General features: G+C 71.8%; 90 protein-coding genes and 2 riboswitches (1 of these 92 running past the window's edge). Of the genes, 38 read left to right on the forward strand and 52 right to left on the reverse strand.

Annotated elements, in window-relative coordinates; genetic code table 11:
• The 4 genes from ABZX75_RS20835 to ABZX75_RS20850 form a co-directional block, all read left to right on the forward strand.
• On the forward strand, positions 1 to 660 hold the 3' portion of the coding sequence (locus tag ABZX75_RS20835; RefSeq protein WP_355412564.1) for a methyltransferase. The gene continues 99 nt to the left of window position 1, outside the view; the window shows 660 of its 759 coding nt (coding positions 100-759); its start codon lies beyond the left edge, outside the window; its stop codon occupies positions 658 to 660.
• 291 nt (positions 661 to 951) lie between these two features.
• Positions 952 to 1,353, forward strand: coding sequence for a DUF3040 domain-containing protein (locus ABZX75_RS20840; protein WP_355412566.1), 402 nt, complete (start codon positions 952 to 954; stop codon positions 1,351 to 1,353).
• Positions 1,354 to 1,485: 132 nt separating this feature from the next.
• Entirely contained in the window at positions 1,486 to 2,115 is a 630-nt protein-coding gene (locus ABZX75_RS20845; RefSeq protein WP_355412569.1) for a DUF4126 domain-containing protein, read from the forward strand.
• Positions 2,116 to 2,186: 71 nt separating this feature from the next.
• Positions 2,187 to 3,614 carry an NAD(P)/FAD-dependent oxidoreductase gene (locus ABZX75_RS20850; protein WP_355412571.1) on the forward strand — a complete coding sequence of 476 codons (1,428 nt, stop codon included), beginning with the start codon at positions 2,187 to 2,189 and terminating at the stop codon, positions 3,612 to 3,614.
• A 40-nt stretch (positions 3,615 to 3,654) separates the two neighbouring features.
• Here the strand turns inward: ABZX75_RS20850 and ABZX75_RS20855 are convergent, their stop codons facing one another.
• The 5 genes from ABZX75_RS20855 to ABZX75_RS20875 form a co-directional block, all read right to left on the reverse strand.
• On the reverse strand, positions 3,655 to 4,584 hold the full coding sequence (locus ABZX75_RS20855; RefSeq protein WP_355412573.1) for a hypothetical protein: 930 nt from the start codon (positions 4,582 to 4,584) through the stop codon (positions 3,655 to 3,657).
• A gap of 51 nt (positions 4,585 to 4,635) precedes the next feature.
• Positions 4,636 to 5,550, reverse strand: coding sequence for a methylenetetrahydrofolate reductase [NAD(P)H] (metF, locus tag ABZX75_RS20860; RefSeq protein ID WP_355412575.1), 915 nt, complete (start codon positions 5,548 to 5,550; stop codon positions 4,636 to 4,638).
• Between the two features lie 110 nt (positions 5,551 to 5,660).
• On the reverse strand, positions 5,661 to 6,305 hold the full coding sequence (gene thiE / locus ABZX75_RS20865; protein ID WP_355412577.1) for a thiamine phosphate synthase: 645 nt from the start codon (positions 6,303 to 6,305) through the stop codon (positions 5,661 to 5,663).
• 71 nt (positions 6,306 to 6,376) lie between these two features.
• Positions 6,377 to 6,742, reverse strand: a complete 366-nt coding sequence (locus tag ABZX75_RS20870; protein WP_355412579.1) for an Rv2175c family DNA-binding protein — start codon at positions 6,740 to 6,742, stop codon at positions 6,377 to 6,379.
• 119 nt (positions 6,743 to 6,861) lie between these two features.
• Positions 6,862 to 8,082, reverse strand: coding sequence for an FAD-dependent oxidoreductase (locus ABZX75_RS20875; protein ID WP_355412581.1), 1,221 nt, complete (start codon positions 8,080 to 8,082; stop codon positions 6,862 to 6,864).
• Between the two features lie 81 nt (positions 8,083 to 8,163).
• Positions 8,164 to 8,276: riboswitch (TPP riboswitch) on the forward strand.
• Here ABZX75_RS20875 and thiO point away from each other — a divergent pair.
• The 5 genes from thiO (at position 8,274) to ABZX75_RS20900 (ending at position 13,489) form a co-directional block, all read left to right on the forward strand.
• Positions 8,274 to 9,473 carry a glycine oxidase ThiO gene (gene thiO / locus ABZX75_RS20880; RefSeq protein ID WP_355412583.1) on the forward strand — a complete coding sequence of 400 codons (1,200 nt, stop codon included), beginning with the start codon at positions 8,274 to 8,276 and terminating at the stop codon, positions 9,471 to 9,473. Its footprint overlaps the riboswitch before it by 3 nt.
• Positions 9,470 to 9,670: a sulfur carrier protein ThiS gene (gene thiS / locus ABZX75_RS20885; RefSeq protein WP_355412585.1), complete on the forward strand. Its 201-nt coding sequence runs from the start codon at positions 9,470 to 9,472 to the stop codon at positions 9,668 to 9,670. The genes thiO and thiS overlap by 4 nt, the downstream gene beginning before the upstream one ends.
• 2 nt (positions 9,671 to 9,672) lie before the next feature.
• Positions 9,673 to 10,467: a thiazole synthase gene (locus ABZX75_RS20890; protein WP_355412587.1), complete on the forward strand. Its 795-nt coding sequence runs from the start codon at positions 9,673 to 9,675 to the stop codon at positions 10,465 to 10,467.
• 208 nt (positions 10,468 to 10,675) lie between these two features.
• Positions 10,676 to 12,589: a Stk1 family PASTA domain-containing Ser/Thr kinase gene (gene pknB / locus ABZX75_RS20895; RefSeq protein ID WP_355412589.1), complete on the forward strand. Its 1,914-nt coding sequence runs from the start codon at positions 10,676 to 10,678 to the stop codon at positions 12,587 to 12,589.
• Positions 12,590 to 12,628: 39 nt separating this feature from the next.
• Positions 12,629 to 13,489 (forward strand): deoxyribonuclease IV, encoded by an 861-nt coding sequence (locus ABZX75_RS20900; RefSeq protein WP_355412591.1) that lies wholly within the window; start codon positions 12,629 to 12,631, stop codon positions 13,487 to 13,489.
• Between the two features lie 126 nt (positions 13,490 to 13,615).
• Here the strand turns inward: ABZX75_RS20900 and ABZX75_RS20905 are convergent, their stop codons facing one another.
• Positions 13,616 to 14,248: a sulfite oxidase-like oxidoreductase gene (locus tag ABZX75_RS20905; protein WP_355412593.1), complete on the reverse strand. Its 633-nt coding sequence runs from the start codon at positions 14,246 to 14,248 to the stop codon at positions 13,616 to 13,618.
• Positions 14,249 to 14,421: 173 nt separating this feature from the next.
• Here ABZX75_RS20905 and bfr point away from each other — a divergent pair, with 173 nt between their 5' ends.
• A complete protein-coding gene (gene bfr, locus ABZX75_RS20910) occupies positions 14,422 to 14,901 on the forward strand; it encodes a bacterioferritin (RefSeq protein WP_355412595.1) in 480 nt (159 codons plus the stop codon).
• A gap of 57 nt (positions 14,902 to 14,958) precedes the next feature.
• On the opposite strand, the gene ABZX75_RS20915 is transcribed toward bfr, so the two are convergent.
• Positions 14,959 to 15,225 carry a (2Fe-2S)-binding protein gene (locus tag ABZX75_RS20915; protein WP_355412597.1) on the reverse strand — a complete coding sequence of 89 codons (267 nt, stop codon included), beginning with the start codon at positions 15,223 to 15,225 and terminating at the stop codon, positions 14,959 to 14,961.
• A gap of 157 nt (positions 15,226 to 15,382) precedes the next feature.
• Positions 15,383 to 16,735, reverse strand: a complete 1,353-nt coding sequence (locus ABZX75_RS20920; protein WP_355412599.1) for a class II 3-deoxy-7-phosphoheptulonate synthase — start codon at positions 16,733 to 16,735, stop codon at positions 15,383 to 15,385.
• 258 nt (positions 16,736 to 16,993) lie between these two features.
• On the opposite strand from ABZX75_RS20920, the gene ABZX75_RS20925 reads away from it, so the two are divergent.
• Positions 16,994 to 18,997, forward strand: coding sequence for a chorismate-binding protein (locus ABZX75_RS20925; RefSeq protein ID WP_355412601.1), 2,004 nt, complete (start codon positions 16,994 to 16,996; stop codon positions 18,995 to 18,997).
• Here the strand turns inward: ABZX75_RS20925 and ABZX75_RS20930 are convergent.
• The 6 genes from ABZX75_RS20930 to ABZX75_RS20955 form a co-directional block, all read right to left on the reverse strand.
• Entirely contained in the window at positions 18,994 to 19,302 is a 309-nt protein-coding gene (locus tag ABZX75_RS20930; protein ID WP_355412603.1) for a hypothetical protein, read from the reverse strand. The genes ABZX75_RS20925 and ABZX75_RS20930 overlap by 4 nt on opposite strands.
• A gap of 68 nt (positions 19,303 to 19,370) precedes the next feature.
• Positions 19,371 to 20,372 (reverse strand): 2-hydroxyacid dehydrogenase, encoded by a 1,002-nt coding sequence (locus tag ABZX75_RS20935; RefSeq protein ID WP_355412605.1) that lies wholly within the window; start codon positions 20,370 to 20,372, stop codon positions 19,371 to 19,373.
• A 136-nt stretch (positions 20,373 to 20,508) separates the two neighbouring features.
• The gene (locus tag ABZX75_RS20940; RefSeq protein WP_355412606.1) at positions 20,509 to 21,537 is read right to left on the reverse strand and encodes a 6-phosphofructokinase; all 1,029 of its coding nucleotides are present in this window, start codon (positions 21,535 to 21,537) and stop codon (positions 20,509 to 20,511) included.
• Between the two features lie 165 nt (positions 21,538 to 21,702).
• Positions 21,703 to 22,401, reverse strand: coding sequence for a response regulator transcription factor (locus ABZX75_RS20945; protein WP_355412608.1), 699 nt, complete (start codon positions 22,399 to 22,401; stop codon positions 21,703 to 21,705).
• Complete coding sequence (locus ABZX75_RS20950; protein WP_355412610.1) at positions 22,398 to 23,612, reverse strand: DUF5931 domain-containing protein; 1,215 nt, start codon at positions 23,610 to 23,612, stop codon at positions 22,398 to 22,400. Before ABZX75_RS20950 ends, ABZX75_RS20945 begins: the two co-directional genes overlap by 4 nt.
• 33 nt (positions 23,613 to 23,645) lie before the next feature.
• A complete protein-coding gene (locus ABZX75_RS20955; RefSeq protein ID WP_355412734.1) occupies positions 23,646 to 24,386 on the reverse strand; it encodes a lysophospholipid acyltransferase family protein in 741 nt (246 codons plus the stop codon).
• A gap of 269 nt (positions 24,387 to 24,655) precedes the next feature.
• Between ABZX75_RS20955 and ABZX75_RS20960 the strand changes: the two genes are divergently transcribed.
• Both ABZX75_RS20960 and ABZX75_RS20965 read left to right on the forward strand, forming a co-directional pair.
• Complete coding sequence (locus ABZX75_RS20960) at positions 24,656 to 25,435, forward strand: alpha/beta fold hydrolase (RefSeq protein ID WP_355412612.1); 780 nt, start codon at positions 24,656 to 24,658, stop codon at positions 25,433 to 25,435.
• The gene (locus tag ABZX75_RS20965; protein WP_355412614.1) at positions 25,428 to 26,060 is read left to right on the forward strand and encodes a hypothetical protein; all 633 of its coding nucleotides are present in this window, start codon (positions 25,428 to 25,430) and stop codon (positions 26,058 to 26,060) included. Before ABZX75_RS20960 ends, ABZX75_RS20965 begins: the two co-directional genes overlap by 8 nt.
• A 139-nt stretch (positions 26,061 to 26,199) precedes the next feature.
• Here ABZX75_RS20965 and ABZX75_RS20970 read toward each other — a convergent pair whose 3' ends face one another.
• The 6 genes from ABZX75_RS20970 to ABZX75_RS20995 all read right to left on the reverse strand — a co-directional run bounded on the left by ABZX75_RS20970 (position 26,200) and on the right by ABZX75_RS20995 (position 31,403).
• Positions 26,200 to 26,949, reverse strand: coding sequence for an endonuclease/exonuclease/phosphatase family protein (locus ABZX75_RS20970; RefSeq protein ID WP_355412736.1), 750 nt, complete (start codon positions 26,947 to 26,949; stop codon positions 26,200 to 26,202).
• A 77-nt stretch (positions 26,950 to 27,026) separates the two neighbouring features.
• Positions 27,027 to 27,968, reverse strand: a complete 942-nt coding sequence (locus ABZX75_RS20975) for an ROK family glucokinase (protein WP_355412616.1) — start codon at positions 27,966 to 27,968, stop codon at positions 27,027 to 27,029.
• Between the two features lie 61 nt (positions 27,969 to 28,029).
• On the reverse strand, positions 28,030 to 28,545 hold the full coding sequence (locus ABZX75_RS20980; protein WP_355412618.1) for a DUF5304 domain-containing protein: 516 nt from the start codon (positions 28,543 to 28,545) through the stop codon (positions 28,030 to 28,032).
• A 78-nt stretch (positions 28,546 to 28,623) separates the two neighbouring features.
• A complete protein-coding gene (locus tag ABZX75_RS20985; RefSeq protein ID WP_355412620.1) occupies positions 28,624 to 29,826 on the reverse strand; it encodes an ArsA-related P-loop ATPase in 1,203 nt (400 codons plus the stop codon).
• A gap of 259 nt (positions 29,827 to 30,085) precedes the next feature.
• The gene (locus ABZX75_RS20990; protein WP_355412622.1) at positions 30,086 to 30,526 is read right to left on the reverse strand and encodes an SRPBCC family protein; all 441 of its coding nucleotides are present in this window, start codon (positions 30,524 to 30,526) and stop codon (positions 30,086 to 30,088) included.
• 79 nt (positions 30,527 to 30,605) lie between these two features.
• The gene (locus ABZX75_RS20995; RefSeq protein ID WP_355412624.1) at positions 30,606 to 31,403 is read right to left on the reverse strand and encodes a metallophosphoesterase; all 798 of its coding nucleotides are present in this window, start codon (positions 31,401 to 31,403) and stop codon (positions 30,606 to 30,608) included.
• A 229-nt stretch (positions 31,404 to 31,632) separates the two neighbouring features.
• On the opposite strand from ABZX75_RS20995, the gene ABZX75_RS21000 reads away from it, so the two are divergent.
• Positions 31,633 to 33,429: an AMP-dependent synthetase/ligase gene (locus ABZX75_RS21000; protein WP_355412626.1), complete on the forward strand. Its 1,797-nt coding sequence runs from the start codon at positions 31,633 to 31,635 to the stop codon at positions 33,427 to 33,429.
• A gap of 353 nt (positions 33,430 to 33,782) precedes the next feature.
• Here ABZX75_RS21000 and ABZX75_RS21005 read toward each other — a convergent pair whose 3' ends face one another.
• From ABZX75_RS21005 to ABZX75_RS21030, 6 genes are all read right to left on the reverse strand, one after another.
• Positions 33,783 to 34,925 carry a glycosyltransferase family 4 protein gene (locus tag ABZX75_RS21005; RefSeq protein WP_355412628.1) on the reverse strand — a complete coding sequence of 381 codons (1,143 nt, stop codon included), beginning with the start codon at positions 34,923 to 34,925 and terminating at the stop codon, positions 33,783 to 33,785.
• Between the two features lie 41 nt (positions 34,926 to 34,966).
• Positions 34,967 to 36,094, reverse strand: a complete 1,128-nt coding sequence (locus ABZX75_RS21010; protein WP_355412630.1) for a hypothetical protein — start codon at positions 36,092 to 36,094, stop codon at positions 34,967 to 34,969.
• A 102-nt stretch (positions 36,095 to 36,196) separates the two neighbouring features.
• Positions 36,197 to 37,240, reverse strand: a complete 1,044-nt coding sequence (locus tag ABZX75_RS21015; RefSeq protein ID WP_355412632.1) for an NlpC/P60 family protein — start codon at positions 37,238 to 37,240, stop codon at positions 36,197 to 36,199.
• A gap of 250 nt (positions 37,241 to 37,490) precedes the next feature.
• Entirely contained in the window at positions 37,491 to 38,516 is a 1,026-nt protein-coding gene (locus ABZX75_RS21020) for an NlpC/P60 family protein (protein WP_355412634.1), read from the reverse strand.
• Between the two features lie 252 nt (positions 38,517 to 38,768).
• Complete coding sequence (locus ABZX75_RS21025; protein WP_355412738.1) at positions 38,769 to 40,133, reverse strand: NYN domain-containing protein; 1,365 nt, start codon at positions 40,131 to 40,133, stop codon at positions 38,769 to 38,771.
• A 40-nt stretch (positions 40,134 to 40,173) separates the two neighbouring features.
• Positions 40,174 to 40,413, reverse strand: coding sequence for a hypothetical protein (locus ABZX75_RS21030; RefSeq protein ID WP_008738811.1), 240 nt, complete (start codon positions 40,411 to 40,413; stop codon positions 40,174 to 40,176).
• Positions 40,414 to 40,643: 230 nt separating this feature from the next.
• Between ABZX75_RS21030 and ABZX75_RS21035 the strand changes: the two genes are divergently transcribed.
• A complete protein-coding gene (locus tag ABZX75_RS21035) occupies positions 40,644 to 41,366 on the forward strand; it encodes a rhomboid family intramembrane serine protease (protein ID WP_355412638.1) in 723 nt (240 codons plus the stop codon).
• Positions 41,363 to 41,644, forward strand: coding sequence for an Lrp/AsnC ligand binding domain-containing protein (locus ABZX75_RS21040; RefSeq protein ID WP_008738815.1), 282 nt, complete (start codon positions 41,363 to 41,365; stop codon positions 41,642 to 41,644). The genes ABZX75_RS21035 and ABZX75_RS21040 overlap by 4 nt, the downstream gene beginning before the upstream one ends.
• Positions 41,645 to 41,881: 237 nt before the next feature.
• On the opposite strand, the gene ABZX75_RS21045 is transcribed toward ABZX75_RS21040, so the two are convergent.
• The 6 genes from ABZX75_RS21045 to ABZX75_RS21070 form a co-directional block, all read right to left on the reverse strand.
• Positions 41,882 to 43,267 (reverse strand): aminotransferase class V-fold PLP-dependent enzyme, encoded by a 1,386-nt coding sequence (locus ABZX75_RS21045; RefSeq protein WP_355412640.1) that lies wholly within the window; start codon positions 43,265 to 43,267, stop codon positions 41,882 to 41,884.
• Between the two features lie 220 nt (positions 43,268 to 43,487).
• Positions 43,488 to 43,604, reverse strand: a riboswitch (SAM riboswitch).
• Positions 43,605 to 43,750: 146 nt separating this feature from the next.
• Complete coding sequence (trpD, locus tag ABZX75_RS21050; protein ID WP_355412642.1) at positions 43,751 to 44,815, reverse strand: anthranilate phosphoribosyltransferase; 1,065 nt, start codon at positions 44,813 to 44,815, stop codon at positions 43,751 to 43,753.
• Between the two features lie 193 nt (positions 44,816 to 45,008).
• Positions 45,009 to 46,637, reverse strand: coding sequence for a cytochrome bc complex cytochrome b subunit (locus ABZX75_RS21055; RefSeq protein ID WP_355412644.1), 1,629 nt, complete (start codon positions 46,635 to 46,637; stop codon positions 45,009 to 45,011).
• The gene (locus ABZX75_RS21060; RefSeq protein WP_355412646.1) at positions 46,634 to 47,695 is read right to left on the reverse strand and encodes a Rieske 2Fe-2S domain-containing protein; all 1,062 of its coding nucleotides are present in this window, start codon (positions 47,693 to 47,695) and stop codon (positions 46,634 to 46,636) included. Before ABZX75_RS21060 ends, ABZX75_RS21055 begins: the two co-directional genes overlap by 4 nt.
• Entirely contained in the window at positions 47,692 to 48,501 is an 810-nt protein-coding gene (locus ABZX75_RS21065) for a c-type cytochrome (protein WP_355412648.1), read from the reverse strand. Before ABZX75_RS21065 ends, ABZX75_RS21060 begins: the two co-directional genes overlap by 4 nt.
• Before the next feature lie 76 nt (positions 48,502 to 48,577).
• Positions 48,578 to 49,198 carry a heme-copper oxidase subunit III gene (locus ABZX75_RS21070; RefSeq protein ID WP_008738823.1) on the reverse strand — a complete coding sequence of 207 codons (621 nt, stop codon included), beginning with the start codon at positions 49,196 to 49,198 and terminating at the stop codon, positions 48,578 to 48,580.
• A gap of 223 nt (positions 49,199 to 49,421) precedes the next feature.
• Here ABZX75_RS21070 and ABZX75_RS21075 point away from each other — a divergent pair, with 223 nt between their 5' ends.
• Positions 49,422 to 49,823: a hypothetical protein gene (locus ABZX75_RS21075; RefSeq protein WP_355412650.1), complete on the forward strand. Its 402-nt coding sequence runs from the start codon at positions 49,422 to 49,424 to the stop codon at positions 49,821 to 49,823.
• A 100-nt stretch (positions 49,824 to 49,923) separates the two neighbouring features.
• Here the strand turns inward: ABZX75_RS21075 and ABZX75_RS21080 are convergent, their stop codons facing one another.
• The 4 genes from ABZX75_RS21080 to coxB all read right to left on the reverse strand — a co-directional run bounded on the left by ABZX75_RS21080 (position 49,924) and on the right by coxB (position 54,390).
• The gene (locus tag ABZX75_RS21080) at positions 49,924 to 51,174 is read right to left on the reverse strand and encodes an Ig-like domain-containing protein (RefSeq protein WP_355412652.1); all 1,251 of its coding nucleotides are present in this window, start codon (positions 51,172 to 51,174) and stop codon (positions 49,924 to 49,926) included.
• 116 nt (positions 51,175 to 51,290) lie between these two features.
• Positions 51,291 to 51,689, reverse strand: a complete 399-nt coding sequence (locus ABZX75_RS21085) for a cytochrome c oxidase subunit 4 (RefSeq protein ID WP_355412654.1) — start codon at positions 51,687 to 51,689, stop codon at positions 51,291 to 51,293.
• Positions 51,686 to 53,419, reverse strand: a complete 1,734-nt coding sequence (gene ctaD / locus ABZX75_RS21090; protein ID WP_355412656.1) for a cytochrome c oxidase subunit I — start codon at positions 53,417 to 53,419, stop codon at positions 51,686 to 51,688. Before ctaD ends, ABZX75_RS21085 begins: the two co-directional genes overlap by 4 nt.
• Complete coding sequence (gene coxB, locus ABZX75_RS21095) at positions 53,416 to 54,390, reverse strand: cytochrome c oxidase subunit II (protein ID WP_355412658.1); 975 nt, start codon at positions 54,388 to 54,390, stop codon at positions 53,416 to 53,418. The genes ctaD and coxB overlap by 4 nt, the downstream gene beginning before the upstream one ends.
• 283 nt (positions 54,391 to 54,673) lie before the next feature.
• Between coxB and ABZX75_RS21100 the strand changes: the two genes are divergently transcribed.
• The gene (locus tag ABZX75_RS21100) at positions 54,674 to 56,053 is read left to right on the forward strand and encodes an aminotransferase class V-fold PLP-dependent enzyme (protein WP_355412660.1); all 1,380 of its coding nucleotides are present in this window, start codon (positions 54,674 to 54,676) and stop codon (positions 56,051 to 56,053) included.
• Between the two features lie 668 nt (positions 56,054 to 56,721).
• On the opposite strand, the gene ABZX75_RS21105 is transcribed toward ABZX75_RS21100, so the two are convergent.
• Positions 56,722 to 57,696 (reverse strand): carbohydrate kinase family protein, encoded by a 975-nt coding sequence (locus tag ABZX75_RS21105; protein WP_355412662.1) that lies wholly within the window; start codon positions 57,694 to 57,696, stop codon positions 56,722 to 56,724.
• A gap of 133 nt (positions 57,697 to 57,829) precedes the next feature.
• On the opposite strand from ABZX75_RS21105, the gene ABZX75_RS21110 reads away from it, so the two are divergent.
• Both ABZX75_RS21110 and ABZX75_RS21115 read left to right on the forward strand, forming a co-directional pair.
• Positions 57,830 to 58,066, forward strand: coding sequence for a hypothetical protein (locus tag ABZX75_RS21110; protein WP_355412664.1), 237 nt, complete (start codon positions 57,830 to 57,832; stop codon positions 58,064 to 58,066).
• Positions 58,067 to 58,156: 90 nt separating this feature from the next.
• The gene (locus tag ABZX75_RS21115; protein WP_355412666.1) at positions 58,157 to 59,581 is read left to right on the forward strand and encodes a hypothetical protein; all 1,425 of its coding nucleotides are present in this window, start codon (positions 58,157 to 58,159) and stop codon (positions 59,579 to 59,581) included.
• 115 nt (positions 59,582 to 59,696) lie between these two features.
• Here the strand turns inward: ABZX75_RS21115 and erpA are convergent, their stop codons facing one another.
• Entirely contained in the window at positions 59,697 to 60,053 is a 357-nt protein-coding gene (gene erpA / locus ABZX75_RS21120; protein ID WP_008738845.1) for an iron-sulfur cluster insertion protein ErpA, read from the reverse strand.
• Between the two features lie 292 nt (positions 60,054 to 60,345).
• Between erpA and nadA the strand changes: the two genes are divergently transcribed.
• A complete protein-coding gene (gene nadA / locus ABZX75_RS21125; RefSeq protein ID WP_355412669.1) occupies positions 60,346 to 61,533 on the forward strand; it encodes a quinolinate synthase NadA in 1,188 nt (395 codons plus the stop codon).
• A 123-nt stretch (positions 61,534 to 61,656) separates the two neighbouring features.
• Here the strand turns inward: nadA and ABZX75_RS21130 are convergent, their stop codons facing one another.
• The 3 genes from ABZX75_RS21130 to ABZX75_RS21140 all read right to left on the reverse strand — a co-directional run bounded on the left by ABZX75_RS21130 (position 61,657) and on the right by ABZX75_RS21140 (position 66,633).
• Positions 61,657 to 64,794: an efflux RND transporter permease subunit gene (locus ABZX75_RS21130; RefSeq protein WP_355412671.1), complete on the reverse strand. Its 3,138-nt coding sequence runs from the start codon at positions 64,792 to 64,794 to the stop codon at positions 61,657 to 61,659.
• Between the two features lie 165 nt (positions 64,795 to 64,959).
• Positions 64,960 to 65,688 carry a response regulator transcription factor gene (locus ABZX75_RS21135; protein ID WP_355412673.1) on the reverse strand — a complete coding sequence of 243 codons (729 nt, stop codon included), beginning with the start codon at positions 65,686 to 65,688 and terminating at the stop codon, positions 64,960 to 64,962.
• Between the two features lie 123 nt (positions 65,689 to 65,811).
• Positions 65,812 to 66,633, reverse strand: coding sequence for an adenosylcobinamide-GDP ribazoletransferase (locus tag ABZX75_RS21140; protein ID WP_355412675.1), 822 nt, complete (start codon positions 66,631 to 66,633; stop codon positions 65,812 to 65,814).
• 86 nt (positions 66,634 to 66,719) lie between these two features.
• On the opposite strand from ABZX75_RS21140, the gene ABZX75_RS21145 reads away from it, so the two are divergent.
• Positions 66,720 to 67,493, forward strand: a complete 774-nt coding sequence (locus ABZX75_RS21145) for a hypothetical protein (RefSeq protein WP_355412677.1) — start codon at positions 66,720 to 66,722, stop codon at positions 67,491 to 67,493.
• 115 nt (positions 67,494 to 67,608) lie between these two features.
• Here ABZX75_RS21145 and ABZX75_RS21150 read toward each other — a convergent pair whose 3' ends face one another.
• Positions 67,609 to 67,896, reverse strand: coding sequence for a hypothetical protein (locus ABZX75_RS21150; RefSeq protein ID WP_355412679.1), 288 nt, complete (start codon positions 67,894 to 67,896; stop codon positions 67,609 to 67,611).
• Between the two features lie 13 nt (positions 67,897 to 67,909).
• Positions 67,910 to 68,707: a PspA/IM30 family protein gene (locus tag ABZX75_RS21155; protein ID WP_355412681.1), complete on the reverse strand. Its 798-nt coding sequence runs from the start codon at positions 68,705 to 68,707 to the stop codon at positions 67,910 to 67,912.
• Between the two features lie 283 nt (positions 68,708 to 68,990).
• On the opposite strand from ABZX75_RS21155, the gene ABZX75_RS21160 reads away from it, so the two are divergent.
• Together ABZX75_RS21160 and ABZX75_RS21165 are read left to right on the forward strand one after the other, a co-directional pair.
• Entirely contained in the window at positions 68,991 to 69,590 is a 600-nt protein-coding gene (locus tag ABZX75_RS21160; protein ID WP_355412683.1) for a DUF3043 domain-containing protein, read from the forward strand.
• Positions 69,591 to 69,697: 107 nt separating this feature from the next.
• Entirely contained in the window at positions 69,698 to 70,405 is a 708-nt protein-coding gene (locus ABZX75_RS21165; RefSeq protein WP_355412685.1) for a methyltransferase domain-containing protein, read from the forward strand.
• A 183-nt stretch (positions 70,406 to 70,588) separates the two neighbouring features.
• Here the strand turns inward: ABZX75_RS21165 and ABZX75_RS21170 are convergent, their stop codons facing one another.
• Positions 70,589 to 70,801, reverse strand: coding sequence for a hypothetical protein (locus ABZX75_RS21170; protein ID WP_355412687.1), 213 nt, complete (start codon positions 70,799 to 70,801; stop codon positions 70,589 to 70,591).
• A gap of 104 nt (positions 70,802 to 70,905) precedes the next feature.
• Here ABZX75_RS21170 and ABZX75_RS21175 point away from each other — a divergent pair, with 104 nt between their 5' ends.
• The 6 genes from ABZX75_RS21175 (at position 70,906) to ABZX75_RS21200 (ending at position 78,145) form a co-directional block, all read left to right on the forward strand.
• On the forward strand, positions 70,906 to 72,111 hold the full coding sequence (locus ABZX75_RS21175) for a bifunctional adenosylcobinamide kinase/adenosylcobinamide-phosphate guanylyltransferase (protein WP_355412689.1): 1,206 nt from the start codon (positions 70,906 to 70,908) through the stop codon (positions 72,109 to 72,111).
• 24 nt (positions 72,112 to 72,135) lie between these two features.
• Positions 72,136 to 73,029 (forward strand): DMT family transporter, encoded by an 894-nt coding sequence (locus ABZX75_RS21180; RefSeq protein WP_355412691.1) that lies wholly within the window; start codon positions 72,136 to 72,138, stop codon positions 73,027 to 73,029.
• Positions 73,030 to 73,070: 41 nt separating this feature from the next.
• Complete coding sequence (gene cobT / locus ABZX75_RS21185) at positions 73,071 to 74,126, forward strand: nicotinate-nucleotide--dimethylbenzimidazole phosphoribosyltransferase (RefSeq protein ID WP_355412740.1); 1,056 nt, start codon at positions 73,071 to 73,073, stop codon at positions 74,124 to 74,126.
• A gap of 86 nt (positions 74,127 to 74,212) precedes the next feature.
• The gene (locus ABZX75_RS21190; protein ID WP_355412693.1) at positions 74,213 to 76,108 is read left to right on the forward strand and encodes a phosphatidylglycerol lysyltransferase domain-containing protein; all 1,896 of its coding nucleotides are present in this window, start codon (positions 74,213 to 74,215) and stop codon (positions 76,106 to 76,108) included.
• Positions 76,105 to 76,878: a hypothetical protein gene (locus ABZX75_RS21195; protein ID WP_355412695.1), complete on the forward strand. Its 774-nt coding sequence runs from the start codon at positions 76,105 to 76,107 to the stop codon at positions 76,876 to 76,878. The genes ABZX75_RS21190 and ABZX75_RS21195 overlap by 4 nt, the downstream gene beginning before the upstream one ends.
• 37 nt (positions 76,879 to 76,915) lie before the next feature.
• Positions 76,916 to 78,145 carry a histidine kinase gene (locus ABZX75_RS21200; protein WP_355412697.1) on the forward strand — a complete coding sequence of 410 codons (1,230 nt, stop codon included), beginning with the start codon at positions 76,916 to 76,918 and terminating at the stop codon, positions 78,143 to 78,145.
• Positions 78,146 to 78,159: 14 nt separating this feature from the next.
• On the opposite strand, the gene ABZX75_RS21205 is transcribed toward ABZX75_RS21200, so the two are convergent.
• The 5 genes from ABZX75_RS21205 to ABZX75_RS21225 form a co-directional block, all read right to left on the reverse strand.
• Entirely contained in the window at positions 78,160 to 78,981 is an 822-nt protein-coding gene (locus tag ABZX75_RS21205) for an endo alpha-1,4 polygalactosaminidase (protein WP_355412699.1), read from the reverse strand.
• The gene (locus tag ABZX75_RS21210) at positions 78,978 to 79,643 is read right to left on the reverse strand and encodes a spherulation-specific family 4 protein (RefSeq protein ID WP_355412701.1); all 666 of its coding nucleotides are present in this window, start codon (positions 79,641 to 79,643) and stop codon (positions 78,978 to 78,980) included. Before ABZX75_RS21210 ends, ABZX75_RS21205 begins: the two co-directional genes overlap by 4 nt.
• A 68-nt stretch (positions 79,644 to 79,711) precedes the next feature.
• Positions 79,712 to 81,316, reverse strand: a complete 1,605-nt coding sequence (locus tag ABZX75_RS21215; RefSeq protein ID WP_355412703.1) for a hypothetical protein — start codon at positions 81,314 to 81,316, stop codon at positions 79,712 to 79,714.
• Positions 81,313 to 82,854: a GT4 family glycosyltransferase PelF gene (pelF, locus tag ABZX75_RS21220; protein WP_355412705.1), complete on the reverse strand. Its 1,542-nt coding sequence runs from the start codon at positions 82,852 to 82,854 to the stop codon at positions 81,313 to 81,315. The genes ABZX75_RS21215 and pelF overlap by 4 nt, the downstream gene beginning before the upstream one ends.
• A 174-nt stretch (positions 82,855 to 83,028) precedes the next feature.
• Entirely contained in the window at positions 83,029 to 85,074 is a 2,046-nt protein-coding gene (locus ABZX75_RS21225) for a hypothetical protein (RefSeq protein WP_355412707.1), read from the reverse strand.
• 347 nt (positions 85,075 to 85,421) lie between these two features.
• Here ABZX75_RS21225 and ABZX75_RS21230 point away from each other — a divergent pair, with 347 nt between their 5' ends.
• The 6 genes from ABZX75_RS21230 to ABZX75_RS21255 all read left to right on the forward strand — a co-directional run bounded on the left by ABZX75_RS21230 (position 85,422) and on the right by ABZX75_RS21255 (position 95,107).
• Positions 85,422 to 86,960 (forward strand): leucyl aminopeptidase, encoded by a 1,539-nt coding sequence (locus ABZX75_RS21230; protein WP_355412709.1) that lies wholly within the window; start codon positions 85,422 to 85,424, stop codon positions 86,958 to 86,960.
• A 333-nt stretch (positions 86,961 to 87,293) separates the two neighbouring features.
• Positions 87,294 to 88,682 carry a dihydrolipoyl dehydrogenase gene (gene lpdA, locus ABZX75_RS21235; RefSeq protein ID WP_355412711.1) on the forward strand — a complete coding sequence of 463 codons (1,389 nt, stop codon included), beginning with the start codon at positions 87,294 to 87,296 and terminating at the stop codon, positions 88,680 to 88,682.
• 92 nt (positions 88,683 to 88,774) lie between these two features.
• Positions 88,775 to 90,631, forward strand: coding sequence for a 2-oxoglutarate dehydrogenase, E2 component, dihydrolipoamide succinyltransferase (gene sucB, locus ABZX75_RS21240; protein WP_355412713.1), 1,857 nt, complete (start codon positions 88,775 to 88,777; stop codon positions 90,629 to 90,631).
• A gap of 243 nt (positions 90,632 to 90,874) precedes the next feature.
• Positions 90,875 to 91,498, forward strand: a complete 624-nt coding sequence (locus ABZX75_RS21245) for a GntR family transcriptional regulator (RefSeq protein ID WP_355412742.1) — start codon at positions 90,875 to 90,877, stop codon at positions 91,496 to 91,498.
• 240 nt (positions 91,499 to 91,738) lie between these two features.
• Complete coding sequence (gene aceE, locus ABZX75_RS21250) at positions 91,739 to 94,423, forward strand: pyruvate dehydrogenase (acetyl-transferring), homodimeric type (RefSeq protein ID WP_355412715.1); 2,685 nt, start codon at positions 91,739 to 91,741, stop codon at positions 94,421 to 94,423.
• A gap of 165 nt (positions 94,424 to 94,588) precedes the next feature.
• Positions 94,589 to 95,107, forward strand: coding sequence for a DUF4240 domain-containing protein (locus tag ABZX75_RS21255; protein ID WP_355412744.1), 519 nt, complete (start codon positions 94,589 to 94,591; stop codon positions 95,105 to 95,107).
• 41 nt (positions 95,108 to 95,148) lie between these two features.
• Here ABZX75_RS21255 and ABZX75_RS21260 read toward each other — a convergent pair whose 3' ends face one another.
• Positions 95,149 to 95,919, reverse strand: a complete 771-nt coding sequence (locus ABZX75_RS21260; RefSeq protein WP_355412717.1) for an SDR family oxidoreductase — start codon at positions 95,917 to 95,919, stop codon at positions 95,149 to 95,151.
• Between the two features lie 86 nt (positions 95,920 to 96,005).
• Between ABZX75_RS21260 and ABZX75_RS21265 the strand changes: the two genes are divergently transcribed.
• Positions 96,006 to 96,662 (forward strand): TetR family transcriptional regulator, encoded by a 657-nt coding sequence (locus ABZX75_RS21265; RefSeq protein WP_355412719.1) that lies wholly within the window; start codon positions 96,006 to 96,008, stop codon positions 96,660 to 96,662.
• Here ABZX75_RS21265 and ABZX75_RS21270 read toward each other — a convergent pair.
• Complete coding sequence (locus tag ABZX75_RS21270; RefSeq protein WP_355412721.1) at positions 96,656 to 97,207, reverse strand: hypothetical protein; 552 nt, start codon at positions 97,205 to 97,207, stop codon at positions 96,656 to 96,658. The two genes, ABZX75_RS21265 and ABZX75_RS21270, sit on opposite strands and share 7 nt — an antisense overlap.
• Before the next feature lie 180 nt (positions 97,208 to 97,387).
• Entirely contained in the window at positions 97,388 to 98,797 is a 1,410-nt protein-coding gene (gene glnA / locus ABZX75_RS21275; protein WP_355412723.1) for a type I glutamate--ammonia ligase, read from the reverse strand.
• Positions 98,798 to 98,982: 185 nt separating this feature from the next.
• Here glnA and ABZX75_RS21280 point away from each other — a divergent pair, with 185 nt between their 5' ends.
• The gene (locus tag ABZX75_RS21280) at positions 98,983 to 99,450 is read left to right on the forward strand and encodes an RDD family protein (RefSeq protein ID WP_355412726.1); all 468 of its coding nucleotides are present in this window, start codon (positions 98,983 to 98,985) and stop codon (positions 99,448 to 99,450) included.
• Positions 99,451 to 99,553 lie beyond the last annotated feature (103 nt).

Raw genomic sequence — 99,553 nt, forward strand, 5'->3', positions numbered from 1 at the left:
GACGTGCTGGACGTGCTGGACACCGGTGGCGGCACCGGCAAGTTCGCCGTGCCGGTGGCCCGGCTGGGCCACCGGGTCACCGTGGTCGACCCCAGTCCGAACGCGCTGTTCGGGCTGGAGCGCCGGGTCGCCGAGGCCGGCGTCGCCGACCTGGTCCGCGGTGTCCAGGGCGACGCCCAGGGCCTGCTGGACGTCGTCGACCGCGAGGCGTACGACGTGGTGCTCTGCCACGGCGTGCTGGAGTACGTGGACGATCCGGCCGAGGGCGTGGGCAACGCCGTCGCGGCTCTGCGCCCCGGCGGCACGCTCAGCCTGCTGGGCGCGGGCCTCGGCGGCGCCGTGCTGGCCCGCGCGCTGGCCGGGCACTTCACGGAGGCCCGTACCGCCCTCACCGACCCGGCCGGCCGCTGGGGCTCCGGCGACCCGATGCCCCGCCGCTTCACCGCCGAGCAGCTCAGCGAGCTGGTCGCGGACGCCGGCCTGGCCGTCGGCGCGGTGCACGGGGTCCGGATCTTCGCCGACCTCGTCCCCGGCGTCCTGGTCGACACCGAGCCGGGCGCGGTGGAGGCGCTGCTGCGACTGGAGGAGGCCGCGGCCGAGCTGCCCGCCTTCCATGCGGTGGCCACGCAATTGCACGTCCTGGGCGAGAAGCAGGCCTGATCTGCAATCTTCCACGGACGGAGTCGGCCACACACCCTCCGATCCGGCCGTGTGCCCCGTATGATCGGGGCAGTGACCGGCATGGTGGACGGGCCAGTGGGGAATAAGCGCCTCAGTGGCCACTGCCGCGGCGGTCCGGTTTCGCGCAGGGCTTTGCAGACTGTGTCTTTTTGGGCCTTGTCTTTTTAGAACGTGGCGTAGAGGGCGGGTATCACGGGGGCGATTCCCCGCCTATCCTGAAGGGGACCCCTGGTCGCTACCCCCCGCGACCGACGGATGAGGAGGACTCCCGTGCCGCTCTCGGAGCACGAGCAGCGAATGCTCGAGCAGATGGAGCGAGCGCTGTACGCCGAAGACCCCAAGTTCGCGACAGCGCTTGAGGGAAGCGGACTGCGCACGTACACCCGGCGACGGGTCTACCAGGCAGTCGCGGGCATTGTGGTGGGTATCGCGCTCCTCATGACCGGTGTGATCGTTCCGAACGTACTCTGGGTCAGCGTGGTGGGATTCCTCGTCATGCTCGGTTGTACGGTGCTCGTGGTCACCGGTTGGCGCAAGGCACCCAAGCCCGGCGAGCAGCCCGTCTCCGGCAGTGAAGGCGGTTCGGCCCATGGCCGCAGCCGGCAGCGTCGGTCGATGATGACCCGCATCGAGGAGCGGTGGCAGCGCCGCCGTGACGAACACGGGCAGTGAGCCCGACAGCACGTGAGTGAGGGGACGGCCGCCATGGGCGGCCGTCCCCTCGCCGTTCTGCGGCGTGTCCGCCGCATCACCTCGCCCCCCCTGCCCTCGGCCGCGAGCCGCTCGGTGCGGCATGATGATCCCGTGAGTGTGCTCCCCCTGGTCTTCACCAGCGGCTGGGCCAGCGGGATCAACGCCTACGCCGTGATCCTGCTGCTCGGCGTCTTCGGCGCGACCGGCCTGACCGACGAGGTCCCCGCGTCGCTGCAACGCACCGACGTGCTGATCGTCGCCGGCGTGCTGTTCCTCTGCGAGGTGGTGGCCGACAAGGTGCCGTACGTGGACTCGGTCTGGGACTCCGTGCACACGGTGGTCCGCCCGGTGTCCGGTGCGGTGGTGGGTGCGCTGCTGGCCGGGCAGAGCGGTTCGCTGTCCGACATCACCGCCGGTGCGGTCGGCGGCTCCACCGCGCTGGCCAGCCATTTCGTCAAGGCCGGCACACGGATGGCGATCAACACCTCGCCCGAACCCTTCAGCAATGTCCTGATGAGCGTCGCCGAGGACCTCGGCGTGGCCGGCATCGTCACGTTCGCGATGTTCAACCCCGAGGCCGCCGCGATCATCGCGGCCGTCCTGCTGGCCGCCGGAATCGCCCTGCTCGTCTTCCTCTGGACCCGGATCCGGCGCTTCCTGCGCCGCCGCGCCCAGCGCCGCGAGGAGAAGCGGCTGGCCGCCGAGGCCCGCGCGAGGACCGGGGCCCCGCCCCCCGGCTGACCTGCGGACCCCCGCGAGTGACCCGCCGACCCCTGGGAGCCCCGTCGGCCTCCCTCGATAGGCTCAGCCGCATGGCACGAATTGCGGTGATCGGCGCCGGGATGGGCGCGATGGCGACGGCGGCCCGGCTGGCCGTGGCAGGGCACCAGGTGACGGTGTACGAGCGCGGGTCGACGTACGGCGGCGCGGTCGGCCGGTACGAGCGCGACGGCTTCGCCTTCGACACCGGGCCCGGCCTGCTGCACTTGCCCGCCGTCTACCGCGACCTGTTCGTGAAGACCGGCAAGCGGTCGCTGGAGGACTGCGTCGAGCTGGTCCAGGTGGACCCGGCCGTCCGGCACGTCCTGCCCGCCCACGCCATCGACGTCACCCTCCCGGGCGCCTCGCGCGGCGGTGTCGCCGCCGCCCTGGACACCGCCTTCGGCCCCGGAGCCGGAGATCGCTGGAACGCCGTGCTGGGCCGGGCCCGGGACGCCTGGGACGCCACCCGCCGCCCCCTGCTGGAGGAGCCGCTGCGCCCCGACTGGCAGGTGCTGGGCCGCGACCCGTACCCCGCCGTGCGCGGCAGCGGCCTGCTGCGGCGCCGCCCGCCCACCCTCCAGGAGATCGCCGAGCGCGAACTGGGCGGCGCCCTCGGGGAGCTGCTGACGGGCCTGGTCGCGGAGTACGGCGCGGACCCCGCCTCGGCGCCCGGGGCCGCCACGGTGCTCCCGTACATGGAGCAGACCTTCGGCAGTTGGTACGCGCACGGCGGGATGCGGGCGCTGGCCACCGCCGTCTACGAGCGCTGCCTGGAGCGGAAGGTCGCCTTCGTCTTCGACGCCGCGGTACGGGAGGTCCTGGCGCGCGGCGGCCGGGCGGCCGGGCTGCTGCTGGCGGACGGCACCGAGGTGGCCGCCGATCACGTCGTCTGCGGGATCGACCCGCGGCAGCTGCCCGCCGGCCGCGTGCCCCTGCCCGGCGGGTCCGCGCCCGTACGGGGGCCGGGCGTGCCCAGCCGGATCACGTTGCTGCTCGCGCTGCGCGGCGCCCGCCCCGAGAACGCCGTTCACCGCACGCTGGTCCACTCCCGCGGCACGCGGCTGAGCGTGCTGCGGCCCGACGATCCCTCCACCCGGCCCGACCCGGAACACGAGGCGGTCACCGTGAGCGCCGTGTGCGGCCCGCTGGGCGGCGCCGCGGCTCCGCGCCCGGAGGAGCTGCTGGACCTCGCGGAGGCGGCCGTACCGGGCCTGCGGGAGCGGCTGCTGTGGCAGGAGGTGCGTACCCCGGCGGACATCGAGGCGGTCACCGGGGCGGTGGGCGGCTCGGTACCCCCGCCCGCTCTCGCGGGGGCGGGGGGCCGGGGGCTCTACCCGGCCAACACCACGGCCCTGCCCGGCCTGTACCTGGCGGGCGGCTGGGCACACCCCGGCGGCGGGCTGGCGCACGCGGGGATGACCGGCGCCCTGGTGGCCGGGCTGATCGTGGAGGGCGCGGAGTTCCGCGGCTCCCAGTGAGCGCCCGGCAGCCGCCCGGCCCGGAGGAGCCCGGAGGGGGTCAGTAGCGGTACTGCTCGTACTCGCCGGTGCCCTGGTACGGGTACCCCTGCTGCGGCGGCTGCTGCTGCGCCTGCTCGTCCGCCGGGTAGGGCTGGGCGACATCGCGCTGCTGCGGGACCCACACTCCGCCGGGCGGGGTGTCCATGGAGTACTGCTGCTGCCCGTAGTCGGCGTACGGGGTGTAGGCCCCGTAGTCGGCGCCGGGCGGGGTGACGCCGCCGCCGGTGCCGATGTACGGGTCCGAGTAGGCGGCGTAGACCGGCTGTTCGCCCGTCGGGTAGCCGGTGGTGTAGTCGTAGCCGCCGGAGCCGCCCTGTGCCTGCGGGTCGTAGTACGCGGCGTACTGGTGGGCGTCCTGCTCGGGCGTGGTGTACGACGGGGCGAAGGCGCCCGTCTGGTCGGCGCCGGGCGCGGGCGCGAAGCTCTGGATGCCGTAGGAGCCGGTGTCGTCGGGCATCGGCTGCGGACTGTAGATGTCCTCGGCCGTCTCCCCGAACCGCTGCTCGCCGGACCGCTCTTCGGCCTCGTACGCGGACGCGGTTGCGGCCTCGGTCCCGGACGCGGTTTCGGCCGCGCCTTCGGCGCCGTACTCCAGTGCGGTCACCTGCAGGGCGGGTTCGGGACGCGAACCACCGCCGGAGCGGCGCCGTCTGGACTGCCGTACGGGTTCCCCGCCGCGGCGCAGCGCCCAGCCGGCCACGAAGCCCTTGCGGAAGGAGAGCGTCACCAGGGTCTGGCCCACGGCGAACGCGGCCGCGCCGGCTCCGATGACGAGGACCGACGGCAACAGCACGCCGGCGACGACGCCGAGGAAGCCGGCGAAGGCGAGCAGCCGCCAGCGCAGCCGGGCCTTGTACTGCATCAGGACCTCGGCAAGCAGCCACAGCGCGACGATGCCGAACGCGATGTAGAGGACCGTCATGGCCATGCTTGGCCCCTCTCGGTACGACCGACCGCCCAGGGAAGGGGTGCCGGCCGATCAGGCCCGCTGGTGCAGACCCAGGTTCTCGTAGATTTCGAGAGTCGCCGTGGAATTGTTCAACGTGATGAAGTGCAGCCCCGGGACACCCTCGGACAGCAGCCTCGCGCAGAACTCCGTGGCGAACTCGATGCCAATGGAGCGTACAGCGGCGGGGTCGTCCTTGACGGCGAGCATGCGCTCTTTCACGTCAGCGGGGAAGACCGCGTTGCTGAGTTGGGGCAGCCGGTCGAGCTGCTTGATGCCCACAACGGGCATGACCTCGGGGATGATCGGGGTCTCGCAGCCGGTCTTGGCGACGCTGTCGCGCAGCCGCAGATAATTCTCCGGATCGAAGAACATCTGGGTGATCGCGTAGTCGGCGCCGGCGCGGCACTTGTCCACGAAGTGCTTGATGTCCGTGTCCCATTCCGTGGAGCGCGGGTGCATCTCGGGGAAGGCCGCGACGCCGACGCAGAAGTCGCCGGACTCCTTGACGAGTCGGACCAGGTCGGCGGCGTAGTGCACGCCCTCGGGGTGCGCCACCCACTCGCCCATGGGGTCGCCCGGCGGGTCTCCGCGCACGACGAGCATGTTCCGGATCCCGGCGTCGGCCAACTGTCCGATGACATTGCGCAGCTCGGCGACCGAGTGGTCCACGGCGGTGAGGTGCGCGACCGGGGTCAGGGTGGTGTCCGCGGCGATCTGCTGCGTGGCGCGGACGGTGCCGCCGCGGGTGGAGCCGCCGGCTCCGTAGGTCACGGAGACGAAGCTCGGGGATACCGCCTCGACCCGGCGCAGCGCGTTCCAGAGGTTGCGCTCGCCCTTCTCCGTCTTCGGGGCCCAGAACTCGAAGGAGTACGAGCTCCCGGACGCGAGCAGGTCACGAACCGTGTGTGCACGATCCGTCCAGGTGGAAGCGGTACCAAGGGCCATACGGGCAGGTTAGACGCGGCCCGGCGGACACCGAAGCCGCGTCCATCCATTGGACACGTTTCTGGACACTTCCGCGCGCGGGGCCCGGCCGCGATCCGCCGGACACCCGCTCAGGCGCCGAGGCGGGCTCGGACGCGCTTGGCCAGGTCTGCGGCGGCCGCACCCGGGTCGGTGGCCTCGGTCAGGGCGCGCACGACCACGACCCGGGTGGCGCCCGCGTCGAGCACCTCGTCCAGATTCGTGCCGTCGATGCCGCCGATGGCGAACCAGGGCCGCTCCTGGTCCAGGGAGGCCGCGTACCGGACCAGCCCGAGGCCGGGGGCGAAGCGGCCGGGCTTGGTGGGGGTGGGCCAGCAGGGACCGGTGCAGAAGTAGTCGACGCCGGGCTCGGCGGCGGCCGCGTCGACCTCGGCCTCGGCGTGGCAGGACCGGCCGATGAGCAGGTCCTCGCCCAGGATGGCGCGGGCGGCGGGGACGGGGATGTCGCCCTGGCCGAGGTGCAGGACGTCGGAGCCGATGGCGTGGGCGACGTCGGCGCGGTCGTTGACGGCGAGGAGCTTGCCGTGGCGTCGTGCCGCCTCGGCGAACACCTGGAGGTGTTCGAGCTCCTCCCCCGCCTCCATCCCCTTGTCCCGGAGCTGGACGATGTCCACACCGCCCGCCAGGACGGCGTCCAGGAACTCGGGGAGGTCACCCTGGCGCTTGCGGGCGTCCGTGCAGAGGTAGAGCCGGGCGTCGGACAGCTGGGCGCGCATGGGTAAACCCCCCGTGGGTGGGCGGTGTACGAGCCGTTCGCGGCCCGTACACCGCGGTGGAGCGGATCAGGTCACAGAGCGAGCGCCTGAGCGCGGCGCTTCACCTCCGTGCCGCGATTCTCGCTCAGCGCCTCGGCGGGGGTGCCGGGCAGGGTCGGGTCGGGGGTGAAGAGCCACTCCAGGATCTCCTCGTCGGAGAAGCCGTCGTCGCGCAGCACGGTCAGCAGGCCGACGAGCCCCTTGACGACCTTGTCGCCGTCGATGAAGGGGGCCGGGACCTGCAGGGAGCGGTTCTCGCCACGGCGTACGGCGATCAGCTGCCCTTCCTTGACCATCTGGCGGACCCGGGTCACCTCGATGTCGAGCATCTCCGCGATGTCGGGGAGGTACAGCCATGCGGGGACAAGGGCATCGATCTTTGCGTCAATCTCGGTCACGAGGACAAGCCTGCCATCTCGGACGTGCCGCCGGTACCCGAGCGGCCCCGTACGGGTTCCGGCCCCGCCCCCGGCGGGGTCCGGCGGGGTCCGACATGGTCCGGCGGGGTCCGGCGGGGTCAGAGGGTGGCCGACTTCAGTGGAACCGCGGGGTCCGCCGCCTTCGCCGGGTCCAGGGGAGCGGCCGTCTCGATCAGCTTGCGGCCCTGCGCCAGATCGCGGGGGCGGCCCACGGCCAGGACCGCGACCAGTGCGCCCTCGCGCAGCCAGCACACCGACCACGCCGCCTCGGCGGGATCGCCGCGCCACAGCAGGGTGTCGTCCCCGCCGTGGTAGCCGGCGTACTGCACGAAGCGGCCGAACTGCTCCGACCAGAAGTAGGGCACCGGGTCGTAGACCGCGGCCGGCTCGCCCGCGAGGATGTTCGCCGCGACCGCCCTCGGCCCCTGGAGCGCGTTGTCCCAGTGGTGGACCAGCAGCCGCGTCCCGTAACGGGCCGAGGGGAAGGAGGAGCAGTCGCCGACCGCGTACACGCCGGGCAGCGAGGTCCGCAGGTACGCGTCGGCGGTGACCGAGCCGTCCGGGCCCAGCTCCACGCCGCTGCCCGCCAGCCACCCGGTGGCCGGACGGGCTCCGATGCCCACGACCACCGCGCCGGCCGCCAGCTCGCGGCCGTCCGCGAGCAGGACCCGGCCCTCCTCGATCGCGGCGACCTTCGCACCGGTGATCAGCCGGGCGCCCGCCCGCGCGTACCAGTGCCCCATCGGCTCCGCGACCTCCGCGGGCAGGGCGCCCGCCAGGACCCGGTCCGCCGCCTCGACCACGGTCACCGCGCAGCCCGCCTCCCGGGCGGCGGTGGCGAACTCCGCGCCGATCCACCCCGCCCCGACGACGACGATCGCGGGCGCCGCCGCCAGGACGGGCCGCAGCCGCGCCGCGTCGTCCAGCGTGCGCAGCAGGTGCACGCCCGGGACGCCCTCGGACCCGGGCAGGGTCAGCGGTCGGGCGCCCGTCGCCAGTACGAGGACCTCGTACGGGACCGGTCCCGCCTCCGTGTCCAGCTCGCGCTCGGCGGCCCGCAGCCCGGTGACCTCGGTCCCGAGCCTGAGCTCGATGCCGAGTTCCTCGAAGTCCACGTCGAAGGCGGAGTCCTCGGCCTTGCCGAGCAGCACCGCCTTGGACAGCGGGGGGCGGTCGTAGGGCTGGTGGGGTTCGGCGCCCAGCAGGGTCACGGGGCCCGCGAAGCCCTGCTCCCGCAGGGCGACCGCGGTCTGCACCCCGGCCATTCCGGCGCCGACGATCACGACGCCGCTCTGAGTCTGTTCCGTCTGCTCGCTCACCCGGCCACCCTAATCATCTGACGGCCCGTCAGGAACAGGTGCCGCCTTACCGGCCGTCGGCGGCGGGGTTAGTCTGGCCACCGTACCTATCGCGGGAGTCCGGGCGCACCGGGCTGAGAGGGAGGCTGGCCGGCCTCCGACCGTACGAACCTGATCCGGGTCATGCCGGCGAAGGGAGGGGCTGGACGCCCATGCACTCATCACGACCGCACTCACCTCCGAGGACAGGCTCCGACGTCCTCGTCATCGGGGGCGGGATCATCGGCCTGGTCACCGCCTGGCGCACGGCCCGGCTCGGGCTGCGCACCGTACTCGCCGACCCCGCGCCCGGCGGCGGCGCCGCCCAGGTCGCGGCCGGCATGCTCGCCCCCGTCACCGAGCTGCACTACGGCGAGGAGGCCCTGCTGGGGCTCGGCCTCGCCTCCGCCGCCCGCTACCCGGAGTTCACCGCCGAGCTGGCCGACGCGACCGGCGGCATGGACATCGGCTACCGCGCTTGCGGCACCCTCGCCGTCGCCCTCGACGCCGACGACCGCCTTCACCTGCGCGAGCTGCACGCCCTGCAGCGCCGCTGCGGCCTGGAGTCGCAGTGGCTCACCGGCCGCGAGTGCCGACGCCTGGAACCGATGCTGGCCCCGGGCGTACGCGGCGGCCTGCGCGTCGACGGCGACCACCAGGTCGACCCGCGCCGGCTCGCGTCCGCGCTGCTGACCGCCTGCGAGGGCGCCGGCGTGGTGATCCACCGGTCGGCCGCGGCGCGACTGCTCGTGACCGCCGACCGGGCCTGCGGAGCGGTGCTCGACGACGGTACGGAGCTGCGCGCGGACCAGGTGGTCCTGGCGGCCGGGTCCCTCAGCGGCCGGCTGGCCGGCGTACCGCCGGAGGTGACGGCTCCGGTACGGCCGGTCAAGGGCCAGGTGCTCCGGCTCGCGGTGCCCGCCGCGTACGCGCCCTTCCTCTCGCGGACCGTACGGGCCGTCGTGCGCGGCAGCCACGTCTACCTCGTCCCCCGCGAGAACGGCGAGCTCGTCATCGGCGCCACCAGCGAGGAGCTCGGCTGGGACACGACGGTCACCGCGGGCGGGGTGTACGAACTCCTGCGCGACGCCCACGAGCTGGTGCCCGGCATCACCGAACTCCCCCTCACCGAGACCCGGGCCGGTCTGCGGCCCGGCTCACCCGACAACGCCCCGCTGATCGGCCCGACCGACCTGCCTGGGCTGCACCTGGCCACCGGCCACTACCGCAACGGGGTACTGCTGACCCCGCTCACCGGCGAGGTGATGGCGCAGCTGCTGACCACCGGCGAACTCCCGGAGATCGCACGCCCCTTCACCCCGCGCCGCTTCCCGACGGCGCCCGCCACCACGCGTCAGGAGTCGTACGCATGACCATCTCCGTCAACGGCGAGCCGCGCGAGGTCGCGGCCGGCACCACGCTCGACACGGTGGTCGCCACCCTGACCGCCGCCCCGTCCGGCGTGGCCGCCGCGCTCAACGAGACCGTGGTCCCGCGCCGGCAGTGGCCGGCCACACCGGTGGGCGACGGCGACCGGGTCGAGATCCTCAGCGCCGTCCAGGGAGGCTGACCATGGCGGACGACCTCTTCACCCTCGCCGGCCGGACCTTCTCCTCCCGCCTGATCATGGGTACGGGCGGGGCCCCGAGCCTGGACGTCCTCGAACGCGCCCTGATCGCCTCCGGCACGGAACTCACGACGGTGGCGATGCGCCGGCTGGACCCCACCGTCCAGGGCTCCGTGCTGTCGGTGCTCTCCAAGCTGGGCATCTCGGTCCTGCCGAACACGGCGGGCTGCTTCACGGCGGGCGAAGCCGTCCTGACCGCCCGGCTGGCCCGGGAGGCGCTGGGCACCGACTGGATCAAGCTGGAGGTCGTCGCGGACGAGCGCACCCTCCTGCCCGACGGCGTGGAGCTGCTGGACGCGGCCGAGATCCTCGTGGACGAGGGCTTCACGGTCCTCCCGTACACGAACGACGATCCCGTGCTCGCGCGGAAGCTGGAGGACGTGGGCTGCGCCGCGATCATGCCGCTGGGCTCCCCCATCGGCTCCGGCATGGGCATCCGCAACCCGCACAACTTCGAGCTGATCACCGAACGGGCGGGGATCCCGGTCATCCTCGACGCGGGCGCCGGAACCGCCTCCGACGCGGCGCTGGCGATGGAACTGGGCTGCGCGGCGGTGATGCTGGCGTCGGCGGTGACGCGGGCGCAGGAGCCGGTACTGATGGCCGCGGCCATGCGGGACGCCGTGTCGGCGGGACGCCTCGCCTTTCGCGCCGGCCGCATCCCCCAGCGCCGCTTCGCCCACGCCTCGTCCCCCGCGGAGGGCCGCGCCACCCTCGACCCGGAACGCCCGGCGTTCTGACGCTGCCCGTCTGCGGACCGTAGCCGGGGCTCCGCCCCGGACCCCCTCGCCTCAAACGCCGACGGGGCTGGGTGGTCCGCCGGCGTTTGAGGCGCGGGGGTCCGGGGGCCGGTCCCCGGCAACGGTCCGCAGACGGGTGCGTCACAGCTGCGCTGCAAGCCCGACCCGCCCCGGTCGGGGCACGCCATCGCGCCAATAGAATCGCCGGGTGGATACGACCCTGGATGACCCCCTCGTCGGGCGCGTGCTCGACGGCCGCTACCGCATCGACGCCCGCATCGCGGCCGGCGGCATGGCCACGGTCTACCGGGCCGTCGACACCCGCCTCGACCGCGTCCTCGCGCTGAAGGTGATGCACCCGGCGCTCGCCTCCGACGCCGCCTTCGTCGACCGGTTCATCCGGGAGGCGAAGTCCGTGGCCCGGCTCGCGCACCCCAACGTGGTCGCCGTCTTCGACCAGGGCACGGACGGGCCGTACGTCTACCTCGCCATGGAGTACGTCTCCGGCTGCACCCTGCGCGACGTGCTCCGCGAGCGCGGCGCGCTCCAGCCCCGGGCCGCCCTCGACATCCTCGAACCGGTGCTCGCCGCGCTCGGCGCCGCCCACCGGGCCGGCTTCGTCCACCGCGACATGAAGCCCGAGAACGTCCTGATCGGCGACGACGGCCGGGTCAAGGTCGCCGACTTCGGGCTGGTCCGGTCCGTCGACTCCGTCACCCACACCACCGGCTCCGTCCTCGGCACCGTCTCCTACCTGGCTCCCGAGCAGATCGAGAACGGCGTCACCGACACCCGCGTCGACGTCTACGCCTGCGGAGTCGTGCTCTACGAGATGCTCACCGGCTCCAAGCCCCACACCGGCGTCAACCCCGCCCAGGTGCTCTACCGGCACCTCCACGAAGACGTACCGCCCCCCTCGGCCGCCGTCCCCGGGCTCCCCGCCGGCCTCGACGAGCTCGTCCTGCACGCCGCCGCCCGCGGCCCCGAGCTGCGTCCCCACGACGCCGCCGCCCTGCTCGGCCTCACCCTGGAGGCCCGCGCACGGCTCAGCGACGCCGAGCTGGACGCCGTACCGCCGCAGGCGCGCGCCACGGAGCGGACCGCCACCGAGGACCGCACCGGGGTGATCCCCCGGCCGGTGGCCGTGCAGCAGCCCGTGCACCACACCTCCCGCCTGGAGACGCTGCCTCCGCCCCCTCCCGTCGACTCCCGTCCGCCGCGCCGGCTGCAGCGCCCCCGCCGCGGCGTGCTCCTCGTCGTCGCCGGCGTCCTGCTCACCCTCGGCCTGGGCACCGGCCTCTGGTACATCAACTCCGGCCAGTTCACCAAGGTCCCCAACCTCCTCGGCAAGACGGAGGAGCAGGCCAAGGCGCAGCTGTCGGCCGCCGGCCTCGGGGTGAAGCGGGTCGACAGGAAGTTCAGCGACGCCTTCGACCGGGGGACCGTCATGAACACCGATCCCCCGGGCGGCAAGCGCATCCGCGGCAACGGCGCGGTGACGATCACCATCTCGCGCGGCCCCGAGGTCGTCGCCGTGCCCAATCTCAAGGGCAGGCCGCTGGAGGAGGCGAAGGCCGAGCTGACGAAGGCGGGACTTTCGCCCGGCATCGTCACGCAGGCCTTCAGCCAGGACGTCGCCCAGGGTTCGGTGATCAGCTCGGACCCGGTGGGCGGCGAGAAGCGGGCGCCGAACACGGCGGTCGCGCTCGTGGTCAGCAAGGGACGCCCGGTGCAGGTCCCGAGCGTGGCCGGGGTCCCCGTCGACCAGGCGCGCAGCACGCTGGAGGGGCTCGGGCTGAAGGTCGAGACCGCGGCCGAACAGGTGAATTCCGCCTCGCCGGCCGGTACGGTCGCCAACCAGTCGGTCGGCGCCGGCACCCAGGCCGCGGCCGGGGAGACGGTCACGCTGACCCTCTCCAAGGGCCCCCGCCAGCTCCCGGTCCCGAACGTGACGGGCCAGGACGTGGAAGCGGCCCGCAAGGCACTGGAGGCCGCGGGCTTCAAGGTGAAGGTGGACCGGCCCTTCCTCTCCTTCAGCAACACCGTGGACGCCCAGTCGGTCCCGGGCGGCCAGAACGCCCCCGAGGGCAGCACCATCACCATCAAGACCAAGGGACTGTAGGGACACGTGGACCACGCGGAGCAGGCCATACGCACGCCCATGAACCGCAATCCCGTGGGCGGGCACGTCCCCGTCGCCGGCGGGCTCGCCTCGGTCGGACTCGCCTATGCCCGCGAGATGGGCGCCGAGGCGGTCCAGGTCTTCGTCGCCAATCCGCGCGGCTGGGCCACACCCGTCGGAAATCCGGCGCAGGACGCACGGTTCCGGGCGGAGTGCGCGGCCGGGTCCATCCCGGCCTACGTGCACGCGCCGTACCTGATCAACTTCGGCTCGCACACCGAGGCGACGGTCGAGAAGTCGGTGGAGTCCCTGCGCCACTCGCTGCGCCGGGGCCGGGAGATCGGCGCGCTCGGGGTGGTCGTCCACACCGGTTCGGCGACCGGAGGCCGCCCGCGCGAAGCGGCGTACGCGCAGGTCAGGCAGTACATGCTGCCGCTGCTGGATGAGCTGACCCACGAGGACGACCCGTTCCTGCTGCTGGAGTCCACGGCCGGGCAGGGCTCCTCACTGTGCTCGCGGACCTGGGACTTCGGACCGTACTTCGAGGCCCTGGACCACCACCCCAAGCTCGGGATCTGCCTGGACACCTGCCACGTCTTCGCGGCGGGGCACGACCTGGCCGAGCCGGGCGGGACGAAGCAGACGCTGGACCTGCTGGTGGACACGGTGGGCGAGGGCCGGCTGAAACTGGTCCACGCGAACGACTCCAAGGAGGGCGTGGGAGCGCACAAGGACCGTCACGCCAACATCGGCCAGGGCCACATCGGCCGGGACGCCTTCGCCGAGCTGTTCACGCACCCGGCTATGGAGGGCGTACCGCTGATCACGGAGACCCCCGGCGGCAAGGAGGGCCATGCGGCGGACGTGGCGCTGCTGAAGGAGCTGCGCGGCTCGGTGTGATTCGACGGGTGGGTGATCGGCCGCGGCAAGGGTCACGCGGTCGTCCACCGGGACCGTGTCGTCCACCAGTGCCGCGTCGTCCACCGGTACCGCCATTGAGCAGTCCCACCATCGGGTGAGAACGCTCTACAGCTCGGGCCCGTCCCCCGGCTCCTCCTGGTACGAGTAACGCTGCTCGCGCCAGGGGTCGCCGATGTTGTGGTAGCCCCGCTCCTCCCAGAAACCGCGGCGGTCGGCGGTCATGTACTCGACGCCGCGGACCCACTTGGGGCCCTTCCAGGCGTACAGGTGCGGGACCACGAGCCGCAGCGGGAATCCGTGCTCGGCGGTGAGCAGTTCGCCGCCCTGGTGCGTGGCGAAGACGGTCCGCTCCGAGGCGAAGTCGGCCAGCCGCAGATTGGAGCTGAAGCCGTACTCGGCCCACACCATCACGTGCGTCACCTGGGGCGCGGGCGGCGCCAGCGCGAGGACCGTACGGGCGAGCACGCCGCCCCATTCGGCGCCCGGCATGCTGAATTTCGTCACGCAGTGCAGGTCCGCCACGACCGATTCGAACGGCAGGGCCGCGAACTCCTCGTGGTTCCAGCAGTGCTTCTCACCGTCGGCCGTCGCGCCGAAGACGCGGAACTCCCAGCGGTCCGGCTTGAACTTGGGGACGGGGCCGTAATGGGTGACCGGCCAGCCTCGCTGCAACCGCTGCCCCGGTGGAAGCTCCAACTGCTCTGCTCCCGGAGATTCCCGGCTTTCCGGCTGACCCATGACTCCATGGTGACAGACTGGGCAGGGTGGTCATGACCAGGTCTGGGCCGATTCGGGCAAGTCACGGCAACTCCCACTAAGGAGGCACTTACTGGACGCCCTCCTACGGCGGTGCGAGGATGCGCGCACCTGCCCCGTCACATAGCTGACACTGCCTGGAAGGAGCCTCTGCGATGCAGGGCGACCCCGAGGTCCTTGAGTTTCTGAACGAGCAGCTGACCGGCGAGCTGACCGCCATCAACCAGTACTGGCTGCATTACCGCATCCAGGACAACAAGGGCTGGACCAAGCTCGCCAAGTACACGCGTGAAGAATCCATCGACGAGATGAAGCACGCGGACAAGATCACCGAGCGCATCCTCATGCTCGACGGTCTGCCGAACTACCAGCGCCTCTTCCACGTGCGCGTGGGACAGACGATCACGGAGATGTTCCAGGCGGACCGCCAGGTCGAGGTCGAGGCCATCGACCGGCTCAAGCGCGGGATCGAGGTCATGCGCGGCAAGGGTGACGTCACCTCCGCCCGGCTCTTCGAGGAGATCCTGGAGGACGAGGAGCACCACATCGACTACCTGGACACCCAGCTGGAGCTCATCGAGAGCATCGGTGAGCCGCTCTACATCGCGCAGCTGATCGAGCAGCCGGAGGGCTAGGAGAACCGGCAGAACCGGCAGAGCCGGCAGAGCCGGTAGAACCGGGAGAGCCGGAGGCTAGGCCGCTTCGGCCAGCTCGGGCTCGGGAGCGCGCTGCGCGTCGGCGGCCAGCACGGCCGCCGCTTCGCCCTTCTCCAGCAGTTCCCGGCGCGGGCAGGCCCCGCGGCCGAGGATGCCCTGGATGGTGCGGACGCAGGAGCCGCAGTCGGTGCCGGCCTTCGTCGCGGAGGCGATCTGGCGGGGGGTGCAGGCGCCGGCAGCCGCGTGGTCCTTGACCTGCTTGTCGGTGATGCCGAAGCAAGAGCAGACGTACACGCGGTTCACCCCCTGGGCGAGGAAAAGTTCGGCGAGCCAGCCCCGATTCGGTGAGGCTTACCTAACCGTACCGAAAGTTAGGGTGACCTAAAAGCCCGGGTACGACGGTGGGGCGCGGATCACATCGATCCGCGCCCCATCGCCGTAGGAAGGTACTGACTGATCCCTACTGGTCGCGGTACATCTCGGCGACCAGGAACGCCAGGTCCAGGGACTGGCTGCGGTTGAGCCGCGGGTCGCAGGCCGTCTCGTAGCGCTGGTGCAGGTCGTCGACGAAGATCTCGTCGCCGCCGCCCACGCACTCGGTGACGTCGTCACCGGTGAGCTCGACGTGGATGCCGCCCGGGTGGGTACCGAGGCCCTTGTGGACCTCGAAGAAGCCCTTGACCTCGTCGAGCACGTCGTCGAAACGCCGCGTCTTGTGGCCGGAGGCCGCCTCGAAGGTGTTGCCGTGCATCGGGTCGGTGACCCAGGCGACGGTCGCGCCGGAGGCGGTCACCTTCTCGACCAGCTCGGGGAGCTTGTCGCGGACCTTGTCGGCGCCCATCCGGACGACGAAGGTCAGCCGGCCCGGCTCGCGCTCGGGGTCGAGGCGGTCGATGTACGTCAGCGCCTCGTCCACCGTGGTGGTGGGGCCGAGCTTGATGCCGATCGGGTTGGCGATCTGCGAGCAGAACTCGATGTGCGCGTGATCCAGCTGGCGGGTGCGCTCACCGATCCAGACCATGTGGGCGGAGGTGTCGTACAGCTTGCCGGTACGCGAGTCCGTGCGGGTCAGCGCGCCCTCGTAGTCGAGCAGCAGCGCCTCGTGGGAGGCGTAGAACTCGACGGCCTTGAACTCGGCCGGGTCGGTGCCGCACGCCTTCATGAAGTTCAGCGCGTTGTCGATCTCCCGCGCGAGCTGCTCGTAGCGCTGCCCCGACGGGGAGTTCTTCACGAAGTCCTGGTTCCAGGCGTGCACCTGGCGCAGGTCGGCGTAGCCACCGGTGGTGAAGGCGCGCACCAGGTTCAGCGTCGAAGCCGACGCGTGGTACATGCGCTTCAGCCGCTCGGGGTCCGGGATCCGGGCCTCTTCGGTGAAGGCGAAGCCGTTGACGGAGTCACCGCGGTAGGTCGGCAGGGTGGTGCCGTCGCGGGTCTCGGTGTCCTTGGAGCGCGGCTTGGAGTACTGGCCCGCGATGCGGCCGACCTTGACGACGGGCACGGAGGCCGCGTACGTCAGAACCGCTGACATCTGCAGCAAGGTCTTGAGCTTGGCGCGGATCTGTTCGGCGGACACGGCGTCGAAGGCCTCGGCACAGTCGCCGCCCTGCAGCAGGAACGCCTCGCCCTTGGCGACGACCGCGAGGCGGTCGCGCAGCTGGTCGCACTCGCCCGCGAAGACGAGCGGCGGGAAGGACTCCAGGTCCTTGACGACCTGCTCCAGCGCCCGGGCATCGGGATAGCTCGGCTGCTGCGCGGCAGGCAGGTTACGCCAGGTGGGCACACGGGCAGCTGAGGGCTCAACGTTCACAGTCACAGATCCAGGTTACGAGGTCCCGTGCCCATCTCGGCCCACTGCCCACACTCTGGACACGATCACCCCGAGGGGGTCGCGGGTGCGTTAGGGTCGCCGCATGTACGCGCACTCGAACCAGAACTGGTGGTGGCCCGCTCCCGGCGGCCCACTTCTCGCGCGTACGTAACGACACGACCGACGCGAAGGCCGCCCCGAGGGGCGGCCTTCCGCGTTCTACGGACGCGGGCCGCTCCTCCCACCGGAAGGACGCCCCGCCCCATGGAACCCAGCCCCCTCAGCCGGCTGCTCGACGACTCCTGCCCGCCCTTCGCACTCCTGCGCCGGCGGACCCCCGGTCGCGATCACGACACCGTCGAGGTGCTTATCGGCCAGGTCCACGAGGCCGAGCGCCTCGCCGACCTCCCCGTCGGGCGGCTGCCCACCCTCGCCCTCGTCCCCTTCCGGCAGATCCGCGAGCGCGGTTTCGACGTACGCGACGACGGCACGCCGCTGAGCGTGCTGGTCGCCGAGGAGGCGTACGAGATCCCGCTCGCCCAGGCGCTGGCCGCGCTGCCCGCGCATGAGGTCCGGGTCGAGGACGGCGGCTTCGACGTCCCCGACGCGGAGTACGCGGCCACCGTCGAGCGCGTCATCCGGGACGAGATCGGCCGCGGGGAGGGCGCCAATTTCGTCATCCGGCGCACCTACGAGGGCCGGATCGACGGCTTCGGCCGCGCCGACGCGCTCGCGCTGTTCCGGCGGCTGCTGCTGGGCGAGCGCGGGGCGTACTGGACGTACGTCGTCCACACCGGAAACGCGACGGGGCCCGCGGGGCCCTCCGGGGAAGGGCGGCGGCGGGAGACGGAAGGGCGCACGCTGGTCGGGGCGAGCCCCGAGGTGCACGTACGGATGTCGAACGGGCGGGGCGGGCGCGGAGCGCTTCCGTTCGAGGACGGGGGAAGCGGCATGGGCGGCACGGGCGGCACGGTCGTGATGAACCCGATCAGCGGGACGTACCGCTATCCCGCCGAAGGGCCGACGGCCGAGTCGCTCCTCGCCTTCCTCGGCGACCGCAAGGAGACCGAGGAACTGTCGATGGTCGTCGACGAGGAACTGAAGATGATGTGCACGGTCGGCGACATGGGCGGGGTCGTCGTCGGGCCGAGGCTGAAGGAGATGTCCCACCTCGCGCACACCGAGTACGAGCTGCGCGGACGCTCCTCGCTGGACGTGCGCGAGGTGCTGCGCGAGACGATGTTCGCGGCGACCGTGACCGGCTCGCCCGTGCAGAACGCCTGCCGGGTGATCGAACGGTACGAGACGGGTGGCCGCGGCTACTACGCGGGCGCGCTCGCCCTGCTCGGGCTGGACTCGGCGGGGGCCCAGACGCTGGACTCCCCCATCCTGATCCGCACCGCCGACATCGCGGCCGACGGGACGCTGCGCGTGCCGGTGGGGGCGACCCTGGTGCGGCACTCCGACCCGGCCGGCGAGGTGGCCGAGACGCACGCGAAGGCGGCGGGGGTGCTGGCGGCGCTCGGGGTACGGGCGGCCGCGCCCCGGCCGGCCTTCGACGCGCCGGGACTGGCGGAGGACCCGCGGGTGCAGGCGGCGCTGGCGGCCCGGCGGGCCGACCTGGCCCCGTTCTGGCTCCGCATGCAGGAACAGCCCTCCTCCCTGACCGGCCACGCCCTGGTGGTGGACGCCGAGGACACCTTCACGGCGATGCTGGCCCACGTGCTGCGGGTGGCCGGGCTGGAGGTGACCGTACGCCGCTACGACGATCCGGGGCTGCGGGCCGCGGCCCTGGCGTGGACCGGGCCGATCGTGCTGGGCCCCGGCCCGGGGAACCCGGCCGACGCGGGCGATCGCAAGATGCGGATGCTGCGGGCGCTGGCGGCGGAGCTGCTGGCCGGCCACCGGTACGGCCTGCTCGGGGTGTGCCTGGGCCACGAGCTGCTGGCGGCGGAGCTCGGGCTCCCGCTGATCCGCAAGGCGGAGCCGGCACAGGGCGCGCAGACGCGGATCGACCTGTTCGGGGCCGAGGAGGTGGTCGGCTTCTACAACACGTACACCGCGCACTGCGACGCGGAGGCGTCCGCACGCCTCGCCGCGCACGGGGTGGAGGTCTCCAGGGACCCGTCGACGGGCGAGGTCCACGCCCTGCGCTCGGAAGCCGCCGGCTTCGCGGGCGTCCAGTTCCACCCGGAGTCGGTCCTGACCCTGCGGGGCGCGGAGCTGCTGCGCGGGCTGGTGGCCGGGCTGCCGGTCGGCGCTGCCTAATGCCCTAGCCGGACGGTCGGATCCAGGCCGTCAGGGGTCGGCTCGCCGCGGCGGAACCTGCGGATCAGCTGCGCCGCGAACACCGGCCCCTGCACGGCCAGCACGCACAGGACGACGGTCAGCCGGCCCGAGGCGAGGCTGACGCACAGCACCACACCGGCCACCGCGTCGGCGAGATCGAGCCAGGCGTCGGTGCGGCGGGCGCCTTGCGCACCGCGGACCTTGCGCAGCGTGGATCGGACACTGAGAAGGGCTATCGCGGCCATGGCCAGCAGGCCGCATTGGGCCCAGACGGGAACGTTCACGCGCTCAAGGTAAGCGCCCCGGCCCGGCGCGGGTCATGGCCGCCCGATGAACACCGGCCCAACTCAACTCATGGAGCCGGCGCGGGAACCAGGACGTTCTCCGAGCGGCGGCCGGCCAGGTAGTCCGACACGTTGGCGACGGTGGTGTCGATGATCTGGCCCACCGCGTCACTCGTGTAGTACGCCTGGTGCGAGGTCACCACCACGTGCGGGAAGGTGACGAGCCGGGCCAGGGTGTCGTCCTCGACCGCCTCCAGGGACTTGTCGAGGAAGAAGACCCCGGCCTCCGCCTCGTACACATCGAGCCCGACCCCCGTGAAGCGGCCCGCCCGGAGCTCCGTGACCAGGGCGTTCGTGTCGACCAGCCCGCCCCTGCTGGAGTTCACGAGGATCGCGTCGTCCCGCATCATCCGCAGCGCCGCCGAGTCGATGATGTGGTGCGTGGACTCCAGCAGCGGCACGTGGAGGCTGATCAGGTCCGCGGACGCGAACAGTTCCTCCTTGTCCACGTACTTCATGCCGAGCTCCACGCAGGCCGGGTTCTGCACCAGGTCCCAGCCCAGCATGTTCATCCCGAAGCCGCTCGCGATCCGGGTGAACGCCTCGCCGATCTTGCCGGTGCCGAGCACGCCCACCGTGCGGCCGCGCAGGTCCCGGCCCATCAGGCCGTTCAGCCGGAAGTCGAAGTCCCGGGTCCGGTTCGAGGCCCGGACGATCCGCCGGTTCACCGCCATCGCGAGGGTCCAGGCGAATTCGGCGACCGAGTACGGCGAGTAGGAGGAGACCCGGCTCACCGTCATGCCCTCCTGCCGCGCTACGTCCAGGTCGATGTTGTTGAAGCCGGTGGACCGCTGGGCGATCATCTTCGTCCCGCCGGCCGCCAGGGTGCGCAGCACCCGGCCGTTCAGGTCGGCGTTCACACTGGAGGAGACGATCTCGTACCCGGCCGCGATGGGCGCGGTGTCCTCGCTCAGGAAGACGTCGAGGCAGCGGATCTCCTGCCGTCCCGCGAAGGCCTGCTCCAGGAGCGGCTTCTCGTCGGCGGTCACACCGAATGCCAGGATTTCCACGCTTGCTCCCGTACCTCGAAGACGTCGGACCATGGGCCATTTGTCACGATACGACCCATGATCCGTCCACGCCCGCGCGGCTCGGCCGCCGGGGCCTGAGGCACCGGGGCCTGAGGTACCGGGCCTGAGGTACCGCTCAGCCGAAGAAGACCCCGACCTCCTTGTACAGCGCGGGGTCGACCGTCTTCAGCCTGGCCGTGGCCTCGGCGATCGGCACCCGGACGATGTCCGTACCCTTCAGCGCGACCATCTTGCCGAAGTCACCGTCGCGCACCGCGTCGATCGCGTGCAGCCCGAACCGGGTCGCCAGCCACCGGTCGAACGCGCTGGGCGTCCCGCCCCGCTGGATGTGCCCGAGCACCGTCGTCCGGGCCTCCTTGCCGGTCCGCGCCTCGATCTCCTTGGCCAGCCACTCGCCCACGCCCGACAGCCGGACGTGCCCGAAGGAGTCGGTCGTCGCGTCCTTCAGCACCATCTCGCCGTCCTGGGGCATCGCCCCCTCGGCGACCACCACGATCGGGGCGTAGCTCGCCTTGAACCGCGAGGTGACCCAGGCGCACACCTGGTCCACGTCGAAGCGCTGCTCCGGGATGAGGATGACGTTGGCGCCGCCCGCCAGTCCCGAGTGCAGGGCGATCCAGCCGGCGTGCCGGCCCATCACCTCGACGACCAGGACCCGCATGTGCGACTCGGCCGTGGTGTGCAGCCGGTCGATGGCCTCGGTGGCGATGCCGACGGCCGTGTCGAAGCCGAAGGTGTAGTCCGTGGCGGACAGGTCGTTGTCGATGGTCTTCGGCACGCCGACGCAGGGGATGCCGTACTGCCCGTACAACTCGGCGGCCACGCCGAGGGTGTCCTCGCCGCCGATCGCGATGAGCGCGTCCACCTCGTACTTGGCGAGGTTGTCCTTGATCCTTCGCACGCCGCCCTCCGTCTTGAAGGGGTTGGTGCGCGAGGAGCCCAGAATGGTGCCGCCGCGGGGGAGGATCCCGCGGACGGCGGGGATGTCCAGCGGGACGGTGTCCCCCTCGACCGGGCCGCGCCAGCCGTCCTTGAATCCGATGAACCGGTAGTCGTACTCCTGCTCGCCCTTGCGGACGACGGCCCTGATCACCGCATTGAGCCCGGGGCAGTCGCCGCCGCCGGTCAGTACTCCGACCTTCATGGAATCTCCCTTCGCCATAACGGTCACGCTAGTGGTGACTCAGGTCACAGCGAGGGTCCCGCGCGGCCCAATTCCGGTGGAATCGAGGGGCGTTGCGTACGCCCGTTCACTCGGACGAAGGACGTAAGTACGATCGACGGCGCCCTCCGCGCCGTCCGGCTCCTCCTAGGCGTCGTCCAAGCCCCGCTCTATCGCGTACCGGACGAGCTCGACCCGGTTGTGCAGCTGCAACTTGCCCAGGGTGTTCTGGACATGGTTCTGCACCGTCCGGTGGGAGATGACCAGCCGCTCCGCGATCTGCTTGTACGAGAGCCCCTTGGCCACCAGCCGCAGCACCTCGGTCTCCCGGTCGGTCAGCTGCGGGGCCTTCGGCTCGTCGGAGGCGGCGGGCGCCGGGTCGGTGGCCAGGCGCCGGTACTCGCCGAGCACCAGGCCCGCCAGGCCCGGGGTGAAGACCGGGTCGCCGACCGCCGTGCGGCGGACCGCGTCGATCAGCTCCTGGGCGCCCGCGGACTTCAGCAGGTAGCCGGTCGCACCGGACTTCACCGCCTCCAGGACATCCGCGTGCTCCCCGCTGGCCGACAGGACGAGGACCCGCAGCGCCGGGTTGGCGCCGACCAGTTCCTTGCAGACCTGGACTCCCGGCATGCCGGGCAGGTTGAGGTCCAGGACCAGGACGTGCGGAACGGCCGCGCGGGCCCGGCGGACCGCCTCGGGACCGTCGCCGGCGGTGGCCACCACGTCGAAGCCGGCGGCGGCCAGGTCGCGCGCGACCGCGTCCCGCCACATCGGATGGTCGTCGACGACCATCACCTTGATCTCGTGCAGTTCGCTCGGCTGGTTCAACTCGGTCCGTTCGTTCATCGGTTGCCCGTCCTGCCCCTGGGTACTTTCAGTTCCACCTCGGTGCCCTGCCCGGGGACGGACACCAGCTCGGCGCTGCCGCCGAGATCGCGCAGCCGGCCCCGGATGGACAGGGCCACCCCCATCCGTCCCTCGCCCTCGGCCTGGTCCAGCCGGCCCGCCGGAATGCCCGGGCCGTCGTCGCGGACGGTCACGATCACGTCGTCGCCCCAGTCCTCGACCAGGATCCAGGCCCTGGCCCCCTCGCCGGCGTGCTTGCGCACGTTGTCGAGGGCGGCGCCGACCGCCGCGGCGAGCTCCTTCGCCGCGGGCACCGGCAGCGGCACCGGGGTGCCCGGCTCGGCGAAGCTCACCCTCGACCCGGCGTGCGGGGCGAGGAGCGTCCGCAGATCCAACTCGCCGTCGTCGGTGCCGGACTCCTCCTCGTCGTACGTGTCCACCAGCGCGCCCCGCGACTCGTCGCGCGAGACCCGGGAGGGGTGTACCAGCCCGCTGGAGACCAGCGTGCGCAGCGCCACCTCCTGCTCACCCGCCATCCGGCCGAGCGCGGCGGCCTCACCGCCCAGGTCGGTGCCGCGCCGCTGGACCATGGCGAGGACCTGGAGGACCCCGTCGTGGATGTCGCGGGCGAGGCGCTCGCGCTCCCGGGTGGCGGCCTCGATCTCCAGGGCGCGGGCGAGGGTGGCCTCGCTGGCGCGGGCGACCTCGACCACGTAGCCGATGGCGATGGAGGCGACCCAGACCAGCAGGACGTTGTGCAGGGTGTCCCGGGTCGGTTCGCCGCGCTGCACGAGGTTGGCGGCGGCGACGAAGCTGGAGGCGAAGCAGGCCCAGCGCCAGCCGCCCTTGATGGCGAAGGCGAGGACCGAGCCCGCGGTCCAGATTGAGGGGAGGGTGGGGCCGCCGGAGGCGATCCGCTCGTGCGTGTCCGCGAGCGGGGTGAGCAGGATCCCGACGAGGGCGACGGTGAGGTCGGCGCCGAGGAAGCGCTTGGTGCAGCTGGCGGCGCCCGCCACCTTGGGGGAGGTGGCCAGGGTCCAGGCGGCGAGGAAGGCGAGGTAGCCGGCCGCGATCCCGGGCCGGTCGAACTGCTTGTAGGCGGAGGCGAACAGCAGCACCGCGTAGACCATGGTGATCAGCCGGTAGGCCGTCAGGGCACGCCACAGCGGCTGTTCGACCGACATGCGTACGACGCGCTCGCGTTTCGCCATCTCCCCCACCCCCCGCGGGCGGTACCGCCCGCGCTATTCGGCGCTCTTGTCCGCCTTCGCGGCCTTCTCGGCCTTGGCCGCCTTCGCCGCCTTTTCGGCCTTCTCCGCATCGGCGATCTGGCGCTTGGCCGCCGTCGCGTAGATGTCGACGTACTCCTGGCCGGAAAGCTTCATGATCTCGTACATGACCTCGTCGGTCACCGAGCGGAGGATGAAGCGGTCGCCGTCCATGCCGTGGTAGCGGCTGAAGTCCAGCGGCTTGCCGATCCGGATGCCCGGGCGCATCAGCTTGGGGATCACCTTGCCGGGCGGCTGGATCTTCTCCGTGTCGATCATCGCCACGGGGATCACGGGCGCGCCGGTGGCCAGGGCCACGCGGGCCAGACCGCCGGGCTTGCCGCGGTAGAGGCGGCCGTCGGGTGAACGCGTCCCCTCGGGGTAAATACCGAACAGCTCCCCGCGCTCGATGACCTCGATGCCGCTCTTGATGGCGGCCTCACCGGCCCCGCGCGCGCCGGAGCGGTCCACGGGGAGCTGGCCGACGCCCTTGAAGAAGGCGGCCGTCAGCTTGCCCTTGACGCCCGGGGAGGTGAAGTACTCCGCCTTCGCGATGAAGGTGACCTTCCTGTCCAGCACGGCCGGGAGGAAGAAGGAGTCGGAGAAGGAAAGGTGGTTGCTCGCGAGGATCGCCGGCCCCTCCGCGGGAATGTTTTCGAGGCCCTCCACCCACGGCCTGAAGGCAAGCTTCAGTGAACCGCCGATGGAGAACTTCATTGCGCCGTAGATCAACTCGAAAGCCTTCCTGTGTCTGTCGAACAGACCTTAACCCGTGGCCAAGCCCGCAGAGGCCCGACGACCCTGGTCCGTGTCACCCCGGTCGCGTACGGTGAAGTCACACAGCGCAACGCACCCCGCACCGCCGTCATCCCGTGACTCACCCTGCTTCCCTCCGGCTCCCCTGAGCCACTCGCTCGAACCACCGCCTTGAACCACCCCCTTTGAACCACCCCTTACCGGCGTACATCATGATCAAGGAGACCCTGGTGCCCGTCCTCCCTGGAGCCGAGCCGTTCCGCCACGACGGCGGAGAGGTCGGCGTCCTTCTCTGCCACGGCTTCACCGGCACCCCGCAGTCGCTGCGCCCCTGGGCCGAGTATCTGGCCGGGCGGGGACTGACGGTGTCACTTCCGCTGCTGCCCGGACACGGGACGCGCTGGCAGGACATGCAGCTCACGGGCTGGCAGGACTGGTACGCCGAGGTGGACCGCGCGCTGCGGGAACTGCTGGCCACGTGCGAGCAGGTGTTCGTCTTCGGGCTGTCGATGGGCGGCGCGCTCGCGCTGCGGCTGGCCGCCAAGCACGGGGACGCGATCAGCGGCATCGTCCTCGTGAACCCGGCCAACAAGGTCCACGACCCGCTGGCTGTCGCCCTCCCGGTGGCCAAGCACTTCATCCGGTCGACGCCGGGCATCGCCAGCGACATCGCGAAGCCGGGCTCGGAGGAGGTCGGGTACGACCGGGTCCCGACCCGGGCCGCGCACTCGCTGCGGCAGTTCCTCCACCTCGTGGACACCGACCTGCCGCAGGTGACCCAGCCGGTACTGCTGCTGCACAGCCCGCAGGACCACGTCGTACCGCCGGCCGACTCGGCGCGGATCCTGGCGCGGGTGTCCTCGACGGACGTCACCGAGGTCCTGCTGGAACAGAGCTACCACGTCGCGACGTTGGACCATGACGCGGAGCGGATCTTCGCGGACAGCTATGCGTTCGTCGGCCGGCTGGCGGAGAGCGTGGGCAGGGAGGGGGCGCAGGCGGGTGGCTGAGCACGAGGAGCAGTCGGGCGGGATTCCGCCGCTGGACGAGGAAGCGGCGTGGGCGGCGATCGTCGCCGGGTACGGACAGGAACCGCCGGACCCGCCGGGGGCGCGGCCGTTCAAACCGATCGAGAACCTGATGCTGCCGGAGGACGACGTCAAACCGCTGCCGCCGGAGCCGGGCGCCGAGCCCGAGCCCGAGCCTGGATCCGAGCCGGAGTCCAGGGCCGAGCCGGAGTCCAAGGCCGAGCCCGGGTCCAAGGCCGAGCCCGGGCCGCCTGCGGCACTGGGCAGCTCGGTGGTCTTCGCCCCGGGCGTGGGCATGGCGGGCCCGCGGGACCATTCGCTGGCGGAGCCGAAGGACGACGACCTGACCCCGGCGGAGGAGGGCCACTTCGTCCCCCCGGAACCGGAACTCCCGCCTGCGGACGCGACGGCCAAGTTCGCGTGGCTCGCGGTGGTGGGCGGGCCGGTGCTGTTGCTGCTGGCGGTGCTCTTGCAGTGGCAGATGACCTGGTGGCTCACGACGCTGGGCATCGGCGGCTTCCTGGGCGGTTTCGCGACGCTGGTGGCCCGTATGTCGCAGGGCGACGATGACGAGGACGACGACCCGGGCCGCGGCGCGGTGGTCTAGTCCTGTCCGGCCCCGGCCCGCTGCGCCGGCTCGCCCTGACTGGGCCGGGCTCCTCTCGATGGGCCCAGCGCCCGGCGGGACTCCCAGCCCGCCCGGCGATCGAGGGCCGAGGGAGCCGGGGGGCGAGCCCGGACAGGGGCTACGGCGCGGCCCGGAGGCGGAGGGCCGCCAGGACCGGGAGGTGGTCCGTCGCCGCCCGGAGGTCGGCGCGGGTCACGCCCGGCAGCCCCGCCGGGACACCGCAGGCCAGCACCTCCACCCCCCGCGTCGCGAAGATCGCGTCGATCCGCCGCCGCGGCTCGGTCGGCGGGAAGGTCGGCCCGGCTCCCCACGGGGCCACCGCCCAGCAGTCCTGGAGCTCCGCGGCGAGCCGGCTGAAGGCCGGGCCGTCCGGGCCCTCGTTCAGGTCGCCCGCGGCGATCGCGTACGGGACGTCCAGCGCGGCCAGCCGCTCCAGCAGCAGCTCCGCCTGCGCCGTGCGCTCCTCGCGCTGGAGCGACAGGTGCCCCGAGAGCAGCCCGACCCGCACCGCCCCGATGCGGACGACGGCCGTGGCGAAGCCCCGCCGGTGCAGCCCGGGGGTCAGCGGGAGCAGTTCGTCCTGCGTCCGCTCCACGAAGGCCCGTAGCGAGCACAGCAGCAGCGGCCCGGCCGCCGTGGCGCCGCCGCTCAGGACCACGAGCTCGCATTTCGCGGCGAGCCGCGCCGCGTGCTTGCGCCACCGGAAGAACCGCGGCGCCTCCTGTACGCACACCAGGTCCGGTTCGCACGCCCGGATCACCCTGGCCAGCGCGTCCTCGTCGTCGCGCAGGGAGCGGATGTTGTAGCTGAGCACCCGGATCACGGCGGAACCGTCGGACTCCGTACGTGACTTCGGCAGCGTGAGCATCTGGTCCATGCCCGCAACATACGCAGCTGCCCGCCGCTTCCCAAGGGTCGCGGCGGGCAGTGAGGGCAAAGGAAGGGTCAGCCCTGGCGCGCCAGGTCGGCGGCGCCGACGAGCCCGGCCTTGCCGCCCAGCTGGGCGGCGAGGACCTGCGCGTGCGGACGCCAGGCGCCGCCGATCAGCCAGCGCTTGAAGGACTTGCGGATCGGGTCGAGGACCAGGTCGCCCTCGTCCGAGACTCCGCCGCCGACGATGAACGCCGACGGGTCGAAGAGGGACGCCAGGTCGGCCAGGCCCGCGCCGGCCCAGCGGGCCAGCTCGCGGAAGGAGTCGACGGCCACGGGGCAGCCCTGGCGGGCGGCCTGGCTGATGTGCTTGCCCTCGATGCCCTCGGGGGTGCCGTCGCCGAGCGCGAGCAGGATCGTCGCGTTCTCGGGGGTGGCGTTGGCGCGCTGCTTCGCGTACCGGACGAGCGCGCGCCCGGAGGCGTACTGCTCCCAGCAGCCCTGGCTTCCGCACCCGCACAGCAGGCCGTCCGGGACCACGCGGATGTGGCCGAACTCCGCGGCGACGCCGAAGCGCCCGCGCCGCAGCTTGTTGCCGATGATGATGCCGCCGCCCAGGCCGGTGCCCAGCGTGATGCAGATGACGTCTTCGTGGCCCTGGCCGGCGCCGAAGCGGTACTCGCCCCAGGCCGCGCAGTTCGCGTCGTTCTCGACGACGACGGGCAGGCCGATGCGCTGCTCGACCTTGTCCTTCAGGGGCTCGTGCCGCCAGTTGATGTTCGGCGCGAAGAGCACGGTCGCGCGCTTGTCGTCCACGTACCCGGCGGCGCCGATGCCGACGGCGTCGATGGTGTGGCTGCTGCTGACTTCGGAGACGGCGGCGCAGATCGCATCCGTCACTCCGTCCGCGGTCGGCGGGGTGGGCACCTTGTACGTCTCAAGGATCGTGCCCTCTTCGTCGACCACGCCGGCCGCGATCTTCGTGCCGCCGATGTCGACGCCGATGGTGAGTCCCATTAGTCCCTCGGTTTCCGGTCAAACCCCGCCACGGCCAAAGGTACCCGAGGGCGGCGGAGGTTCAGTCGAGATCGATCCGCTCGGTCGGCCCGGCGTCCGGGCCCTCGTCACGGGGGTCACGGTCCTGAGAGGCCTGGGGCCCCTGAGTTGCCTGAGGCCCCTGGGGCTCTCCGGGCTCCTGCGGGGTCTGGCGCGGAGCCGTGGACTCGTCGCGGGTCCAGCGGCGCTCGTGGCCCTCGACGGCCGAGCGGTAGGCGGCGAGCAGCTCGGAGCCCGCGGCCGCGAGGTGGTCGAAGACCTCGGGGTTGCGTTCCATGACGGGCTTGGCGGCGGTCTTCGCCTGGTTGACGAACTGGCGGACCGCGTCCTGGGCGGCGCCGCCGATCAGCGGGTTGCTCAGCCCGGAGACCTTGTCGGCGACGGCCTCGAAGAGCTTGAACAGCTCCTCGGCGGCGCTTCCGGTGGCCCCGGCGCCCCCTGGGCCGCCCCTCAGGCGCTCCTTCTCGGCGGCGAGGTCCTCCGCGCAGGCCTTGGCCCAGGCGTCGTCGTCGGTGGGGCGGTCGGTGGCCTCGCTCATGGCGGACTCTCCTGCGGCGGATGCCGGTCGTCGGCGGTACTGGCTACCTTCGACCGTACCCGAACGGCGGTACGGGGTTCAGCGCGTCCGGGGCCACACAGCGGGGTCGGGAGTGAAACGGATGCGCAGCTCGCCCTGGGCCAGGGCGGCGCCGGAGACGGAGCAGCGGCGCAGCGCCGCGGGAAGGGAGACGATTCTGCGGTACGGGCCCGCGGTCAGCAGCAGTTCGTCGCCGCGGCGGACGAGGTCCAGGTCGCCCTTCTGCGCGCCGGGCAGCGGTACCACCCAGACGAGTATCCCGTCCTCGGCCAGCCGGTCCTCGACCACCCAGGCGGTGCGGGGCGCGGGCCGTTGCGGCACGAGCCCCTCGGCGGTGGCGAGCAGGGCGAGGTCCTCGGGGCCTCGCGGGTCCCGGCCGAGGTGGGGCAAAGGGATCACGGGGGTGTCCGCGGCCCATTCGGCGGCGTACTTCTCCTGCTGGGCGGCGAGTCCGGCGAGCCAGAGGTCGGCGGAGCCCTGCGGGAGGACGCGGTTGGCCAGGACCGCGGCGACGGGCAGTTCCTGGAGGGCGAGCCCGAGCCGCCCCAGCCGCAGGGCGTCGGCGGCGGCCGGCCCGGGCTCGGCGACCAGCCGAACCTCGGTGGTGGCGGCCTCCACGACGGCCTGGACGGCGGCCAGCTCCTCGTCCCAGCGCGCGGCGGCCTCGTAGAGCCACTGCGCGGGCATGGGCACGCCGGCGAGCTGGGCCAGTACGGGCCGCAGAGCGCGGGCGGCCTGCCGTTCGGCGGGAAGCAGCCGGGTGAGGTAGCGGCGCAGCTGGGCGGGGAGGGCGAGGGTGGCCACGGCCTGGTGGAGCGGCGGCATGTCGACGACAACGAGGTCGGTCCGCGGTGCGGCGGCGGCCCTGCGCAGGGCGCGCAGCAGGGCGAACTGCTCGGCGCCGGGCAGCTCGGTGAGCTCCTCGGCCCCGAGCGGCCGGGCCCCCACCATCCCGAGCAGTGCGGAGCCGCGCTCCTGCAGGGCGACGAGTTCGCCGCGGAACTCCTCGCCCGAGTCGACGCGGGCCACCTGGAGCCCGGCGGTGAGGGGCACGGCCCGCAGGCCCGGCGCGATCTCGGCGGGCTCCCCGGTCGGCTCCCCGGTCAGCGCGCGGAGCGGGTCCCCGGGGTCGCCGGACAAGAGCAGAACCCGCCGCCCCTGTCTCGCGGCGGCGAGTGCGGTGACCGCGGCCGCCGTGGTCCGCCCGGCCCCGCCGGGGCCGGTGATCAGCAGGATGCGCATGGTGCGGTGCTCCGGATCGGTGGTGGTCTGTCGGGCGTGCCGTCCAGGTGCGGGCCCGCTGCCGGGGCTCGGCCCCAGACCCCGCGCTTCAAACGCCGAGGGGGCTGAATGTGCGCTCCACGCAATCCACCCCGGCCGGGCACGATTCAGCCTCGCCGGCGTTTGAGGCGCGGGGGTCCGGGGCGGAGCCCGGCAGCGGCGGGGCCGGCACCCCGCCCGGAGGCCGACCCGGTCCGCGGAGCTTCCCCGCAGGGGACCGTCAGGCGGCCTCGACGCGCTTCTTCAGGCCCGCCAGGGCGCGGTCGATGATGACCTTCTCGGCCTTGCGCTTGATCATGCCGAGCATCGGGATCTTGACGTCCACGGTCAGTTGGTAGGTGACCTCGGTACGCTTGCCGCCGTCCACGGGCGTCAGCCGGTACGAGCCGTCCAGCTGGCGCAGCATCTGCGACTTGTCCAGGGTCCAGCTGACCTCGTCCGCGCCCTTCCAGGTGTAGCTGAGCGTGTGGTCGTCCTTGATCGCGCCCGCGTCGAGGAGGAGCCTGACCTTCTCCGCGCGGCCCTCGGCGTCGGCGGCCAGTACCTCGGCCTCCTTCACCTCGCCGGTCCACTCGGGGTAGCGGGCGAAGTCGGCGATCACGGCCATCACGTCCGCCGGCGCAGCCTCGATCGTGATGCTTGAGCTGGTGTGTTCCGCCATCGCGGTCGCTCCTCCGGAGAGTGTTCGAGGAAGTGTGCGGCCTCCGGCCGCCGCTCGAAGGCTACCGTGCGTGCGGAGCTCACCACTCCAGGGCCCAGGGCCTCCCCGTCGCCGCGAAGTGGCCGACGTTCACGCACTCCGTTCCGCCGATGCGCATCCGCCGTGCCAGCGGCTGGTGGACGTGCCCGAAGAGGGCGTACCGGGGGCGGGTGCGGCGGATCGCGGCCAGCAGGGCCTCGCTGCCGCGCTCGAAGCGGCGCGCGACCGTGTCGTAGCAGAGCTCCGGCACCTCCGGCGGGATGTGGGAGCAGAGCACGTCCACCTCGCCCAGTGCCTCCACCTTGGCGGCGTACTCCTCCACGTCCACCTCGTAGGGCGTCCGCATCGGCGAGGGCAGGCCGCCGCCCACGAAGCCGAAGACCCGGCCGCCGATCTCCGTCCGCTGCCCGTCGAGCACGGTGAGGCCGGGGCGGTCCGCGTACTCCGGCCACAGGCGCGGGATGTCGACATTGCCGTAGGTGGCGTAGGTGGGGGTGGGAAAGGCGGCGAACATCTCGGCGTACTGGCGTCGCACGGCTTCCTCGATCAGCCGTTCCCGGTCCAGCCCGGCCCAGAGCCGGCGTCCCAGGGCGTGAGCCTCCTCGAAGCGGCGCGCGGTGCGCAGTTCGACGATCCGGTCGGCGTTCTCGACGCCGAACAGATCGGGGAGGATTCCGCGCGAGTGGTCGGCGTAGTCGAGGTAGAGGACGAGGTCACCGAGGCAGATCAGTGCGTCGGCGCCCTCCCCCGCCCTGGCGAGGGCCTCGGTGTTGCCGTGTACGTCGCTCACGACGTGCACCCGTGTGCCACGCTTCGCGCCACTCATGCTGCCACCCATGCGATCACCCTAGGGGGGTCCGTGGACGGCGGGTAGAGGGGGTCGCGGAGGCGGCCGGACCTGCGGTTACTACCGGGTCGTCAATCGGGTCGACTACTGTCGGCACCGTATGGCCGCGTCATGTGACGCACGGAACATCTGGCCGGTTCCCTCTATCGGGAACCCACTACCGGTGGGTAACGTCCGGTCGGTCCACATGGTGGCGATGGCGCCCAGAGGAGCAGCAGTCTTGCGCGAGTTCAGCCTTCCGGCCCTGTACGAGGTCCCTTCGGACGGGAATCTGACGGATCTCATCCGCCGCAACGCCGCTCAGCATCCCGACACCGCCGTCATGAGCCGCAAGGTGGACGGCCGGTGGCAGGACGTGACGGCGACGGAGTTCCTCGCCGAGGTCCGGGCCGTGGCCAAGGGACTCGTCTCGGCCGGCGTCCGTCCCGGCGACCGCGTCGCCCTGATCTCCCGCACCCGCTACGAGTGGGTGTTGATCGACTTCGCGATCTGGAGCGCGGGCGGCGTCACCGTCCCCGTGTACGAGACCAGCTCGCCCGAGCAGATCCAGTGGATCCTCGGCGACTCCGGCGCCGTCGCCGCCGTCGTGGAGAGCCCTGGCCACAGCGCGACCGTGGCCGCCCTGCGCGACCAGCTGCCCGAGCTGCGCGAGGTCTGGGAGATCGAGCGGGGCGCCCTCGACGCGCTGAGGACCGCGGGCGCCGGGATCACCGACGCCGAGGCCGACGAGCGCAGCACCCTGGCGAACGCCGACGACCCGGCCACCATCGTCTACACCTCGGGCACCACCGGCCGCCCCAAGGGCTGTGTGCTGACCCACCGCAACTTCTTCGCCGAGTGCGGCAACGCGGTGGCCCGCCTGAGCCCGCTGTTCAGGACCGGCGAGTGCTCGGTGCTGCTCTTCCTCCCGGCCGCGCACGTCTTCGGGCGCCTGGTCGAGGTCGCGTCCGTACTGGCGCCGATCCGCCTGGGCTGCGTACCGGACATCAAGAACCTCACCGAGGAGCTGTCCTCCTTCAAGCCCACGCTGATCCTCGGCGTGCCGCGCGTCTTCGAGAAGGTCTACAACTCGGCGCGCGCCAAGGCGCAGGCCGACGGCAAGGGCAAGATCTTCGACGCCGCCGCCGAGACGGCGATCGCGTACAGCCGGGCGCTGGACACCCCCCGCGGCCCGTCCTTCGGACTGAAGCTCAAGCACAAGCTCTTCTCGAAGCTGGTCTACGGCAAGCTCCACGCGGTCCTCGGCGGGCGCGGCGAGTACGCGATCTCCGGCGGCGCCCCGCTGGGCGAGCGGCTCGGCCACTTCTTCCGCGGCATCGGCTTCACCGTGCTGGAGGGCTACGGCCTGACCGAGTCCTGCGCGGCGACGACCTTCAACCCGTGGGACAAGCAGAAGATCGGTACGGTCGGCCAGCCCATGCCGGGCTCCGTGGTGCGCATCGCGGACGACGGCGAGGTCCTGCTGCACGGCGAGCAGATCTTCAAGGGGTACTGGAAGAACGAGACGGCGACCGCCGACGCGCTGACCGACGGCTGGTTCCACACCGGCGACGTCGGCACCCTCGACGAGGACGGCTACCTCACGATCACCGGGCGCAAGAAGGAGCTCATCGTCACCGCGGGCGGCAAGAACGTCGCGCCCGCCGTGATCGAGGACCGGATCCGGGCGCACGCGCTGGTCGCGGAGTGCATGGTGGTGGGCGACGGACGGCCGTTCGTGGCCGCGCTGGTCACCATCGACGAGGAGTTCCTCGGCCGCTGGGCCGCGGAGAACGGCAAGCCGGCCGGTGTGACGGCGGCGGAACTGCGGGAGGACGCGGAACTGGTCGCCGCCGTCCAGAAGGCCGTGGACGACGGCAACGCGGCGGTGTCGAAGGCGGAGTCGGTGCGCAAGTTCCGCATTCTGCCCGCCCAGTTCACCGAGGAGTCGGGGCACATCACGCCGTCGCTGAAGCTGAAGCGCAATGTGGTGGCGAAGGACTTCGCGGACGAGATCGAGGCGCTGTACCGCGGCTGACCGCGCGCGGCCGGGCGCTGCCCGGACCGGACCTTCCGCCGCGAGCGCCGGCGGGGCTGAGACGCAGCCCCGCCGGCGCTCGCGGCGAAAGCCCAGCCCCCCTCGGCGGCTGAGCCGAAAACGCAGCCCCGCCGGGCTTGAGGCGAAAGCCCAGGCCGTCGGCGCTCGCGGCGAAAGCCCAGCTCCGCCGGCCCTGGGGCAAAGCCGGCCGCGCCGGCGCTTGAGGCGAGAACGCAGCCCCCGGCGCTTGCGGCGGGACACCGACCGGGCCCGCCCGCGCGCCGGCCACGGGGTCCGGGGCGAAGCCCCCTCGGGGCCGGGGTCAAGACCCCACGGCGTGGCAGGGCGGACGGCTACAGCAGCTCGCGCAGCCGCTCCGCCAAGAGGTCCCAGCGCCACCGCTCCTCCACCCACGCCCGGCCCCGCTCGCCCATGCGGGCCCGCAGTTCCGGGTCCAGCAGCAGCGTGCTGATGCGGTCCGCCGCGTCCTCGGGGGACCCGCCCGGGACGACCCAGCCCGTCTCACCGTCCAGCACCGCGTCCGGCGCCCCGCCCGAGTCGCCAGCGACCACCGGCAGGCCCGTCGCCGAAGCCTCCAGGTAGACGATGCCGAGGCCCTCCACGTCCAGGCCGCCCCGCCGGGTCCGGCACGGCATCGCGAAGACGTCCCCCGCGCCGTAGTGGGCGGGCAGTTCCTCCCACGGGACCGCTCCGGTGAACACCACCGACCCCGCCACTCCCGTCGCGGCGGCCAGCGCCCGCAGGTCCGCCTCGTACGGCCCGCCACCCACGATCAGCAGCACCGCGTCCGGCACGGCCGCCAGGATCCGCGGCATCGACCGGATCAGCGTGTCCTGCCCCTTGCGCGGGACCAGGCGCGAGACGCAGACGACCACCGGCCGGTCGGTCAGCCCGAGCCGCGCCCGGACCTCCACCCCGCCCGATTCCGGGTGGAAGGTCTTCTCGTCCACGCCCGGCGGGAGTTGCACCATCCGCGCCGCCGCCTCTTCCGTCACCGCCGAGGCGATCCGGGAGCGCGTGTACTCCCCCAGATAGGTGATGGTGTCCGTGCCCTCGCCGATCCGCCGCAGCAGCTGCCGCGCGGCCGGCAGCTGGGCCCAGCCCGCCTCGTGCCCGTGGGTGGTCGCGACCAGCCGCCGCGCGCCCGCCCGCCGCAGCGCCGGGCCCATCAGGCCGAGCGGGGCCGCGGCCCCGAACCACACCGACTCGCAGCCGTGTTCGCGCAGCAGCCGCACCGCCCGCCGCGTCACCCGCGGCGTCGGCAGCAGCATCGTCGTGCGGTCGCGCACGACCTGGAACGGCTGCTCGGCGTCGAAGGCGGCGGTGGCCTCGCGGCCCTCCGCGCTGCGCTTCCAAGTGGAGGCGTAGACGACGACCCGGTCGGGATCCAGCCTCAATGCCATGTTGTGCAGGAAGGCCTGGATACCGCCCGGTCGCGGTGGGAAGTCGTTGGTCACGATCAGCGTCTTGTGCATGGCCTGCCGACAGTACCGGAAGCCGCCGCGCCGTACGGTGCTCACCGCAGCTCGCCGCGCAGGGCCTCCTGCCAGGCCTTCGTCAGCTCCGCCGGACCGATCCCGAGTGCGTCTTCGAGCGCCGTCGCCGCAGGCTCGCGGCCCGCCCGTTCGTACAGCCCCACCAGCGCCTCGTCGCCCCACCGCCGGGCGATCAGCCGGCAGGCCAGCCATGCGCCCTCGTACGCCCGGGCCACCGCCTCGGGGTCACCCCCGAAGGTGAACTCCTCGGCCGAGGGGAGCGCGCCCGGCAGCTCTCCGCGCCGCACGGCGCGCGCCAGCGCCGGGGCCGCCTGCGCCGGGGGGCTGTCGGTGCCCCGGTACGCCGCCCAGTCCGCGAAGCCTTCCGAGAGCCACAGCGGGGTCGTGCCGGAGGTCGCCGCCCGGGTGGCCACGTGGGTGACCTCGTGGGTGAGGACGACGCGCCGGCCCGCCTCGCCCAGCTCGGCGTACCCCGCCGGGTTGATCACCACCCGGTCGGCCGGGGCGGGGCCCGCGCCCACGCGTCCGGTGGTGACGGCGGCCAGCCCCCGGTACGCGTCGGCCGGCCTGCCCAGCAGTTGCGCCATCCGGTCCAGGGAGCCCGGGACCAGCACCACCACCCGCCGCGCCCACGGCCGGGGCCAGGCCGCGCTCGCCGCGGGTACCGCCCGGTCGGCCTCGGCGGCGATCCCGGACAGCGTCTCGGCGCTCGCGACGCCCAGCACCAGGCAGTGCGCGCCCCGTACGACGGCCACGGCGCCCTGGTCCCACAGCTGCGGCAGCGCACCGGGCGCGGGACGGTCGGCCCGGACGTGCCAGGTCCCGCCGTCCTCGGCGAGTTCGAGTTCGCGCCCCGATTCGCCGGGGGCCGGGTCGTGGCCCGCGAGCCGGTAGCGCAGCCCGGCCCGTACGACGGCCCGTGCGCCGTCGCGCCGCACCGAGGCGACCTCGTACGCCCAGTCCTCCAGCGGGATCCCGGCGAGCCGTTCGGGCGGCTGCCGCGACCAGGCGGCCACGGCCCGGCGGATGTCCTGTTCGGCGGCGTCGCGCGGGGGCGCCGGCGTCCCGCATCCGGCCAGCAGGGCGCAGAGCAGGAGCGGCAGGACACGTACGGCGCGACGGCCTGCGGGACCACGACCCGGGAACATCAGGCGATCGTACGCACCACCCGGACGGGCGGCGGACCGGGCGGCGGAAGGGAGCCCCTCAGAGCCCGCTCAGGGCGGGGTCAGAGCCTGCTCAGAGCCCGCTCAGGGCCGGGTCACCGACGACACCGGCATCATCCCGACCGGGTCGTAGCGCACGCGGGCTCCGGGGTACGGAGCGTGCACCACCTGGCCGTTGCCGACGTACATGCCGACATGGCTGGCGTCCGAGCGGTAGGTCACCAGGTCGCCCGGCCGCGCCTGCGACAGGGGCACCTGCCGCCCGGCGTGCCGCTGGGCCTGCGAGGTGCGCGGCAGCGAGACGCCGGCCTGCCGGTAGGACCACACCATCAGCCCGGAGCAGTCGAAGCCGGAGGGGCCGGTGGAGCCCCACACGTACGGCCGTCCGACCGCGGCCCGGGCCGCCATCACGGCGGCAGCGGCGCGGCCCGAGGAGGGGCCCAGGGAGGACGGGTCGGGCAGTGCCTCGGGGCGGGCCCCGGCGCGCGAGGGGCGCTCGAAGTCGGCCCGTTCCTCGGACGGCATGGCGTTGAGCAGCCGCCGGGCGGCCGCGAGCTTCGCCGTGACGGAGCGCTTGTGCTGGGCGACGTCGGCGCGCAGGGCGTCGAGTTCGGCGAGTTTGCGGGCGGCGTCCTGCCGCTGGAGGGCGAGCCGGCGCTGTTCCTCCCGCAGTTCGCCCAGCTGCCTGGCCTGGCGGTCGGTGAGCCGCTCCAGGACGGCGGCCCTGTCCAGGTAGTCGTCCGGGTCCTCGGACAGCATCAGGCCGACGGCGGGGTCGATGCCGCCGCTGCGGTACTGGGCTCCGGCGTAGGTGCCGAGGATGCCGCGCATGGTGTTGATACGGTCCTGGCCGCGTGCCACCGCGTCCTGGGCGCGGCTGACCTCGGCGCGGAGCCGGTCGGCCTTCTCACCGGCAGCGTTGAAGCGCTCGGTGGCCTGCTCGGCCTCCTCGAAGAGCCGGTCGACCTGGGTGCGGGTGCTCCCCGGGGGCTCCTGCGGGAGACCGGGGGCCGCGCTCGCGGGCACGCCCGTCATGGCGACCGCGGCGGTGGCCGCGGCGGCGGTGAGGACGGTGAGCTTCGTGTTCCGTTCGGGGCTGCTGGGCCCGGGCCGGCGATGGGACGCCACGTGAAACCGCTCCCTTACGCTGCGCGGGCCCCGGGTCCGCCCCCCGTGGACGGCCGTGTGCCGGGTTCCGCGCTGGCAGACAGTAGCCGCGCGACCGGGCACCGGCCAACGACCGTCGTGGGCACGCACAGTGACGCCCCGCAGGAGACGCAGGTCACCGGCGGGGCGTGCGGTCAGGGCGGTGCCTCGGAATTCGCCCGGATGGGCGGTGTGCGGTGCGTCTTTCCGAGGGGTGGCGGGGCGGGGCGGCTCAGATGCGGACGCCGAACATGAACGGCATGTTGTCCATGGATTCGTACTTGACGCCGCCGCGCGGGTTGGCGGCGTGCAGCGTCATGTTGTTGCCCGCGTACAGGCCGACGTGGTGCAGGTCGTTGTAGAAGAACACGAGGTCACCGGGCTGGAGCTGGCTGCGGCTGATGCGGGTGCCGTCGTTGGCCTGCGTGTAGGTGGTGCGGCTGATGGAGACACCGGCCTGCTTGTACGCCCACTGGGTCAGCCCCGAGCAGTCGAAGGCGCTCGGGCCCTCGGCGCCGGATATGTACGCGCTCCCGACCTTGGTCTTGGCGGCGTTGAGGGCGGCGCCGGCACGGCCCGAGGCCTTCACGTCGCCGAGCTCGACGCGCGCGCTGTCGCTGCGGCTGGCGCGCGTCTCCTCGTCCTTGATCGCCGCCCGCTCCTGCGCGGTGAGCGTGTTGAGCAGCGCCTGGGCCTGCGCGAGCTTGTCCTGCGAGACCTTCTTCTTCTCGCCGAGCTCCTTGCGGGTGGCGTCGAGGTCGGCGAGCTTGCCGGCGGCCTCCTGGCGCTGCTGCGCGAGGCTGCGCTGCTTGTCCTGGATCTTCTGGACCGCCTCGACCTGCTTGCCGCTCAAGTGCTCCAGCGTGGAGGCCTTGTCGAGGTAGCTGTCGGGGTCGGCGGAGAGGAAGAGGGCGAGGGACTGGTCGATGCCGCCGCTGCGGTACTGCGCGCTCGCCATGGAACCGAGCGTGCTGCGCAGTTCGTTGAGGTCGCCCTGGCCGCGTGCGACCTGGTCCTGGAGCTGCCCGATCTCCTTTTCGAGCTTCTCCTGGCGTTCCTTGGCCCCGTTGAACTTCTCGGTGGCCTGCTCCGCCTCCTCGTAGAGGGCGTCGACCTGGGACTTGACCTCGTCCTTGCTCGGCTTCGCCGGAGCGGCGGAGGCACCCTGGGTGGAAAGGGCGACAGCGGCGGCCGCGGTGGCGGTCAGCACGGTCACACGAGCACGGTTCGGCTGCTTGGGTCGACGGTGGGACGCCACGAAGGCGAGCTCCTTCTTCCTCGAGCCGCCGAAGAACGCAACTCGGCAGCACCTTCGCTGCCACCCCGAATGGGTGATCTACCGCACGAAGGTTTGAACAGACCCTAGTGACCCCTCTGTGATCAGTTCAAATCCTGTAGGGCAAAAACTCGGTCCCCGACCAGGTTCTTTACCTACAGCGCACGCTCTGTGCCGGGCACTTGACGGTACGTTCCCTGGAGGCCCCACCAATTCCGGCATTAGGCCCGGGAGTTACGAAACGCGCGAAAGTCGCTTAAGCAACAAGGCGGACGCCACCGGCCGCGCCCCGGCCTTGGCCACGCCGTCGGCGACCTCCCGGTCCGTGGAGACGACGACCACCGGACGCCCGGGCGGCTCCGCGCGCACCAGCTGGCGGATCAGCTCGTCCGCCGTCACCCCGGCCTTGGAGAACAGCACCCGTACCCCGCGCGGCGGGGCGAGCAGCACCGGGGCCGCCAGTTCCGCCCCGTCGAAGACACAGGTCATCTCCGCGCCCGTCTGCGCGGCCAGCATGGACAGCCCGCCCAGCAGCCGCAGCCGCTGCTTCTCCAGCGGCATCGTCGGATAACCGGTCTTGGTCACGTTGTAGCCGTCGACCACCAGATGCGCCTGGGGCAGCGCCAACAGCTGGTCCAGCAGCGCCGGATCGGTCTCCGACAGGGCGCGCGCCGCGATGTCCTTCGGCGTCATGCGGCCCGGCTCCACCGCTTCCACGGTGTCCGCCGGGCGGGTGGAGACCGGCGGCAGCGCCAGCTCGCGTCGCAGCCCCGCCGCCGCGTCCAGCACGGTGTCCAGCAGCAGCCGCAGCCGCATGTCCTCGATGCTGCGGCCCTCGCGGGTGGCCCGGCGCGAGGTTTCCAGCGCCGCCTCCACCTCCGCCAGCCGCGACTTGAGCCGCCGGGTCTCGCTCTCGGCGGCGGCCACCCGCGTGGCCGCCTCCCCGCGGATCCCGTCGATCTCGGCGTTCACCTTGCGCAGGGCCGCCTCGCCGCGCTTGACGTCGCTGAGGGCGCTGCGCAGCTTGCGCTGAAGCGATTCCGCTTCCTTGCGGGCCGCGTCGAGCTCGACCCGCACCTGCTCCCCGCCGGTGCGCTGCAGTTCCCGTACGTGGGCCAGCTCCTCGCGGAGCCGGTCCAGCTCGCGCCGCGTCTCCTCGCCCACCCGCTCGGCGTCGGCGCGCTGCGCCTCCTCGCCCGCGGCGGCCACCAGCTTGACCCAGCCGACCGGCCGCAGGACATACGCGGCGGCCGCCACGTCCAGGGGGTCGGCGGCGGCGGGCGGCGCACCGGACTCCAAGGCTCCGGCCAGGTCCGCCTGGGCCTCGCGCAGCTTCTCGGCGACCCTGCCGCGGAACACGGCGTCGGTCTCGACGGCCGTGGCCATGGCATTGCCGGCGAACTTGGCGCGCCGGGTCGGGGTGAACCGGGCGTACTGGCGCAGCGGCGCCGGAAGATCCGCGACCGTCAGTCCACCGAAGGCGTCCGAGACGAGTGCGACGACCCGGCGCCGCACGCCTTCCGGCAGCGGGCGGTCGAGCACCTCGGCGGCGTCGCCGGCCGCGTCGGCCGGCTCAGCGCCGCTTGCTGGCTCCACAATCCGTCACCCCTACCGTGATCTTCCTGTGGGCGCGACTCCGTCAGGAGTCCGCGCCCGGCCTGTCCACGAGCTCGATCTGGTCCACCGCGTTGCACCACCGGCAGCGGACCGACTCGATGGTCTCATTGACCACCTCGCGCTCCTCGACCTTGGGCTCCCCGGCGAGGTCCAGGTGGACGTACTCCACGACCTTCGACGAACGGGTGACGTCGAAACGTGTGAGGTTGCCGCACAGGGTGCAGCGCCACCGGGTGGTGTCGGTCGGCAGGGGAACCGTCATCAGGCCGCTCTCTCCTTCGTAGCTGATTCAATTAAAGCCGTCCGCGCGTCGAGCCGTCCGCGTCTCGATCCCTGCGGGTCGGGCCGTCTGTGGGTCGGGCCGTCTGCGCGTCCGGCTCTCCAGGCGCATACCCGCCTGTTGGGCCGCTCGCGTCGGTCCGCGGACCGCAGCACGTAACCCTACGGCCTGCCACCGCTCCCGGCGGGCCCTGTTGCGTCATGCTCTGTCGCATGATCGTAAGGTGGCAGGCCGTGCGCGAGGCCGCCCGGGGGCCGGTGGTCACCCATGCGCTGATCGCCGGCTGCGGTGTCGTGTTCCTCCTCGGCCCGGCGTCGGGGCTCAACCCGGCCTACGGGACGGGCGACGAGCTGCTGGCCGCCGGGACGGCGTACTTCCGGCGCTGGGGCGTGATCCCGGACGAGCTCTTCTCGGGCAGCGGCCGCGCCCTGCTGACGCCGTTCACCGCCCTGTTCGTCCACGGCAGCTGGCTGCACCTGCTCGGCAACATGCTCTTCCTCCACGTCTTCGGCGCGATGGCGGAGCAGCGGATGGGCCGCCCGGCGTTCCTCGCCTTCTACGTCTGTACGGGCTACCTGGCCCTGGCGGCGTACGCAGCGGCCAACGCGGGGTCCTCGCAGACGCTGGTCGGAGCGTCCGGGGCCATCTCCGCGGTCCTGGGCGCCTTCCTGTGCCTGCTGCCGCGCGCGAGGGTGACGAGCCTGTTCCCGTTCCTGTTCTTCCTGCCGCTGCGCTTCCCGGCGTGGATCGTGCTGTTGTTCTGGTTCGCCCTCCAAGGGGTGGCGGCGCACCGCGCCGACAGCGGCCCCGGGGTCGCCTATCTGGCCCACCTGGTGGGCTTCTCACTGGGCTTCCTGTACGCGTGGGTGCGGTATCGGCGTACGACTAGAGTGGGGCGACCAGCGACGGCCACCGAGGGAGACAGCCAGCCATGATCACCGCGATCGTGCTCATCAAGACCAGCGTGGACCGCATCCCCGAGATCGCCGAGTCCATCGCCGCGCTGGACAGTGTCAGCGAGGTCTACTCCGTCACGGGTACGTACGACCTGATCGCGCTGGTCCGCGTGGCCCGCCACGAGAACCTGGCGGACATCATCCCGGGCCGGATCAGCAAGATCCCGGGCGTCGAGGCGACGGACACGCACGTGGCGTTCCGTACGTACTCGCAGCACGACCTCGAGGCGGCCTTCGCGATCGGGCTCGACGCGTAGGGCCTGGCCGGCCGGGGGGCTGAACCGGTACGGGCTTCCCGGCCCGCGCTCCCGGCGGGCGGCTCACGGCTGTACGGCCGCCGCGCGGACGTCGGTATCGGGTCCCAGTACGTCACGCACGAAGCGCATGCCGGACCGGCGGGGCCGAGCGGGGTACGGCGCGGCGGCTCGCTGTGACATGAGCCGCTGCGCGACGTGGCCCGGAGGTCCGACAGGCGCGAGCGGGGCGAGGGGGTGTCAGGAGATGGGGACGCAGCGGCCCTCTTCCGTGCGGTACTGCCACTTCGCGCCGTCCGCGACGAGCTCCTTCACCGCGCGGACGAACCGCTCCACGTGCTCGTCCGGGGTGCCTGCGCCGAAGCTGACCCGGATCGCGTTGAGGGACCTCTCCCCCGGCACCGCCTCGGGGGCCCCGCATTCGCCCTGGACCTGCGGCTCGCTGCCCAGCAGGGTGCGGACCAGCGGGTGCGCGCAGAACAGGCCGTCCCGCACGCCGATCCCGTACTCCGCGGACAGCGCCGCCGCGAAGTGGGAGCTGTTCCAGCCGTCCACCACGAACGAGATGACCCCGACCCGCGGCGCGTCGTCGCCGAACAGGGACAGCACCCGCACCCGCGGAACCTCCGCCAGGCCCTCCCTGACCTTGGCGATGAGCTGCCGCTCCCGCGCGACCAGGTTCTCGAAGCCCGCCTCGGACAGGGCGCGGCAGGCGGAGGCGATCGAGTAGACGCCGATGACGTTCGGGGAGCCGGCCTCGTGCCGTGCGGCCGTGGTGTGCCACTCGACGTCCACGCCGCCGTCCGCGCGCCGGGCCACCTTCCGCGACGCGCCGCCGCCCGCGAGGTACGGTTCCGCCTCCTGCAGCCAGTCCGCCCGGCCGGCCAGTACGCCCGAGCCGAACGGCGCGTACAGCTTGTGTCCGGAGAAGGCGACCCAGTCCACGTCCAGCTCCCGCACGGAGACGGGGTGGTGCGGGGCCAACTGGGCGGCGTCCAGCACGATACGGGCGCCATGGGCGTGCGCGGCGGCGGCCAGCTCCTTCACCGGCCACAGCTCACCGGTGACGTTGGACGCGCCGGTGACGCAGACCAGCGCCGGGCCGTAAGGAGCGCGGTCGGCCAGCGCCCGCTCCAGGGTGGTGACGGCCTCGTCCGGCGTGCGGGGGGCGTTGAGGTACGTGACCTGCGCGGCCGTCCACGGCAGCAGCGAGGCGTGGTGCTCGGTCTCGAAGACGAAGACCTGGCAGCCGGCCGGCAGTACGGCGGCGAGCAGGTTGAGGGAGTCGGTGGTGGACCGGGTGAAGACGACCTGGTCGGCGGGGCGGCAGTCGAGGAACTCGGCGACCGTGGCCCGGCTCTGCTCGAAGAGGTCGGTGGAGAGCTGCGAGAGGTAGCCGGCGCCGCGGTGCACGCTGCCGTAGTACGGGGCGTAGGCGGCGACGTCGTCCCACACGCGCTGCAGGGCGGGGGCGCTGGCCGCGTAGTCGAGGGCCGCGTAGCTGACCTCGCCGCCGGTGACGAGGGGGACGGTGACGTCCCGGCCGAGGACGGGCAGCGGCTCGGTACAGGCGACATCCGCGGTGGCGGTGGCGGTGTTCAGGGACGCGGACAGGACAGCGGACATGGCGGTATCTCCCGGCAGGCAGGGGTGAATGGCTTCGGTGTGCCCGTACGCGGCGCGGCTACGGCCGGAGGGCCGTGCGGCGGGTACGGGAGCCTCGGAGTGGACTGGGTACACGAAATGACCCTGATCCGAGGGTGGAAGAAGGGGCGGAGTCGCCCTATCGCATTCGCTTGCTCACGGAAAACGCTCCTCGAGAAGACCAGGACCCCTGGTATCGAGGGATCCGCGCTTGCCGTAGACCTCACTGCCTACGGCCTGGTCATCACCCGGGGCACCCCGCCACGGAAGGAGGGTTGCCGGACAGCAAGCCGGGGCCTAAACGCTGTCACTCGTGACCTGGTCAGCATCCTGCCACAAGATCCCCCCATGGCAAGATCCCGGTCCGAATGGCGGACCGGGGTCTTGGCTCAAAAGGATCAGGCATTGCGCGCGGCCACCCCAGCGCAGCACTCCCCCACGCCGGGCCCGGGCAATCCGCCGCCGCTACGCGTTGCTCGCGGCCACCCAGCGCTCCAGCGCCGCACGGGCCGAACCCGAGTCGATCGCCTCCGCCGCGCGGGCGATACCCGCCGCGATCTGCTCCTCCAGCGTGCCCGCGCCCGGATCCAGGGCCACCAGCGCCGCGGCCGCGTTCAGCAGGACCGCTTCGCGGACCGGTCCCGGCTCGCCGGCCAGCAGGCGGCGGGCGACGTCCGCGTTGTACGAGGCGTCCGCGCCGCGCAGCTCCGCCACGTCGACCAGGGAGATGCCCACGTCGCGCGGGTCGAAAGCCTGCTCCTCCACCCGGCCGTCGCGGACCCACCACACCCGCGACGTGGCCGTGGTCGTCAGCTCGTCGAGGCCGTCGTCGCCCCGGAACACCAGGGCCGAGGAGCCGCGTTCGGCGAGCACGCCCGCCACGATCGGGGCCATCCGGGCGTCGGCCACACCCGTGGCCTGCGCCCGCACGCGCGCCGGGTTGGTCAGCGGGCCCAGGAAGTTGAAGGTGGTGCGGATGCCCAGCTCCTTGCGGGCCGCCGCCACATGGCGCAGCGCCGGGTGGAACTTCACCGCGAAGCAGAAGGTGATGCCGGCCTGCTCCGCCACCTCCGCCACCCGCGCCGGGGTGAGGTCGAGGTTGACGCCGAGCTTCTCCAGGACGTCCGAGGCCCCGCTCGCGGAGGATGCGGCCCGGTTGCCGTGCTTGACCACCTTGGCGCCCGTACCGGCCACCACGATGGCCGACATCGTCGAGATGTTCACCGTTTTGGCGCCGTCGCCGCCGGTGCCGACGATGTCCACCGTCCGGCCCGGCACCTCGATCAGGTTGGCGTGCTCGTACATGGCCCGTACCAGGCCGTTGATCTCGGCGACCGTCTCCCCCTTCGCCCGCAGCGCGACGGCGAAGCCGGCGATCTGGGCGTCGGTGGCCTCCCCCCGCATGATCCGGTCCATGGCCCAGGCCGTGTCGTCGGCACCGAGGTCCTGTCCGGTGAGCAGGGCGTCGAGTACGCCCGGCCAGCCGCGGGCCGCCACGCTGTCGCCGCCTGCCGGGGTCACAACGTTCATGGTCCGCTCCTGTGCTAGTGGGCCACCGCCCTGCTCGCAGCCCACGTCGAATGGGAAGGGCTTCAGCCTATCCAGCCCCGGGGACGGCGAAGAGCCCCGTCCAGACACTGGACGGGGCTCTCGCCGTGGCGACACCAGGACTGACCGAAATCAGTCCCTCATGCGGTCATGCGGTCATGCGGTCGTGCGGGGATCAGTGGTGGCCGTGGCCGCTCTGGATCTCCTTGTACTCCTCCACCGTGGGCTTCGCAATCTGGTTGTCCTCGGCGTAGAAGCCCTTGCTGAGCTTCGCGCGCATCTTCTCGGTGAGCGTCACCTTGCGCCGCACGCCGTTCTCGTCGACCGTCGGGCCGAGCGCGACCGGCTGGTACTGCTCGTGCGAGGTGAGCTTGTGCAGCTGGCCCTGCGGGAGCGGCTCGTGGACCTCGACGAACTCACCGTGCGGCAGGCGCTTGATGACGCCGGTCTCGCGACCGTGCAGCACCTTGTCCCGGTCCCGGCGCTGGAGGCCGAGGCAGATCCGCTTGGTGATGATGAAGGCGAGGACCGGGACGACGAAGAAGCCGATCCGGACGAACCAGGTGATCGCGTTGATCGAGAGGTGGAAGTACTGCGCGAACATGTCGTTTCCACCGCCGATCAGGAGCACCACGTACTCCGCGATCCAGGCGACACCGAAGGCCGTGCGGGTCGGGACGTTGCGCGGACGGTCCAGGATGTGGTGCTCGCGCTTGTCCCCGGTGACCCAGGACTCGATGAAGGGCCAGAGGGCGATGGCGCCCAGCACCAGCGGGAAGAGGAGCAGCGGGATGAACACGCCCAGGACGAGCGTGTGGCCCCACAGGTTGATCTCCCAGCCGGGCATGGCGCGGATCAGGCCTTCCGGCATACCCATGTACCAGTCGGGCTGCGCGCCGGTGGACACGTGGTCCGGGCGGTACGGGCCGAGGGCCCAGACCGGGTTGATCGAGGCGATCGCGGAGATGGCCGCGATGACACCGAAGACCAGGAAGAAGAAGCCTCCGGCCTTGGCCATGTAGACCGGCAGCAGCGGCATGCCGACGACGTTCTTGTTCGTCTTGCCGGGGCCCGCGAACTGGGTGTGCTTGTGGTAGAAGACCAGGATCAGGTGGGCCACCAGCAGGCCCATCATGATGCCGGGCAGCAGCAGGATGTGCACCGAGTAGAACCGCGCGACGAAGTCGCCGCCCGGGAACTCTCCGCCGAACAGGAACATCGACAGGTACGTGCCGACGACCGGCACGGACAGGATCGCGCCCTGCATGAAGCGGACACCGGTACCCGAGAGCAGGTCGTCCGGCAGCGAGTAACCGGTGAAACCGGTGAACATGCCGAGGACCAGCAGCAGGAAGCCGAAGAGCCAGTTGACCTCACGCGGCTTGCGGAACGCGCCGGTGAAGAAGACGCGCATCATGTGCACGAACATGGCCGCGACGAAGATCAGCGCCGCCCAGTGGTGGATCTGACGGATCAGCAGACCACCGCGGACGTCGAAGCTGATGTCCAGGGTCGAGGCGAAGGCCTCGGACATCAGGACGCCCTGCATCGGCACGTACGAGCCCTCGTAGTGGACCTCGTTCATGCTCGGGTGGAAGAACAGCGTCAGGTACACACCCGTGAGGATGATGATGATGAAGGTGTAGAGGCAGATCTCACCCAGCATGAAGGACCAGTGGTCCGGGAAGATCTTGCGCATGTTGGCCTTGGCCAGGCTGTAGATGCCGAGGCGGCCGTCCGCCCAGTCGGCCATACGCTCGCCGGCCGGTGCTTTGCGCTGCTTGGTGTCGTTGGCAGTGCTCATCCGCGCTCCCAGAATGAGGGACCGACGGGCTCTTCGAAGTCGCCGAGCGCTTCGAGGAAGCCTTCGTCATTCACGCCGATCCGCAGCTGCGGAAGCGCGTGACCAGCGGGGCCGAAGATGACACGGGCGCCGTCGGAGAGGTCGAAGGTGGACTGGTGGCACGGGCAGAGCACGTGGTGCGTCTGCTGCTCGTACAGGCTGATCGGGCAGCCGACGTGGGTGCAGATCTTGGAGTAGGCGACGATGCCGTCGTGGGACCACTCCAGCTCCTGCTTGTCCTTGATGTCCTCCGGCCTGATCCGGACGATCATCAGGGCCGCCTTGGCGATCTGGACCTGGAAGTCGTGCTGGTCCTCTTCCAGGCCTTCCGGCATGGCGAAGGTCAGCGAACCGACGACGACGTCCTCGGGGCGCAGCGGCTCCATCGTGTTCTGGTTGATGAGCAGCTTGCCCCGGGCCCAGAGGGTCTTGCGGAGCTTGTCCTCGGGCAGCGGTCCCAGATCGCGCATGATCACGAGGGCGGAGAGCGGCAGCATGGCCAGCGCGCCCAGCATCGTGTTGCGGATCAGCGGGCGCCGGCCGATGCCGGACTCGTTCGCACCGTCGGCGAAGTCCTGCAGGACCCTGGCCCTGACCTCCGGCGGAGCGGCGATCTCGTGCCGCTCGTCGGCGACCTCGACATCGGACATCAGGGTGCGGGCCCAGTGGACCGCGCCCGCGCCGATGCAGAAGAGGGCCGTGCCCAGCGTCATGCCCAGGGCGAAGTTGAGCGCGCTCACCTTCCCGATGGGGAAGATGTACACGATCTTGTCGACCGGGAGGGTCACGAAGGAGGCGATGAAGCCGACCGTGGCCAGCATCGACAGCGTGAACAGCATTGCGACGGTGCGCTCGGAGCGCTTCGCCGCCCGCTCGTCGATGTCCTGGATCCGCGGCCGGTGGACCGGAAGGCCCGGGTCGGCGAACGGATCGTCCGCGACGACGGCTACGCCGCCGTGGTGCGCGTCGCCCTGCTCACTCGGCAGGAGCTTCTCTTCGGGAATGTGTTGGCTACTCATGACTTCTTGGCCTTAGCGGTGTGGGCCCCGACCCAGACGGCGACAGCGATCAGCGCACCCAGACCGAAGATCCAGCCGAACAGACCCTCGGACACGGGGCCGAGGCCACCGAGCTTCAGGCCACCCGGGCTGGTCGACTTCTCGCCGTTGACGTTCTGGATGTACGCGATGATGTCCTTCTTGCCCTGCTCCGGCATGGTGCTGTCCGGGAAGGAGGGCATGTTCTGCGGGCCGGTGATCATGGCCTCGTAGATGTGCTTCGGCGAGACACCCTCAAGGTTGGGGGCGTACTTGCCGTTCGTCAGTGCGCCGCCCTCGCCGGTGAAGTTGTGGCACTGCGCGCAGTTGTTGCGGAACAGCTCACCACCCTTGGCGATGTCGGCGCCCGCCGGGTCGTACTGCTTCTCGGTCGGCGTGATCGGGCCGGCGCCGAGGGACGCGATGTACGCGGCCAGCTGGTCGATCTGCGCCTGCGCGTAGACGTTCGGCTTCTTCGGCACCTGGACGCCCGGCTGCTGGGCGGGCATGCGGCCCGTGCTCACCTGGAAGTCGACGGCCGCGGAGCCGACGCCGACCAGGCTGGGGCCGTCAGAGGAACCCTGACCGCCGGTACCGTGGCAGCTTGCGCAGCCCACGGCGTAGAGCTTCTTGCCCTCCTCGATGGCGAGGGACTGGGCTGTTACGTCGGCCTGCGCCTTGCCCGCGGGGGCGAAGGCGGCGTACAGCCCCCCAGTGGCCGCCAGGGCGAAGAGTAGAACGACGACCGCCGCCAGCGGATGGCGTCGTCGTGCGGAGAGCTTTTTCACGGATTACCCCGGTGTCAGGATCTTCTGCGTCGGTGTTTCTGGATGGAGTGCCGGGACCTGCCCGGTGACGTGTTCGCTACTTGATCAGGTAGATCGTGGCGAAGAGGCCGATCCAGACGACATCGACGAAGTGCCAGTAGTAGGACACGACGATGGCCGACGTGGCCTGTTCGTGGGTGAACCTCTTGGCCGCGTACGTCCGGCCGAGGACCAGCAGGAAGGCGATGAGACCGCCCGTCACGTGCAGCCCGTGGAAGCCGGTGGTCAGGTAGAAGACCGAGCCGTACGGACCGGACGAGAGGCTCATGCCCTCGTGCTTGACCAGCTCGGTGTACTCGAACACCTGGCCGCCAATGAAGATCGCACCCATGACGAACGTGATGATGAACCACGTCCGGAGCTTCTTCACGTCACCGCGCTCGGCTGCGAATACGCCGAGCTGGCAGGTGAGCGAGGAAAGCACCAGGATCGTCGTGTTCGTCGCCGAGAAGGGCAGATTCAAGGCCGAAGCCTGCTCTGTCCAGTACTCGGCGCCCGTCACTGATCGCAGGGTGAAGTACATCGCGAAGAGGGCCGCGAAGAACATCAGCTCGGAACTCAACCAGATGATGGTTCCCACGCTGACGAGGTTCGGCCGGTTGACCGTCGGGTGCGCGTGCCCGGTATCTACTGTCGTTGCTGTCGCCACGACCGACATTATGTCGGTCGCTTATCCCGCCCTCACCCTGGGGGGTGCCGTTCGGAGTGTTCGGGGGGTGTGCAAGGCCCGAACGGCCCATAAAACGGCCTCCGGCGGGTACTGACGAGGCTGACGGAACCGATGTTGACGCGGTGTCCGGAGGAGTAGCATCCCTTCCCCTGGCTCCGCCGGGGATACGCAAGATCATCAACGTGATTCATGTGACACGTGGAGGAACGAAATGCGGGCGACTGCACGGGTTCTGGTCTACAGCGACGACGCGGGCACCCGGGAGCAGGTGCGGCTGGCGGCGGGGCGCAGGCCGGCCGCGGACCTGCCGCCGGTGGAGTTCCTGGAGTGCGCGACGCTGCCGGCGGTCCTGAAGGAGCTGGACGCGGGCGGCATCGACGTCTGCGTGCTGGACGGCGAGGCAGTTCCGGCCGGGGGCATGGGCGTGGCCCGGCAGATCAAGGACGAGATCTTCCAATGTCCGCCGGTGCTGCTGCTGATGGGGCGGCCCCAGGACGCCTGGCTGGCCACCTGGAGCCGCGCGGACGCCGCCGTCACCCTTCCGGTGGACCCGGTCGAGTTCGCGGACACCCTGGCGCGCCTCCTGCGGGCCCGGCTGTCCCTGGACGCCTGACCGGCACCCTTCCGGCACCAGGGGCGACCGTACGGCCGCCCCTGGTGCCGCCCTTGCGCGGCGCCGGTGGCTTGCGGCGCCCCGGCGGGGAACCGGTCGCTCAGATACGGGGCCGGAGACGGGCCTGGTCGACCGGGCTGCGGCCGTCGTGGGTGCCCTTGAGCAGGGCGCTGCCCTCGCGCCAGTCCTTCCAGTCCATGTTCCAGTCGCCGTAGCCGTTGCCGAAGGTGTCCATGTCGTCGCCGATGCTGTTGACCACCTCGACGATGTCGCCCTCGGTGATGTTCTCGTAGAACCAGGCGGCGTTGCGGGTGCTCATGCCCGTGCAGCCGTGGCTGACGTTCGCGTAGCCGTGGGAGCCGACCGACCACGGCGCGGCGTGGACGTACTCGCCGCTCCACGTCACCCGGGTGGCGTAGTAGACGGGCAGGTCGTAGCCCTCGGAACTGGCCGCGGAAATGCCCACCGAGGTGCCGCGCATCCGTACGAAGTACTCCTTGCCGAGTACCACCTTGACGCCGTTGCGGGTGGAGAAGCCGGGCTTTCCGGTGGTCACCGGAATGGTGTTGATCACTTTTCCGTTGCGCTTGAACGTCATGTAGTGCGAGGAGGCGTCGGTGATGACCTCGACCCGGTCCCCGATCTCCAGCTTCACCGGCTTGGCGGCGGCGCCGTAGAGCTCATCGGTGATCTTGATGCCCTCCAGGTTGCTCCGGACGGAGACCGTGGAGTTGGCGGGCCAGTAGGTCTTGGGCCGGAAGTGCAGCCTCTTGTCGTCCACCCAGTGCCAGGCGCCCTCGGAGCCGGGCGGGGCCTGGACGACCAGGCCCCGTTCCACGACCGCGCGGGCGGCCTTGTCCTTGACCGGCTCGTTGAGCACGGCGATGAGGGGCTGGCCGACGCCGTACTTGCCCTCGTCCGGGCCGAATTCGACCTTCAGGAGGGTCTTGGCCGGGGTGGTGTCGAAGGTGAGCGTGCGCTGCCCCGGAGCGCCGCGCTGGTCCTCGGTGCTCACGGTGACCGTGTAGCGGACGCCCGCGGCCATCGGGGCGGTGCTGTGCCAGCGGTCGCCGGTGGCGGTCAGCTCGCCCGCCAGGCGGCGGCCGTGGGTGTCCACGACGGTCACGTCGGTGATCCGGCCCTCGCCGCTCTTGGCGGTGACCTCCAGGGGCCGGTCGGGGTCCACGGGACGGCTGCCGGCGGTCTGGTTGAAGGCGATCTGATCGCCCGCGTCGTACGGGCGGGCGGGCAGCGGGTCGTCGCCGGACCCGCATGCGGTGGCGCCGGCCCCGAGGGACGCGACCAGCAGGGAGCAGCCGAGTACCGTCCAAAGACGCGGTGAGTGCTTCATGGAGCCAACGCTATGAAGATATGACAATTACGGCGCGCGGGGTGACTGCAAACGAGGGGCCCGGACTCCTCTGTCCGAGGTGTCCGGGCCCCACGTGTGTCATGTCGCCGGTGCGGCTACTGGTTCTGGTTCTCGCCGCGGTAGTACTCGTACACCCAGCCCCACAGGCCGATCAGGATGACCGGAGCCGAGAAGTACATCAGCCACCAGCCGAAGATGACGCCCATGAAGGCGAGCGCGCCACCGATGGCCAGCGAGAGCGGCTGCCAGCTGTGCGGGGAGAAGAACCCCAGCTCGCCCGCCTCGTCGGCGACGTCGGCCTCGAGGTTGTCCTGGGCCATCTCGTCGACACGCTTGGCCGTGAAGGCCAGGTAGTAGCCGATCATGACGCTCAGGCCGAAGGCCAGGAAGAGCGCGGTGGTACCGACGGGCTCCTTCGACCACACGCCGTACACGACGGCCATGATCAGGATGAAGAAGGAGAGCCAGAGGAACATCTTGCCCTGGATCTTCACTTGCCGACCTCCTTGCCACCAGCGACGGCCTTGGCGCCCTCGCTGTGGTCCTCGAGGTGATCGAGGGCCGCGATCTCCGGGTGGTGCAGGTCGAACGCCGGGGATTCGGAACGGATCCGCGGCAGGGTGAGGAAGTTGTGCCGCGGCGGCGGGCAGGACGTCGCCCACTCCAGCGAACGGCCGTAACCCCACGGGTCGTCGACCTCGATCTTCTTGCCGTACTTCGCCGTCTTCCACACGTTGTACATGAAGGGCAGCATCGACAGGCCGAGCAGGAACGAGCTGATCGTGGAGATGGTGTTCAGCGCGGTGAAGCCGTCGGCGGCGAGGTAGTCCGCGTAACGCCGCGGCATGCCCTCGGCACCCAGCCAGTGCTGCACCAGGAACGTGCCGTGGAAGCCGATGAACAGCGTCCAGAAGGTGATCTTGCCGAGGCGCTCGTCCAGCATCTTGCCCGTGAACTTCGGCCACCAGAAGTGGAAGCCGGAGAACATCGCGAAGACCACGGTGCCGAAGATGACGTAGTGGAAGTGCGCGACGACGAAGTACGAGTCGGAGACGTGGAAGTCCATCGGGGGCGAGGCCAGGATGACGCCGGTCAGACCACCGAAGGTGAAGGTGATCAGGAAGCCGACGGCCCAGAGCATCGGAGTCTCGAAGGACAGCGAGCCCTTCCACATGGTGCCGATCCAGTTGAAGAACTTCACACCGGTCGGTACCGCGATCAGGAAGGTCATGAAGGAGAAGAACGGCAACAGCACACCACCGGTGACGTACATGTGGTGGGCCCACACGGTCACGGAGAGGCCGGCGATCGCGATCGTCGCGCCGATCAGACCGATGTAACCGAACATCGGCTTGCGGGAGAAGACCGGGATCACTTCGGAAATGATTCCGAAGAACGGCAGGGCGATGATGTACACCTCTGGGTGCCCGAAGAACCAGAAGAGGTGCTGCCACAGCAGCGCTCCACCGTTGGACGCGTCGAAGATGTGGCTGCCGAACTTACGGTCGGACTCCAGCGCGAAGAGCGCGGCGGCCAGGACCGGGAAGGCCAGCAGGACCAGAACACCGGTCAGCAGCACGTTCCAGGTGAAGATCGGCATGCGGAACATCGTCATGCCGGGTGCGCGCATGCAGATGATCGTGGTGATGAAGTTCACCGAACCGAGGATCGTGCCGAAGCCGGAGAAGGCCAGGCCCATGATCCACATGTCGCCGCCGATACTGGGCGAGCGGACGATGTCGGTCAGCGGGGAGTAGGCGAACCAGCCGAAGTCGGCGGCACCCTGCGGGGTGAGGAAGCCGGCCACCGCGATGATCGAGCCGAAGAGGTACAGCCAGTACGCGAACATGTTCAGCCGCGGGAACGCCACGTCGGGCGCGCCGATCTGCAGCGGCATGATCCAGTTCGCGAATCCGGCGAACAGCGGCGTCGCGAACATCAGCAGCATGATCGTGCCGTGCATCGTGAACGCCTGGTTGAACTGCTCGTTCGACATGATCTGCGTGCCCGGACGGGCCAGCTCGGCGCGCATGAACAACGCCATGACACCGCCGATCATGAAGAACACGAACGACGTGACCAGGTACATCGTGCCGATGGTCTTGTGGTCGGTCGTGGTCAGCCACTTCACGACGATGTTGCCCGGCTGCTTGCGCCGTACCGGCAGCTCGTTCTCGTACGAGTCGGCTGCGGCGGCACCCTGGGATTCGTTGAGGATGCTCACAGTGTGTTCGTCTCCGCATTCCGGGCCGGGTCGGTCTGCTTGATGCCGGCCGGGAGGTAGCCGGTCTGCCCCTTCTCCGCCAGCTCCTTCAGGTGCGCCCGGTACTCCTCGGGCGAGACGACCTTGACGTTGAAGAGCATCCGGGAGTGGTCGACGCCGCAGAGCTCGGCGCACTTGCCCCTGAAGACGCCCACTTCGGTCGGGGTGACCTCGAAGACGTTGGTGTGGCCCGGGATGACGTCCTGCTTGAACAGGAAGGGGACCACCCAGAAGGAGTGGATGACGTCGTTGGACGACAGGATGAAGCGGACCTTCTCACCCTTGGGGAGGTAGAGGGTCGGCCCCGGGTCGTTGGTGTCCGGGTCCCGGTCGCCGGGAACGCCCTTCTGGTAGACGCCCTCGGCGCCCGCCGGGAACTGCTTCGTGAAGCGGTCCGGCAGGGAGGCGAGCTCCTTGGGGACCTCGCCCGCCCTCGGAGTCGCCGCGTCGCCGTCGACGTTCTCGACGTAGTTGAAGCCCCAGCTCCACTGGAAGCCGACCACGTTGATCGTGTGCGCCGGCTTGGCGGAGAGGGAGAGCAGCTTCGACTCGTCACGCGCGGTGAAGTAGAAGAGCACCGAGACGATGATGAGCGGGACCACGGTGTACAGCGCCTCGATGGGCATGTTGTACCGGGTCTGCGGGGGCACCTCGATCTTCGTCCGGCTGCGCCGGTGGAAGATGACGCTCCAGATGATCAGACCCCAGACGAGGACGCCCGTGATCAGTGCGGCCGCCCAGGACCCCTGCCACAGCGAGAGGATCCGCGGCGCCTCCTCGGTTACCGGGTCCGGCATTCCGAGGTTGGGGAAGTCTTTATATGTGTACGAGCAACCTGTGGCGGTCGCCAGGACCACGCCCGCAGTCAACGCCTGCAGCAGCTTCCGCCGCATCGGGCGCCGCGGCGAGCGGTCGGAGCCGTAGGGACTCACGTAGCGCCTTCCCGAGAGTCTCGGCCCGCGCGGCCGGCCGCGGCCGTGTTCGGGTCGGTCGCCGGCCCTGACGCAGGCAGGGGTTTGGATGTTTATGCGGACCAAACCCTACTGGACGCTATTTGGGGTCGCGCGGGGAGGGTGCCCAACGCGCCGCTACTGACCCCGAAGGGATGGATGCGCCGTCCGGGGGACGGCCCGAACGGCCCTGAGTGGCCCGCTCCCGGAGCCATCTGACGGCCCCTGACCTCGGGGAGCGGCGGGCGCCGGTTAGCGTGGCCGGATGCCGTACTTCGACACCGCGTCCGCCGCCCCCCTGCACCCCGTGGCCCGGCAGGCGTTGCAGGCCTCCCTGGACGAGGGCTGGGCCGATCCCGCCCGGCTGTACCGGGAGGGCAGGCGCGCCCGGCTGCTGCTGGACGCGGCGCGGGAGGCCGCGGCGGAGGCGGTGGGCTGTCGGGCCGACGAGCTCGTGTTCACTCCTTCGGGAACGCACGCGGTTCACGCGGGCGTCGCGGGCGTCCTCGCGGGGCGCCGGCGCGTGGGGAGCCGCCTGGTCGTATCGGCGGTCGAACACAGTTCTGTATGGCATGCGGCGGCCGTGCACGAGGCGCAGGGGGGCACGGTCGCCGAGGTCCCCGTGGACCGGTGGGGCGCGGTGACCCCCGCCGGATACGCGGACGCGCTGGACCCGTCGACCGCGCTGGCCTGCCTCCAGTCGGCCAACCACGAGGTGGGCACCGTCCAGCCGGTGGCGGAGGTGGCCGAGGTCTGCGGAGCGGCCGGGGTGCCGCTGCTGGTGGACGCGGCGCAGTCGCTGGGCTGGGGCCCGGTGGAGGGTGCCTGGTCCGTCCTCGCCGCCAGTGCGCACAAATGGGGCGGCCCGCCGGGAGTCGGCCTGCTGGCGGTCCGCAAGGGGGTCCGCTTCTCGCCTCAAGGCCCCGCGGACGAAAGGGAGTCGGGCCGCTCCCCCGGCTTCGCGAACCTCCCCGCGATCGTGGCGGCGGCGGCGTCCCTGCGGGCCGTACGGGCCCAGGCCGACGCGGAGGCCGCCCGGCTGCGGATCCTGGTGGACCGGATCCGGCGCCGGGCGGTCCGGCTGGTCCCGGACGTCGAGGTCGTCGGCCACCCGGATCGCAGGCTGCCGCACCTGGTCACCTTCTCCTGCCTGTACGTCGACGGCGAGGCCCTGCTGCACGAGCTGGACCGCGCCGGCTTCTCGGTCTCCTCCGGCTCCTCCTGCACCAGCTCCACGCTGACCCCGAGTCACGTCCTGCGGGCGATGGGCGTGCTGTCGGAGGGGAACGTACGGGTGTCCCTGCCGCCGGGGACCACGGCGGAGGAGGTCAACGCCTTCCTGGAGGTGCTGCCGCGCGCGGTGGCGGGCGTACGGGAGAGGCTCGGCGTGAGCGAACCCCCGGCGGGGCCCCCGGAGGCCGACTCCCTGGAACTCGACGCGCTCGGGCTGCGCTGCCCCCAGCCGGTGATCGAACTGGCCCGGGCGATTCGGCGGGTACCGGTGGGCGGGACGGTGACCGTCGTGTCGGACGACGAGGTGGCCGGGCTGGACATCCCGGCGTGGTGCGCGATGCGGGGCCAGACGTATGTGGGCGAAGCCCCTCGGCCACGGGGCGTGGCGTACACGGTCCGCCGCACGACCTGACCCCCCGCCGATGCTGCTGCCGCAGCGGGGTCCAGCCTGCCCGAAGCCCCGCCGCGGGATCGTTCTGCCCGGGCTGCGCCCGCCCGCACCGCCGCGGGGTCCGGTCTGCCCCGGGCTGCACCCGCCCCCACCGCTGGCAACGGCCTGCCCCGGCGGAACGGGAAACCACCGGCTCCGCCGGCGCACCGGGCACCGCCCGGACCCGCGCCTCAAACGCCGGCGAGGCTGAAAAGATCCGGCCTGCCGTGGCAGAGGTCCCGCGTGAGACGCAGAACATGCCCGTCAGGGCCCGCACAGCGGCAAACCGGCCCCGACCGGGCAAGGTCCGCGGAGCGGCAGAACCGACCCGTCAGGGGAAGCTTCCAGCGGCAGCCAGGGGAGGCGCGGACGTGCGGTAGAGGGTCCCCCAGCGGGGCCGCGGGGGCAACGCACCCGGCCCGGCGGGCATGGGAAGCCGGATCCGCCCCGGCCGCCCCGCGCCTTGCACACCGCCGCCGGGCGGGAAGGGTGCCGCTCAGCCACACCGCCCGGCAGGGTCGCAGGGCGGCAGAACCGACCCGTCAGGGGGCACCTCCCGGCGGTAGCCAGGGGGGCGGGGACGTAGAGTCCCCGACCCCGACCCCGACCCCGGCCCCAGCGGCAGCGGCAGCGGCAGCGGCGCGGCGCGGCTACGACAGGTGCGCGCGGACCTCCGTCGCCGCTTCGTCCCCGTACGCCTTCGTGAAGCGCTCCATGAAGTGGGCCCGCGCCAGGGTGTACTCCTGCGTGCCCAGCGTCTCGATGACCAGCGTCGCGAGCATGCAGCCGACCTGCGCCGCGCGCTCCAGGCCGACGCCCCAGCCGACCCCGGCCAGGAACCCGGCGCGGAACGCGTCGCCGACACCCGTCGGGTCGACCTTTGCGGTCTCCTCCGGGCAGCCGACCACGATCGTGGCCTCGCCGGCCCGCTCGATCTTCACGCCGTTCGCGCCGAGCGTGGTCACCCGGGTGCCGACCTTCGCCAGGATCTCCTGGTCCGTCCAGCCGGACTTCGACTCGATGAGGCCCTTCTCGTACTCGTTCGAGAAGAGGTACGTCGCGCCCTCCATCAGGGTGCGGATGTTCTCGCCGTCCATGCGGGCGATCTGCTGCGAGAAGTCGGCGGCGAAGGGGATTCCCCGCGTCCGGCACTCCTCCGTGTGGCGGAGCATCGCCTCGGGGTCGTCCGCGCCGATCAGTACGAGGTCGAGTCCGCCCACCCGGTCGGCGACGGCCTTCAGTTCGATGAGGCGGGCCTCGCTCATCGCGCCCGTGTAGAAGGAGCCGATCTGGTTGTGGTCGGCGTCCGTGGTGCACACGAAGCGCGCGGTGTGCAGTACCTCGGAGATCCGGACGGAGTCGGTGTCGACTCCGTGCCGGTCCAGCCAGGCGCGGTACTCGTCGAAGTCGGAGCCTGCCGCGCCGACCAGGACCGGGCGGATGCCGAGCTGTCCCATGCCGAAGCAGATGTTCGGGCCGACGCCGCCCCGGCGGACGTCGAGGTTGTCGACGAGGAAGGAGAGCGAGACCGTGTGCAGCTGGTCCGCGACCAGCTGGTCGGCGAATCGGCCGGGGAAGGTCATGAGGTGGTCAGTGGCGATGGAGCCGGTGACTGCGATGCGCACGGCGTGGACGCTCCTGCGGAGGACGGCAAGGGGGACAGTCAAAACTACCCTTTCGCCGACCGTGAGCCGACCGGCCGAAACTACCCCGTAGTAGGCCTTTCTTCCCGTGCGCCGCGGTGCCTACGGTGCCCCCATGACCTCTACCGATGGCTTCGGCTCCACCGAGTACACCGTCGACGAGCCCCGCGCGGAAGGCTCGCGTCGGCCCGACTTCGCGGAGCTGCTCGGCGACTGCGCCCGGATGGCCCCGCACTGGGCGGTCCCGGCGGGCCCCCGGCCGGCTCGGGTGGCCCCCTCGCAGATCCACGGGATCAGCGTGCCGGCGGCCTCGGCGCGGCTGATCGCCTCCACCGCGGCGTACGGGGACTGAGCGGATCCCACGAGGCCCGGGGAACCGGATGCGCGACTGTTTCGTCACACCCGCATCACGTACGACGGGGACTGGCGAAGGAGCGATGCGGTGACCAGCGAACAACCCGACACATCACACGGCACACGACGACGGCCGGCCTGGGCCATCGGCTCGATCGCGGCCGCCGTCCTGCTGGCCGGCGGCGGCGGCGCGTACTGGGCGTCCACGGCTTACGGCGACGGCGCGCCGGGCAGTCGCACGGCCGGCCCCGCGGCCTCCGCGCCCCGTGACGCGGGGAGCCCCTCCGGTCCGGGTATCGCGCCCGGCGAGCCCGACCCGTCCGGCGGCGGAGTCGTCTACCGCGCGGACGTCCCGCTCCCGGAGGGCCCGGCCAAGGCGCCCGCCTTCACCGCGTCCGGCGAGGTCACGTCGGCGGAGGCGGCCCGGCTCGCCGCCGCCCTCGGCATCGCGGGCGACCCGCGGCCGAGTGGCGACGTCTGGCTGGCCGGGGAGGCCGCCGACGGATCGGGGCCGCGGCTCACGGTGACCCGCAAGGCGCCGGGGACGTGGAACTTCCAGCGCTACCAGGCCGCGGGCAACGGCGCCGGAGACGACTGCGCGCGCGGCAAGGACACGTGCGGTCCGGCCACCCTCCCCCACGGCGCCGACGGCACGGGCAAGCCGGTCTCGGAGGAGGCGGCGAAGGCCGCCGCGGCTCCGGTGCTGGCCGCCGCGGGCCAGGAGGGGGCGAAGCTGGACGCCCGCCTGATCCAGGGCTCGGTCCGGGTGGTCAGCGCCGACCCGGTGATCGGCGGCCTTCCCACGCAGGGCTGGTCCACCAAGGTGAGCGTGGGCGCGGACGCCCAGGTGGTGGCGGGAAGCGGCGAGCTGAAGGCACCGGTACGAGCCGCCGAGCAGCCGGTGGTGGGCGCCGTGGAGGCGCTGGCCCGGCTGAACGCCTCCTCGGGCGGCTCGGACGGCACGGCCCCCGGCCCCAGCGGCTGTGCGTCCTCGGTCCCGCTGGAGCCGGACGCCCCGGCCACGGGCCCGGGCGCGGTGCCGTGCAACCCGGAGCCGCGCCCGATGAAGCCGCCGCGCACGGAGACCGTACGGGGCGCCGTGCTCGGGCTGGTGCCGGGGACGGTGGACGGGGCGCGGGGCCTGGTCCCGGCCTGGCTCTTCGAGGTGGCGGGCAAGGACGGCGGCCCCGGCCACACGGTGACCCAGCCGGCCGCCGCCGCCGAGGACACCCCCGGGCCGAAGGACGGGCGTACCGTGCCCGGGTTCTCGTACGCGGCGGGCGACCGGAAGCTGACGGTGAACTTCTGGGGCGGCGTGTGCTCCTCCTACGCCATGGAGGCGCGGGAGCAGAAGGAGGCGGTCCTGGTGAAGATCACCGACACACCGCACAAGCCGGGTCAGGCCTGCATCATGCTCGCGCAGGAGATGTCCTTGACGGTGACGCTCCAGCAGCCGCTGGGCGACCGCAAGGTGCTCGACGCGACCACCGGCAAGCCGCTGCCGCGGCAGTAGCGCCGGGCGCATACGGAAAACGCGTGCGAGGCGTGTGCGGGGCGCATGCGAGAAGGGCCCGCCTCCGGTCGGATGTGACCGGAGGCGGGCCCTCGTCGTAGGGCCTCGGCCAGGCTTAGCTGAACGAGTCGCCGCAGGCGCAGGAACCCGTCGCGTTCGGGTTGTCGATCGTGAAGCCCTGCTTCTCGATGGTGTCGACGAAGTCGATGGAGGCGCCGTGGAGGTACGGGGAGCTCATCCGGTCGGTGACGACCTTCACACCGTCGAAGTCCTTGACGACATCGCCGTCGAGGGAACGCTCGTCGAAGAAGAGCTGGTAGCGCAGGCCCGAGCAGCCACCGGGCTGGACGGCGACGCGCAGCGCCAGGTCCTCGCGGCCTTCCTGCTCCAGCAGGGTCCTGACCTTTTCGGCGGCGGCGTCGGACAGGAGGATGCCGTCGCTCACAGTGGTCTTGTCGTCCTGTACGGACATCTGCATTCACTCCCGAAGTGGGCGGCTCCCCGCCGGAGACAGGGAAACGTCGGACTCTTGCCGTCGGTGGCAACGAGCGGGGTCGCGGATTCATTCCGGACCCGACGCTTGTTTCAGATATTCATGCTCGCACACCGCGTGCGGGGCCGACGCGATGAAGCCACGGGCTAATGCGTCACATTGACACTATCGGCATCGTCAAAGTGACGTGAAGCGGCTATGATAGATAGCGTCAAGTAGACGAGAAGTCGAAGCGATGCCCTCAGAAGTCCCTTGTCGCAGAACAGAAAGGGTGCGTGTCGTGACCACCGCCCAGCCTTTGGACGTCCAGCCGACGCCGCTTGCCCTGCTGCTGCTCGGCCGCGAAGCCGACCCCAAAAGCGAGCGGGGGGTGGAGTGCCCCGGCGACCTGCCCTCGCCGTCGGACCCGAACCTGGTGGCGCGCGCCCGCGCGGCCAAGGAGAAGCTCGGGGACAAGGTCTTCATCCTCGGCCACCACTACCAGCGGGACGAGGTCATCGAATTCGCCGACGTGACCGGTGACTCCTTCAAGCTGGCCAAGGACGCGGCCGCCCGGCCCGAGGCCGAGTACATCGTCTTCTGCGGCGTCCACTTCATGGCCGAGTCCGCGGACATCCTGACCTCGGACGACCAGAAGGTGGTCCTGCCCGACCTGGCCGCCGGCTGCTCGATGGCCGACATGGCCACCGCCGAGCAGGTCGCGGAGTGCTGGGACGTACTGACCGACGCCGGCGTCGCCGACGCGACGGTGCCCGTCTCGTACATGAACTCCTCGGCCGACATCAAGGCCTTCACCGGCAAGCACGGCGGCACGATCTGCACGTCGTCCAACGCGAAGAAGGCCCTGGAGTGGGCCTTCGAGCAGGGCGAGAAGATCCTCTTCCTGCCGGACCAGCACCTGGGCCGCAACACCGCCGTCCGCGACATGGGCATGTCCCTCGACGACTGCGTCCTCTACAACCCGCACAAGCCGAACGGCGGCCTGACCGTCGAGCAGCTGCGGAACGCCAAGATGATCCTGTGGCGCGGCCACTGCTCGGTCCACGGCCGGTTCTCGGTCGACTCGGTCAACGACGTCCGCGCCCGCATCCCCGGCGTGAACGTCCTGGTGCACCCCGAGTGCAAGAACGAGGTCGTGGCGGCCGCGGACTACGTGGGCTCCACCGAGTACATCATCAAGGCGCTGGAAGCGGCCCCGGCCGGCTCCAAGTGGGCCATCGGCACCGAGCTGAACCTGGTCCGCCGCCTGGCGAACCGATTCGCCGCCGAGGACAAGGAAGTCGTCTTCCTCGATAAGACGGTCTGCTTCTGCTCCACGATGAACCGCATCGACCTGCCGCACCTGGTGTGGACCCTGGAGTCCCTGGCCGAGGGCAACCTCGTCAACCAGATCCAGGTCGACAAGGAGACGGAGAGCTTCGCGAAGCTCGCCCTGGAGCGGATGCTCGCGCTGCCGTAGCCGGCCGCGGTACGAGTACCTCCGGGCCCCGGCCCGCGGACGCACGAAGGGGCGGCCCCCGTACGGGGCCGCCCCTTCGGCGTTCGGCCGGCGAGGCGGACGGGCCGCACCGGCCCGGCCCGGTCAGACGTTGGCCGGCGTCTCTTCCTCGCTGGAGGAAACCACCCTCAGCTTGGCCTCGCCGCGCGCCGAGCGCTTGGCGCGGCGGCGTTCCTTGCGGAGCTCCACCATCGTGTACAGCGTCGGCACCAGGAGCAGCGTCAGCAGGGTCGAGCTGACCAGGCCGCCGATGACCACGACCGCGAGCGGCTGGGAGATGAACCCGCCCTCGCCGGTGACGCCCAGCGCCATCGGGAGCAGCGCGAAGATCGTCGCCAGGGCGGTCATCAGGATCGGGCGCAGCCGGTGCCGGCCGCCCTCGACGACCGCTTCGACGACGCCCAGCCCCTGGGCGCGGTACTGGTTGACCAGGTCGATCAGGACGATCGCATTGGTCACCACGATGCCGATGAGCATCAGCATGCCGATCATGGCCGGGACGCCCATGGGGGTGCCGGTGACGATGAGCAGGCCGAGGGCGCCGGTCGCCGCGAAGGGGATGGAGACCAGCAGGATCAGCGGCTGGATCAGCGAGCGGAAGGTCGCGACCAGCAGCATGAAGACGATCGCGATGGCCGCGAGCATCGCCAGGCCGAGCGAGGCGAACGCCTCGTCCTGGTCCTCGGAGACGCCGCCGATGGAGGCCGTGGCCCCCGCGGGCAGGTCCAGGGCCTTCAGCTTCGTCTGGAGGTCGGCGCTGACCGCGCCCGTGTTGTCCCCGACCGGCTTCGCGGTGATGGTGGCGGCGCGGGCGCCGTCGATCCGGGTCATCGCGACCGGGCCGGGAACCACCTTGACCTCGGCGATGTCGCCGAGCGTGAACGGGCCGACCGGGAGCGCCCGCAGTTCGGCCAGGGTGGTGGCCGGCTGCGCGGACTTGATGACGATGTCCCGCTCGGTGTTGTCCAGTACGGCCTTGCCCGCCGGGTTGCCCCGTACGGCCTGGGCGACGAGTCCGCCGAGCGCGGCCTGGTTCAGGCCGGCGTCAGCCGCCTTGGGGGTGGCGGTCACCGAGATGCGGGGCACGGACTGGGACAGGTCGCTCTGTACGTCGGTGACGTTCTTGAGCGTGGCCACCTCGGCCCGGACCCGCTCGGCGGCCTCGGCGAGGACCTCGCCGTCGCCGGCCTTGACGACCACGCTGAGGTTCTGGCTGCCGAATCCGTCGCCCGCCGCGATCCTGATCTCCCCGATGCTGTTGAGCTTGGCCAGCTCGTCCTCGATGTCCTTCCTCACGGCGTCCGCGTCGCCCGCGTCCTTCACGGTGACCTGGTACGAGGCCTGGTTGGAGCCGGTACCGCCGCCGAAGGCCGCGAGGAAGCCGGAGGAGCCGACGGTGACCTGGTAGCTCTTGACGCCCTCGACCGAGGCCAGCGCCTTCTCGACCTTGCGGCTCGCCTCGTCGGAGGCGGCCAGCGAAGTACCGGGGGCCAGCTCCTGCTTGACCGTCAGGACATCCTGCTCGCCCTGGTCGAAGAAGTTGGTCTTCAGCAGCGGGGTCATCCCGAAGGTGCCGACCAGAACCACGACCGCGATGGCCACACTGGTCAGGCGACGCCGGGTGGCGAAGCCCAGGACCCGTACGTAGAACCGCTGGAGGCGGCTGCGGGCCTCCTTCTCCTCGGCGTCGCGCCGGGCCTTGGCGGCGCTCTCGGCATCTCCCGGCGTCACGCCCTCGGGCGCGCTCAGGAACCAGTACGAGAGCACCGGTACGACCGTCAGCGAGACGAGGAGCGAGGCCAGCAGGGCCGCGGTGACCGTCAGCGAGAAGGAGCCGAAAAGCTCGCCGATCATGCCGCCGACCAGGCCGATCGGCAGGAAGACGGCGACGGTGGTGAGGGTGGAGGAGGTGACGGCGCCGGCGACCTCCTTGACCGCGGTGATGATGGCCGTCTCGCGCTCCTCCCCGTAGCCGAGGTGGCGCTTGATGTTCTCCAGGACCACGATCGAGTCGTCGACGACCCGGCCGATGGCAATGGTGAGCGCGCCCAGCGTCAGCATGTTGAGGGACAGGTCGCGGGTCCACAGCACGATCAGCGCGAGCACGACGGACAGCGGGATGGAGACCGCGGTGACCAGCGTCGAGCGCAGCGAGGCCAGGAAGACCAGGATCACGATGACCGCGAAGACGAGGCCGAGCAGGCCCTCGGTGGTGAGGCTGGAGATGGACTTGGCGACGGCCGGGCCCTGGTCGCTGACCACGGTCAGCTCGGCGCCGGCGCCGAGCGTGGCACGCAGTTCGGGCAGCTTGTCCTTGACGGTGTCGGAGATGGCGACGGCGCTGCCGTCCTTGTCCATGGTGAGGACGAGGGCGAGGCTGGGCTTGCCGTTGGTACGGGTGATCGAGGCGGCCGGGGCGGCCTCCTGCTTCACGGTGGCCACGTCGCCGAGGCGGACGGCGGGCTTTCCGGAGCCGGGGCCGGGGCTCAGGCGCAGGTCCTCGACCTGGGCCAGGGAGGTGTAGCCGGAGCCGACGCGGACGGTGCGGTTCTCGCCCTCCTCGTCGAAGGAGCCGGCGGGTACGGAAGCGCCGCCCGCCTGCAGGCCCTGCGCGAGCGCCGCCCCGTCGAGGCCGGCGGCCGCGAGCTTGGCGTCGTCGGCGGTGACGGTGACCTGGAGGTCCTGGACGCCGTCGACGGTGACCTGGCCGACGCCTTCGATGTCGGAGAGGACCGGAACGACGGAGCGCTCCAACTGGCCGGCGAGTGCCTGCTGGTCCTTGTCGGAGGTGACGGCGAGGATGACGGTCGGGATGTCGTCGGTGGAACCGGCCACCACCTGCGGGTCCACCTCGGCGGGCAGCCGCACGCGGGCCCGGTTGACGGCCTGCTGGACGTCGGCGACGAGCTGCTTCGTGCCGCTGTCGCCGTAGTCGAAGGTGGCCATGATGAGGGCGTTGCCCTCGCTGGCGGTGCACGTGATGCCGGTGATGCCGTCGACGCCCTTGAGGGTGGCCTCGAGCGGTTCGACGACCTGCTTCTCCACCACGTCGGGCGAGGCGCCCTGGTACGGCGCGAGCACGGAGACCATGGGCAGCTCGATGGACGGCAGCAGCTGCTGCTTGAGCTGCGGGATGGCTATGGCGCCGAAGACGAGCGCGACGATCGACACGAGGCCGATCAGCGCTCTCTGGGCAAGGCTGAAGCGGGACAGCCAGGACATGGGTATGGGATCTCTCTGCAGTGACGTATACGAAGTCATGCCGTCAGGCACACGCGCGGGCCCCTTCACCCTGTCCCATGGGGTGGGGGCGTGGCGTCGCTCGCAGGTCCCCTCCTTATCCGCGGCATACCGCGTCCGCAGTACGCCGTACTACCGCGCCGCTGCCTAGTCGGCGCGCGGCCGGACGAGTCCCGATTCGTAGGCGATGACCACCAATTGGGCCCGGTCGCGGGCGCCGAGCTTGGCCATGGCCCGGTTGACGTGGGTCTTCACGGTGAGCGGGCTGACCTCCAGCCGCCCGGCGATCCCGTCGTTGGACAGTCCCGCGGCCACGTGTACGAGGACCTCGCGCTCCCGGACGGTCAGCGCGTCGAGCCGCTCGGCGTGCGCGCCGGCCGAGGCGCCTCCGGGGGCCGGGTCGGCGCCGCCGCCCTGGGCGAGGAAGGTGGCGATGAGCCCCTTGGTGGCGGCCGGGGAGAGCAGCGCCTCGCCGGCGAAGGCCACCCGGATGGCGTTGAGGAGCTCGTCCGGCTCGGCGCCCTTGCCGAGGAAGCCGGAGGCGCCGGCCCGCAGGGCCGAGACCACGTACTCGTCGACCTCGAAGGTCGTCAGCATCACCACGCGTACGGCGGCCAGTTCCGGGTCCGCGCTGATCATGCGGGTGGCGGCGAGCCCGTCGGTACCGGGCATCCGGATGTCCATGAGCACGACGTCGGCGCGGGTCTCGCGCGCGAGCGCGAAGGCCTGCGCCCCGTCGGAGGCCTCCCCGACGACCAGCATGTCGGGCTCGGAGTCGACGAGCACCTTGAAGGCGCTGCGCAGGAGTGCCTGGTCGTCGGCGAGCAGCACCCGGATGGGCGCGGCGGCGGTCGGTTCCGTCGTCGTGTGGTCCACGGGGTGAGCGTACGTCGCCCCGCGCGGCCGGAACCGGCCCGGGGGCGGGGTCGATGCGGGGGAAGGGTCGGCACGGGGCGGGGCCGGCGCGAGGGCCGCCGAGGTCAGCCCGGGGCGCCGGGGTCAGCCCAGGGCCAGGACCACCAGCGCGGTGGTCGCCGCGACTTCGGCCAGGGCGCCGAAGACGTCCCCGGTGACCCCGTCGAAGCGGCGGACGCATCGGCGCAGCAGCAGCTGCGCGGCCAGCAGGGCCGCCAGGACCGCCGCGGCGTGCCGGGCGGCCTCCGCAAGGCCCAGCGGGAGGGCGGCGGCCGCGGCGGCCACCGCGACGAGGGCGGCGATCGCGGCGGCCGCGCCGCGCGGGACCACGCCGGCGACGGCCGCGCCGAGCCCTTCGGGTCGGGCCGGCGGGACGCCTTCGCGGGAGGCCAGGGTCATGGCGAGGCGAGCGGTCACGGCGGCGGTGACGGCGGCGAGGGCGCCGCGGATCCAGCTGTCGGCGTACGCCTCGGAGAGGGCGGCCACCTGTACGAACAGCACGAGCAGCAGGGTCACGACGCCGAAGGGGCCGATGTCGGACTGCTTCATGATGCGCAGCGCGTCCTCGGCCGGTTTGGCGCTGCCCAGCCCGTCCGCCGTGTCGGCGAGGCCGTCCAGGTGCAGCCCCCGGGTCAGCGCGGCCGGTACGGCGACGGTGACGGCGGCGGCGAGCAGCGGCCCCCCGCCGAGCAGCAGCAGGAGCACCCCGGGCACGGCCGCGAGCAGACCCACGGCCAGCCCGGCGAGGGGAGCGCAGGCCATCCCGGTGCGGGCGGCGGGGCGGTCCCAGCGGGTGATGCGGGCGGGCAGCACGGTCAGGGTGCCGAAGGCGAAGCGGACGCCGTCGAGGAACGAGGCGCGTTCCACGGGCGGTGTCAGGGGCGGACCATCGAACGAATCTGTCATCGGCCGGAACGCTACCCGCTCGCCGGGGGCGGTAAGTTACCCATTACCTACCAAAAAGGGGAGGTGCACCACAGGGAGGCGGTGGGATGGATCACTGGTGGTATCGGAACATCGTCGAACCGGGGAAGCTGCCCCTGCTGCTCGCCCTGCTCTCCTTCGTCCTGTCGTTTCTCGTCACCCGGGTGATCACCCGGCTGATCCGAGCGGGGAAGGGGCCCTTCAAGAACATCGCCCCGGGCGGCGTGCACGTGCACCACGTCGTGCCGGGGGTGATCCTCGTGATCATCGGCGGCTTCGGCGCGGTCGGCACCGGTGGGCACGGCTTCGGCTCCGCGCTCTCGGCCGTGCTCTTCGGCCTCGGCGCGGGCCTGGTGCTGGACGAGTTCGCGCTGATCCTGCACCTCGACGACGTGTACTGGAGCGAGCAGGGCCGCAAGAGCGTGGAGATGGTGGTCCTGACGGCCGCTCTGGTCGCACTGGTACTGGGCGGGTTCCTGCCGTTCGGTGTGAACGAGCTGACCGCCGACGAGCGGCACAACCGCGGCCTGGTGGTCATGAACACGGCCACCAATTTCTTCCTGGCCCTGATCGCCCTGTGGAAGGGCAAAGCGCGCACCGCCGTCTTCGGTACGGTCGTCCCCCTCGTGGCGCTGGTCGGCGCGATCCGGCTGGCCCGGCCCGGTTCCCCGTACGCGAAGAGGTTCTACGCGAACCGCCCGCGCGCCCGGGCCAAGGCGGGGCTACGCGCCTTCCACCACGACCGGCGCTGGGCGAGCCCGCGCCGCAGGTTCGAGAACTTCATCGGCGGGACCCCCGATCCCGATGAGGCGGTCGCGGTGGAGAAGCCGCCCGCGCCCTGAACGGCGACGGGCCCGCCCCCGGAAGTAAGGGGCGGGCCCGTCGTGTGTCGGTGTCCCGCGTCTTGCACGTCCCGCGGCCCGCGAGTCCCGCGTCAGGTCGTCCTGCCGATGGGCGTCAGGGAGCCGCGCCGGGGATCAGCCCGTCGTCGCTGAGCATCTCCTTGACCTCGTCGAGCGTCGCGTCCTCCGAGGGGAGGATCAGCTCGGACGGCTCCAGCGCGTCGTCCGGAAGCGGCTCGCCCAGGCGCCGTACGGCATCGAGCAGCTGCCCCAGCGTGCGCCGGAAGCCCTCCTCGTCACCGCCCTGCACCTCGGCGAGCAGTTCGTCGTCCAGCTTGTTGAGCTCGGTGAGGTGGCTGTCCGCCACCACCACCTGGCCTTCCCCCATGATGCGGACAATCATGACGGGCCCCGTCCTACTGCTTGTCGAACCGGTGCTGGGTCTGCGGCTGCTGCTGGGCGGTGCCCGCGGCTCCACCCTCGATGGCCTGCTGCTGCGCGGACGGGCCGCCGGCCAGCTCGGCCTTCATGCGCTGGAGCTCCAGCTCCACGTCCGTACCGCCCGACAGGCGGTCCAGTTCGGCCTGGATGTCGTCCTTGGAGCCGAGGCCGCTCTGGTCGTCGAGCGCGCCGGAGGCCAGCAGCTCGTCGATCGCGCCGGCGCGGGCCTGCAGCTGGGCGGTCTTGTCCTCGGCCCGCTGGATGGCGAGGCCGACGTCGCTCATCTCCTCGGAGATGCCGGAGAAGGACTCCGCGATCCGGGTCTGCGCCTGGGCCGCGGTGTAGGTGGCCTTGATGGTCTCCTTCTTGGTGCGGAAGGCGTCCACCTTGGCCTGCAGGCGCTGCGAGGCGAGGGTCAGCTTCTCCTCCTCGCCCTGCAGGGTCTGGTGCTGCACCTCCAGGTCGCTGACCTGCTGCTGGAGCGAGGCACGGCGGGACAGGGCCTCGCGGGCCAGGTCCTCGCGGCCCAGGGCGAGGGCCTTGCGGCCCTGGTCCTCCAGCTTGGCGGACTGCCCCTGCAACTGGTTCAGCTGCAGTTCCAGGCGCTTGCGGGAGGTCGCCACATCGGCGACCCCGCGGCGTACCTTCTGAAGCAGCTCCAGCTGCTTCTGGTACGAGTAGTCAAGGGTCTCGCGCGGGTCCTCGGCCCGGTCAAGGGCCTTGTTCGCCTTCGCGCGGAAGATCATTCCCATACGCTTCATGACACCGCTCATGGGCTTCGCGCGCCCCCTTCTGACGGACTTCGCTCCAGGTCACCAACAAGACCCACAGTACGGGCCCTGTCTCCATTACCGCACTGTTCGGGCACGGATGCGCTCCTCCTCCAGGACGACTACTCCCGCCCCTTGTCAGGCGTAAGGAGTAGGTGACCCCAGGAGAGGGAGGCCCGAAGGACCGGGCCCCTGCGCGAGGCGTACACAGGGAAGGACGCCCGCCGTTGCCGGATCGTTCCCCACGGGGGTGGGGGCCATGCCCGTGACCACGTAGGGTTGGCATGTGTTTGGTAGCCGCTCCTCCAAGGAAGAGAAGGCCGCCGCCGCCGACAAGGCGAGCGCCGACCTCTCGCAGCCCCGTGACCCGCAGGCCCGGAAGGGCCGCCCTACGCCGAAGCGTGCTGTGGCCCAGTCGCAGCGCAAGGCCGTGGTGGCCTCGACCGGCAATCGCAAGGAGGATGCCAAGCGTGCCCGTGAGCGCCGTCGTGTAGAGATGGCCAAGCAGCGCGAGGCGCTGGCCAGTGGCGACGAGCGCTATCTGCCCGCCCGCGACAAGGGCCCCGTCCGCAGGTTCGTCCGCGACTTCGTGGACTCCCGCTTCTCGGTCGCCGAGATGTTCCTGCCGCTCGCGGTGATCATTCTGGTGCTCAGCATGGTGCGGGTGCCGTCGATCCAGAACATCGCGCTGCTGCTGTGGCTCGGCGTGATCGCGCTGATCATCGTCGACTCCGTCGGCCTGGTGATCCGCCTCCGCAAGGCCCTCAACGAGCGCTTCGCGAACGAGCCGCGCCGCGGCGCCGTCGCGTACGGCCTCATGCGCACCCTCCAGATGCGCCGGCTGCGCCTGCCCAAGCCGCAGGTCAAGCGCGGGGAACGGCCCTGAGTCGAGCGACGCCCGCAGCGCCTGCGCCCAGGGACGGCTTTACCGAGGGAGCCCGCCTCTGGCTGGAAGGCCTGGGCGGACTGCGCAACGCCGTCCGGCAGGAACTCGTGGGCCGGCAGGTCGACGAGCAGATAGCGCACCGCTTCCCGGTCGGGCAGCGGCTGCGCGTGCTCGACGTCGGCATGGGACAGGGGACGCAGGCACTGCGCCTGGCCCGCGCCGGGCACAAGGTGACGGGGCTGGAGCAGGATCCCGCGATGCTGGCCGTCGCCCGTGCGGCGCTGGCCGCGGAACCGGCCGGGATCCGCGACCGGGTCCGGCTCATGGAGGGCGACGGCCGCGAGACCGGCGCGCACTTCCTGCCGGGCAGTTTCGACGTGGTGCTGTGCCACGGGGTGCTGATGTACGTGCCCGAGTCGGACGCCATGCTCGCCGGGCTGGCCCGGATGCTGGCCCCCGGCGGACTGCTGTCCTTGCTGGTGCGCAACGGCGACGCGCTCGCCATGCGCCCGGGGCTGGACGGCGACTGGTCGGCCGCGCTGGCCGCCTTCGACAGGGTCGACTACACGAACCGGCTGGGCCTCGACGTACGCGCCGACCGGCTCGCCGGGCTGACGGCCACGCTGTCCGGGATCGGTGCCCCGCTGCAGGCCTGGTACGGCGTCCGCGTCTTCACCGACGGGACCGAGGCCGGCGAGACCCTGCCGCCGGACGATGAGCTGGAGCGGCTGCTGGCCGCCGAGGACCGCGCCGGGCGGACCGACCCCTACCGCGGGGTCGCCGCGCTGCTGCACCTGTGCGGCGTACGGGGCTGAGCCGGTGGCCCGGCCGGCCGGGAACGGGGCACGACCCCGGGCCCCGGCCGGGACCCGGCGTCGTGCCCCGGCCGCTGCTCGCGCCCTGCCCGAGACCGGACCCGCGCCCGAGACCAACCCTTGCCCGAGACCGGACCCCGGCCGGGACGTGGCCCGGCCACCGGGGTCCTGCCTCGGAGAGGGTCAGGCGTCCAGCGCCGCCCGCAGGCTCATGGTGTAGAGCTCGGTCCCGCTGTCGTCGGACAGCTTCACCTGCTCGGTGCCGCCCTCCAGCAGGTCCTTCCAGTACTCACCGATCCAGGACTCCGCGTCCCCCTGCGTGGTGAATTCCTCGGGTACCACCGACGGGCTCGTCTCGGTGCCGTCGGCCGTCTCGAACCGCCACGTCCACGCCATGTCCGCCTCCGTTGCTCGTCCGCTGCTCGCACGCTTCTCGCCTTGAGTCTGCCCGCAGAGTAACCGGGCGCGCAGCAGTCTCGGTGACGCGGGAGGATCATCCTGTGGAACTCACTCTGCTCGGCACCGGCACACCCGAGGGCCTGCCCCGGCCCGGCTGTCCCTGTGCGGCCTGCGCGGTCTGCGTCGGCCCCCGCTCCCGCGCCGCTACGGCCGTCCTGGTCGACGGGGCGCTGCTGCTCGATCTGACCCCGGGGGCGGTGCTGGCCGGCGCCCGGGCCGGGCATTCCCTGGCCGGCGTACGTCAGGTCCTGCTGACCCACCCGCACGACGGGCCCCCACTCGAACTGCCGCCCGGTCTGCCGGCCGCGGGGCGGGTGCCGGACGGGCGGGAGCTCTCGGTGATCTCCGGGCACCGGGTGCGGGCGGTACCGATGGACGCGCCGGGCACCGGGTACGAGGTGACCGGCCCGGACGGCGGCCGGCTGCTGTACCTCCCGCCCGGCGGGGCTCCCGGCGGCATCAACGACACGGTCGGGCAGCGCCCGTACGACATGGTCCTCGCGGACGTGCTGGGCCGGCCCGAGGCGCTGGCGCGGCTGCGGGCGAGCGGCGCGATCGGCCCGGCCACGGATGTGATCGCCGTGCACCTGGACCACGACACCCCGCCGGGGCGCGAGCTGGAGCGCCGGTGCGCGGCCGCCGGTGCCCGGGTGGTGCCGGACGGGACCACGGTGGTCGCCGGGGAGTACCACGCGGTACCGGACCTGCCGCGCCGGACCCTGGTGCTGGGCGGGGCCCGGTCGGGCAAGTCCGTCGAGGCGGAGCTGCGGCTGGCGGCCTTTCCGGAGGTGGTCTACGTGGCCACCTCGGGCATGCGTGACGGGGACGCGGAGTGGGCGCAGCGGGTCAGCCTGCACCGGGAGCGCCGGCCGGGCGCCTGGCGGACGGTGGAGACCTGCGACCTGGTCCCGCTGCTGGCCGAGGCGGGCCCGCCGCTGCTGATCGACTGCCTGGCGCTGTGGCTGACGGATGCGATGGACCGGGCCGGGGCGTGGGACGACTCGGTCTGGGCGAAGGGCGGGCAGCAGCAGCTGCGCGAGCGCACGGCCGAGCTGGTGGCGGCGGTGCGGGCGACCCGCCGCCAGGTGGTGATCGTCAGCAACGAGGTCGGCTCGGGCATCGTCCCGGCGACCGCTTCGGGCCGCCGGTTCCGTGACGAGCTGGGCCGCCTGAACGCGGTGGTCGCGGGCCAGTGCGAACACGTCCTGCTCGTCGTCGCGGGGCAGGCGGTCGTCCTCAAGGAATAGCCAAGGAATAGCCGAGGTGATCCTGTGGAACCGGTTCCGGTCCGGCAGGCAGGCGGGCTCGCCGCCTTCGTCGGGTGCTCGCTCGTGAGCGGCGGCAATGCGGTCGGGGTCAGGTTCAGCAATCGCGAGCTCGACCCGCTGTGGGGCGCGTCGTTGCGGTTCGGCGCGGCGGCGGTGGTGCTGCTGGCGGTCATGGCCGTGATGCGGCTGGCCGTGCCGCGCGGGCGGGCGCTGGCCGGCGCGGTCCTGTACGGAGTGCTGAACTTCGGGGTGACCTTCGCGCTGGCGTACTACGCGCTGGTCCGCGTCCACGCGGGGCTGGGGCAGACGCTGCTGGCTCTGGTCCCGCTGGTGGCGCTGCTGCTGGCGGTGGCGCAGCGCCAAGAGCGTTTGCGCCGGTCCGCGTTGGCGGGCACGCTCATCGCGGTGGCCGGTGTCGCGCTGGCCTCGCGGGCGCCGCTGCAGGCGGATGTGCCGCTGCTGTCCCTGCTGGCGGTGCTGGGCGCCGTACTGTCCTTCGCCGAGGCGACCGTGCTCGTGCACCGCCTGCCGCCGGTGCACCCGGTGACGATGAACGCGGTGGGCATGACGGCAGCGACGGCGCTGCTGTGCGCCGGCTCGTTCGCCGTGGGCGACGCGTGGCGGCTGCCGGAGCGGACGGCGACCTGGTGGGCGCTGGCGTACATGGTCGTGGCGGGCTCGGTGCTGACTTTCGTCCTCTACCTGACCGTGGTGCGCCGGTGGGGTGCGTCGCGCGCGGCCCATGTCTTCGTCGTCGTACCGGTGGTCACGATCGTGCTCTCGGCGTGGCTGGACGACGAGGAGCTGACGGCGGGTCTGCTGCTCGGCGCGCCGCTCGTCATGCTGGGCGTCTACCTCGGCGCGCTGCGACCGTCTGAGCGGCGGGACACCCCCTGAGAGCGGGCATCACCGGCTGTACGCTCTGGCAGATGACCACGCTGAATCTCGACGACTTCTCCGATCTGATCGAGCGCCCCGACGGGGGCGTCCGGCGTGACGCCGAGGACCGCCGTGAACGGCTGGCCGTGCCGCCCGGCGCACTGGGCCGGCTCGACGATCTCGCGGAGTGGCTCGCCGCCGCGCAGGGGCAGGTGCCGGTCAAACCGATCGAGCGCCCCCGCGTGGTGCTCTTCGCCGCCGACCACGGGATCGCCGCCGCGGGCGTCTCCGCCCGGCCCGCCGGCACCGGCCATGAGCTGGTGCGGGCCGTGCTGGACGGGGCCAGCCCGGTCGCCGTCCTGGCCGGCCGGTTCGGTGCCACCGTACGGATCGTCGACGCCGGGCTCGACTGCGACCCCGGGCTCCTTCCCGAGGACGTGGTCCGGCACCGCGTCCGGCGCGGCAGCGGGCGGATCGACGTGGAGGACGCGCTGACGGCCGAGGAGGCCGAGGCGGCGCTGCGGCTCGGGATGCGGATCGCCGACGAGGAGGCCGACTCGGGGACGGACCTGGTCGTGCTCGGGGACCTCAGCGTGGGCGGGACCACCGTCGCCGCCACCCTCGTCGCCGCCCTCTGCGGAACTGACGCCTCCGTGGTCACCGGCCGCGGCGGCCGGCCCATCGACGACCTGGCGTGGATGCGCAAGTGCGCGGCGATCCGCGACGCGCTGCGCCGGGCCAGGCCGGTCCTCGGCGACCAGGTCGCGCTGCTGGCGGCGGTCGGCGGTGCGGACGTCGCCGCGATCACCGGTTTCCTGCTCCAGTGCGCGGTGCGCCGTACGCCGGTCATCCTCGACGGCGTCGTCTCGGCGGCCTGCGGACTGGTGGCCCAGCGGGCCGCGTTCCGGGCCCCGGACTGGTGGCTGGCGGGTCAGGCGAGCGGCGAGCCGGGCCAGGCGAAGGCTCTGGACCGGATGGCACTCAACCCCGTACTCGATCACGGCGTCACAGTGGGAGAAGGTACCGGGGCATTGCTGGCACTCCCCTTGGTCCAGGCGGCCGCCGCACTCGCGGCGGAACTCCCGGAGAAGGCGGCGCAGGAGCCGGTGGAATGAGCCGCCGGGGCGCGCGGTCCTGACCAGACCGCGGTCCCCGGAACGAGCTCACTCGTGGACGGCGACGCCCCATATGATCGCTTTTTATGGGAGAGGCCCGTTTGACCAGCGCAGACACCGACCGCAGCGCCGCACAGGCGCCGGGTCGGACATCCGGCAGGAAAGCGACCGGCGGCGACCCCGCCGGCAAGGGGGCGGGGGGCGGCCGGGAGACCGGCCGGGGGAGCACCCGCTCACGGCGCGGGGCCGCGTTCGCGGTCTGGTACCTGCGCGCCGTCACCTTCGTCAACTTCCTCAGCGCGGTGTGGCTTTCGCTCGGGCAGGACCTGCGCAGACACAACACCGCCGACTTCTACACCCCGTACCTGCTCACGGCCGGCTTCGCGTCCGGGCTGTTCTCACTGCTGCTCGCCGTCACCATGGGCCGCCGCAAACGCGCCGCCTGGATCCTGAACCTGGTCCTGGGCGGCCTCCTGCTGCTCGCCTTCGCCGTCGCGGCCTTCGCGCCGTGTACCGACGGCGATGTCAACCTCTGCTACCCGGAGTTCCGGGACCACCCGCAGAACTGGGTCTCGCTCGGCCTGACCGCCGCCTTCGTCGGCGCCCTGCTGCTAGGCCGCCGCGAGTTCTACGCCAAGGGCGACCGCTCCAACCCCGCGCTCGCCACCATCGTCGCCGCCGTCGGCCTGCTGGTCACCTCGCTGGTCGCGGCCCTGCTCGTCGGCGCCACCAACACCGAGCCCGACAGCGCCGAGGCGGGCTTCCTGGCCCGCTGGCGGTACGGGGTGATGCGGCTGATCACCCTGGCCCCGGACGACAGGGCCTACAGCGCGATCACCCCGCCCGGCTGGGTGGACGTCTTCATCAACATCATGTCGATGGTGCTGCTGCTCGCCGTGCTGTTCGCGGCCTTCCGCTCGCGCCGCGCCGTCGACCCGATCACCGAGGACGACGAGGAGCGGCTGCGGGCCCTGCTCGCCAAGCAGGGCGAGCGCGACTCGCTCGGCTACTTCGCGCTGCGCCGCGAGAAGTCCGTCGTCTGGTCCCCCACCGGCAAGGCCGCCGTCACCTACCGCGTCGTGGGCGGGGTCTCGCTGGCCTCCGGCGACCCGATCGGCGACCCCGAAGCCTGGCCCGGCGCCATCGAGCCGTGGCTGGCCGAGGCCCGTGAGCACGGCTGGGTACCGGCCGTGATGGGCGCGAGCGAGGAGGCCGGGCAGATCTACGCCCGGCACGGCCTGGACGCGCTGGAGCTCGGCGACGAGGCGATCGTCGAGACCGCCGAGTTCACGCTGGAGGGCCGCGCCATGCGGACCGTCCGGCAGGCCTACAACCGCGTCAAGCGGGCCGGTTACTCGGTCCGCATCCGCCGCCACGCCGACATCCCGGCCGACGAGATGGAGGTGCTGCTGCGCCGCGCCGACGACTGGCGCGACGGCGCGACCGAGCGCGGATTCTCGATGGCGCTGGGCCGACTGGGTGATCCCCGCGACGGCCAGTGCGTGATGCTGGAGTGCACCGACGGCAACGGGGACCTGCGGGCGGTGCTGTCCTTCGTACCGTGGGGGCCCAAGGGCCTGTCGCTGGATCTGATGCGCCGTGACCGGGATTCCGAGAACGGCCTGATGGAGTTCATGGTCATCGAACTTCTCGAACGCTCCAAGGAGATCGGGGTCGCCCAGGTCTCGCTGAACTTCGCGATGTTCCGGTCCGTCTTCGAACGCGGGTCCAGGCTCGGCGCCGGTCCGGTGCTGCGGATGTGGCGCTCCCTGCTGAGTTTCTTCTCCCGCTGGTGGCAGATCGAGTCCCTCTACCGGGCCAACGCCAAATACCGGCCGATCTGGGAACCGCGGTTCATGCTCTTCGAGAAGAGTTCGGACCTGTTGCGGATCGGCATCGCGGCCGGCCGGGCCGAAGGCTTCCTGGAGGCCCCCGGCCTTCCGAAGTGGATGCACCGCAGACATCTGGAGACGATGCGTTGACGGCGTGGACGACGGCCCCGCTGCGGCGCTTCGCCCGCCGTGAGTGGGGCCCCCTGCTGCGGACCGTCGGGGAGGCGCTCGTACGCGACAGGTGGCGGGCGGTCCCGATGACCATCGGCGCGGTCTGCCTGACCTCGCTCTTCCAGATCGTGCAGAACACGCCGTGGGGTTTCCAGCCGGTCCAGAACCTCGGCTCGGTCAAAGCCGTCGATCCGCTGTGGCTGGCCCTGCTGCGCACGCCGCTGTCGCTGTTCGTGCCGGCCCTGGACCTGCCGGTGTGGGGGGCGCTCGCGCAGATCCTGCTCGTCTTCGGGGTCTCGGAGATCTGCGTCGGCTGGTGGCGCACGCTGGTGATCGGCTACGTCGCCACCCTCGCCGGGACGACGTACGCGCGGATCGGGCTGGCGCTGGACCCGGACCATCCCCTCGGCCTGCCGGTGTCCGACCGGATCGTCAACGACACCGGTCCCTCGGCGGCGGTGGTGGGGCTCGCCGTCTACGTCTGCTGGCGGTACAAGGCGTATCTCACCGGCGCCCTGGTGGTCCTGGTGATGATCGGCGAGGTGCTGGTGAAGAACAATCTGGCGGGCAAGGAGCACCTGGCGGCCATCGCCGCGGTCATGCTGATGTGCGTGGTGCGGGCGAGGTGGGGGCCGGCGCGTTCCCGCGCCCCGCTCGGGCGGCGCCCGCCTCCGGCTCCCCCGCCGACTCGCCCGCCGTCCGTTCCGCCGTCTCCCCCACCGGCTCCCCCGCCGTCGCCCCGGATCTGACGGCGTCGGTGGCCGGGGCAGGCCGTACCGTATCGGGGTGACGACACACCTCGGGCCGTTCGCGCCCACCCGGCAGTGGCTGCGGGCCCATCCGCTCGCCACCGACGCCGTGCTCGCGACCGGGGCGTTCGTCTTCATGGTCATCGGGTCCTTCGCCGATCCGCACGGGCCCCACGGACCGACCTTCGGAACCCGCGACCCCGGGCCGTTCTCGCTGCTGCTGATGCTGCTGGGCGCGGCGGCCCTGGTGTTCCGGCGTCTCAGGACGCGGGCCGTTCTCGCCGTGACCTGCGGCCTCTCGCTGCTGGAGCTGACCACCGGGGAGCCGCGCGCGCCCGTCGCCATGTGCACGGTGATCGCCCTGTACACGGTGGCCGCCCACACCGACCGGCCCACGACCTGGCGGATCGGGCTGCTCACGATGGCGACGCTGACGGGCGTGGCCATGCTGGCCGGGCCGCTGCCCTGGTACGCGCAGGAGAACCTCGGGATCTTCGCCTGGACCGGGATGGCCGCGGCCGCCGGGGACGCGGTGCGCAGCCGGCGGGCCTTCGTCGACGCCATCCGGGAGCGGGCCGAGCGGGCCGAGCGGACCCGGGAGGAGGAGGCCCGGCGGCGGGTCGCCGAGGAGCGGCTGCGGATCGCCCGGGACCTCCACGACGTGGTGGCCCACCACATCGCGCTGGTGAACGTCCAGGCGGGCGTGGCCGCGCACGTCATGGACAAGCGGCCGGACCAGGCGAAGGAGGCCCTGGCCCACGTACGGGACGCGAGCCGCTCGGCACTGAACGAGCTGCGGGCCACGGTCGGGCTGCTGCGTCAGTCCGGTGACCCGGAGGCGCCGACCGAGCCCGCGCCGGGGCTGGCCGTACTGGACGAGCTGGTGGGGACCTTCCGGCATGCCGGGCTGCCGGTGGAGGTGATCGTCCAGCTGGGGCGCGAGGCGGCCGCGCTGCCGGCCGCCGTGGACCTGGTGGCGTACCGGGTGATCCAGGAGGCGCTGACCAACGTACGCAAGCACGCGGGCCCGAAGGCCCGCGCCGAGGTCAGCGTGGTCCGGGTCGGCGCCTCGGTGGAGGTGACCGTGCTGGACGACGGGGGCGCCGCCGCGGACGCCCCGCCGGACTCCGCTCCGGAGCCGGCCGACCCGGGCGGAGGCCACGGGCTGCTGGGCATGCGCGAGCGGGCCACGGCCCTGGGCGGGTCCTGCTTCGCCGGGCCCCGCTTCGGCGGCGGCTACCGCGTCCACGCCGTCCTGCCCGTCTGAAGGCTCCGGCGGGGCTACGGGCAGGCGCGGCGCCAGGCCCCCAGCTCGTACTTCTTCTCCAGGGAGCTGAGCTTCAGTGCGCGCGAGCGGGCGCAGAACCGCTCCGTCGGCAGCTCGTACTCCACGTGGAAGACGGCCTTCCCGGCCTCGATGAACGGGGTCAGCCGCTCGCACTCGTCGTACTGGGCGCACTGCTCGTTCACGGCGAAGTCGAACTCGCCGACCAGCTGCGGGATCTGGTCGAGGTCGTTCTTCAGCCCCACCGCCAGGCCCCGGTCGTGGGCGAGCTTCGCGATCAGCCGGTTGTAGCGCAGCTGGTCCTCGGCGGTGAGGGGGAAACCGGACGGGTTGCGGTAGGCGTCCATGTTGTCCGGCTCCACCGCATCGAAGCCCTTGTCCCGGCACATGTCGAACCGCTTGGCGACGAGCGGTTCCAGCACGTCGAGGCGCCGGATGTCGAACCAGCGCTCGCCCTCCCAGCCGTTGCCCCGGCCGAGGATCGCCTTCGGGAAGTCGTCGGCGTCCGGCCGGAAGTCCTCCCAGGCGCCCGTGGAGAGGTAGCAGATGGTGCGGCGTCCCGCCTTGCGCAGCGCGGCGACCTGCTCCTTGGTGGTGGTGAACCCGTCGACGTCGTACACCGGCACGTCCACCGAGGTGTCGAGCCTGCCGCTGAGCTGCCACTGCCAGCCGGTGCCGGGCCGTGGCTGCCAGCGCTCCCCCGGCACCTGGTCCGGCCCCGGCTCAGGTGAACCGTCGTCCGGTTCCGTCGTACAGGCGGCGAGCAGGAGGAGCGGGACGAGGAGCAGCAGTCCGCACAGGCGGGGGAAACGGTTCATCCGGTCGCCTCCAAGGCGTACGGGAGGGTCCCCCACGGGTGCGCGCCGGTCCCGGGCACCGCGCAGTGCACCCCCGCCCCCCGTTCGGCCGCGAGCCGCTCGGCGAGTTCGGCGGCGGGCGCGCCCGGCGGGACGGCGTAGACGAGGTGGCAGAAGCGCTGTGCCGGGTGGTCGGCGGTCCAGGGCGGCGGCGCGGCGGCCGCGTCCCGGTAGGCGTCCCAGGGGCCCTCGAAGGTGACGAGCAGGTCGGCGAGTCCCGCGTACCCGGGGTGCGGGTGGACGCCGTGGTTGAGGACGAGGGTGCGGGCGCCCGCGGCCCGGGCGGCGACGGCGAGCCGCCCGTAGTGCGCCAGCAGTTCGGGGCCGGAGGCGGCCTGGTCCAGGAAGGCGCCGTCGGTGCCGTACCAGTCGCGGTGGCGCAGCAGGTCCCCTACCACGGCCGCGTGCGGGCGCCGCCCGTAGTCGGTGTCGGCGTACCCCAGGACGGACACCCCGGCCTCGCGCAGCCGCGTCGCGACCCGCGCGAACCGTTCGTCGGGGGCGTCGCCCGGCCCGCTGTCCGGGTTGAGCACCACGGAGTGCAGCCGGCCGGCGGCCCGGATGAGCCGTTCCCAGGCCTCGGGGCGGTCGGCGGGATGCTCGTAGAGGGGCACCAGGAGCATGGGGTCCTTCTTCTCGTACGGTCTGGGTCGGTCGACGGGCGGTCGGCGGTCGGTCGGCGGTCGGTCGGTCAGCGGTGCGCGGTCACACGGCCGAGGAGCAGGCAGACCAGCAGGGCGAGCACGGTGGCGGCCGCAGCCGCCACGGCGAGCTGTACCACCCGGGGCGGCCCCAGCCCGGTCAGCAGGGCGAGGCTCTGGGCGACGGCGGCCGAGGCGCAGACCGCGGCGGCCGGCCGCACCGCCCCGAAGGACTGGAGCAGCAGGCCGGTCCACATGACCGCGCCCAGCAGGAGCAGGGTCGCGACGCGGACTCCGGTGAGGCCCGGGGCGTCCGGCCAGAGCAGGGTTCCGGCGACGCCCAGGGCCAGCAGCACCACCAGGTACAGGGCGAGGCACCGGCCCAGCGTGCCGAGCATCCGCCGCCGGAACGCCCCGGGCGAGCGGGCCGCCCGGAGCCCGGCCAGGCTGCCGCTGCGGAACCGGTGGAGCAGCCATTCGGCGGGGCCCATGCTGAGCGTGAGGGCCACCGCGGCCGGGGCGGCGACCGCTTCGGCGGGGCCGCCGGCGAGCACCTCGCCGAGGGCGGCGTACAGCACGAGGAGGCCGGTGCCGAGGCCGAAGACCCCGTACGGCACCGAGTCCCCGAGCCGGGGCCCGCGCGGGGCGTACTCCTCCTCGGCGCCCCGCAGCATCCGCCACCGCACCGGCCCGGCTCCGGGCCTGCGTGCGGCGCGGCCGCGGCCGCGGATGCGGCGCGCGGCGGCCCGTACCCCCCGGGCCAGGGGCAGTTCCCGTACGGCCAGGGTGCAGGCGGCGAGCAGGGAGACGACCAGCAGGGTCACCCGCACCGGCACGGGCAGGTCCACGAAGAGCACGAGCAGGGCTCCGGCGGCCATCGGGCCGAGCGCGGCGAGCAGGACGCGCTCACGGCCGAGGACGAGCAGGACGGTGGCGGCCCCGACGTAGAGGGCCTGCCCGGCGGCGAAGGCGTAGGAGAACGGCGGCCCGCCGGGCACGGCCAGCGCGGCGGCGGTCCCCAGCAGGGACCCGGCGGGGGCGCCGACGAGCAGGGTCCGCCCGGCGGCGGCCCGGTCGCCGAGGCCGAGCCAGGAGTAGGCCCGGTGGGACAGGGCCTGGTCCCAGGTCCAGCCGATGAGCGCCCCGGCGAGCAGGGTCAGCGTCCCGGCGGGCAGGCCCAGGCGGTCCTGCGGGCCGTCGAGCAGGGGTGCGCCGAGCAGGTAGGCGAGGCCGGGCAGGGCGAAGATCACCCCGCGCAGCAGGCAGGCGGTGAGGGAGACCTTCCAGGGGTCGGGGGCGCCGTCCGGCTCGGGGAAGGCGCGGGGCACCCGGGCGTAGAGCTCTTCGGCGAGGCCGAAGGAGTCGTGGCGGCCGTAGGTGAGCCGGATGTGTTCGTCGGTCATGCCGTCGGATTCGAGGATGGCGGCGATCTCGTCCGGGTGGACGGCGCCGGCGACGAACACGTCGAGGCGCTCGGCGAGTTCGTCCATCGGGTCGGTGGCGGGGCCTTCCCGGCGCGCTCGCGGGACGGCCGGCAGGGTGTCGGGGACGGGCCCGGGCGGGTGCGCCGGTCCGGAGCGGCCGGCGGCGGCGCGTCGGTGCCGTACCGGAGGTGCCCCCGGACCGGGCGGCTTCAGCCAGAGGGATCCGCTCACCACCGGCTCCCTTCGGCCGACTTGGTGCGGGGCCGCCCCATCGCGGCGAGCTCCCGGTACCAGGGGTCGGCGAGCCGCTGGGTCCAGCCGTCGCCGGCGTGGACGGGCAGGACGGGCTGGCCGGCGAGCTCCCGGTAGATGTGCCGGAAGCCGTCCACGGACTGGTGGAGGGTGAACTTCCGTACGACCCGCTCGCGCGACATCCGGCCCAGTTCGAGGCGGCGTACGTCGTCGCGGAGCAGGGCGAGGGTGGCGCGGGCCATGGTCTCGGGTTCACGCGGCGGGACGACGAGGCCGGTGTCGCCGACGGCCTCGCGGACTCCGCCGACGTCGGTGGAGACGGTGGTGCGGCCGCAGGACATGGCCTCGATGATGCTGAAGGGGAAGCCCTCGCTGATGCTGGAGAGCATCACGACCGTGCCGGCCGCGTAGGCCCGGGCGACCTGCTCGACGCGTCCCTCGTAGGTGATGCCGTCGCTCACCCCCAGTTCGGCGGCGAGCTTCTCCAGACGGAGTTTGTACTCCGCGCAGCCGTCGGGGACGGGACCGAAGAGGCGCAGCCGCAGGGCGGGCAGTTCCTCGCGCATGAAGGCGTAGGCGCGGATGAGGGTTTCGAGGTCCTTGATCGGGTCGATGCGGCCGCACCAGCTGAGGGTGGGCACCTCGGGTTCGGGGCCGGCTGCGGGGAAGGCCTGCGGGTCGACGCCGTTGTAGACGGTGCGGATGCGGTCGGAGCGGGCGCCTCCGCGCTCCTCCCAGCGGCGGTTGTACTGGTTGCAGGGGGTGATCAGGTCGGCCCGGCGGTAGCCCTCGGTGTTGAGCTCGCGGTAGAAGCCGAGCAGGAGGGCCTTGACGGGCCAGCGCTGGGCGGCGCTGCGGTAGCCGAGGTAGCGCTCGCGCAGGTAGATGCCGTGCTCGGTGAGGAGGAAGGGCACTCCGTCGAGCCGTTTGGCGGCGAGGGCCGGGAGGGTGGCGAGGCCGCTGCTGACGGCGTGGGCGACGCTGTCGTGCGGGATCCGTACACCGAGCGGACGCAGCGCGTGTTCCAGCAGGTCGGTGGCGGTGAGCGCGTCGTGGACGGTGGGGCGCGCGTCGGCGGTGGCGAGGCCGGGGCGGGTCCATACGGCCATCAGCAGGCGCAGCACGGATTCGGAGCGCAGGGCCCGGGCGAGCTTGCCGGCGCGGGCGAGTACAGCCAGTTCGCGCAGGGCTTCGGAGAATCCTCCCCCGGCGGGATCGAGCAGGGAGAGCAGGAAGGTCTCGTAGATCTCGGTGAAGCGGCGGTGGGCCCTGCCGCGCAGGGCCGCGCGGCGGCCGCGGCCCGTGGGAGCGCCCCAGAGCGGGACGGCGGTGTGGCGGTAGACGTTGCGCGGGAGTTCCCAGGTGACCGGCTCGCGTCCGGAGCCGGTCAGGGCTATGACGTTGAAGTCGACCTCCGGCATGCCGCGCACCAGCTGGTCGCACCAGGTGCTGACGCCCCCGTGGACGTGCGGGTAGGTGCCTTCGGTGAGCATGGTGACGTGGCGCCCATGGCTCATGCGGTGTGTCCCCCCAGGACGGAAAAGGGGCCGGCGCCCGTGGGTTCGCGGAGCGCCGGCGCTAGGTGGTACGGCGGGTCGGACGGCCGGACCGTCGGACGGCCGGCCGGTTGCTGTGCTCGGGCGTCGGACGGCCGGCCGGTTGCTCGGCCGGGGCGTCGGACGGCCGGCCGGTCAGCTGGGCAGCTTGAGCGTGACGGCCGACTGCAGCGCCTCGGGCCCGATCCAGGCCGAGCGGGTCCCGGCGTACGGGCTGCCGAAGACCGCGGTGCCCAGGAGCAGCTGCTTCCTGGTGCCCTCGGGCGCGGTGACGGGGGCGACGACGCCGGCGGGTGCCTTGACGGTGACGTCCGTCCCGATGCGGTAGGCGGTGACCCGGCCCGCGGCGAGGGCCCTGTCCCAGGCGGCGCGGCGGCCGAGCTCGGTACCGGCTCCCTTCTGCGTCTGGTTCACGAGCGGCGCGCTGGGGGCGTACAGCGTGCGGTAGGTGTCGAGGACCCGGTCGAGCACCGGGTAGAGGGTGCGGTCCTCGGCGAGGTTGGACTGGTGGACGTAGTGCGGCCGCGGGTCGTTGGCGAGCACGTGGCGCAGGGCGGTACGGGCCTCCTGCGGGACGATGTGGTCCAGGTAGCCGGTGTTGACGTCGACCGGGTCGGGCAGGCAGGTGGAGGTCGCCGGGTTGTCCTCGCAGACGCCGCTGCCGCCGTCCTCACGGCTCGTGTAGATCCAGTTGTACTCGTCGGCCATCTCCGCGTTGGTGCCCGTGTTGTAGTACACGTTCATCGGGTGGCGCGGGACGGTCAGGGAGGTGCCGACCGCCCGCTGCGCGGGTTCGCGGGAGTTGTCGCTGGCGACCCACTTGACGCCGTTGTCGGCGAGCGCGCCCGCCAGGTTGGGGTTGTCCCGGTCCTGCTGCGGGAGGGTCTTGAGGCCCGAGTGCTCGCCGGTGACGAGCTCGCTGCGGTCGAGCGTGATGCCCTTGGCGGCGGCCCAGTCGTTGTTGTCGCGGATCTGCGCGGAGATCTCGGCGCGGCTCATCCAGTTGACGGCGCCCTGGGCGTTCTTGGTGCAGCTCCAGGGGACGGTGGTGGTGTCCTGGACGCAGCCCAGGAAGGGGTGGGTGTAGGTGTGGTTGATCCAGCGGTACGCGGCCCGGTCCGCGAGCAGTTGCGCGGTGAGGGCGTCGGTGTTGCCGTTCTCGGTCTTCCATTCCTCGCCGGCGCCCGCGTTGAAGACCATGTCGAGCTTGAAGCCCTTGGCCTGCTGCCACTGCGCCAGGTACCGCGCGTCGGCGGCGGTCATCCGGATGGTGCTCTCCTTGCCCTCCCCGCCCGCGCAGGCGTAGTCGCCGGGGGTGCAGTTGAGCTCTTTGTTCCAGCGGGCGTCGGGGGCGAAGACGTCGTCGACGTGGACCGCGAAGTAGTTGCGGCTCCGGCCGAGGTGGACGCCCTGCGTGAGCCACTCCACGATGCCGCGGGCCAGCAGCCGGAACTGCTGCTGGTGCTGGTTGTAGCCGAAGGTGACGACGAGCTCGCTGCGCCCGTCGTGGGTGTACTCGCCGAGGAGCGAGGCCCGTTCGGAGCCGGCGGAGCCGACGGGGGCGTCGAGGTAGCTGGTGTAACCGGCCCGCGGCCTGCCCATGAAGCCGTAGCTCTCGGGGACGAGGGCGGAGTTGTCCTCGAAGGCGACCTGGCCGCCGAGGTAGCGGAAGGGGCCCGCCCGGCCGGCCGGGGTGACGGCCGCCCGCGTCCCGTCGAGCTGGCCGCTGTACCCGCCGTTGTCGGTGTACTCCAGCCCCACGCCCGGGTGCGCCCAGGTGTAGGCGTCCACCTGGCGGATCCCGTACGCCTTTTCGTACGCGGCGAGCGCGGCCATCTCGGCCGAGCCCTCCCCGAAGGGGTTCTCGTTGGGCAGGACGACGCCCTGGTACTTGGCGCGCGGACGGCCGGTCGCGCTGTCGGAGGGTTCGCTGAGGAACGCGGCGTTGATGACCGGGCGGCCTCCGCTGCCGAGCTCGACGCGGGTGTACGGGACCCCGGTGTCCCGGAGCTCCGCCGTGATCGCCTCGACCGAGCTGCCGCCGTCGTCGACGACGAGCACCTTCAGGTCGATGCGCGGTGCCGTGGCCGCCTGGGCGGTGGAGGCGGGTAGTGCCACGGACACCAGGGCTGCCGCCGCGCAGGCGGCGGCGAGCCTGTGGACCCGGTTCTTGTTGACCATGTGGGCCTTCCCCCCGCAGGCATCCCTCGGAACGGCCCTGGGCGGACGGCCGGGCCGGGGGAGGCTCTGTGGAAATCATGCAAAGGAACCCCGCGTCCCCTTGCGAGAGTGGACCGAGTCTTTCGGACCTCGTCACGTCTACGGAGCAAACCCGGAGCAGAGTCCACAGATGGGTGAATCTGACGACCTGTTGATCGAACAATCTGCCAAACCTTCGAGTGGCGTACGGACGAGTCCGTGCGCGTACGCTCATTTCCGGCGACGGCTCGGCCCCGAATACGATCGCGACCGGATGGCCGTCCACCCACTCGGCCCACACACATAAACGGAAGCGAGACTTCACCACCGTGACTGCTCTGACTCTCAGCACTGCCGGCGCGGCGACGCTGCGCGCCGACGCCCTCGTGGTCGGCGTGGCGAAGGGCCCCAAGGGCCCGGTCGTCGCCGCGGGCGCCGAGGCCGTGGACAAGGCGTACGACGGAAAGCTCGCCGCCGTGCTCGACGCACTCGGTGCCTCGGGCGCCGAAGGCGAGGCCACCAAGCTGCCGGCCCCCTCGGGCCTGAAGGTCCCGGTCGTGCTGGCGGTCGGGCTGGGGTCCCTCCCGGAGGAGGACGAGTCGTACGACGAGGAGGCCCTGCGCCGCGCCGCCGGCGTGGCCGCCCGCGCGCTGCACGGCACCAAGAAGGCCGCCTTCGCCCTGCCCCTGGACGACGCCTCCGCCGTCACCGCCGTGGCCGAGGGCGCGCTGCTCGGCTCGTACGCCTTCACCGCCTACCAGGGCGGCGAGAAGAAGGCCGGCAACGGCGACAAGCACGCCGGCCCCAAGCTGCCGCTCGCCGAGATCGCCCTGCTGGGCGCCAAGCCGCGCGACAAGGAGCACAAGGCCGCGGCCGAGCGCGCCACGATCGTCGCGACCGAGGTCAACATCGCCCGTGACCTGATCAACACCCCGCCGAACGACCTCACCCCCGAGGCCTTCGCCGCCGTCGCGTCCGCGACCGCGAAGGAGAACGGCATCAAGGTCCAGGTCCTGGACGAGAAGGCGCTCCTCAAGGGCGGTTACGGCGGCCTCATGGGCGTCGGCAAGGGGTCCGAGAACCCGCCGCGCCTGGTGAAGCTCTCCTACACCCACGCCAAGGCGGAGAAGACCCTCGCCTTCGTCGGCAAGGGCATCACCTACGACTCGGGCGGCATCTCCCTGAAGCCGGCCGGCCACAACGAGACGATGAAGTGCGACATGAGCGGCGCCGCCGCCGTCTTCGCCGCCGTCGTCGCGGCCGCCAAGCTGGGCCTGCGGGTCAACGTCACCGGCTGGCTCGCGCTGGCCGAGAACATGCCGTCCGGCTCCGCCACCCGCCCCGGTGACGTGCTGCGCATGTACAGCGGCAAGACCGTCGAGGTGCTCAACACGGACGCCGAGGGCCGCCTGGTCCTCGCGGACGCGCTGACGAAGGCCTCCGAGGACAACCCGGACGCGATCGTCGACGTGGCCACCCTGACCGGCGCGATGATCGTGGCCCTCGGCAACCGCACCTTCGGCATCATGGCCAACGACGACGCTTTCCGTACGTCGATCCACGAGATCGCCGAGGAGGTCGGCGAGGCCTCGTGGCCGATGCCGCTCCCCGAGGACCTGCGCAAGGGCATGGACTCCCCCACCGCCGACATCGCCAACATGGGCGAGCGCATGGGCAGCGGCCTGGTCGCCGGCCTCTTCCTGCGGGAGTTCATCGGCGAGGGCATCACCTGGGCCCACCTCGACATCGCCGGCCCGGCCTTCCACGAGGGTGCCCCGTACGGCTACACCCCCAAGGGCGGCACCGGCTCGGCCGTCCGCACCCTGGTGCGGCTGGCCGAGCGTACGGCCACGGGCGACCTGGGCTGAGCCGGCGCCTCACCGAGCGCCGGCTCACGGCGTGCACGGGTGCGCGGGTGCACGCATGTGAGACGTGACTCGCCCCGGGACCTCGCCGAGGACCCGGGGCGTGTTCACCGACAACGAAATCCGTACGTTTCTACGCTTCGGTAACCCCTCGTCCCGGCAGATCGACCTGCCACAGTGCGGGCCCGGCGTCCCGCGTTCCCCCGACAAATGCGAAGATGGGTTCTCGGCAGGACAGGGCCCCCACCACAGGGCCGAAGAAACAAGCGGCCGATTACCAGCCGCCGCCCGGTCACAGAGGACCGGTGCCCGGCGCACATGCATGGAGGACGTGACGTGGCGAACGACGCCAGCACCGTTTTCGACCTAGTGATCCTCGGCGGTGGCAGTGGCGGTTACGCCGCGGCGCTGCGCGCATCCCAGCTGGGTCTGGACGTTGCCCTGATCGAGAAGAACAAGCTCGGTGGCACCTGCCTGCACAACGGCTGCATCCCCACGAAGGCTCTGCTGCACGCGGGCGAGATCGCGGACCAGGCCCGTGAAGCCGCCCAGTTCGGTGTCAAGGCCTCCTTCGAGGGCATCGACATCGCGGGTGTCCACAAGTACAAGGACGAGGTCATCTCGGGCCTGTACAAGGGCCTGCAGGGCCTGGTCGCCTCCCGCAAGGTGACCTACATCGAGGGTGAGGGCCGCCTCTCCTCCCCGACTTCCGTCGACGTGAACGGCCGGCGCGTCCAGGGCCGCCACGTCCTGCTGGCGACCGGCTCCGTGCCGAAGTCGCTGCCGGGCCTGAACATCGACGGCAACCGCATCATCTCCTCGGACCACGCGCTGGTCCTGGACCGCGTCCCCGAGTCCGCGATCGTGCTCGGCGGCGGCGTCATCGGCGTCGAGTTCGCCTCGGCGTGGAAGTCCTTCGGTTCCGACGTCACCGTGATCGAGGGCCTCAAGCACCTCGTCCCGGTCGAGGACGAGAACAGCTCGAAGCTTCTGGAGCGCGCGTTCCGCAAGCGCGGCATCAAGTTCAACCTCGGCACCTTCTTCGACAAGGCCGAGTACACCGAGAACGGCGTCCGCGTGACGCTGGCCGACGGCAAGACCTTCGAGGCCGAGGTGCTGCTGGTCGCCGTCGGCCGCGGTCCGGTCTCGCAGGGTCTGGGCTACGAGGAGCAGGGCGTCGCGATGGACCGCGGCTACGTCCTGGTCGACGAGTACATGCAGACCAACGTGCCGACCATCTCGGCGGTCGGCGACCTCGTCCCGACCCTCCAGCTCGCGCACGTCGGCTTCGCCGAGGGCATCCTGGTCGCGGAACGTCTGGCCGGTCTCAAGACCGTCCCGATCGACTACGACGGTGTCCCGCGCGTCACGTACTGCCACCCCGAGGTCGCGTCCGTCGGCATCACCGAGGCCAAGGCCAAGGAGATCTACGGCGCGGACAAGGTCGTGGCCCTGAAGTACAACCTCGCGGGCAACGGCAAGAGCAAGATCCTCAAGACCGCGGGCGAGATCAAGCTCGTCCAGGTCAAGGACGGTGCCGTGGTCGGCGTCCACATGGTCGGTGACCGGATGGGCGAGCAGGTCGGCGAAGCCCAGCTGATCTACAACTGGGAGGCTCTGCCGGCCGAGGTCGCGCAGCTCATCCACGCGCACCCGACCCAGAACGAAGCGCTCGGCGAGGCCCACCTGGCCCTGGCCGGCAAGCCGCTTCACTCCCACGACTGATCGTCACGGGCGCGACGACCACTTCCGCACTTCCCCACGCTCGGCGCTTCGCTTGAGCTGGGGAGATCCCACCGTTAGGAGCAACTGAAACCATGCCGGTTTCCGTAACCCTGCCGGCGCTCGGAGAGAGCGTGTCCGAGGGCACTGTCACCCGCTGGCTGAAGGCCGAGGGCGAGCGCGTCGAGGCCGACGAGCCGCTGCTCGAGGTCTCGACCGACAAGGTCGACACCGAGATCCCCTCTCCCGTCTCCGGCATCCTGGCCTCCATCAAGGTGGCCGAGGACGAGACCGTCGAGGTCGGCGCCGAGCTGGCCGTCATCGATGACGGCTCCGGCGCGGCCGCCCCGGCCGCCGCTCCGGCCGCCGAGGCCCCGGCGGCTCCCGAGGCCCCCGCGGCCCCCGCGGCCCCCGCGGCTCAGGCTCCGGAGGCCCCTGAGGCCGCCCCGTCCACCGAGACCGCGACCCCGGCGCCCGCGCCGACGGCCGAGGCCGCGGCCGGCGGCGGTTCCGCCGAGGGCACCGATGTCGTACTCCCCGCCCTGGGCGAGTCCGTCACCGAGGGCACCGTCACCCGCTGGCTGAAGCAGGTCGGCGAGTCGGTCGAGGCCGACGAGCCGCTGCTCGAGGTCTCCACCGACAAGGTCGACACCGAGATCCCCGCGCCGGTCTCCGGCACGCTGCTGGAGATCCTGGTCGGCGAGGACGAGACCGCCGAGGTCGGCGCCCGCCTGGCCGTCATCGGTGCGGCCGGTGCCGCCCCCGCTGCCGGGGCGGCCCCCGCCGCCCCGGCTCCGGCCGCCGCCCCGGCTCCCGCTGCCGCTCCGGCTCCGGCCGCTCCGGCTCCGGTCCAGGCCCCGGCCCCCGTGGCCGCCCCGGCTCCGGCCGCTCCGGCTCCGGTCCAGACCCCGGCCCCCGTGGCCGCCCCGGCTCCGGTCCAGGCTGCCGCCCCGGTCGCCGCTCCGGCTCCGGTGACCCCGGCTCCGGCCGCTGCCCCGGCTGCCGCCCCGGCGGTCTCCGGTGACGAGGGCGCGTACGTGACTCCGCTGGTGCGCAAGCTCGCTTCGGAGTCCGGCGTGGACCTGTCCGCGGTCTCGGGCACCGGTGTCGGTGGCCGTATCCGCAAGCAGGACGTCCTGGCGGCCGCCGAGGCCACCAAGGCCGCTGCCGCCGCCCCGGCTCCGGCCGCCGCCGCTCCGGCCGCGAAGACTCCGGCCGCCGCGGTGTCCGAGCTGCGCGGTCAGACCGTCAAGATGACCCGCATGCGCAAGGTCATCGGCGACAACATGATGAAGGCCCTGCACTCGCAGGCGCAGCTCAGCTCCGTGGTCGAGGTGGACATCACCAAGATCATGAAGCTGCGCGAGAAGGCCAAGGCCTCCTTCCTGGCCCGTGAGGGCGTCAAGCTCTCGCCGATGCCTTTCTTCGTCAAGGCCGCTGCCCAGGCGCTGAAGGCCCACGCGGTCGTCAACGCCCGGATCAACGAGGACGAGGGCACGATCACCTACTTCGACTCGGAGAACATCGGCATCGCCGTGGACTCCGAGAAGGGCCTGATGACCCCGGTCATCAAGGGTGCCGGTGACCTCAACCTGGCGGGCATCTCCAAGGCGACCGCCGACCTGGCCGCCAAGGTCCGCGGCAACAAGATCACGCCGGACGAGCTGTCGGGCGCGACCTTCACCATCAGCAACACCGGCTCGCGCGGTGCGCTGTTCGACACGGTCATCGTGCCGCCGAACCAGGTCGCCATCCTGGGCATCGGTGCCACGGTCAAGCGCCCGGTGGTCCTGGAGACCTCCGAGGGCACCGTCATCGCCGTCCGCGACATGACGTACCTGACCCTGTCCTACGACCACCGCCTGGTGGACGGCGCGGACGCGGCCCGGTACCTCTCGGCCGTCAAGGCGATCCTCGAGGCCGGCGAGTTCGAGGTCGAGCTCGGTCTCTGAGACCGCCAGGAACCACACGAGGCAGAGCCGCGCCGGCAAGGCACGGCACGCACAGGACCTCACCCACGGCGCCCCCGCCCGGAACACCTCCGGGCGGGGGCGCCGTCGCAGGTCCGGCCGGGCGGTGGCCTGTAACCAGCCTCACCCGGGGCCACCCACCGGGAACCCAACACGGCGGCCGACACGGCCGTATTGTCTACGCATCAGAGCACTGCGCGCCCCACAGGAGATGAAGCGCCGATGATCACCCCACCCGTCGTGCACTCGCTGCGCGAGCAGATCCGCGAGCACATCGTGGAGGGGATCGTCAGCGGGCGCTGGAAGCCCGGCGAGCGGATCGTCGAGCGCCGGATCGCGGTGGAGCTGGAGGTCAGCCAGACCCCCGTACGGGAGGCCCTGCGCGAGCTGGAGACGCTGCGGCTGATCGAATCGGCGCCGAACAAGGGCGTGCGCGTACGGAATCTCTCCGCGGCGGACCTGGAGGAGATCTACCCGGTCCGGGCCGGCCTGGAGCAGATCGCGGCGGAGCTGGCCGCGCCCCGGCTGGCGGCCGACTGCACGGCCCTGGAGCCGCATGTCGCCGCGCTCTGGGAGGCCGACCGCAGCGAGGACGGCACGGCGCAGGTACGGCACACGGTGGGCTTCCACCGGGAGATGGTGCGGGCGGCCGGAAACAGCGTGCTGCTGCACACGTGGGAGAGCCTGGGCATCGAGGTGTTCACGGCCCTGTCCATCCGCTGGCTGGGCACGGTGCAGAAGTCCTACGCCGAGGAGCACGAAGCGCTCGTCGAGGCCTTCCGCAGTCAGGATCCGGACATCGGACTGCTGGTGAAGCGGCATGTCCTGGGGTGCGCGCCCCGCGCGTGACCTCGGCCGACCGCGCTGGGAACACCGTATTACCCTGGTTTGACCGGCACGGCGTGCCTAATGATCTGGCACGCGGTGCCGACTTTTGATCGGAATGACATTTCTTGGCCACTTTTATTTGATCGATCATCGATCAGCGACTTACAGTCGTTCCGGACCTCAACCAGGTCCACCCACCCTGTCCTGCCCGTCAGGGATTTTTTCACCACCTCTCCTTTGTCCGGAAGGCGGCGCACACCGATGTCCGACCCCGTAGGAAAGCTTCCGAGCGAGCTCGACCAGCTCCCGGATCGCGACACCGAGGAGACCGCCGAATGGGCGGCCTCCCTCGACGCCGTCGCAAAGGCCGCCGGTACGCGCCGCGCCGAATACCTGCTCCGCCGTACGCTCCAGCACGCCGAGGCCGCCGGTCTCGCGCTGCCGAAGCTGCTGGAGACGGACTACGTCAACACCATCCCGACCGCCGCGGAGCCCGAGTTCCCGGGTGACATGGATCTCGAAGCCAGGATCACCGCATGGAACCGCTGGAACGCGGCCGCCATGGTGACCCGCGGCTCCAAGTACGGCGTCGGCGGCCACATCGCCACCTTCGCCTCCGCGGCGTGGCTGTACGAGACCGGCTTCCAGCACTTCTTCCGCGGGAAGGAGGCCGACGGATCGGGCGACCAGCTCTACATCCAGGGCCACGCCTCCCCCGGCATCTACGCCCGCGCCTTCCTCGACGGCCGCATCTCCGAGCAGCAGCTCGACAACTTCCGCCAGGAGTCCGGCGGCAACGGCCTGCCGTCCTACCCCCACCCGCGGCGCCTGCCGTGGCTGTGGGAGTTCCCGACGGTCTCCATGGGCCTCGGCCCGCTCTCCGCGATCTACCAGGCGCGCTTCAACCGCTACCTGCAGAACCGGAGCATCAAGGACACCGCCGGCTCGCACGTCTGGGCCTTCCTGGGTGACGGCGAGATGGACGAGCCCGAGTCGACCGCCGCCCTGGCCCTCGCCTCCCGCGAGCAGCTCGACAACCTGACCTTCGTCATCAACTGCAACCTGCAGCGCCTCGACGGTCCGGTCCGCGCCAACTTCCGCGTGGTGCAGGAGCTGGAGGCCCAGTTCCGGGGCGCCGGCTGGAACGTCATCAAGTCCCTGTGGGGCTCCGCCTGGGACGAGCTGTTCCAGCTCGACACCACGGGCGCCCTGGTGCGGCGCCTGCGCGAGGTCCCGGACGCGCAGTTCCAGACGTACGCGACCCGCGACGTGGCCTACATCCGCCAGCACTTCTTCGGCGCCAACGCCGAGCTGGTGCAGCTCGCCGGTGTGCTCTCCGACGCGAAGATCGCCGAGTGCTTCCACAGCTCGCGCGGCGGCCACGAGCCCCGCAAGGTCTACGCCGCGTACAAGGCCGCCGTGGAGCACAAGGGCGCGCCGACGGTCATCCTGGCGCAGACCGTCAAGGGCTACACGCTGGGTGCCGGGTTCGAGTCGAAGAACGCGAACCACCAGATGAAGAAGCTGACGATCGACGAGTTCAAGGACATGCGCGACCTCCTTGACCTCCCGATCCCGGACAGCGCCTTCGCCGACGGCCAGGTCCCGTACGGCCACCCCGGAGCGAACAGCCCCGAGGTGCGCTACCTCAACGAGCGCCGCGCCGCGCTCGGCGGCCCGGCCCCGGCCCGCAAGGTCAAGCACGTGGCCCTGCCCGCCCCGGCGGACCGTTCCTTCGCCCCGCTGCTCAAGGGATCCGGCAAGCAGGAGATGGCCACCACCATGGCCTTCGTCCGGCTCGTCAAGGACCTGATGCGGGACAAGGAGACCGGCAAGCGCTGGGTGCCGATCGTCCCGGACGAGGCCCGTACCTTCGGTATGGAGTCCCTCTTCCCGTCGGCCGGCATCTACTCGCCGCTGGGCCAGACGTACGAGCCGGTCGACCGCGACCAGCTCATGTACTACAAGGAAGCCAAGGACGGCCAGATCCTCAACGAGGGGATCACCGAGGCCGGCGCCATGGCCGACTTCATCGCCGCCTGCACGTCGTACGCGACGCACGGCGAGCCGATGATCCCCTTCTACATCTTCTACTCGATGTTCGGCTGGCAGCGCACGGCCGACCAGATGTGGCAGCTCGCCGACCAGCTCGGCAAGGGCTTCATCGTCGGTGCCACCGCCGGCCGCACCACCCTGACCGGTGAGGGCCTCCAGCACGCGGACGGCCACTCGCACCTGATCGCGTCCACGAACCCGGCGTCGCTCAACTACGACCCGGCCTTCGCGTACGAGATCGCGGTGATCGTCAAGGACGGTCTGCGGCGCATGTACGGCGAGCAGCCGGAAGACGTCTTCTACTACCTGACGGTCTACAACGAGCCGAAGGTGCAGCCGGCGATGCCGGAGGGCGTGGAAGAGGGCATCCTGCGCGGCCTCTACCGCTTCAACCAGGCCGCCGGCCTGGGCGAGGCGGCTCCGGCCGCCGAAGCCCCGAAGATCCAGTTGATGGCCTCGGGCACGGCGATCCACTGGGTGCTGGAGGCGCAGAAGCTGCTCGCCGCCGACTGGAACGTGGCCGCCGACGTCTGGTCCGCCACCTCCTGGGGCGAGCTGCGGCGCGACGCGCTGGAGTGCGACGAGGCGCTGCTGCGCGGCGAGGTGCGCACCCCGTACGTCACCCGCGCGCTGGAGGGTGTCACCAGCCCGGTCCTCGCCGTCTCCGACTGGATGCGCCAGGTCCCGGACCAGATCAGCCAGTGGGTGGAGCAGGACTACACCTCGCTGGGCACGGACGGCTTCGGTCTGTCCGACACCCGCGAGGGCGCCCGCCGCCACTTCGGTGTCGACGCCCAGTCGATCGTGGTGGCCGCGCTGGCCCAGCTCGCCCGCCGCGGCGAGGTGCCGGCGTCCTCCGTCAAGGAGGCCCGGGAGCGCTACGGCCTCTGAGCCGTGCGCGCCGCAGGTCCTCGACCGTGAGGCGGCCCGACCCTTCGGGGGCGGGCCGCCTCACGGCGTTTCACCCGCCGGGTGGGGCCGAGAAGGTGGCACAACCGGCCTTTCGCGGCATGCGCGGTGGCGGCAGGGGGGTGGACCCGTGATGCTGGACCAGTGATGGACGAGACGGAGTTCTGGGAGATCGTGGACAGCACCCGCGAGGCCGCCGACGGCGACCCCGAGGAACACGCCGAGCTGCTCGTGGAGCGGCTGGTACAGCTCGACCCGGACTCCGTCCTGGACTTCGCCCGGCATTTCGAGTCGCGCTACAACCGGGCCTACACCTGGGACCTGTGGGGCGCCGCCTGGGTGCTGCTCGACGGGGCGAGCGACGATGCCTTCGACTACTTCCGCTGCTGGCTGATCGGTCAGGGGCGGGAGGTCTTCGAGGGCGGGGTCCACGACCCCGACCAGTTGGCGGAGCTCCTGGAGGACTTCGACGAGGAGATCGACGGGGACGGCGAGGAGCTGGGGTACGCGGCCGACGAGGCGTACGAGCAGCTGACGGGTGCGGTCGCGCCGGATCTCGGCATCCCCCTCCAACCGGCGGAGCCGGAGGGCACCCCGCTGGACTTCGAGAACGAAGCCGTGCTCGCGGAGCGCTTCACCCGGCTCTGGGACCGTTTCAGAGGCTGACGCCCGGGTCGGCCGGGTCGGCCGGTGGGTCCGGTGACGGCCTAGTAGTGCGTACCGCCGTCGATGCGGATCTCCGTACCGGTGATGAACGCGCCGTCCTCGGAGCCCAGCATGGCGACGACGCCGGCCACGGTCTCGGGACCGGCGAAGCCCTGGCCGAGGGCCGGGGCGAGCTTGGCGAAGAGCGACCAGTCGGTGTCCTCGGGCAGGCCGGGGCCGGGGCCGGTGGTCATGCCACTCTCGATGGAGCCGGGCGCGACGCTGACGAAGCGCAGGCCCTGCTTGCTGTACTCGGCGGCCAGCGCGTGGGTCATGGACTGGATGCCGCCCTTGCTGGCCGCGTAGGCGGACATGTAGGGGTGGGCGAAGGACGCCGAGGTGGAGCTGAAGTTCACGACGACCGGCTGGTCGCCCTCCAGGAGCGCCGGGAGCGACTCGCGGATCATCAGGAAGGTTCCGGTGAGGTTGACCGCGATGACCTGGTTCCAGAGGTCGAGCGTGGTGCGGTGGGTGTGCGCGGAGCGCAGGATGCCCGCCGCGTTGACGAGGACGTCGAGTCCGCCGAGGCGCGCGACGGCGGCGTTGACGCCGGCCTGTACGGCGGCCTCGTCGGATATGTCGAGGACGGCGGTGGTGAGCCGGCCCGCGTCGTGCCCGGCGGCGGCCTGTTCGGTGGTGGTCTTCAGGCCTGCCTCGTCCACGTCCACGGTGTGGACGCGGCCGCCCTCGGAGAGGATGCGGTGCACAGTGGCCCGGCCTATGCCGGAGCCGCCGCCGGTGATGAGGACGCGACGTCCTTCGTAACGGTTCATGGGCGGAGCGTACCGGGGCTCTGACACGGTTTGCCAGGGTGTCAGAGCGTGCGATCACACGGGTTCGCGCGAGGTACGCTTCACAGGTGAGATCCCCTCGTCCGTACTCTCCCCAGACGGGTTCCGGAGCACAGTCGCTGACCGAGCGCCGCAAGGCTGCCACCCAGCTCGACATCGCGCGTGCGGCCTGCGAACTCTTCGCCGAACACGGCCCCGACGGGACGACCGCCGAGGACATCGCCCACCGCGCCGGGGTGGCACTGCGCACGTTCTACCGCTACTTCCGCAACAAGCAGGAGGCCGTGGCCCCGCTGCTCGCGGGCGGCGGCGACTCCTGGCGCGCGCTGCTCGCCGAGGAGGAGCCGGGCACCCCGCTGGGCGAGGCGCTGGAGCGCGCCGTCATGCGCTCCCTCACCGACCCGCAGGCGGTCGCGGAGGGCCTGGAGGCGACCCGCGGCCTGTTGCGTGCGGCGGCGACCGACCCGGCGCTGCGCGGAGTCTGGTACCGCGTGAACCAGGACTCCGAGGAGCACCTGGTCCCGCTGATCTCCCGCCTTGCCGGGCCGGACGCCGACCCGCTGTCCGTACGCCTGCTCGCCGCGGCCGCCACCGACGCGATCCGGGTGTCCCTCGAGGTGTGGGCGTCGACCGACGCCCCGACCCTGGGCCCCGGATCGCCGTCGAAGCTGGCCGTTCATGCCGTGCGCGAGCTCACGCGCGGGATGTCCGTCCTGGCTCAGTAGCCGCCGTGGCCGCCGCGACCGTCCCAGTTGTTGGCCCAGTCGTGGTCCCCGCCGTTGCCGCCGTAGCCGCCGTGGCCGCCCCGACCGTCGTGGTCCCCGTGGCCGTTGCCGCCGTAGCCGCCCCGACCGTCGTGGTCCCCGTGGCCGTTGCCGCCGTAGCCGCCCCGACCATCGTGGTCCCAGTGGCCGTTGCCGCCGTAGCCACCCCGACCATCGTGGTCCCAGTGGCCGTTGCCACCGTGGCCGCCCCGACCGTCGTGGTCCCAGTGGCCGTTGCCACCGTGGCCGCCCCGACCGTCGTGGTCCCAGTGGCTCCAGTGGCCGTTGCCGCCGTTGCCGCCCTGGCCGTAGGAGTCCCAGCACCAGTCGGGCCAGTCGCGCGGGTCGCTCCAGCGGTTGTCACAACAGCGGTAGTCGTGGGAGCTGTGGGAGCACTTGTGGTCGCCGTGCGGACCACCCGTCGCGAAGGCCGCGCCGACCGGCATCAGGCCGAGCGCGATTCCAGCAGCCCCCGCTATGACCCCCGAAACCATCCTGCGATGCATATCCATGCACCTCCAAGCCTTGCTTACCTGTGACACATCGGGCATTTCCACCCTCCGCCCGCCCCACCCCGATGTCAAAGCAGAGCGTGACAGAATGAAGTCCCCCGTCACTCTCCGCAGAGAATGACGGGGGACTTCCTTCTGCCGTCTGGGCCGACCTTTTTGGAGGCGCCGACCTTTTTAGAGGTCGAAGTACAGCTCGAACTCGTGCGGGTGCGGGCGCTGCGCGATCGGGGCGATCTCGTGCGTGCGCTTGTAGTCGATCCACGTCTCGATCAGGTCGGGGGTGAAGACACCGCCGGCCAGCAGGTACTCGTGGTCGTTCTCCAGCGCGGTCAGGACCGCGTCGAGCGAGGTCGGGACCTGGGGGACGGCCGCGTGCTCGTCGGGGGCGAGCTCGTAGAGGTCCTTGTCGATCGGCTCCATCGGCTCGATCTTGTTCTTGACGCCGTCGAGGCCGGCCAGGAGGAGGGCCGAGAACGCCAGGTACGGGTTCGAGGACGGGTCCGGCGCGCGGAACTCGACGCGCTTGGCCTTCGGGTTCGAGCCCGTGATCGGGATGCGCATGGCCGCCGAGCGGTTGCGCTGCGAGTAGACCATGTTGACCGGCGCCTCGAAGCCCGGCACCAGGCGGTGGTAGGAGTTCACCGTCGGGTTGGTGAACGCCAGCAGCGACGGGGCGTGCTTGAGGATGCCGCCGATGTAGTAGCGCGCGGTGTCCGAGAGGCCCGCGTAGCCGGCCTCGTCGTAGAACAGCGGGTCGCCGTTGGCCCACAGCGACTGGTGCACGTGCATGCCCGAGCCGTTGTCGCCGAAGATCGGCTTCGGCATGAAGGTCGCGGTCTTGCCGTTGCGCCAGGCGACGTTCTTCACGACGTACTTGAAGAGCATCAGGTCGTCGGCCGCGGCGAGCAGCGTGTTGAACTTGTAGTTGATCTCGGCCTGGCCGCCGGTGCCGACCTCGTGGTGCTGGCGCTCGACCTGGAGCCCCTGGGCGTCCAGCTCGAGGGAGATCTCGGCGCGCAGGTCGGCGAAGTGGTCGACCGGGGCGACGGGGAAGTAGCCGCCCTTGTAGCGGACCTTGTAGCCGCGGTTGTTCTCCTCGGAGCCGGTGTTCCAGGCGCCGGCCTCGGAGTCGATGTGGTAGAAGGACTCGTTCGCCGAGGTCGCGAAGCGCACGCTGTCGAACACGTAGAACTCGGCCTCGGGGCCGAAGTACGCGGTGTCGGCGATACCGGTGGAGGCGAGGTACGCCTCGGCCTTCTTCGCGATGTTGCGCGGGTCGCGGCTGTAGGCCTCGCCCGTGATCGGGTCGTGGATGAAGAAGTTGATGTTCAGCGTCTTGTCACGACGGAACGGGTCCAGGCGCGCGGTCGACAGGTCGGCGCGCAGGGCCATGTCCGACTCGTGGATCGCCTGGAAGCCGCGGATGGAGGAGCCGTCGAAGGCCAGTTCCTCGTCCGGGTTGAAGACTCCTGCCGGGATGGTGAAGTGCTGCATCACACCCGGCAGGTCGCAGAAGCGGACGTCAACGAACTTGACGTCGTTGTCTGCGATGTACTTCTTCACGTCGTCGGCGTTCTGGAACATCCAACTCCTCCTACTCCCGACCCCGGGGTAGGGACGGGCTGTATAGCTCGTGGTGCGTCAGTGCGGTGCCGCACGCTGACCCGACCATAAGCAGACGGGATTTCTCAAGCATGACCCATTTGTTTCGCACAAGTTAACCAGGGTCCCGCGGGAGTGGTGTGGAGCACCACGGGTACCGTGGTCGGGTGGACAACAGGCAAGCAATCGGATCATGGCTCTCCGGCCCCCGCGCGGCCGCCGAGGACATGGGCGTCGACTTCGGCTATCCGGGCCAGCGGCTCGGTCTGCCGCAGGAGGGGCCCGGCTCCGTGGCGCGGTCCGGGCGCCGGCTCGGCGCCGTCGCCCTCGACTGGATCGGCTGCCAGCTGATCGCGTACGGGCTGATCACGGGCGGCAGCCTGGCCGCGGCGGGCAACTGGACGCTCGGGCTCTTCGTGGCCCTGAGCATCCTGACCCTCGGCACCGTGGGCTTCACCCCCGGTAAGCGGATCATGGGCCTGCGGGTGATCTCGCAGGACGGCGGCCGCCTGGGCATCGTCCGGGTAGTGGTGCGCACCGCGCTGCTGGCCCTGGTCATCCCGGCGCTGATCTGGGATCGCGACGGCCGCGGCCTGCACGACCGGCTGGCGCGCGCCGTGCAGGTCCGCATCTAGCATGCGGGTCCGGGTCCGCCTCTAGCGTGCGGGGCCCGCGTCCCGGACCACGTACCCCCGGCGACGCACAGGCGCCCCCGAAGCCGGTCGGCTTCGGGGGCGC

Source organism: Streptomyces sp. NPDC003038 (assembly GCF_040611115.1).
Taxonomy (GTDB): Bacteria; Actinomycetota; Actinomycetes; order Streptomycetales; family Streptomycetaceae; genus Streptomyces.

Coding starts and splice junctions, on each gene's coding strand:
- ABZX75_RS21055 (WP_355412644.1), bottom strand. CDS start 46,637: ATGAGCACTGCCAACGACACCAAGCAGCGCAAAGCACCGGCCGGCGAG.
- ABZX75_RS21100 (WP_355412660.1), top strand. CDS start 54,674: ATGCCGTACTTCGACACCGCGTCCGCCGCCCCCCTGCACCCCGTGGCC.
- ABZX75_RS21225 (WP_355412707.1), bottom strand. CDS start 85,074: ATGGTCAACAAGAACCGGGTCCACAGGCTCGCCGCCGCCTGCGCGGCG.
- ABZX75_RS21150 (WP_355412679.1), bottom strand. CDS start 67,896: ATGATTGTCCGCATCATGGGGGAAGGCCAGGTGGTGGTGGCGGACAGC.
- ABZX75_RS21075 (WP_355412650.1), top strand. CDS start 49,422: ATGCGGGCGACTGCACGGGTTCTGGTCTACAGCGACGACGCGGGCACC.
- ABZX75_RS20995 (WP_355412624.1), bottom strand. CDS start 31,403: ATGGGTGGCAGCATGAGTGGCGCGAAGCGTGGCACACGGGTGCACGTC.
- ABZX75_RS21255 (WP_355412744.1), top strand. CDS start 94,589: ATGGACGAGACGGAGTTCTGGGAGATCGTGGACAGCACCCGCGAGGCC.
- ABZX75_RS20890 (WP_355412587.1), top strand. CDS start 9,673: ATGGCGGACGACCTCTTCACCCTCGCCGGCCGGACCTTCTCCTCCCGC.
- thiS (WP_355412585.1), top strand. CDS start 9,470: ATGACCATCTCCGTCAACGGCGAGCCGCGCGAGGTCGCGGCCGGCACC.
- ABZX75_RS21070 (WP_008738823.1), bottom strand. CDS start 49,198: ATGTCGGTCGTGGCGACAGCAACGACAGTAGATACCGGGCACGCGCAC.
- metF (WP_355412575.1), bottom strand. CDS start 5,550: ATGGCCCTTGGTACCGCTTCCACCTGGACGGATCGTGCACACACGGTT.
- thiO (WP_355412583.1), top strand. CDS start 8,274: ATGCACTCATCACGACCGCACTCACCTCCGAGGACAGGCTCCGACGTC.
- ABZX75_RS20905 (WP_355412593.1), bottom strand. CDS start 14,248: ATGGGTCAGCCGGAAAGCCGGGAATCTCCGGGAGCAGAGCAGTTGGAG.
- thiE (WP_355412577.1), bottom strand. CDS start 6,305: ATGCGCGCCCAGCTGTCCGACGCCCGGCTCTACCTCTGCACGGACGCC.
- aceE (WP_355412715.1), top strand. CDS start 91,739: ATGTCCGACCCCGTAGGAAAGCTTCCGAGCGAGCTCGACCAGCTCCCG.
- ABZX75_RS20985 (WP_355412620.1), bottom strand. CDS start 29,826: ATGCGCATCCTGCTGATCACCGGCCCCGGCGGGGCCGGGCGGACCACG.
- ABZX75_RS20900 (WP_355412591.1), top strand. CDS start 12,629: ATGAACCGCAATCCCGTGGGCGGGCACGTCCCCGTCGCCGGCGGGCTC.
- ABZX75_RS21035 (WP_355412638.1), top strand. CDS start 40,644: ATGATCGTAAGGTGGCAGGCCGTGCGCGAGGCCGCCCGGGGGCCGGTG.
- ABZX75_RS20975 (WP_355412616.1), bottom strand. CDS start 27,968: ATGGGACTCACCATCGGCGTCGACATCGGCGGCACGAAGATCGCGGCC.
- ABZX75_RS21260 (WP_355412717.1), bottom strand. CDS start 95,919: ATGAACCGTTACGAAGGACGTCGCGTCCTCATCACCGGCGGCGGCTCC.
- bfr (WP_355412595.1), top strand. CDS start 14,422: ATGCAGGGCGACCCCGAGGTCCTTGAGTTTCTGAACGAGCAGCTGACC.
- ABZX75_RS21145 (WP_355412677.1), top strand. CDS start 66,720: ATGGATCACTGGTGGTATCGGAACATCGTCGAACCGGGGAAGCTGCCC.
- ABZX75_RS21045 (WP_355412640.1), bottom strand. CDS start 43,267: ATGTCCGCTGTCCTGTCCGCGTCCCTGAACACCGCCACCGCCACCGCG.
- ABZX75_RS21110 (WP_355412664.1), top strand. CDS start 57,830: ATGACCTCTACCGATGGCTTCGGCTCCACCGAGTACACCGTCGACGAG.
- ABZX75_RS20990 (WP_355412622.1), bottom strand. CDS start 30,526: ATGGCGGAACACACCAGCTCAAGCATCACGATCGAGGCTGCGCCGGCG.
- ABZX75_RS20955 (WP_355412734.1), bottom strand. CDS start 24,386: ATGAAGTTCTCCATCGGCGGTTCACTGAAGCTTGCCTTCAGGCCGTGG.
- ABZX75_RS21155 (WP_355412681.1), bottom strand. CDS start 68,707: ATGAGCGGTGTCATGAAGCGTATGGGAATGATCTTCCGCGCGAAGGCG.
- ABZX75_RS21010 (WP_355412630.1), bottom strand. CDS start 36,094: ATGTTCCCGGGTCGTGGTCCCGCAGGCCGTCGCGCCGTACGTGTCCTG.
- ABZX75_RS21060 (WP_355412646.1), bottom strand. CDS start 47,695: ATGAGTAGCCAACACATTCCCGAAGAGAAGCTCCTGCCGAGTGAGCAG.
- ABZX75_RS21005 (WP_355412628.1), bottom strand. CDS start 34,925: ATGCACAAGACGCTGATCGTGACCAACGACTTCCCACCGCGACCGGGC.
- ABZX75_RS21140 (WP_355412675.1), bottom strand. CDS start 66,633: ATGACAGATTCGTTCGATGGTCCGCCCCTGACACCGCCCGTGGAACGC.
- ABZX75_RS21170 (WP_355412687.1), bottom strand. CDS start 70,801: ATGGCGTGGACGTGGCGGTTCGAGACGGCCGACGGCACCGAGACGAGC.
- ABZX75_RS20945 (WP_355412608.1), bottom strand. CDS start 22,401: ATGAACGAACGGACCGAGTTGAACCAGCCGAGCGAACTGCACGAGATC.
- ABZX75_RS20950 (WP_355412610.1), bottom strand. CDS start 23,612: ATGGCGAAACGCGAGCGCGTCGTACGCATGTCGGTCGAACAGCCGCTG.
- sucB (WP_355412713.1), top strand. CDS start 88,775: ATGCCGGTTTCCGTAACCCTGCCGGCGCTCGGAGAGAGCGTGTCCGAG.
- ABZX75_RS20970 (WP_355412736.1), bottom strand. CDS start 26,949: ATGCTCACGCTGCCGAAGTCACGTACGGAGTCCGACGGTTCCGCCGTG.
- ABZX75_RS21270 (WP_355412721.1), bottom strand. CDS start 97,207: ATGCATCGCAGGATGGTTTCGGGGGTCATAGCGGGGGCTGCTGGAATC.
- erpA (WP_008738845.1), bottom strand. CDS start 60,053: ATGTCCGTACAGGACGACAAGACCACTGTGAGCGACGGCATCCTCCTG.
- ABZX75_RS21130 (WP_355412671.1), bottom strand. CDS start 64,794: ATGTCCTGGCTGTCCCGCTTCAGCCTTGCCCAGAGAGCGCTGATCGGC.
- ABZX75_RS20855 (WP_355412573.1), bottom strand. CDS start 4,584: ATGGCCATGACGGTCCTCTACATCGCGTTCGGCATCGTCGCGCTGTGG.
- pelF (WP_355412705.1), bottom strand. CDS start 82,854: ATGAGCCATGGGCGCCACGTCACCATGCTCACCGAAGGCACCTACCCG.
- ABZX75_RS20925 (WP_355412601.1), top strand. CDS start 16,994: ATGGAACCCAGCCCCCTCAGCCGGCTGCTCGACGACTCCTGCCCGCCC.
- ABZX75_RS20850 (WP_355412571.1), top strand. CDS start 2,187: ATGGCACGAATTGCGGTGATCGGCGCCGGGATGGGCGCGATGGCGACG.
- ABZX75_RS21205 (WP_355412699.1), bottom strand. CDS start 78,981: ATGAACCGTTTCCCCCGCCTGTGCGGACTGCTGCTCCTCGTCCCGCTC.
- trpD (WP_355412642.1), bottom strand. CDS start 44,815: ATGAACGTTGTGACCCCGGCAGGCGGCGACAGCGTGGCGGCCCGCGGC.
- ABZX75_RS20980 (WP_355412618.1), bottom strand. CDS start 28,545: ATGAGCGAGGCCACCGACCGCCCCACCGACGACGACGCCTGGGCCAAG.
- ABZX75_RS21190 (WP_355412693.1), top strand. CDS start 74,213: ATGGGAGAGGCCCGTTTGACCAGCGCAGACACCGACCGCAGCGCCGCA.
- glnA (WP_355412723.1), bottom strand. CDS start 98,797: ATGTTCCAGAACGCCGACGACGTGAAGAAGTACATCGCAGACAACGAC.
- ABZX75_RS20940 (WP_355412606.1), bottom strand. CDS start 21,537: ATGAAGGTCGGAGTACTGACCGGCGGCGGCGACTGCCCCGGGCTCAAT.
- ABZX75_RS21040 (WP_008738815.1), top strand. CDS start 41,363: ATGATCACCGCGATCGTGCTCATCAAGACCAGCGTGGACCGCATCCCC.
- ABZX75_RS21210 (WP_355412701.1), bottom strand. CDS start 79,643: ATGCTCCTGGTGCCCCTCTACGAGCATCCCGCCGACCGCCCCGAGGCC.
- ABZX75_RS21030 (WP_008738811.1), bottom strand. CDS start 40,413: ATGACGGTTCCCCTGCCGACCGACACCACCCGGTGGCGCTGCACCCTG.
- ABZX75_RS21080 (WP_355412652.1), bottom strand. CDS start 51,174: ATGAAGCACTCACCGCGTCTTTGGACGGTACTCGGCTGCTCCCTGCTG.